Genomic DNA, 113933 nt, shown 5'->3' on the forward strand with positions numbered 1-113933 from the left:
GTACCTCCATCAAAGGTAGTTGCGGTTGCTTATGGGCAGATACCCTGGCTCGGCCTTATAAAGCTAAATATAATGCGTCTCTACGGCGAATGGCCGTACTACAATGAAGTGCCGAAAAATGCCTATACTTACCTGCTCTCTCTCATAGCTTCTATTATAATTATTCCCTATGCATCTATTAATATATATAAGAAAATTAAAAAAAAGGTGAAGGTTTAAACCTTCAGTGTTGGCTCTCCCTCGTGCCAGTTCACTGGGCATAGCCCTCCCGACTGCAGAGCTTCAAGAACCCTGAGGGTCTCGTCTGTGCTCCTGCCGACGTTGTCATCTGTTATCACAACGTATTTCACTATCCCGTCCGGGTTTATTATAAAGAGCCCTCTCTGGGCATTTCCAGTTTCTTCATTGTATACATCGTAGGCCCTTGCTATTATTCCTTTCCTGTCCTCTACCATCGGGTACTTTGCCTTAGCCACCCTCTCATCGTACTGTACCCATGCCTTGTGCACATATACGGTATCCTCACTAACTGATATCACTTCTGTGTTCTTCTTCTTGAATTTCTCGTAGTCTTCTGCGAATCCTTCAACCTCAGTCGGGCATACGAACGTAAAATCTGCCGGGTAGAAGAACAGAACTACCCATTTCCCTCTATAGCTGCTCAGCCTTATCTTCTTTACTTCTCCATTAACGAAGGCATTAGCTTCGAAATCTGGAGCCGCTTTGTTTACAAGAGACATAATGGTATATCATTAACTAGTTTATAATGATTATCATGAAATCTTTTTTAAAAATAATTCCTATAAATTAATATCACATAATAATATAGATACACCTAACATAACATACGCATAAATTATTATAATGGGTGGAGTATGCTTACCAAATTTAAGGTGCTTCGATGTCGATCATTGAGGACAATAAGATAAGCTTTGTAATACCAACCATAAACGAAGAAAAAACTATAGGTTCTGTAATAGACGGCATACATGAAAATTTTCCCAATGCCGAGATTATACTCGTAGATACAAACTCAACCGATAAGACGAAGGAGATAGCAAAGAGCAAGGGAGCCACGGTTATAGAGGAACCAAGGAAAGGCTATGGAAGGGCATATCAGACAGGCATACCAGCTGCAAAGGGCGACATAATAGTATGCATGGACGGTGACGGTACGTATCCAACCGATATAGTAAAGCCGCTGATCGAAATACTAATACTCGATAAAGTAGACTTCATCTCTTGCGACAGGATAACCTTTCGTACAAGCACAAACTATACTACATTACACTACGTTGGTAATATGGTGCTTAATCTTACCATACGCATTCTTTTCAAGGTTAGAATGGTTGATTCACAGAGCGGGATGTGGATATTCCGATCGGAACTTTACAAAAAGATGAAGAATCTAGGATACGGGATGTCTTTCTCCCAGAACATAAAAATCGAGGCTGTTCGGCATGGCGTATTCATTGAAATACCGATCAGGTACGGCGTCCGCATAACCAAGCCTAAATTAAAGACATGGCACGACGGCTTCCACAATTTATTCGCCTTATTTATAAAGCGTGTATCGGAATAAAATTTCATTTCGATACCTTAATAAAACCAAGTACGGATAGAGAGAAGACAGGCAATGAAAACATCAATAGGCCTATAGGGAACCCTAGGGACGAAAGAACAGCCAATACGGCAAAAGAGAATATCCTTCCGGAAACGAGATAATACTCCCTATTTATCCAGTAAACAGCTGTCCTCTGCACGCCATCGAGGAAACCCATAAAGTTACTCATTGCGGAGTTATTTAGTGGAACCATAAAATAGATTATCAAAGCGGAGGCTACGTACGCTGAAGCCACGTTATTCCAAACATGTATGAAGTAAAGCAGGGAAGAGAGCATAACTACAACGATAGATATCTGGCTTATGTTCGGTACGATCCTGCGCAGCGAGACCACAGTAGCGTTAGATATCAAATTAACAAGAGACAGGAATGTACCGAAAAAACCTATCAAAACGTAGCTTTTGGTGAGGGAGAAAATATAGAGGGGCACGATTGTAGATACGGTTATAGTTAGAATGTTTGATAGGAAAAAGTAAGTTTTAAACTTGGAGTATTTTTCGTCCCTCCCTATTATTGTATTCCTTGCCCTGTACTTCCATCTGCCTTCACCTTTCTCTCTAATGGCGATCGCAACTGTTCCAGCAATGATGAGCAGCAGGGCAGAAATTAGGAAATCCGTACTGTACCTTTCCAAGCCTCGGCCGTATGAAATTGAGATGATAAAGCCTGCAAGCAGAGGGGCAACAAGCCCTGCAGCGCCCGCTATCGTAGAATTTGTAGAAAGAAATCCGAATCTGTCCTTGCTCCTTGTTACTGCCTGGCTCAGTGTGTTATTTCCAGACCAAAATATACCGGAAGGGATGCCGTAGATAAGGCCGAAAATGATGGGGTTAAAGAGAGGGCCTTTGGCAAGTATCAGTGCAAATATTATCAATGAACGAGCATAGTTTCCAATGGAGTAAACGTACTTTGCATTGAGGATTCTGATCAGGTATCCGCTGAATACAAACATTAGAGTTTGCGTGCCCTGTATGGCGGCCTGGTATTCAACAACACTAATTAAGTTGAACTTCGAGAAAAAGAATATATTTATAAATGTCCCAAAAAGGCCGTTGGAAAATGCGAAGAGGTTATACGAAATATAATAAAGAGATAGATCCGAGAAATTCGAAAGTATACGCGGCTTTCTGTGTACTGTTGGATGAACTACTGGCAAAATTGATCAAAGTGCGGTTAGCCTATTGCTATATTTAAATGTTCATTTATTAAATATTGTCGAGTAAAGCGCATCACTGGAAGAGATTAAATATAGACATAAGATCAATAATCATGCTTTTCAAGAGAAAACAAGATCAGAAGAAGACTGATGCAAAGGTAAAGTACATCGATCTTGTTAGATTCCCGCCAGATGAGTCCTCAGAAGACCATAAAATAGTGAAGGTAGCAGAAGTATACAGTTACGAAGATCTTCTTGAGACGGTGAAATATCCATACTCCGGAAACATACTCATTGTGGACATATCTGGAGTTTCTGATGAGATGGCATCAAGGCGCATAATGGAAAAATGCGCTACTATTGGCAAGGAGATAAACGGAGATGTTGCAAGAGTATCAAAGAACATGATAATGATAACTCCTAACGGCATAAAAATAGATAGGGAGAAGTTCCGTGGATCAATGGGCCTTTAGCACTGTCCATATTTGTCTGGGCTTGCCTTAGAAAAAGAGAAGATCTTTTCTCCCCTGTATATTTTCATCATTATCACTAGCCCAGCCATTATTATTAATGCTGATGTTATGTAATCGATCGAATATCCGTATAGAGTTGTTATTATCCCGGATGTCAATCCGCCAAGGATTTGGCCTACACCGAGTAGAGAGTTGTATAGGCCGATGGCCTTTCCACGTGCCTTTTGGCCTGAATTCCTTGATATGTAGTTCGTCTGGCTAACGCTTATTATGCTCCAAATTCCACCAAGGACAGCGTAGACTGCAACTGCTGATACTAGTGCGTAGGTTCCGTATAGGAACATCGGTATGGCCGCAGCGGCAGAGAATATAATGACTCTTGAAAATACTGCAATGAATAGGGAAGTTTTTCCGCCAAGCCTCGTGACGATCCTTCCAGTGAACATGAAGGATATAGTTGATAATAGGGAGTTTAAAGCGTACATTACGAATATAAGGATATTGTTGCCCCCAAATTTTATTACCATAACAGGGTAAGGCACAAAGAAAAGCTGAAAACCAAACATTAGAAATGCAGTCATTGTTATGAACAGGAAAACGTTTTTGTCAAGGTTCTCTCCATTTTTTCCAGAACTAAGGCTTAGGAAGTGGATTACCGAAGTAGGGAAATACCTGGCCCTTTCTACAACTCTAAAAGTATGCAGGGGCACATCATTCCTTGTGATGTGCCTTCCTGGCTCACTTATAAGTTTTATCGCAGTTACTCCTGCGATCAAATAAATGATAGATGACAAAATGTAAACCAGCGGTAAAGCCGACGGGCTATACTCAAGTGTTATGAAAACCGTGCCTATGACTAGCCCAATGACAGAACCAACGCCGGATATCATGCTGAAGTTTGAAATGACCTGCGGCCACTGAGACCTGTCGTTCTGTTCTAATATCATTACAGTTGAAACTGGTACACTGGCCATAGCCAAGACTTGGAATAATATAAGAATGGCCATATATTCATATATATTTCGCACAAAGAATATCGGGAGGAATGAGGCAAAAGCTCCGAAGAAACCAATGAGTATGAAGACTTTTCTTCTGGACAAACTATCTGAAAGGTTTCCCCAAAATATTAGTGCCGGTACAGAGGCGGCTGAAGAAACAGCTGATGCAACACCGACAAAGAAAACGTTTGAATGCAAATAAACGACTACGAAGAGAGGGATCATAGGATTTGTCAAGCCTGAGGCCATGCTCGACATAAGATAGCTGATGAACCACTTATTGCTAGGCATGCATGATAAGTGAACGGGATTTTAGCTTCGTATTTAAGTCTTCCAGTAGTCAGGAAGGAAAGTTTCGCATTAGTATTTTTCCTATTGCCGAATTATTTTTTGTCACCGTATGACATCGACTATCGAACTGCCGTTACGCTTCTTTACTTCCAAGGCTAAGTCTGAAGCAGAAAGCAGCTCCCTGTGATGGGATATCATTATAACCTGTGGTATGCCGCTGGAATCTTTAAGCGAATACTCTATTATGTTAGCAAGATCGCTCCTCCTGTCTTCGTCTAAAAAGGCAGTAGGCTCATCCATAACCAGCAGGCTAACGTCTTTATTTAGGAACTGAGCAATTGCAACTCTCAGCGCAAATGCGACTGCCATACGTTCTCCGCCGCTTAGGGAATCTATGCCTTCTGCTATGCCACCACGGAAGACAGTTATGTTGAAGTCCTGATCTACGTCAACATCATCTATGTCAAGTTCGAACCTCTGAATGTACTGCCTAGTCTGGTTTGTAATGAACTCAGATGCGCTCTTCCTAATTATGGCTGGTACGCCGTCCTTGCTAAAGGCCTCTCTAACCCTCTTAAGATCGGCTATTGCCTTGATTATTGTTTCTTTCTTTTCTAGTCTTTTTCGGATATCTGCCACTGCGATGTTCAGTTTTTCATTATCCTGCAAAAGAACTTTATGTAAACTCTTCCATTCATATTGATCTACATTTATTTTATCAAGCCTACTGGACAATTGTTTTAGATCATCGTTAATCTGCAAAAGTTGTGCGTTTACCTCTGCCTGGCTATCTTCTATCCCTTTTTTCTTTGATATCTCTTCCTTAAAGTGTTCGATTGTCTTTTGAATCTCATCCATTGCTGCTTTCTTTGCATACAACTCGTTCTTTTTGTTGCGAAGAGAATTAAGCTCTTCGTCAATTCTTTTGAGAGAATTTTCGTTATAACTCTCAACATCCGGTATATTAACTTCGATTTCGTTCATTCTTTTAATGATGTCGTTTAACTGCTTGTTCTTTTCTTCAAATCTCGATCTTATGTTCTCTATGTCTATGCTTGAAATAACTGCATTTGCCTTGAGCCATTCTTCGTTTTTAGCCTCAAGATCACCTAGATCAATGCTGTTGTATTGGGATATTGCAGCTTCGGCTTTTAAGTGTGCTTCCTTTAACCTTGCTTCATCATCCATAAACTTTTTCAGCTCAGCCCTTTTGGACGATAGCAGATTATAAGATGCGATCAATCTTTCAACGTCCTTCCCATTTATTCTATCTAGCAATTTCTTCTGGTGTTTTCTCTCCTCATCCAATTTTTTTATCTCATTTTCCGTTTTATTGATGTCTTCTTCAAGCCTAGACGCCTCTTCACCATAATGCTTTACAAGGTCTTCTGATTTCTCTGTGCCTAGATGCGTCCCGCATACCGGGCAGACACCTCTTCCGCTTAACATTGCAGCATTTTCCTCTACCTCCATCTTATGCGATCTCATCGCATCTATAGAGGCATTCAATGAGGCTATTTTTCCCTCGATCTGCATAAGAGAAGAATTTATCTCGGCCCTCCTGCTGTTTATAATTTCAGGGGTAATTTCTTGAATTTTCAAGATTTCAGAAATGAATGCACTCATTCTTTCTATTTCTTTTTCCTCATTCTCTATCCATTTCTTTATATTTTCAATATTCCTTACAGCACTTTGGTAATTGTCTTCATCTTCTTTCAGGGAAGACCTCAACTTATCCAAATCCTCTTTCCTCTTCTTTTTTTCTAAAAATTCACTTCGGAAACTCTGCAGATCTTCTAATTTCCGATGAGCTTCATCATATTTACTCAAATCCGACTTTAATCCCTCTATGATTTCGCTGAGCGAACCGAGATCCTTTTTTAAGTTGATATATTCTATTATCTCGTTCCGCTTAACTACAGCTGCATTATTCTCTAACCTTTTTAGTTCCTCCTCTATGGATGGCAGTTTCACAACTTCCATCTCTATGCTTGCTTTCCTGCTTTGGCTCTCTGCAAGTTCCATTTCATATTTTTTTATCGTTTCAAGCTGCGCATTTAATCTGTGCAATTCCTCATTAAGATGATCCTTTTTGTTTTCCTTTATATTTATTTCCTCTTCTAGGGCCTTTATTTCAGGTTCGATTAACCTTAGCTTTGATTCAAGCTCTTCTATCTGCTTGTTGTTATTGTCGATCTCGTTTATTTTTGACTGAAGTTCGTTTTTAAGATAATCGTAATCAGAAACATTCGCGGTGAGATCATCTATCACTTCCTTTAGCAATAAATATCCGGCTTCGAGTCTATCTATATTTAGTATTTCATCTAATATTTTCTTCCGTTCGGCCGGGTCCTTAGATACTAAGGCATCCATCTCACCCTGCCTTACAAATATTGAGGTCAAGAAAACATCCTTATTAATATTTAGGACATTTTTTTCTACATAATTTGAAACATCGCTTGCTCCTCTCGTTATTATAGATCCATCTCTTTCTATTTCAGCATCAGTTGAAATGCTTTTACCTCTCCTTTCTATTGTCCTGCGTATTCTATATGAGTGGCCTTCGCTTCTAAAATAAAGTTCTACCTCCATATATCTTTCTCCTTTCTTAATCATGTCCTCGGTTCTTCTTGTTCTTTTGTCTGAAAAGAGGGCAAACCTGATGGCGTCCACGATACTAGATTTCCCTGCGCCGTTCTGCCCTATTATCATGTTAATTCCAGTATCGAAGTATATATCGGAATCACTGTGAGAAAGAAAATTTCTAAGGCGTATGCGCTCAATTATCAATGGCCTCACCTGCAGCTTCCCTTATTATGGCTTCTTTATCCCCATCTGCAGTGTGCTGGAATACCTTCATAGCCAGATCTGTAAGCTTTTGATCCTTAAGAAATGCTTGAAAGTACTCCCTTAGTTCTGACGAACCACTGGGGACATTAGGCATATCAACGATCTTTAATATCTGCGGCCTGTTGAAAATCGCCCCATTTATTTTTTTGAGATCTTCGTAAACCTCTTCCATAGATATTTGCCCATTGATGATCAAGTTAACGATTGGCTTCTTTTCTCCAATGGCATTCGCGTATTTATCCAGAATAGATTTTATTTCTTCTAAATAGTTCTCAGGATCGCTCTCAACCTTGAACTGATACCTTACCTTTTTCAGCTTCACTCGATGAAGGCTTGCTACTCCATTATCGAGATCGATTACGTTAATGCCCTTTCCCATCTTTAATAGGCCATTTATCTCCCTATCGCTCTTCAGTTCCGTCGATCCTGGATACGAGAGCAGAGGGCCTATCTCACGCTCAACGAAATCATGCAGGTGGCCCATGGCTATGTAGGAATAGTTCATTGGAAGGTCGTTGACCTTAGCTTCGCACTGCTCTGGTATGAATATTGGATCGAGAGCCTGGTGCGATATAAGTATGGAATTTTTATAGCCGGTGGATGCTGATTCAGCCTTCTTATACTCTTCCTTGAGCTGGTTCCTCAGGTATCCTTTCATATTTGATATGCCGCCTATGAATACCTTCATTCCGCTAAATTCCCTCTCGATACCTGCGAACTCATCTCTCCCCAGTATATGCAATCCGAGGAAGTCGAATATGCCAGCGGCGCTCTCTGAGTTTCTCCGCGGGCGATCATGATCTCCGAAAACGTAGAAAACAGGTATTTGCCTATCGTTAAGCTTCATCATCGCATCTCTGAAAACCTTCATAGAACGGTTGCCGGGTATCCAGGTATCGAAGAGGTCGCCGGAATGTATGATGAAATCAACCTTCTCATCAATTGCGATTTCTACAGCTTCTTGGAAAGTGTCGTAGTAATCCTGTTCCCTTTCCTCAATCGTAAGGGATTTAGCGCCTATATGTGTATCGGACATGTGCAGAAACCTTACCACAAAGATCACTCCATTAATTTTTTGACGTTTTCAACTATTGCACGCGGGTCATTCCTTTTCTCAGCTTCCATCCTTGCCTTTTGAAGCATTTCAACTATGTCAACGTCTAAACCGCCCTCTTCTGTTTCTCTCTGCCTTATCTTTGCTATAACGGGCATTTTTACAATTTCGCCTACAATTATGGCTTCTCCTACATCTAGAGATGGCAGATCCGACATCAACGATTCGCTTATATTTTCGCTGCTCTCAAGTATAGCCTTTTGATCTGAAGGATTTGTTATCCTAAGTATGATTTGTGAATTGCATTGGCTGAGCACATCTTGATCGATCTTTCCAGGCCTCTGCGTAATTATTACAAGGAAAATTCCAAACTTTCTTCCCTCCGCAGCAATCTTCTTTATGGTATCGTATAACATTTGCGAGACGCCCGATCCTTTTACCTTCATTGGCGGGGCAAAGTTATGCGCCTCTTCTATAAAAAGGAATACCGGATACTCGAAGGAACCGGTTACCTTTGCATCGTAGGCCTGGCTTATTACCTTATAAGCAAAGTAATTTGCAAGGCTCTGATCCAGTCCGGACAGGTCGATAACGCTCATTCTTGAAGGTGCAAGGTACTCCGATACATCCGTAGTTTTGTCTCCAAATATAGCTTTTATCTTCTTTAGGTACTTGATCCTCGCAGCTATCCTTTTCTCTGTATCTATTTGCTCGCTCTTCTGTATAAATTCGTCTACATCCTTCCTACCGGTGAGTTTTTCCATTACGTCCTTTACTATCTTTGATTGGTTGACAAAGTTTTCGTGTATGCCCATTATTTCGCGTACCTCTTCATCGTTAAGGTCCTGAAACTTGATGGTGAACTCGTCCACCTTGCCTAGCTTTGCGGTATAGCGGCCTGTACTCATTGGCGTCCTAAAGACTTTTATATTGTCGCGGTAGATGGCCTTGTCGCTGTTTTTCATTAACACGTAGTCAGCGTGCGGATCGAGAACTATGATAGAAGCACCCTTCTTTAGAAGCTCTTCCATCAGAACTCCAGCAGTGTGGCTCTTTCCAGCTCCAGTCTGGGCTATTATTGATAGATGCCTCCGCAAGCCGTTTATATTGGCAAATATTTTAACGTCTGGCTGGTCTGCTAAGTAACCTATCTCAAGTGATCGCTGGTCATCGAACTTAAATATTGATTCTAACATCTCTTTGGTAGCCCTGAAGACAGGTTGGCCTGGCCTAATGAGGTACCTCGATCTTGATATAATACCGTCTTTTACCGCGCCTATGATCTTAACCACGCAAATGTCAACGTTGTCTTTTATATTCGATGTAGTGTACTTCTTTACGCTTTCGTAATCCATCCTATCGTTCAGCAAATCGCTTTTTGATAGAAGATCCTCTATCCTGCCCAGCAGATTTGTTTCACCGGCCTTTATATAGACGTATTCCCACTTTCTAATTTGGCTTTCCGGTGAAATAACAAAAGTGAAAATATCCGACCTGTTATCCCCAACTGTAAGTCCTATCTCATATTCTTGTCCTTGCACGCCTTTCACCTCTTGTTTCATAAAATGGGAGACCTATCTCCTTTTCAAATTCCTTCAGGTAAACAGTCTCAACTTCCCTCTTCCTGAACTTGACTAGGTTATCAACCTCTGATAGCCATATGTTATAGACCTTATAGCCGCCGTAACTCCAAAACATAAGATCAACTAGGTCTTCGAAACGATCGCGGTTTCCGATCATCTCAACTCTTATGGGAAGATCTTCTGATCTAGGAAGTATATCTGTAACAAGAACGTGATCAGAGAAGTTTCCTATATTGATTGATGTTTCAAGAGGCTTCGTATACCCTGGCTTCTTAGCAAGTGACTTTACCAGGAAGTGATCGAAGTGGTTGCTATTCCTCTCCAAATTAGCTAGGGCTTTATCCTCTATTTGGTCGAGAATAGAATTCCTGATCAGTGTTGATCTTGAAGACTTTGATACGAATGCTATGGCAAAATTTGATTTCTTTCTCTGCTCAAGCAGCTCTCTTAACATTAAGCAGTAGTCATTTTCCCTGTCTAAGCTTGACTGGTATTTCTCACATCTCAAAATCCTTGAAAGTATGGAACCGTCTACGAGCATAAAATCAGGGTTTTCTTTCTTTAGGCACTCCAGCATAGAGAGGTGCTCAACGTTCTCCATCATAATCATGGTCTCCTTTTTGACATCCTCCGGACCTATTGAAAGAAAAGATACCTCCAGCTTATTGTAGATGGAATCTCCTAACCTTGTGTATCCACGTACCAGAATGAAGAAGTTGCCGCTGTAGAGCTCCCTTGAAAATTCACTGCTGTCTGTAGCAGATATTTTTAAATTTTCAGGGCGAGAACGCGATCCTGAATATTCAACGTAGAGATCTGAAAATGGCCTATCGTAAATCCTCCGTAGTGGAGAATTCTCATCCATTAAGAGGCTATCCCTTATCTTTTTCTTATTTGCATCAAGGTAGGACGAAAACACCTTAAAGTCTTCCTCGTAAAAATTCATCTTTCTTCTTATACGCAAATTGATATTTAAGATATCCGCCAGAGGTATGCAGGTATGGTAGGAAAGCCAACAGAGAAATAATTTGTATTTTCATCATTTTCAGATTCATATTTTCTAATCTTAGGCCATATACTAGGACAGTAAGTGAATGGATAGAAACCTGATAAATAAATAAAACGAAAGAATGATCAGGCATGGAAAAGAAGGTAGTACTTATAGGTCTTGGCATAATGGGATACAGAATTGCAGCCAATTTTAAGAAGGCCGGTATGCTCAACGGCGTATTTGACCGCAAGATAGAAAAAGCTGAGGCCTTTTCTAAGCAATTCGGTTCAGAATTTTACAAAGACATAGAATCAGCTGTAAAATCAAACGACGTAATAGTTACTATGTTGTATGACGATTCATCTGTGATAGATGTTTACAGCAAGGCCATGGATTATGCAGCCGGCAAAATCTTTGTGGATATGTCAACAATATCACCCGAAACATCTATAAGGGTCTCCAAGGACATCGAAAGTAAAGGGGGAGAGATGTACGATGCACCAGTGATTGGTACTTCCGTTGTAGTTGAAAAGAAAGGCCTTACAGTTTTAATAGGTGGGCCGAGAGACAACGTAGGATTAATCGAAGAGTTAATGGGAGCTACGGCAACAAGCGTGGTTTATGTTGGGCCAAATGGTAGCGGCCTATACGCTAAACTTGTCAACAACCTCTTTCTTGGATCATATATGGAGGCCCTTGCGGAGGCAGTTAGGTTCGGTAGATCTACAGGTCTAGATGATAATGTCATTTCAAGTGTACTTATCAAGTATTCAAGTGCAAGGTCGCCAACCTCAGAACTAAAAGTACCTAAGATGATGGCGGGCGATCACAGCACGCAGTTTTCAGTGAAGAATATGCTTAAGGATCTCGAGATAATAGAGGATACTGCAAGGCGCAAGAGCGTTCCTATACCTTCGGCCTCAATTGCCCTGCAGTTCTATAGGTATCTCGCCTCTTCAGGACACAGCGAAGAAGACATATCGTCTATATACAAAGTTTTGACTGGGAGCTGATAGAAGTGGTTAATCCTGGAGATAAAGGCAGAATAGGAAACGTGGAAATCAAAAATAGGATAGTAATGGCACCAATGATATCCAACATTGCAAATTCAGACGGGTCTCCTAGTGAGCCCTATATTTCGTATATGCGTGAACGCGCTAGGGGTGGTATTGGCCTAATTATCACAGAGTATACTTACGTAGATCCCGAATCTGGCAAGGGATCTAGAAATCAGCTTGGCATATACGACGATATATTTTTACCAAAATTTAGCAGATTGGCTGAAGCTGTTCACGATTATGGATCGAAGATATTCGTTCAGCTAGTTCATGCGGGGGCCAAGGCTCTGCCCTCATCAAGTTACAAGATCGCACCATCTAAGACAAGTTTCGATAAAAACGCAAGGGAGATGGATTCCTCAGACATAGAAAGAGTTATTAGAAATTATGAGAGAGCTGCTTCAATAGCTAGGAGGGCCGGATTCGATGGAATTGAGATACACGGTGCCCATGGCTACCTTGTTGATGAGTTTATTTCACCGTACTGGAACAGAAGAACAGACAAATACGGCGGTTCGTTGGAGGGAAGGATCAAATTCCCGCAAGAGGTAATAGATGCAGTGAAGTCTGAGGTCGATATTCCAGTTGGCATTAGGCTAAGCCTTTATGAAGATGAAGTTGGCGGCTACGGCCCAGATTATGGCATAAAGGTTGCCAAGTCCCTTGTTAATATCGATTATGTGCACTTTTCAGCTGGAAACAACGATCCGCCAGGTTCATCAGCACCATTTTATTCCAATCATACACATATACTTTCAAAATTCCCAGGCGGATCCAATAAGCCAACGATTCTCGTAGGCTCGGTTACGACTGCAGAGGACGTAAGAAACGTTCTCAAAGTAGCAGATTTTGTCGCTGTCGGAAGGGCTGTACTTGCAGATCCGTACTTTGCGAGGAAGGTGATAGATAACTACGGGCATATAAGGCCATGCATAAGGTGCAACCAAGCATGCAGAAACCTAGCCTATGGCGAAGTGAGATGCACAGTTAATCCTTACTTTGCGTTTCCAAGGCAGTTAAGGAAGCTTAGCGGCGATGTAGTCATCGTTGGTGGCGGTGTAAAGGGGCTTGAAGCTGCCAGATTTGCGGCTTTGAACGGCCTTAGCGTAACCTTGTATGAACAGGACGATAAAATAGGCGGCCAACTTAACACGATATATGATGAGGCAAAAAGGAAGGAGTTCAACAGGCTTATAGAATACTATAAGGAAGTGCTGGATCGACTTGGAGTAGAAATTATAACTTCAGAAAAGTACAAAGGAAAAGGAATTTACTGTCTTCCAGACAAAACTTATCCAGATCTGCAGGAAAAACCTGAAATATTCATAGACTCGAACGTATATATGTATCACGATATTGCCTTAAAGTACAGCTCAACCTCTAAGGTCTTCGTTACGTATAGGTCCCTATCCAGCCTAGATCGAGCAAGGAAGGCAGCTTTCTTGAAAATCGCGGAATCAAGAGGTATAAAGTTCATAGAGAAGGCCGATAACTACGATGTATCCATATACGAGGAAAAACAGTATGATATAGGCGAAGCAATGAAATCTGGAATAAATGAGGTAGAAAAATACATAGATGATAGGATCAACGAATTTCTATGAAAAAGTTCTCAATCAGACGTTGATTCCCGGTCATTGCAATTTGATCATCGGCGGGCAGCCTGGCGGCAGGATAACGATATTCAATCCTATACAAGTGTCTAGCTTTGCACTTGCTCAGGCAGGGTCTTTCAGCATTCAAACCGGAACCCATATTTCTTCTCCGTAAAACTATTTATTCAATTTGGATAAACCTGCTGAAATAATTGATGCCTTTACAACAAGCGGCGGTATTTATTGTTATTTGTTATACTGATCAAATGGTTAGGGCATATCTAGCGGTTGCTATAAAGCTTCTGCTGGCCTTGCATTTTTAAAGTTCGGGTCTGCCCGGATGCTTAGGTTTTTCCAGCTGGAAAATATACTTTGGCATTTAATGCGGGTATATTCTACATGAACCAGAAAATTGGGTTTTATTTATTTCTATGACTAATGGACTTAAACATAGCTAAATAATGCTTTATGATCTTTATATCATTAGGTCTTGGCAAGGGTTTGGAAGGTCGCATTCGCATTCTTGCCTACGGATATCTCACTTCGACTGATCATAACATATAAAAGTCTAAGAAGTGATTATCGGATCCTTAGGCAATATGATATAGATTTTCACTGTTTGTATAAAGTAATTATTTAGAAAGTTGAATGAAAATAAAGCTTCATTCCATCATTCAGACGATAATTGATGTTACAACTGCATGTTCGTGGATCATACTTGTATGTATCACTGGGAACAAGAATGCACCGAGTATTATATAAATCATTATAGCAATAAATATTGCGATAATAGTTAGTGCAAGTGAATCCACCCAGCCTATATTGTAAACTTTGCGGAATACCCATAGGGCGCCTATGAAGCCAAATATACCGCCTATGAATGGTGTAAATATCGAGAAGACGAATAGAAGTATAAAAAATATTATTAGTGAAAGAAGGGTAGCTGCGACAGCCTGGCCGAAAGTCGATCTCTTAGCAACTATCTTCGCGGCGACCCATACCGGTACCGAAGCTATTATAAGCGTGACTAAAACGGATATTACAAACGCTATTAAATCACCGATAATTATGAACATGTGTAAACGTCACCATTCAACAATAAGCATATAATAGAGTATGATATCTTTTTATCTCTAAGCAATAAACAAAGACATCTCGTAGTTTATTTTGCGGCTAATATAGCAAAAAAGCCTTGTTCTTCGAATAAAAAATAAATTGAGAATACTCGCCCATTGAATGCAGATATGTTTGCAAAGCCTCTCAAATGATGCAATTTCAACGTAGCGAAAAATATCGAAAAAATTCGCAACTGATCCTCGATAGCCATCATGATTAGAAACTATGGTAAAGAAATAGAAATTGAAAACATCTAAAGCTTCGGGGCAAAACTACGCAATAATTATTAGTTCGTAATTTCAGGAAAACTAATGAACGCGGATTCTTTTCAACAGAAGTGTAGGTAAGGTAAAGGTATAAGTAGATAATACTATATTTTATTAGAATTCATGATCAATAAACTATTTTCATTTTTAGTATTGTTGGCGCTCTCTACTTTTGCTACTTTCATATCTTTTTAAGAAAGACCTTACGACTGTTATGAAAATAGCAAGTATTATGACGTACGGTATCCACGTGATGAAGATCGCGAATGGATTACTTGATGTCTCTAGATATATTGTCCATGACTCAAATATGCCTGCAGTTAAAAGTTCTATTCCGACTAGGAGCCATACGATAACGGCTCTCTTTATCTCTACCCTGAACTGTTTTCTAAATATAGATGCTATTAAAAACCCCCCTTCCGTTGCCGCTATAGCGTAGGAAGGCAGTTCAAGCCACGAATACGGCAGGAGGAGAAGTGTAAAAAGAGCAATGGGACCAGGTACGCCCTGGCCTATTGCAAGCGCATCTAACACTATTGCTGTGCTATAAGTTGAAATAACGAAAAAAATCTGCCCTATAACAGGTACGATTTCTATGCTTGCTATCTCGTAGTTGTGGGAAAATATGGATACCGATCTTGATAGTATTGGAAGGCTTCTTACCGCTTGAAGGCTTGGTTCGGTCTGCCCAGCAATAGCTTTCGCTTGGCTAAAAGACATCGGAATAGCGGTAATAACGAACATTAAGGCAATTTCGAATATGAATACTAATACCATGGTAAGTATCCTTCTCCGTGCAAATATTGAAGCAAAGATGCCTCTCCAGCTATTATCAGTCGTTTTCTTCTTAAGCGTGTAGCCGCATATAGGGCAGACATCACTGCCAGCCGGTATGATTGTACCGCACTGTGGGCACTGTTCAACTTTCATATATAGGTAAACATTGAATCTTTAAATATTAATCTTTTTGATAACATTTTGGAAATAGAATTGATCTGGGTGGCTGAACTTAACTCAAGAATGTCAGCTTTCTAGCAAATTTTGTTTGGCATCCATGGATTTAATACGATGATTTACTCCAATCTCAACATTGTTTAAGGAAACGCCATTTTTTAAAATAATAGGATAAATATCATAAAAACACTATTTAAGGTCATCGAACATAGTTTTCTATGGCTTTACTTTTAAATATTTTTCATAAAAATAAATTATAAATTGTACTTAGAGAAGTCTCTGGGCTTCAAATACTTCATGCTTTGTAGGCGGGTTAACCTTCTCCAACAGTGCTTTAAAGTCGTCAAGGCTAGGTGCATCCCACTCGCATACGGCCATTCGCTCGCTTCCTATTACATTTACGGATTTCAGAGTGAAGCCCGCTGGAAGAGTACCGTTCTTCTGCATGTCTATTATACTGCCTACAACCTTAAAGGCAGCATCTTGGTTCTTTTCCTTCCATCTGTGTTCTACTACAATTGAAACCATTTTTTCACCTTAACATATGATAATAGGTAAAGATAAATAGGTATAGCCGTTATATACCGGCATGGATGAGATCGAAATGGATCTTGAGAATGATCTTCCCTTTTGCAAGTTAAGCAAGGATTTTCCACAGGTTAGCTTCTATAGGTGGTGCAATTCAGCTATAGACTATCTAGAGTTTTATGGGAACAAAGAAGATCTTGACAGTTTAGAAAAGTACGTACCGGAGATAGAGAAAAGCCTTAACACAAACTCACTGTATCGATCAAGGTCTGGGGGTAGGCTCTCAGTGATACTGTCATGCAGATGCAATGTGTCAAACTCAACTATAAGAAAAGCCGAACACCATAACCTTATGTGGAAAGCGCCAGTCTTTTATAATGGGGGCCACGAGAAGCTATCCGTAATATCACCCAGGAGCGAGGATTTCCTTGGTTTATTTAAAGACCTAGAGGATGTTGGGAAAGTTCGGATCACTAAAAAGATTGAAGTTGACCCGGATCTGGTACGTGATATTTACTCTATATCGCTCTCTGATCTTTTTTCTGATCTCACTGAAAAGCAGTTGAGATATCTTGTCTCAGCTTACCACAACGGCTATTTCGATGTGCCAAAGAGGACTAACATAGTGGAGTTGGCGAAGCAGTTTAACATATCCTATTCTACCCTTCAGGAACATCTTGAAAAAGCTGTAAATAAGATAATGAAAGGTATCGAACCATACCTTACAATTGCACTTCAAATGATGGGAGGAAAAGAATAGCTGCTATTCTCGAAAAGCCTTAAATAAAAATTTTGAAATCCCTAAGCTACGTGGAAATATATTATTGTTGGAATTTTGGTAATATCTCTGATTACCGTTACGCCGTTTCAAACACAGGATTCGCATGATTACCGCCATTCAGCTATGCCTGCATCGCCTAACATTGGATATGTTAATAGTACTATACGAACACCGGTGGAAACAAATTATAGCATACTGACTGCAAGCAAATCTATGCACTACTTTTACCCTCCAAACAGTGAGATCGGGAAAATGTACCATTACGATGGAATCATTACACCTACCAAGATTGCTTCACCTTCGCCAATGGGTCTATCAGATATCGGTTTATACAACAACTCTGGCCACTTGTCTGCATACAATGTTACCTCATCAAGCGTAATGGGAGAAATCACTCTGAACTCATCTAATGAGTACTACCTTGACGATGATATGCCGAATAGCTTTAGTATACAGCTTAACGCTGTCCTGAACAATGTAACACTTCATGGAACGCCGAAATACGTATTTTGGACACAGAACGTTGTGGTTTATTCTGTCAGGACGCATGAATTAACATTTATTGACAACGTTTGGAATTTTTCAAGCAGGAGCAGTTTTGCACTTCCATTAAGTACTTTAGAGGGGAAAGGAAAAATTGTGTCAAACAAATATTATTACTATGTTGGCCCAACTCTGAATATATCTTTTCCGTTTACCCTGAAACTATACCTTAACTATTCATTTGCAAACGGGAACGACTTAGTATATTTCAACTACTCTATCCTGAACCCTAGTTATTCGAAGTCAGGATCATATGATATGGTTACCTTCAATTCTAATTCTTCAGAGAGCGGGGCCTACTACTTTGTCAGCGGTTACGTAACTTCTCCATCAGGGCTCCTTAATGATGCAGAACTGGTCATTGGCGGCCCAGGAGGCGGAAGTAATGCAAACTTCTACTCAATCAATGGAACTATGTCCCTATACTTGTTCAATGAAACTGCTCATGCTTATGAACCTGTAAAATCTGCGTATGATTATGGTTTTGATACCGGGGAAACTTCCTATGGCGTAAATGTTGGCTGGTCAAATCATACTGCAAAGCTCACTGGTGGACCAAGCCTTCTATATGGCATGTGGAATGTCTCAGCTTCAGAGAGGATAATTAAAATAGAAGCGCCTTCAGGATCCTTCGTATTTATTTCTCCCGGATCTGAATTCAATAATACTTCGGCTGTATGGGCGCCTTTAAATGGAATTAACACAACGTTTTATGCAGCTTCAGGTTCATATTCCGCTGCTGTGTTGAAAAATTACTATAAGCAGACTTTCTATAATGATATTAATCCCTTAACCAATGCATCATTACTGCCGGACAAATATGCTGGAGTATATACGCCTATAATGATCTTTAACAACAGCCAAATAGCAGCATATGGTGCTTTTGGGCTTGGGACTGCAAGCTCTCCATACGCCATATACTTAAATGGAAGCGCTAGCATTAGCCCACTGTTTGGTGCATTAAACGATTATTTCTTTCCTGTCTTCGCAGGCGTATCTATCGTAAATGTTACAAAGCATCTCATCATTTATTATAATTCCCCGATGTCCATTAATTATACCGGACATCCAGAATATCAACTCAAAGCCGCTAACCTGCCTCTTAACAACTACCTCACCCTCCAGGTATACGGTTCTTCAAACATATCTATACTGAACGCTAGCCTAATATCAGGCTGGTTCCCATCTACTATGGCCGGTTTCATCGTAGGGGACCTTACAGTTTGGAATTCTACCAATGTTCTTGTAGCGTCAAATACGTTCGTTCCGTTTTCGTATTTCCCTGGTGAGCTGCAGTCTGCATATTTTTCTTCACTTCTTATTTATGGAGCTCCGGATACTCTAGAGAATGATACCATATGGGGAAACACATTCCCTGGCCCGATCATCGCTGGAGTAAACACGACAACTGGTCTCTTTATGGACGCCTCCGGAAACTTGGTCTACAACAACTTTTTCACCGAACAAGACATTGCGTATTCTCCCAACATAAACATATACACCGGCAAGAACGCCACCTATCATGATTATTGGAGCCTTTCGAACAAGGAACCCGTGAATTATACGATTTACGTTAATGGAATACCATTAATAGGCAGCATAATAGGAGGTGGATTCGAAGGTGGCAATTACTGGGGCAGCCCTTATATTACGGGCCCATGGAATGAACAAGGATACATTGAATCAGGATACGATTACTATCCGTTGAATTACTTCAGCTATATTCTTTTTCTGCACGCATCCGGATTGCCAAAAGGCCTAAGTTGGCAGGCATCAATCAACGGTGTTTATTATGTGTCGAACACGCCGTATATGAACGTATCTCTCTACAACGATGGCAATAGCTCATTCTCAGTTTATTTGCCGCCAGGATATATCTACAGCGGCGAAAACTATATTTATGCTTACAAAAATAATACATACTACAACTTTACAGTAAATACGGGCGTATTGTTCTCCGTTACGTTCAATGAAGAGGGTCTTCCAGGTAATTCAACTTGGGAAGTACAAGTCGCAGGAAACATATACGCATCCATTTCGAGATCAATTACAGTTCTGCTTCCAAATGGTACGTATACCTATGAAATATACGGTCCGTATGGGTATTCCCCACATAACAGCTATGGCTATCTTAATGTATCAGGTTCTTCGTCGATCATTTCTGTGAAATTTACAACTAGTATGTACATTTTAACAGTATCTGAACACGGGCTTCCAAAAGGTACAGATTGGTTCATAGTGGTGGATGGTAAAGTCTACTACGGAAATACCTCTACCATTAAAATTCTCCTGCCACCAGGCAGGTATTCGATCTACGCAGATACAATACCTGGTTATTCCAAAACTCTATCAACAAATACTATTATAATAAATGGAAAAAACTTGGATGTGTCGGTCACATATATCCAGAACAGGGACATCATTTTCTATTACTATATTATAGCATCAACAGCTGCAGGGCTCATTGCAGGAGCGGCCATCGGTTTTTATATTAGAAGAAAACATTGAAGATCTTCGTTCCTAGTTTTTTTAGAAAATCTTTATTCATTTATTAATACAGCTTGGGGAAAGATAGATTTTATGGCAACTTCGACAACTTCATCACCCGTTGAAGAAATGAAATAAAGAGAGTTTCGATTATGTTCTGGATCCATACTTTCAAGGAGTTCGGATAAAAAGACCGAGGTAAGTTCCTTGTCTTCGTACTCTAGGCTTGATATATGAAGATTTTCGTACCCCGTTATTATGATGTTCAGGTTGTTGATCTGCAATGCTTCCGAAAATATCTCAACGGCAAGTTGGTACCCAAGCGCTCTTGCTCTTTCTCTGGTATCGGCCAATGTGCTGGAATACCCTCCGAATTCGAACAAATCAGAATCTGGAAATTCAACTGCTATTCTATTTGCTATACTCCGGTTTCCATATGTATATATAACTATTTTTCTTCCTTTCGATCGCCATAATTGCTCTATAACAGTTCTTTTAAGAGATACTATGTTGTGGTTGACAATTACATAGACGTTTCTGTTATTAATCTTTCCAAATAACACAGTGTAAGAACGTATGTATGTATTAAGATTGATTTACGGTTCACACATCTTTCGCAGCGCAATAAATTGAAACATGATATGATAATATTTATTCAATTTTAAATACATATTTCACGTTTAGCGTATGCATAATACAACGATATATGTAGCGAACCTTAAAATAACGTGAAACGATATTAGAAATGTAGAGGTGTTTTTATGCCGGAAACAACTGAAGAAATTAGCAAGGGTTTGGAAGATGTCAACATTAAATGGACAAGGCTAACAACTATAGATGGAAATAAAGGTATCCTTAGATATGGGGGATACTCCGTAGAGGATATAATCAATAACGGCGCACAGGCAGAGGAGATTCAGTACCTTTTCTTATATGGAGAATTACCTAATGCACAGGAATTAAAGATCTTTAAAGAAAATGTGCAAAAAGGATATAACATTCCAGATTTCGTAATAAATTCAATTAGGCAGCTTCCAAGAGAATCAGATGCAGTTGCAATGCAGATGGCTGCAGTTGCGTCTATGGCAGCATCTGAAATAAAGTTCAAGTGGAATAAGGATACGGACAGGGATGTTGCTGCACAGATGATAGGCAGCATGTCCGCTATAACTGCAAATGTCTATAGGCATATCCTCGGTATGCCAGCTGAGAGGCCAAAACCGTCTGACAGCTATGCTGAAAGCTTCCTTAAAGCTGCCTTTGGCAGGAATGTTACAAAGGAGGAAGTAGATGCAATAAACACTGCGCTAATACTTTACACAGACCACGAGGTTCCTGCGTCAACAACTGCAGGACTTGTTGCTGTATCAACATTGAGTGATATTTACTCTGGCATAACTGCTGCTCTTGCTGCACTCAAGGGCCCGCTCCATGGTGGTGCTGCAGAAGCCGCAATAGCGCAGTTTGATGAAATAAAAGAGCCTTCAAACGTAGAGAAATGGTTCAATGACAACATAATAAACGGCAAGAAGAGGCTCATGGGATTCGGGCACAGAGTATATAAGACATATGATCCAAGGGCAAAGATATTCAAGGGAATAGCTGAGAATCTCTCCAAGAATAATGCAGAGGTAAAGAAAATATACGATATAGCCACAAAGTTGGAGGACCTCGGTGTTAAACAGTTTGGATCAAAAGGCATATACCCGAACACAGACTACTTCTCTGGCATAGTTTACATGTCCGTAGGTTTCCCCCTTAGGAACAACATATACACTGCTCTGTTTGCCCTATCAAGGGTTACTGGCTGGGAAGCACACTTCATAGAGTACGTAGAAGAACAGCAGAGATTAATAAGGCCAAGGGCTGTCTATGTTGGCCCTGCTGAGAGAAAATTTGTAAAACTACCTGACAGAAAATAAAATAATTTAATTTAAAGGACCAGGTACATATAACCTTCCTGTTTCCTTTTTATTATTTCTTTTAGGCTCGCTGGTACGTATACAACGCCAGGGGCAAGCTCATCCTTTTGTATGTTTCTAGCTTCCATTGAGGTGCCGCATGCCACTACCTGTACTTTCTTGTTCTTCAAAATCGGCCCGATCCTATTCTTTTCGGTAACTGCAGCTATCCCTCCGTTTAAATAAACAACTTCTACTAGTTCAGTTTCAGGCATCTCCGAAAGATGAGTAGCTGCCGTTATGGACATTGGTATTTTTTCCTCCGAATCAACGGACAGAATTATTTTCATAAGAAAATGAGCGTATATGCAGAATTAAGCTTTATACCGGCATCTAGATATATCACGAGTGTGATGATATTTTACACCTTGTTCGTATTTTCTGCTTTACAGAACGTTATGCTAGGTATATCGGCAATTTTATTTCGTTACGTTATGATCTATGTAAATTTTTTCATTTTCCTCTCATAGAAGTAGATATATTTTAACTTTTATCTATGTATTGGTTAGAAAATAATAATGGTCTTTAGAAATTTATTTAATGAATAAAAATTATTTATAAATTTGACTGGGGAATTAACTGTAGGCTCAAAGCGGGAGGTGCATACCCAGGGCGAATGTTGTAACAGCGGCAAAGAAAAGATACATTAGCCACGTTCCTGTTATTAGGTGGAAAGCCCCTTTAATTCTAGTCCAGGATGCGGAATGTAGAAGGCTCGCAGGAATATCTGATATATAGACGAGGGCAAGCAGCACGAAAAGTGTAGCGACTGGTACGTCACCGGCTTTGAAAAAGACAAACGCTCCTGTTATGCTTATCCATAGAAATGCGATGGCCATATAGCCGTCCACAGTTGTGTCTCCGCCTACGTATTTGTTTATTCCCAGAGCGAACCAGTGAACACCATAGGCAGTGAATGCAGTTGCGGCCATGTAGAGCACTGGGCTTGCCTGGAATGCATTGAATACAGTCAAACCGAGAAAGAGTTAAGTCCCAGTAACGAACTGCATGAAGCCGGGCATCCATATTCCCCATTGGCCAAGCACGTGGTTGACCTTGTCCGTATTCTCCTTAGGAATACGGAAAAATTCCCATCCGCCGTATATGAAGTATCCACTTCCTAGCCCAAAAAATCCTATTGCCAAAGGTGGTAGTGGGCCTGTCATTTTTTAGCACCACTACACAGTCTCATCTGTAATTTATTTAAATGTGGTGTAGTATCTTGTTATCAAATACAGGCATTTTTATAAATGTTTATAATATCATACTATTTAGTATAAGCCTTATTATAAAAATTTGTTCAAGATATTTGTTGTTATGAAAAATGATGTGAGTTTATAGTTCCTATAAATACATATTTTTACATTATGCTAATATTTTATTTTACTTATCTGTTTCCCATTAGCGATACAATAATTTAGAATATAATTATATTTATAAGTTAAGTCCTGCTTATTACTTGAAAATTCTTAAATATCGAAGGTCAATTTTTAAATGTAACTGAGGTGCAAACTAGGGTAAATGCACCTTGTTTTAAAATTAGGAGTTGATAGTTGTGGAAGTTGGTGAAGTTATAGAGTTTTATGCTGGCAGTAAGTCGCTCAAAGGAGAAAAAAATCAGACAATATTGCAAGCGCTTTTGCTAAATGGTATCGATATTCCACACATATGTTACCATCCAAGCCTTGGCCCTATAAACACTTGCGATACATGCCTTGTAGATATGAACGGAAAAATTGTACGTTCATGTTCCACTTATTTAGAGCAGGGAGCCAAGATAGATTACAATTCAAATAGGGTTCTAGAACTGCAAAGGGAAGCTGTTCAAAGAATGCTGCACAATCATGACTTGTACTGTACGGTCTGCGACAACAACAACGGAGATTGCCCTCTTCACAATGCTGTACATGACCTTGAAATAGATAACCAGAAGTATCCCTACGAACCAAAACCGTACCCTGTGGATGATTCTAATCCGTTCTACGTCTACGATCCGAATCAATGCATATTATGTGGCCGATGCGTTGAGGCATGCCAAGACGTACAGGTCAACGAAACCCTGAGTATAGACTGGAGCAGGGAAAGGCCAAGAGTTGTGTGGGACAACGACGTTCCCATAAATGAATCTTCGTGCGTATCGTGTGGCCATTGTGTTACTGTTTGCCCTGTTAATGCGTTAATGGAAAAGACAATGTTAGGCAAGGCCGGTTTCCTCACAGGTTTAGAAAAGAATACGAAGCAGAAGATGATAGACGTGGTAAAATCTATAGAGCCAGAAATAACAATGTCTCCAATAATGGCCATAAGCAACATCGAATCAAAGATGCGCTCCAGCAGGATAAAGAAGACAAAAACAGTCTGTACATACTGCGGAGTAGGCTGCTCCTTTGAGATGTGGACAATGGGAAGGGAAATTTTAAAGGTTCAGCCGCAGCCTGAATCACCAGCGAACGGGATATCTACATGCATAAAGGGAAAGTTTGGCTGGGACTTTGTTAACAGCAAAGAAAGGCTAACAAGCCCCCTAATAAGGGATGGCGAAAGGTTCAGGAGGGCTACATGGGAAGAGGCTTTGGATCTAGTGGCAAAAAAGCTAAGGGAGATAAAGGACAAGTATGGTGGGGATGCCATAGAGTTCATAGCGTCCTCGAAGGGCACTAACGAGGAAGCGTATCTAATGCAGAAACTGGCCCGCCAAGTATTTGGTACGAATAACGTCGACAACAGCTCTAGGTTCTGTCAGGCCCCAGCAACTACTGGCCTTTGGCGCACTGTAGGTTACGGGGGAGATTCCGGCTCTATACAGGACATATACATGGCGGATCTTGTAATAGCCATTGGTACAAATACAGCTGAATCCCATCCTGTACTTGCAACGAGGGTTAAGAGGGCACACAAGCTCAATGGGCAAAAACTGATCGTGTCCGATCTAAGGATGCATGAGATGGCACGGAGGGCAGACTTATTCCTGCATCCAAAGCCAGGGACGGATATCGTATGGCTTAGCGCTGTAACTAAATATATATTGGATAAAGGCTGGGAAGATAAGAGCTTCATCAGGGAAAGAGTAAGTGGCTTTGAAGATTATGTTAAGAGCCTAGAGCCTTTCACAATGGAATTTGCTGAGGAAGCGACTGGTATCAGCAAGGAGACGCTGATGAAGGTTGCTAACATGATACACGAAGCTAAGAACATGGTTATCCTCTGGGCCATGGGAGTTACTCAGCATCAGGCCGGTAGTGATACTTCTACCGCTATATCGAATCTGCTCCTAATAACTGGAAACTATGGGCGACACGGTACCGGTGCATATCCCCTAAGGGGACACAATAACGTGCAGGGGGCAAGCGACTTCGGTGCGATGAATGCTTACTTGCCAGGTTATCAGCCTGTCTCAGATCCAACTGTTAGGAAGAAATTTGAAGATGCGTGGCACTGCACTATACCTGAAAAGCCAGGGCTTGATAACAATACATGCCTGGAAGGGATAATGAATGGAAAAATAAGGGCAATGTATGTAGTAGGAGAAGAACTGGTAGAAACTGGATCGGATTCAAACTTCATCAGGGATCAACTTGAAAAACTTGATTTCCTAGTTGTAGAGGATCTATTCCTCTCTGAAACGGCAAAATATGCTGACGTAGTTCTTCCTGCTTCTGCAAGCCTTGAGAAGGAAGGCACCTTCGTAAACACAGAGAGGAGGATACAGAGAATATATGAGGTTATGGCTCCGCTGCCAGGTACTAGGCCAGATTGGCAGATAATACAGGATATTGCAAACAGGCTTGGGGCTAGATGGAATTATGGGCATCCATCTGAAATAATGGAAGAGGCGGCTTCTCTTTCGCCAATATTTGCAGGAGTTAGGTATGAACTCCTTGAAGGCTTCAAAAGTTTGCAGTGGCCAGTACGTAGCGACGGGAAGGATTCCCCACTGCTCTATGAAAAAGAATTTAACTTTCCAGACGGCAAAGCAAGGCTCTATCCGCTCAAGTACAACCCGCCGCTTTCATCGGGCTTGGAATTTGATCTGCACCTTAACAACGGAAGGCTGCTGGAACATTTCCATGAGGGAAATGAAACGTACAAATCGCCAGGGATAAGATCTAAAGTGCCAGGTACGTTTGTCGAAGTCTCTCCTGATCTAGCCAAAGAGCGTGGACTGGAAACAGGCGACTTGGTTAGGATAACCTCGGAGTATGGGAGTATAAAGGTAAGCGTCCTTGTATCGGACAGAGTTTCAGGGAAAGAGCTGTATATGCCCATGAACGCGTCTGGAGATTCTGCAGTAAACTTACTTACAGGACGCTTAATGGATCCGACTGCACACACACCCGCCTACAAGGAGGTGTCTGTGAGGCTCGAGAAGATAACGGGCAAGAGAGGTCCGCCTCCGCTGCCATCAACGAATCCGAGAAATGCCATACCGCACCCACAGATAGGCGTACAGGTTGAGAAAAAATGGGCCAGAAAGGATTACGTTAAGCTTACTACGGAGTGATGACATGGCAAAGATGATAGATAGCATTGAAGATTCAAGCATAAGCCAAGAAAGCGAAGGTTTCTATAATATAATAACGGAATACAGGAGTGAAATTGAAGCAATCCTTGAGCTGGTTGGAGTAGCAAAAAAAAAGCGGAGTATTAGATATGATCAAGGCCATTATGGAACATAAAGCAGACGTTGTAGGGGTTGCAACGGAAGAGATTTATAAGGAAAAAAACCAGAATTTTTTAAGAAATATACTCACAATTTACACACTTTTGAGCTCAATTGATTCTGAGAGGCTGAGAAAATTCATGGAAAATGCAGCTAAATCCATAGAAAGCGCGGATAAGCTGAAAGCGGAGGGATCATTGAGCCTATTGAAGATAGGATCACAGCTAAAAGATCCGGATGTAAGTGCAGGTGTAAGGGTCTTGCTCTCAGTTGCAAAAGGGTTTACAAAGGATGAAGAAAAGTGAAAGCTGCAACTCACTTGAATGGTTTAACGAGTCATCGTACATTGAAGCGCATAGATAGCTATGGTTGGCTAGAAGCCGAAGATCAAGTTGCACAGGAAGAACCGCTTGAGATCAAATTTAGAATAGGCAGCGACAAAGAGAAGAGTGCTGGTATTGTTATGAGAACGCCAGTACACGATGATTGGCTTGCAGTGGGATTCCTATACAGTGAAGGCATACTTCATGATAGGCGATGGATAAATGGCATAGAAGGTGTATCAATAGAGGGAAAAGCTCAAGATAATATAGTAACTGTAAACATAGATCCTAGAAACGGTTCTTTTGATCCTGATTACAGGGAGAGATTTGTAAATTCATCATGCGGCATATGTGGCAAGTCAACTATAAACGGCATCTTCCTCAGGATGGGAAAGATTAAAAGAGACAACATCAAAATCGATCCTGGCGTCATAGTTTCACTGCCTGTAATAATGAAGGGCATGCAGCAATTGTTTTCGAAGACAGGCGGCATACATGCTGCAGCACTTTTTTCAGCAGACGGGAAACCTATCGTAACTGCAGAAGACATTGGCAGGCATAATGCAGTGGATAAAGTCGTCGGTTTTTCATTGATCGAAGGGATCGACACATCTACCTTAATTCTACAGGTCAGCGGGCGTGCAGGTTTTGAGATAGTGGAAAAAGCAGCTATTGCAGGTATACCAGTTATATGCTCGGTTTCAGCTCCTTCGAGTCTCGCAATAGAAGTGTGTGAATCGCTTGGCCTTACCCTTATATGCTTTGTGAGGGGAAGTAGTTTCAATGTCTATACCCACGCTGAAAGGATAATGATTTGAAGCTAGGAATAAGAATGTTTGCTCTATGATAATATCATTAAGCACTAATTCCTCTGGGGAGTAGTTTTGGTAGAGAACATAACAAAATTTATCCTCCACAACGAAAGCAGGATGGGATATTCAATAGCCATTATCGTTTCGGCTAGTATTTTTCTAGATGTTTGGGATCTGGCATCCTTATCCTTTGTTATAACATTTTTTCGGTCTTATTTCTATCTCAGCGGATTAACTCTGAGCGTAGCCGTTAGCTCCGCAAATATAGGAGCGGTAATGGGTTCCATTTCTGGGGCATACCTTGTAGAGAGATTCGGAAGGAAAAGGATGCTGTTATCGAACATGCTTATATTCTTTGCATCTTCTATTGCGATAGTATTTTCTCCTTCTATTTATTTAGTTATCCCTTTCAGGATTTTGATGGGTTTTGGTATTGGGAGCGATGTAGTAACCGGATTTACGTACATTTATGAATACGCAAATGAAAGACAGAGGCAAACATTCTATCCGCTCTGGGGATATTCGTTTTCCGCCATAGCGATCCTTGCAATAGTTGTGGTCTTTGTTTCACACTTGTTCGTAACATGGGATCAGCTGTGGAAAATAGTCTTCATGATAGCGGCGATATTCTCGGTTTCAATGCTTTTTTTGAGGTACAGGCTTATGGAAACGCCGCTTTGGCTCTACCTTAACAGAAAGTATTCCGAACTGGAAAACGTTATGGAAAAGGCCTATGGGAAAACAATTCTTTCCTTAAGCGATCCCCCTTCGAGAGAACGGATATTCGGAGATTCTCTCAAATTTTTGCGCTCTAAACGAATGGCCTTTGTCTTATCATTGAATGGCATAGTTGGTTTCATCGGTTGGGGCTTCTCCTTCTACGTTACGTATATGCTTTCAGCGCTGCACCTCTACACATTCAATTCCATACTTGGAATAGATATGATAATCTATGGATCAGCTCTTATAGCGGCTTACATTTCTGGTTATATTAGTAAAAGGTTCGGCGTATACAAGTCTACAGTCGTTCCATCTGCATTGTCTGTAGCTTCTCTCTTGGCGCTTGTTATGGTCTTCCTTGGTTACCTCCCTCAATTGTTTGTTGTGCCACTTATCATAGCGGTCATATTCTTTGACTATTTGGGCCCAATGGCCTATAATGCAGTATTGAACATATACGTGAATCCGGAGACAAGAAGTGCTGCGAACGGCATGAACTATATGGTCAACAAAGTGATAGAATCGGCAAGCGGACTATCAGCAGGTATGATACTCATTGAATTCGGCCTAGGAATTAATACACTTATGCTTACCATTATAGCGGGTGTTCTATTTGTTTTCGCAGCTTATTTCGGGCGATCCCTGTAAAATTAATAGCTATAGGTTAAAAACACAATAAATTATTGCAGACGTTCGTTGGTCGGTGCTGCAGTTATTTAGCGATATGCTACAATACGTATCATTTTTCTTTTTACTGTTAAGCTACTTCTAGAACAGAACTTCCGTTGCTCAAATGCTGATATGTACAAAATAGCATTAACAGGGGATTAGATCATACGTCGAATTGCAAAGAAGTTTGAATGACCAAAAACATAGGCATGTGGCATTTTATATAATTCGCTGCGAGTGTGATGTACGGAAAAGAAATGCATTAAACTATACGCCGTTTATGGATTAAGTTTTCCGACAAACACTTTTGTTATGTACCTTATTCTGACTTTGCCGTCTACACTGAAGGCATTAAAGGCGGTTTCAAGGGCTTTCATAGCAGCCTGAAATTTTGGATATTCCTGTGTTATACTGTAAAAAGTGGATAGGTAACGACCTTTTAGCCCTTCAAGGTCGAGCTCTTGGTAGTTTTGATACTGATAATAGTCGTAAGCCCAGTTGAAAAATTGCGGTATAGTATCAGGTGGTAAACCGGTACTTCCAGTTCCTTGGTAGTTCTTGCCGTAGGCCGACACTATCTTTTCGTACTCCGCAGTAAAACCGTCATCTATGTCTCTATCATTCCAAATAAGCACTACCATGTACGGTGCTGTAAGTATCCTCCTAAACTCCACTTTTGCTTTATCGGTGTCAAACCAATGGAAAGATTGGCCAGCGCTTATAACATTTACACTGTGATCCTCTAGACCAGTATTTTCGGCACTTCCTCTCACAATAATGGCATTTCCAAATGAACTAAGCTCATCCTTGGCGAATTTAAGCATTTCTCCATTTGGATCTATGCAGTATACTTTGTTTCCATTTTCAAGGAACATTCTTGCTAGTATACCTGTACCACAACCAATGTCAGCAATCACCATTTCCTTTTTCAGTCCGTATTTATCAGTTAGCATCTTTACTATTCCTACTGGATAACTAGGTCTAAATTTGGAATAGTTTTCTGAACGTCCTGTAAAAAGCCGATCACTAGATTTCATCGATCTTAATTCTGTATGACTATTTAATTATATATGTATCAGAATTTTTCAATATTAACTTACATATTTGGCAAATATGCCGAATTGAAAATCCATGTGTGATCAATTTTCAACAATAAAATACTTTTTATTTTTCATTACCTCATGTTTTCATAGAAGTTGTGAACTGAGCGTATAAGCAAAGTATGAAAAAATTGTATGCCGATACACTTTGCTTACCATTAATGGAATGGGCCTGGCCGGATTCGAACCGGCGATCTTCTCCGTGTGAGGGAGACGTCGTAGCCACTGGACCACAAGCCCGCAACGCTATATACTTAGGTTGAATAAAATCTTTTCAATCTAGGGACATTTGCAAATTTTAGTTGATCTATTAATCCTTTGACCTGTAAGTAAATTTATGTATGATAGTGGTATATGTATTTGTGTACGCTTTCAAGGCCGTAAAACAGTATTTCTATCCTTCTGATAACCTGAAGGTGCTTATGCATAAGTTTACTGATATGGTCAATTTCACGATAAATATTATGATTGAGAAGAATCTTACATCAAGAAATTCTGTATCGAATGAAGTTTATCATAAACTTAAGGAATACGAGATACCTTCGTATTATTATATAGAAGCCATTAACAAGGCAGTTGCACTTGTGAAGACATACAGGAAGAGATTGAAGAAAAAGCAGAAGGCAACCGTGCCTCACGTCGAGAAACCAATGCTATCCACATATTATGGGTTTAAGATAGTTGGCGGAAACCTAATGATCCCAATAGCCAATAGGGAATACGAAAGCATACCACTGAATGCATATGTAAGAGATGCAACATCGATGGTGAAAGTGCATTCTTTTGCTTTGTCGGCGTACACACTCTCTCTCACCATAGGGAGGGATGTCGATGCTATTGAATGCACCACTACAGTCGGTGTTGATCGGAATTTAAGGAATGCAACAGTAGGGAATGAATTCCATCATGAAATATATGATCTCTCAAATGTCGTTGAGATCAAGCAACGCTACAGGAAGAAGGAATCCCATTTCCACAGGAATGACAGGAGGATTCGAGAGAAGATTTTATCAAAGTATGGAAAGAGGGAAAGAAACAGGGTAAAGCAGATCATGCATGAAACAAGCAAGGCAATTGTCGCTAACGCATCCACGAGAAAAGAGATGATTGTCCTTGAGAACATTAGGGGAATAAATAAGATTACAAAGAAGGGCGATGGAAAAGGGAAGGATTACAGATTCCTTCTTAAGAATGCATTTCCATATGGGATGCTTGCATCCCAGGTAATGTATAAGGCATCATGGGAAGGCCTTCCTGTCATAGAGCTGACAAGAAAGGAAACAAGGAACACCAGCAGGATGTGCTCGGTATGTGATACTCTGGCCAGAATAGAGCATGGCAGGATCCTGAAGTGTGATTCCTGCGGTCTTGAGATAGACCGTGATGTGAATGCATGCATAAACATTGCATTCAGGTATCGGACATGTCTGAAACGATCCCATAAAGGCCTGCCAGGTGAAGCTGTGAAGCAGTCAAAAGATGTGGAGCAGATGGCAGGAAGCCAAATATCAACGGATATTTGAAAAAGCCAATCTAGGAAAATAGCATAAATTTTCAGAGCATGGATAAAAAATATTAACGTATTAACGATATTTGTATGTGCCTGGGAAACAGCTGACGCTATTCGATGAAGAAAACGAAGTTGTAAAATGCAAGTTCTGCGATATCATCTCAGGAAAAATAGCGTCTAATGTAGTTTATTCTGACGAACATTTCATAGCTTTTCTTGATCACAAGCCGCTCTTCAAAGGCCATACTTTGCTTGTTCCAAGAAAGCACTTTGAAAATATATACGAAATGGATGAAGAAACATCATCAAAGTTGATGCACGAAGTTCAACTTATATCAAGGGCCGTTGAAATAGCTACCTCTTCTGATGGTACCTTCATAGCAATAAATAATAAGGTAAGCCAGAGCGTTCCGCACGTACACGTACATATTGTGCCTAGGAAGCAAAAAGACGGGCTTAAGGGGTTCTTCTGGCCAAGGCAAGAATATGGTGAAGGAGAAGATAGAGAATATGCCAACAAAATCAGAGAGCAGATAGAAAAAATTTCTTCTACAAGGTAGGATCAATTTTTTCATATATGAAATAATTCAGTAGTGTGAGGAAATTATTCCCGTTAATCATTGCTAGTTCTTCGTTCTTTCTCAGCTATTATGTTAGGCTCTCATGGTCAATTCTCTCAGTTTATATGCCTTTCCGGCCTACTATAGAAGAGGAAGGCCTTGCATTTTCCCTTTTCTTTGTTGGCTACGTTATAGTGCAGATTCCCTCTGGTTTCGTATCAGACAGGTTTTCCGGTGGCTGCGTCATTGGTATTGCACTTATAGGAGTAGCGATATCTGCTATACTTTCTTCTTTGTCCAAGAATATAACTGATGAATATCTGTCAAGCATTCTAATGGGCTTTACTGCTGGATGGGTGTATCCTGCGTCTATAAACGTAATGAACCACTATTATAAAGATAGAAGAAGCGTTTATATCGGATATTACAGCATAGCTTGGCCTTTGGCAATAGTTATTTCGGGCCTTGTACTGCCAACGATTGCTGTGAGAATAGGCTGGCAGTGGGGCTACTATACATCTGCCATGGCAGCAGTAGTGGTTGCAATCGCTGCGTTTAAACTCAGAACAGAGAAAGCAGGGTACAGCATAGATTTTTCGCTGATCAAGGACAGGAACGTTCTGCTTCTTTCTCTGGGTGGACTTTTATTCTTCCTCTCTTACTGGTCCCTGACCCTCTATGCTTACAAATACTTTGTTGGCATGGGGATAGATCCCCTAATATCGGGTTTCATATTTTCGGCCATGGCTATCTCCGGCCTTTTCTCTACACCGGTATCAGGATTTTTGATTTCAAGGTTAGGTCTTAAGCCTTCGGTAATAATATCTTTAATAATTTATGGATTGCCTATAATGAGTTTTGCAGAAGTTAGATCAGCCGCTGTGCTTATTTTGATATCCCTCCTTATGGGCTTCTTTAGATTCATAATAACACCAGGAAATTCCGACCTAGCCATAGAAATCGGCCGGGAACGTGCTGGAAGTGTCTCTGGAATAGCAAATATGTTCTGGCAGTCTAGTGGCATAATAGGTCCTCTCGTCTCTTCGCTGATTATAACTTCCGTGGGTTTTAATGTGCTTTGGATTATACTTGCGGCAATAGTGATTTCCTCTTCGGTTCTCTATTACATGATCGGATCTTCACTCCATGCAGCAGCTCATCATGGTGATATCTCTTGAAAATGATTGGGTTGCAAGTTTTAAGCCTTCATTTTCAGTTGGAAACACGTGAACGGTGTTTATCAGATCATCGGTCTTAAATCGTTTCGATAAGATGGCAGAAGCCTCGTTTATAAGTTCGGGTGCATTCTCAGCAACTATCTGTACGCCAACAATTTCCTTGGTATCTGCTTCCGCTACTATATTTATTATTCCCTCTCTATTAGCATGTATCCTCTCGCTTGCCACATCCTTAGTTGATATTCTCCTCGCTTCGGTCTTTATTCCAGCCTTAGTAGCCTCATCCTGAGTATAACCAACAGACGCATAACCAGGGCTGCAGAAAACAGCAAACGGCACATTGAATATATCGATTGTTCGCATCGCATGGTTGAACATGTTCTCGGCTGAGATGAAGCCTTCTCTTGCAGCCAAGGTTTCTAGCTTATACTTCTGATCAACAACATCGCCGGCAGCATATATCTTCCGATTCGACGTCCTCAGGTATTCATCTACTGCAATCCCTCTTTTGCTGTATTTTACACCTGTCTTTTCTAAGGCCAGATCTATGTTTGGCGCTCTACCGGTTGCTACGAGTATTTCTTCTACCTCTAACGTATCGTTTATATTTGTACCATTTAATTTTAGGTATTTTTTGCCCTCTCCTCCAGACACCTCATCCACTGAAGTGGATGTATTGATAACCATACCATCCTCTCTTAAGGACCTCTCAATGATGCTTGCCATATCAGCGGGTATTCCTGGCAAGATCTGATTAGAGACCTCAATTATATGTACTTCAGATCCAAGCCTAGACAGCGCTTGCCCGATCTCTACTCCAACCGCTCCGCCTCCTAGTATGGCTATGCTTGCCGGAACATGTTTCAGTTCCCAGACACTGTCGGTTGTTATGTAACTTGTTTCATTTAAGCCTTTAATTCCCGGGACATAAGGTCTAGAGCCTGTTGCAATGAGCACGTTGTAGCCAAACAATGAATGCGAAGAATCTACTAGTATTTCCTTTTCTCCTGTAAAAACTGCAGTTCCAGTGTAAAGATCAATGTTTTCATACGATTCTACCACATCTTCGTACTTCTTCTTCCTCTCGCCGTGAACTGATTCGCGTATGAAATCCATTATAACCTCGGTCTCGGGGGGCCTTTCAACTGATGGAAGTCCAGGGTACCTTGGTTTGAGAGAGTTCTGAAAGCTGTTGGAAATGGATATAAGCAATTTTGACGGGACGCAGCCTGTGTTAACACATGTCCCTCCTAATGGCCCATTTCCAACCATGGCTATTCTTGCCTGCCCAGAGGTTATCTCACTGGCCCTTATGGCAGCAGAGAATGCTGCGGCTCCACGTCCAACTATAACTAGATCGTATTTTTCACTCAACATCTCTCACCTCGCCTCTGTACCTGGTTTTTTTGAAGACCTCAGCATCTTCGAGCTTCTCTGGATCAACACTATCATCTACCTTTACTACAGCGCTGCCGTCTGGGAGACTCACACTAACCCATAGTACGCCGTCGACAGATTTCAGCCCTTTCTCTACAGTGGCAACACAATCATTGCAGGTCATTCCATATATCCTCATTTTTATGGTTTTCATAATAGTACATTTCTCTATTCTATTTATAAGGGAAAGTAAAAAAAAGTTTACTTGTATAACCGCATAACATGAATCGTTGGAAAAACATCTTATCTTTTCTTGCGATATTTGGAATTATAATTGTTTGGACTTATGTGTTTAGGTTAGCGTTATTGGCCCCGCCATTTGCTGTTTCAGCTTACCTAATATCTGTAGAGCACCGTGGCAGATTCTCTAAACCAGATTCCTTGATAGTATCGTATGTAGCGGTAATACTGAGTACAACATTATTACACATACTTCTAGGAACAGGCGTTATACAACTGTATCTCAACGTTGTAATAATTTCTATCTTGATAACATTTACAAGGTTTAAGCATCCACCTGCAATTGCACTGGCTGTTTTCTCATACATAGAACATAACGATGTAAAGTTTGTAGAATCAAGCATAATAATTTTAATAGTGTTGTGGTTAGCCGATCTCATACATCACCATTATGTATTTCTGGCTGATGAAAGTGAGGATAAAGAAGGCAAATAACTTAAGCGGGCTTTATAGGCACTATTGTAAACGTTAGTATGAACATAGCTAGTGAAACTATTCCTAAAACTATGTCAAGTTTTGATATTTTAGAAAAGTCATTGAGTGCAGGAGGATGTACAAGCCCTGTGAATACCACGAATATAGCTATTATCCACCATCCCGTATAGAAGAAGCCTATACCGAACAGAAAAGCTAAAAAGACGTAAGATAGCACGTTTGCCCTATTTCCAAGAACACCTCTGAGTATGTGGCTTCCGTCGAGCTGTCCTGCAGGTATTAAATTCATAGCCGTTGCAAACATGCCCACCCACACTGCAAAAACCATCGGGAAGATAGGGCCCGTAAAGTTGGTATGAAGCCCTAGCAATTGGTATATAAGAGGGAACGTAACCTTGAATGGGATGTAATAAGGGGGAATAGGCTTTATTACACCCTGAAAGTAATCGGCAACAAACAAGAGCGGAAGTGCAGTGAGAAAACCAGCAATAGGGCCAGCAGCCCCAATCTCTGTCATGGCTTTTCTATTAGGCAGAGGATCGCGGAGCGATATAAAAGCACCGAATGTGCCTATACCTACAGGAAAAGGAATAAAGAAAGGCAGCGACGCCTTCACGTGATGCCTTTTTGCAACCAGAAAATGCGCACTTTCGTGAATCCCGAGGATAAGTAAAAGCGGGGCCGAAAAGAACAAAAATCCATACGCCCAAAGCCTAAGTTCGTAGAAAGATCCTCTCGGAACAAAATTTATGGAATACTGGGAACCAACGTACATTGTTGAAAGTATTGTTGCAACAAGGAGTACTACGTTTACTATGTTACCAAAATAACGCTGCTTTGGCCTTCTGGTTACCTGTATAAAATTCTCTCCGTCTCTTGAGAGGAATGGGATAAAGCCCTTATCTACAAGCTCTCGCCTTATATAATCAAAACTGGCATCTATGCCTTCGTTATCGCTATCAAAAAAGTAGAATTTAACTGATACTGGATCAACGATTATATCATACACTTTTATTTTCGAAGTTACGACCTGAACGATATACCTTAGATCTTCACTCTGCACTTTTATGTTAGGTTCCATTTTTACCTTCCTTAAACGTTAAACATCTTCCCCGGAAGTAACGAGATGCATTCACGTTTCATGCACACTGACCCTCCGGGGACTTCTTTGCCTGCCTCTGATCGGATCATCATCGAATGCTACGCCACATATTCTCGGTTCGAGGCCCATGGCCAGGCAACCTTTTGTCTCACGTCGTCGTTACCAATCATAGTTCATGGAACTAGATGATGAGACATAGTCTATATTAAAAATTGATTTAATTACTTTTACCTTTTAATTAATATATCGGAGAATGTACGATCTTTGTATACCATGCTGGTAAAATAGCGTCTACTTACGTAATCTATTTTGATGCCACCCGCATGTTACATCACCATTTCAAAAAATCAGGAGGATAGCTATGGCATTCTTTAAGAGAAGGATATACATTTAAATTTCATAGACTACAATGTACTAACAAAAGAACCCTTACAGTATTAGAGTAAATAACTGCTGAAAGTGGATATTGGCTTTGAAAGCGTAAGTCTAAGATCGTTGGGAATGGAAGTATAACGCAGGTCATTCGTGATTTCTTAAACTCCTCTTATGGCCAAAGCTGTGCATGTGAGAACCTAAAGATATCCTTGAAAAAGCCAGTGCGAGTAATAAAGTCATTGATAGTAAAGTTAGGGATAGTGAGGAATATCTTGGATATCCTATTACATATACTAAAGTAGGTGTGATGAAACCATTGATAGCAGAAAAGTTAAGCGAAGGGCCTATCTTTTCTGGGTCTATATTGGATGACCTGAGGAAGCCAGGAATAATCGCATTAACAGTTAACCCCATAACAGTAAACACGACCGCTGCTTCAAGGCTGAGGAATATGAAAAAAAATATCGAAGATATTATTGTGACTACCGATGTGACATATATCATGTTTTTGAAACCGTATCTTTTGCCGAGTATCGGGAACACCATGTAAGCGGGAATAGCAACCAAGTATGCTATCAGGCTTTCCACAAAAGCGGTTGAACCTAAAAGCTTAGGTGCTATCTCAAGCACAAAGGCAGGCTCAAATGCAAGGAAATATATCAGAAAGCTGTAAGGGGAAAAATTAAATCCGGTTGAAATGACATGTCCAATTGGCACATTCCTTATAAGCAACCCTAGAAGTGATAAGGGAATTGAAATTCCTGACACTAAGAGTGCGTACTTGAAAGGCATGTACATCGATACAATGGCTGATAAGATCCAGCCAAGAGCCCATCCACCAGTAGTTAGGCCTATGACTATCTGGTTCCTCGTCCTCACAGCAACTTCTACTGCAAAGGATGTGACTATGCCAAACGATATGCCAATTAAGAACCTATCCATTGCCATCATAGTTACGCTTTTTTCAAAAGCCATTGCAATAGAAAGTATTCCTATTGCAAACATCGAATAGGAGAACGGAGTTCCAAGAAACCTGAATTTAGAATAGAGATATGCCCCAAGAAACCTACCTATGAATGGAGAACCAATTATAATGAATACAGTATAATATGGAATCTGAAATTCATTAGATATATATGAAGTATAAAATGCTGGCATTACAAGAATAAATGTTGGTATTGTATAGCCAATTATAGCCATAAGTTCTGATGTATAACCATATTTCCTTACAGTTGGATAATTATTTGCCATTTTTTGCGATATTTTGTACAGATATATAATTGTATCGTTCTAAAATTAATAAATATGTCAAGTTGATATTCAAGATAGTTATTTACCCTCTCATGGCGGTGTTATCTTCAAAGGACCTTATGTTCGAAAACAGGACGTTGTGGGGAGTAAGCACCGCCGCTGCTGTCAGGAGCATCGGGTATGGGGCAACATGGCCTTTTATGGCAGTTTACTTCAACGAATACCTTCACTTGAGCTTAATATTCGTTGGTTTTATATTTACCCTTAACGCTGCCCTATCTATAGTTTTTAGTCTATTTGCCGGCTATCTGTCCGATGTCATAGGGCGGAAATGGACACTCATCTCTGGAAGCGTTGCCGGCTTCATACTTTACGCATTGCTTGCACTCTTAGTCTACAGAGCTGTTTTGATAGCTTCGGCTCTCTTTGTGATGACAGCTTTTTCAGGTTCTCTTGTCTATCCGTCAGCAAATGCGATTGTATCCGACGTAACTACGGAAAAGAATAGGGAGATGGGGTATACTGTATACAGAATAATGGCCAATCTAGGATGGGCAGTAGGTCCACTTATAAGTTCGTTTATATTTAGGTACGGCTTCGAGTTTATATTCCTCTTTGTTGCCGTAGCAAACCTTCTCTCTACAATTGTATCGCTTTTGTATGTGAAAAGAAATGTAAGATACAGAGAAGCTAAAAGGAATTTCTTTGTGGTAGACTACAGGCTTTACCTCTTCAGTATACCTGTATTTCTTCTTATAATGGTCTCTTCTCAATTTTCTGTTACTCTTCCCATATTCGTTGTAGAGGACTTGCATATTGTGGTTTCTAACCTCGGCTATTTCTACGCAGTTAATGGTACAGTTGTTGTTATTGGGCAGTATCCAATATCAAAGTTAATGTCAAGATATCCTGACATCTATGCTCTTGTCTTTGGTGCGATATTTTATTCAATTGGATACCTTATGGTGTCATTTTCGAGGAACCTACCATCTCTAATCATTGACATGATAATAATAACAATAGGCGAAAACTTAACTTCTCCTAATATAAACACGGTTGTATCTAAGATAGCCCCGAAAGAAAGTGTCGGCCAATTCATGGGATTCATAGGTATGGTGAACCAGCTCGCTAGGGCCGCTGCCCCATCAGTTGGTACATTGATACTTTACTCACTGGGCCAACGGCCAGGACTTGTATGGCCAGTTATCGACATATTTGGGATATCAGCAGCAATCCTATTCTTTAGCTTCAGAGGGTTATTTGTTCCGCGCAAACGCATAAGAGGGGCGGCAATGCAAAACTAGCACCTAGTGTCTGCGCGAAACGTATTTTTTAATTTCATCTGATACTATAATTGATCCGATGCTAAGTATCCTTCCAATCTCCACATCTATAAAGGTCATTGAGGCGTTTTTAATTGAGATACCGTATGATTCAGGCTCTCCAAGTTCAAGAAAATACGATATGGCCGCCCTTATTGGGTCAGAATGTGTAGTGTATACATTTATTCCTTCTCTCGCTGCAAGTGCTTCAACAACACGGGTTTGGAGGCTGGTCCATTCTTCCATCTCAAGCTCCTTCCTTATAGAGCCACTTATGTGCCCTGTATATAGTTCATCCCTAAAGTCGCTGGCCCTTCTTCCGCTTGCCTTTCCAAGCCCTATTTCTCGCAGTCTATCGTCAATTACAACTTCCTTTCCAAAACTGCTTGCTATTATCTCTGCTGTTTCTCTGGCCCTGTTTATTGGGCTAGAGTACACATTTTTAATTTCCAGACCTGTAAGCTGATCCCTGGCATGCTCGGCCTGCCTTATTCCGCGCTCTGTTAGTGAATTGCCGTCTATACTGTCTGAGAGTATACCTTTAACGTTTATATCGCTCTCTCCATGCCTAATGAGTATTGCTATCTTCATAATCAGATATGCCCTCTGTTTATTCTTTTTTATCTTTAAAGTTTATCCTGAGGCTCTGATTAACCAGAACAGGCTCATCATTTAGATGGATAAAATAATATATCGTTTTTTGATAATCGTCCTGATACGCCACTGTAGCTCAGTTGGTAGAGCAGCTGACTTGTAATCAGCAGGTCGGGGGATCGATGCCCTCCAGTGGCTTTTTTTGATTGATATTTTTATATGTGGACTTCAGTCCTTGATTATCTGGGAAATTTCTCCGAATGCGATGGGTATCATCATTTCTCTCTCTGACAGGCCGCCATGCATGCCTTTCATTCTGGAATCCCTTAGCCCGGTCATCCTATACCAGATCAGATCATTTCCAGATGGCAAGATCAGCATGTTGCCCGCACGCCTATAAAAGCTATCTGGTACCGCACCTCCACCGAATAATCCGTAATCGAAAGACTCCTGTGTGCTCATAACAAGTGAACTAGCTAGCTTTCTTTTAGTATAATCGATAGTGCTTTCCAGAGCATCGTTTTTAACAAACAGAAACACGTCCCTTGGGCTTCCTACCGGCGGTATCTTGTATCGTCCATCGCTTTTCAAAGAATCGTATAGCTTCCTAAACGAATTTAGGTATATTGTTCTCAGTGGATCAACGTCAATGTGCCCATGATCAGAAGTTATTATTACCAGAGTTCTGCGCCGAACTTCCATTGGAAGTTGTTCAAAAGTTTCCTCTATCATTTTTGATGTAGTCTGCACTTCAAGAGCATACATTTCACTTGATGGGCCGTATACATGGCCAATATGGTCTATATTATCGAGGTAAAAATAGTAATAGTCGTATGCGCCATTGAGTAGATAATTTTTTAAAAGCAGGAGGCCATCCGTTGTGTACGAGTATCCGACCACATCGGATCCATCCTGAATTAGTTTGGTGTACTCTCCATTGACTATGTTTGCCTTTAGGAATGATACGCTTCTGACGCCGTCTTCCTTCATTTTTCTGAATATGGTCTTTCCCTTGAAAAGGTAGGACGGGTTCATGCTATTGAATCTCCTCCTGTATCTTTGCGTAATGGGCCTGTAAGGAAGCGTCAACGCTACAGTCCTAGCTTCATCAAAATAGAGGATCCATTCGAGCAAACCGTGTTCTAATGGAGCGAGTCCAGTATTTATCGTTGTGTTGGCGGCAGCTGTGGTTGAAGGAAATACTGTTGTTATAGCAGCGTAGTAGCCATTATTGATAATTTGCTTGAATATTCCGTTCTTGAATTTATCACTGGCGAAAGTGTCGTATCCAAGGCCGTCAAGATAGAAAAATACTATTTTGTCGTACGACCCTCTAATGTAAGTATATATGTCTTCAGAAAGCACTCTGTTGTTTTTTATACCAAACAAATCCAGGATAGAATTTGGTACGTTCACAAGATTATAACCCTTAAAATTTGGCTTTATCCTGTTTGAATCTATTCTTTCTTCTGATGCTTTGTCATATGTTTCTATGATCATCGTTTAAGGTATGCTGGTATGCTTTAAGTCCTTTAAGTTATTCGCATTTTAGAATTCCATAAATCTAAGGAAATTAATGTATATACATTTGAATAAAAGTCAATTTAGATATATGAAATACTGTATTGATTGATCATATCTTTCATTGCTGAAATTTATATATACGCAAGTAATTCTTAATTTTCCCATTCGGTGAAAACATGGTGAGAATAGTAATAGCTCTTGGTGGAAATGCCCTTTTGAGGAACGGTGAACCCAGAAATTATGAAGTGCAGTACTCACATGCCATTGAGACTTTCAAAATCATAAGAGATATAACCGAAAAAAATGAAACTGTAATAACTCATGGCAATGGACCACAGGTAGGCGATATACAGCAAAGTCATGAGATATCTGGAATAATGGCGAATCTCCATCAGAGCGTAGCTATGTCACAGGGATACATCGGAGAAATACTTGCTAACGCATACGACGAGGTAAGATCGAAATATTCCCTTTCCAAAAGTATATTCACAATAATAACTAGATCAGTCGTAAACCGTAATGATCCTGCCTTCGCCTCACCTGAGAAGCCAATTGGGAGGTATTATTCCGACCAGGAGGTGGATGAGGCAAAGAGGAACGGCTGGGTAATGAAGAAATTCAAGGATGGCTGGAGGCGTGTAGTTCCATCTCCAGAGCCAATTGAAATCCTTGAAGAAAAGGCCATAGAAGAGCTCGTTAGAGAAGGCCACATTCCACTGGCTGTTGGAGGCGGTGGAATACCTGTCGTCAAAGAAAACGGAAGGATCGTAGGAATAGATGCTGTTATCGATAAGGACATCGCATCATCCCTTCTCGCTGCTCAGCTTAAAGCAGATTATTTTATGATATTGACGGACGTAGAAAGTGTTTACGTTAACTTTGGAAAGCCTGATCAAAAGCCACTTGGTCGGATACACTTAAATGAAATAGAAAAATACTATGCTGAAGGGCAGTTTGCCGATGGAAGCATGAAACCAAAGGTAAGGGCGGCGATCAACTTCGTTAAAAATGGAGGAAAGGCTGCCTTCATCACGAATCTTGAAAACGGTAGTGCTGCTTTATCAGGAAAGGCTGGCACGGTTATTGTACCGTGACGTATCTATTATTTTGTCTCTTCATCTTTCCAAAGTGTACTAGATCTTCCAGTATTGTTTCAATATCGAGATTTGATGTGTCCAAATCATAGTCTTGTTTAAGGCTCTCCCTCACCTTATCTATGTCGGCATAGTCGCTTATAGACTTCCTAATCAAATTGTTAAGGTCTTCGTAAACATTCCATGGGAATATAAACCATGCCCAGTTTTTTTCTGTTATAAGTTCTGCGTAGTAGTCTGGAACATACTTAGATCTGTTTATATGTAGCATAGTTGCGCTCTTTAATTCGTCAGGATGCAGAGACTTAATGTAGTTGTAAGCAACGGACATGCTCTCCCCGGTATCGGTTATATCATCAACAACCAGTACTTTCCTACCCCGCAGATCCGTGTCTATCTTTGTCTTTAATACTGCTTCTCCATCTTTTGTGGCTGTGAGTCCCCAATGCTCAGTTTTGACGCTGAGCATATCCTTTACCCAAAGCCTGTCAGAAAGTATCCTTGCGGGAACTACACCCCCTCTTGCGATGCCTATTATCGTGTCAACTTTGAACGTGTCAGCCACATCTCTGCTTATCTTCCCGCACCACCTGTCTATGTCCTCCCAGGTGACCAAGGTTGCCTTGAATTTATTAGCCATATAATCGTAATCGGGTATCATTGTTTAATTTTTTCCCCTGAATCAAGCCTGCACAGGGAGTCTGCTAATTTTGCAGCTCTCCTAATAGCCTCAGCATTTGTATACCATTTAACTTTTTGAGCTGCAGATTCAAAATCCTCCCATTTAAATTCATCGTGTTCTTTAATCTACGTTCCTTGATATGTCTACATTGCAGTCTGGCCTAACCATAACAGCGAAGACCGTTTCGTGAAAGTCCATGTCATGTGCATGAAAGTCAAAGGAATATATGTCTGGATAAACATTAATTATGCATTCCTTGCCAAGCCCAGTTTCTTCTTTAACTTCTCTAATCAGGGAGTCTAAAAGATCTTCGTTCAGCTCTACATTGCCTGATACCGTCTGCCAGAAACTTCCATGCTCCGGCCTATAGTGGAGAATGAGAACTTCCGGTTTTTCTTTACACCTGAATATTACAGCCTGAATCTTCCCTCCAGTCCTAGTGCTAACCATTTTTCGATTATGGTCGCTAAATAGATAGCATTTTCCATGTGCAGCACTTGGTATTTTCGTCTAATGGTTGCTCGCAATTATCACAGGCTGGTATTAAAATAAGCAAATAATGGCCTCACCAAACATCAATGGATGTTTGGCTTCCTGCCATATTCTCCGTATATTTTGGCTGCCTCACTCTATAATACTTTAACGGCTCGTTTCGAACATGTACGAACACTTCTCGCTACATTCGTGTATGCATTAACATCTCTATCGATATTAAGACCATAGTATTCTTTCCTGTAGGCTTTAACGAGTGAGACTGCCATGTTACTTATCTTTGAATAATAATATGAAAGCATCTCGTATTCTTCAAGTTAATTATAAATTTACTTTGATAAAGAATATCTTGATATAATATTTTATCGACAATAATATTCAGCATGAAATTAACCATACCAGTAAATTCGTACATGATATCTTTCAATTTATCAGATAGTAAAAAATACTGCGTTACGGCTTTAGAGACATATATGGATATATACGTCGTTAATGAATCTAGCACAGTATTTTGCGATTTTTATTATTTCACGTAATGAAGGCATTTCATCAAAAAATCAAGAAAAAATTGACAACATCAAATAATGAAAAGTATTTTTAAGTATCAACGTTATACTTAGCTCAATGCAGATAGAATCTCAGAGCCCGACCGACGTCGTTGCTTCGTATAAGGCGAAGATTGATGAAAGCATAAGCCGTTTCTTTGACCGGAAGGAAGAAGAGACAAAGGATGTACTCTCCAAAAGAGTGATAAAAATAATAAGGGACTATACCGAAGGCGGTGGCAAGAGGTTAAGGCCGATTTTTATGATCCTTGGCTATAGGTTGTTTTCGCCTGAAGAAAAGGGAATATTCGATGCTTCAATATCAATAGAATTAGCGCAATCATACCTACTTATTCATGATGATGTTATAGACAAAAGCGATGTTCGTAGGGGAAAGCCAAGCATGCATATACGGCTTGAAGATGCATTTGTAGCGGGTTGTCCGCAAAGTAGATCAACAGCCGAAGGACTGGCAATTGTTGCTGGTGACCTAGCTGAATCTTATGCACATGAGGCTTTACTCAGATCCGGCTTCTACAGTGAAAACTTAGTAAAGGCCGATCTTGAGCTAAGCAAAACTATAGAGATGACTGGGTATGGCCAGTTCCTCGATATCCTCTCAACAACCATGGATGATTTTAATGAAGGCGATTTGATAAGATTGCACTTGTGGAAGACAGCAAAGTATACCTTGGAGGGCCCGCTTGCCATGGGAGCCATACTGAGTGGTACTGAATACGATATAACAGCTCTTCGGGAATACGGGCGAGTTCTTGGCATAGCTTTCCAGCTTAAAGATGATATTTTAGGGTTGTTTGGAGATGAAAAAACAATTGGCAAATCCGTTTACAGCGACGTCAATGAGGGAAAGAAGACCCTTTTGATGATAAAAGCGATGGAGTGGGGAGACAGAGACGACGCAAATTTCATAAGGAAGATGCTCAGAAAGGGAAATGTAACCAATGAGGAATTTGAAAGGATAAAAAAGTTGGTCATGGATACAGGTTCATACGACTATTCTATCAATCTTATGGGTAAGCTTGTGGATAAATCAAAGGAATATTTAGCCAAGGTCTCCGGAGACAACTATGTAAAGAAGATACTTGATTGGCTCTCCGATTATCTCATATCCAGAGATCACTAATACCTTGGCCTATGCTTGAAGTACATGTCCTTCAGTGCATTATCGTCCAAATGGGTATAGATCTGTGTTGTTGCGACGCTTGAGTGACCAAGGATCTGTTGTATAAACCTTATATCACCACCGTTTCTGAGCACCGAAGTGGCAAAGGTATGCCTGAGCACGTGCGGCGTCACTCTCTTATTTATGCCAGCTTCTTGGCTTAACCTTTTTACCATCCTCTCTACCGTCGAAGGGTCATACCTAGATTTCTTGTTGCTTATAAACAAGAAGTCATGCGGGGTTTCGACACTTATTCGCCAGTTAAGGTATTCTTTGAGGGCTGAAACGCATTCATTTGGCATCACAACTATCCGATCCTTGTCTCCTTTCCCAGATTTCACATAGATGATGCCTTCTTGCATGTCAACATCTCCTATTCTCAGGTTGCAGAGTTCCCCGACCCTAATTCCAGTGTATGCTAACACTGAGATTACTGCACTATACTTTACGCTTTTTTTAGAAGCACTCAGCAGCCTTGAAGCTTCTTCCTCGTTCAGATAAACGGGCATGTGCATTGATCTTCTCGGAGGGGTAAGATTAACAGGATACCTAAGGTCCAGTGACTTGTAGAAAAGCTTTATGGCCTTTATTGCAAGATACTGGCTCGCCTTAGAGTAATGTGCCTTTGAAGCGAGGAACGTCTTATACCTTTCGATATCCATGGGCGTAACTTCTGCCGGCGTCTTTCCAACGAAAGCAAGAAACTTTGATACAAGGAACTTATACTCCTTGATTGTGTACTTGCTCTTCCTTTCTCCTACCATATAGGAGACAAAGTTCTCTACGTAACTTTCAGATCCGGCAGGCATGCAGGTATTAAATATCTCAGTGGATAAATACTTTATAGTTGGTCTTCACGCACAGGCAAGTTTAAAATAATAACATAAAATCGCCATGCTATGCTTGTATCGCCATCCATAGTTGCCGCTTCCCTAACAAAATTCCAGGCCCAGGTAAAGGAATGCGAAGATGCCGGGGCTTACTCTTTTCATCTCGACGTTATGGACGGCAATTTCGTGCCAAACATAACTGTTGGTCCTGATTTCTACTTTGCTCTACGTTCGATATCAAAGATACCTATAGACACGCATTTAATGGTTGATAGGCCGGATTATTATTATGAAAAGTTCTTATCTCAGAATGATAGGGTGCTTATACACTATGAAAGCCCGATAAATATAAAAGGACTTATAAAGAAGATGGAGAATGAAGGCGTAAAATATGGCCTTGTTATTAATCCTAATACGCCATTTTCTAAGGTATCAGATCTTTTGGAGAGGGCCGAGATACTACTAATAATGTCTGTATATCCCGGATTTTCAGGCCAGAAGTTTATAGACGTCTCAGAAAAGATAAAGGAAGCCAGAAATTACATAAAGGAAATGGGCCTTCGCACTATGATAGAGGTGGATGGAGGAATAAACGAAAATACCGCAAAAATAGTAAAAAATGCAGGGGCAGATATTGTTGTATCAGCCTCCTATCTATTTTCTGGGGATATAACTGATAGGATCAAGACTCTCTCATCGATATGAGGATCCTGCCGTCGTGAGTTTCACTATAATACTTAAGTGCATCTTTTATCTCGTTTATTTTGAACTCTCTAGCTATTTTTACCCTTAGTTCGTGTGTCTTCATAAACTCTAGAAGGCCACGTAGATCCTCCCTTGTGCCGCCGGTCGATCCTAATATCTTCTTTTCGCCGGTGTACAGATCCGCTATGTCTATAGAACCTTCCCGACCAGTAAGTACGCCAAAAGAAACGAGAATCCCTCTAGTGCGGAGATGCTTAAGGGCATCCCCCCAGAATAAGCTTCCGAGAGGGTTAATGATTATATCGAACTTCATATCAGGTGGAATATTGTCAGGCCTGAAGACTTCGATGGCCCCAAACGATTCGATCCAATCTTTTCTAGAAACAGCGTACACATCACACCCCATCATGGAAGCTAACTGTACTGCAAACATCCCTGTATTTCCTGACGCCCCATAGATGAGTATTGATCTTCCTGGCGAACAGCCAGAGATCCTTATAGCCCTGAAAGAGGTAAGGGCTGCTACGCCTATACTGGCGGCCAGTTCATCACTCGCATCTTCTGGAACCCTAAACACGTTCTTCTCATCTATTTGTACGAGCTGTGAGTAGCCGCCATTTGAAACAACTCCCCATATCCCGCCATTTTCACATAGGTGCTCGTTTCCAGATATGCACTGCGAACATGTACCGTCAAAGATCCTATTGTAAACTATTACTCTTTCTCCCTTCTTAAATGAACCACTATCTTCCTTTACTATTCCGTATACTTCACTCCCTGGTATGTGCGGGAGCGGGTTGAGGCGGTATACTATCTTTCCATTTATTACATTGTAATCTATTGGATTAAGTCCAGCTTTTTTGACTTCTATGATAACCTTTCCCTGCTCTTTTTTTGGTTCGCTTACCTCTTCTACCTTCACGTTTTCGTTTCCTAGTGGTTCATAGACAAAGACAGCTTTCATATTATTAGCATGAACAAGGACATGATAATTTTTTCGGCAATCAATGAAAGAAGAAATATAACGTTATTGTCTTCAAAGTGAAGAGCTGTTCTGAGTGGTATCCCCGATTTTTTCATCAAATACGCGCTTTTGTTTTATTATGTTTACTGTTTCACCTATAAGCAAGCCGGTCGTAAACGAAAGGATAGAATCTACGCTCACTTCGGCCAAGGAATTTCCGGGCATCAAAAATTCAAGAATAACCCTTGAAAATAAAGAAACTGCCCATATTACATAAACTCCTGGAGACCTCCTATAATAAAGAACTGTTCCCCTGTAAAAGAATCTTACAGAAGTTCCAACTCGTACGCCAACTAAGTAGCCTGCTATTATTAGCAATAGTACAGAGTAATAATAGTACTGTGTGGAGAAATCCAACAATACTAGAATTACGGTTAGAAGAGCGTACACAGCTGGTATCCTGAATACTCTTGCTGGTCTATACCGGCGTCCTTTGAAGCTTCTATACGCGGACCGTAATAGTAGCAGCGCAAGTATACCAATAACTATGTATGCAGAGTAATATGGTTGCGCTGTCTCTACTAGCATAAAAAACATAACAGTGATCATTATTTTATTTTTATTATCATTTTCTACCTGATTTTATATAACTAAATATATTTCGCAGCATCTTAAACCGAACCAGCTCAGGTAGATATGGCAAACTGAAATATAGTAGATAGATATGTGTGTGATACGTAATTAATAGTTAACCAGGTGAAAAACAATGGCATTTCCAGAAGCTGTTGAGAGAAGGTTGAATAAAAAAATATGCATGCGGTGCTACGCAAGAAACTCAATAAGAGCTACGCGATGCCGTAAGTGTGGCTACACTGGGCTAAGGCTTAAGAAAAAGGAAAGGTCAGCCGGTAAATGATAGTATGAAGCAATCTCCAAAAATTGGCATCCTCCTTATGGAGGGAACCAACAACGAAACCGAAGTCTATTACTCTGTAAAAAGGAGCGGTGGATCTCCTGATTTTATCCATATAAATGATTTATCTGCAGGGAGAAAGCGTGTATCGGATTATGACGGTCTCATAATTCCTGGCGGATTTTCAGCCGGCGACTACATTAGGGCAGGCGTTATATTCGCCGCCCGCCTTGGTGCGGTTGCGGGCAAAGAGATAAGGGAATTCGTAGATGATGGAAAACCACTCATAGGCATATGCAACGGCTTCCAAGTCCTAATGGAGATGGGACTGATTTACGATCGCAGCAAGATCACTCTTACAAACAACGAATCTAATAGGTTTGAATGCAGATATACATATATGAAGATGACTTCAAGGAACAGGATATTTCAGAGTGGATTTTACGGTAAAGGGGTATTCCAGGTTCCAGTAGCTCATGCTGAAGGCAGGATCGCGGTAAGCGAAAGGAGTGTATTGAAGAAACTTTACGAGAATGACCAAGTCGTATTCAAATATTCCAATGAGAATGACGTTACTGATGAGTATCCTTGGAATCCAAATGGATCTATTGATTCTGTTGCCTCTCTATCAAACGAAGCAGGAAACGTAATAGGGTTAATGCCCCATCCGGAGAGAATATATTATAGATATCAGGCTATGTATCTTGAAACCGAGAAGGACGAAGTGGCAGGCAAAATCTTCTACGACAGCCTTGTGAACTACGCAAGGGATAGGAATGGATAGGGCATTCTGTGGAAACTTTTACTACAACGGCAAATTCGATTATCTTGAAGTTACCGTAAAAGATGGGGTAATAGAATCCATAAAAAAGGATGCTGGAAACATAGCTAGAAGTTACCTTCCAGGTGCTGTACTGCCAGCAGCAACTGATATACATGTACATTTCAGGACGCCTGGAGAGACAGATAAAGAGGATTTTTCCACGGGATCGCTCTCTGCCATATTTGGTGGAACTACTCTAGTTATGGATATGCCGAATAATATAATACCGATAAAGGACTATAATGCCTTCAGCGATAAACTTGGTGTTATAAACGGCACTTCGTATTCAGACTTTGCCCTCTACTCAATGGAGACTGGATCGAATTCACTCATTGTTGATTCGAGGAGCATAGGCCTTAAAGTATACTTGGGTGGATCTACAAATGCCGCAGGTACCATGGCGATACCCGATCAAGAGGCAGAAATGATCAACGAGAAAGGTTTCACAGTGATATTCCACGGCGAACTGGAAGAATGCCTTAGAAAGCATCAAAGCGAAACGAAGAACCTGAGGGAGCACAACCTTTCGCGCCCTATCGAGTGCGAACTTGCCGCAGCGGGTTACGTCGGCTCTCTAAATTTAAAAAGCAAGATAATGGCCCACGTATCGAGCCCAGAGGTTTCGGGGGATTTCCTTAGGGAAGTAACTCCTCACCACCTTCTTCTAAATGACGAAATGCCGCTAGGAAGTATAGGAAAAGTGAATCCTCCCCTAAGGGATCGGAATACTCAGGAAAGATTGCTATACGCATATATATCGGGGCAGTTCGACATACTTTCGTCAGACCACGCGCCTCATACGGAAAAGGATAAGGCAGAATTTGAATACGCAAAATCGGGAATAATAGGTGTAGAGACAAGGATACCGCTCATGCTGGCGCTCGTAAAGAAAAAGATACTATTTTTAGATGTGCTCTACAAAACGGGGATAGAGAGGCCCCCGTCCATTTTCGGCATTCGAAAGGGAAAGATCGAGGTAGGCTACGATGCCGATTTTATGTGCGTCGATTTTACAAACGAAAAGAAAGTCAACGAGGATCGGCTTCATTCAAAACTCCCAAGGAGCCCATTCAACGGCATGGACGCAATATTCCCTTCACATGTTGTTATGAGGGGAGAAGTCGTTATAGATAATTACGAGGAGATAAGCGATCCCTTGGGCAGGTTTGTGCCAAAGGGCTATTATGATCAGAAGCTGTAGTTTTTGACTCCGAAAATTACCGCTGGTATCCTGGTCCAGTCCTTCTTATGATGCTCGTAGATACGCGGTACGGAAAGATCTATGTGTTCCTCTCTAAAAATATCGCCTCTCGCAGAAAATTCCCTTGATAGAAAGCTTTCAGCCTTTGCATTGCCTATAGAATATATGAACTTTGATGTTTCAAAAGCTTTTTCTATGAACGGTCTGTCGGCATGCTTCATTACGGATCCGAATGGCGGATTCATTATCCACGTATCGAATTTTCCTGAAATGTCCTTTACGTTACGTACTTCAAATTTTACATTATTGCAGTTCTGCTTAGCAATTTCTACCATTGATACATCAATATCAAAACCTAAAACAGTAGCGGCACCAAGATAGTAAGCTCCGCAAGCAAGTATGCCGTTGCCAGTTCCAGCATCCACAACGGTCCTGCCCTTTATATTGCCGTCTTCTAATATCTCCACCAAAAAATAGGCAGCCGAAGAAGCATCCGTCATGTACTGCTCTAAATAATTGGCGTAGTGCTCAGGTTGCTTTAGCTTTTGAAGCTGAATTTCAAGAGCAGATTTTATGCCCATCAGTATTCTGCAGACCCTATAACGAGATCAATAATTTCCTTTGCTATTCTGGCAGAGTTTTCTTTAGATTCGCCGCGTTCTTGGAGCAGCTTTTCGATCTTCTTCATTGCCCTCTGCCTCTTCCATGTCCCATTCTCATGTGCAGCCAGAACTATGTATTTCGCTATTTCCCTGTCTACACTTATCCCGAATCTCTCCCTTATCTTTATCTGCCAAACTGGAACGAGCACTGTAGGGAGGTCCCTTAATTCTCGCCTCCTTTCGGCAACTATACTGTTTATATCCTTCTTTCGGGATAAGACCATAAGCAAACAATCTTACAATAGACTTAAAACTTTCCATCTATAGTCCCAATATTTACAATTATTGCCATATTTCCTCATTATGCAATATACGAACAAATCCAAGAATTTACAGAAAATAAAAATATAGTAATATTCTAATAAATTTAGTAGGAGAGTAGCTTGTAAAGTACTCCCTTCTCAGAGTGAAGCCTGTTCTCAGCTTCGTCGAATATAACGCTGTTTATGCTGTCAGCAACATCATCTGTTACTTCTAAGCCACGGTGGGCCGGCAAGCAATGCATAAATATGTAGTCTTTCTTGGCATTAGAGACTAAGTCAGAGTTTATCTGGTATTTCGTGAACGCCTTTTCTTTCTCTCCTCTCTTAGATTCTTCACCCATGGATATCCACACATCAGTGTATATGACATCGGCATCCTTTGCAGCTTCGATTGCATCGTTTGTAATTATCACTTTACTGCCTCTTTCTTTAGCAACCTGTTTTGCCTTATCAACAAACTCGCTTTTTGGCTCATACCCGTGGGGCGTTGCAACGTAAATGTCGACACCAAGAATGGCAGCTCCAAGCATAAGCGAATTGGCCATATTGTTCCCGTCCCCTATGTAAGAGAACTTTAAGCCGCTAAATTTACCCTTTTTTTCCTTTACCGTCATGAAATCGGCTACTATCTGCAGGGGGTGTTCAACATCGTCAAGGGCATTTATTACGGGTATGCTTGTGCTTCTGGCTAGTTCGACAACGTTTTTGTGATCGAAGGCCCTGTACGCTATAGCATCGAGAAACCTTGACAGTACGTGTCCTGTATCAGATATGGTTTCACCACGGCCTAGCTGCATCTCAGACGGATTCAAGTATACTGCATGGCCGCCCAACTGGTCTATTGCAACCTCCAATGAAGTTCTAGTTCGAGTACTGGGCTTTTCGAATATAAGACCTAGCATTTTGTTCCTTAGGCTTTCGTATGACCTGTACCGGTTCTTCTTAAGCTCTATGGAGAGATTGATTATTTCATCCAGGTCATTCTTCATATCGAGTACTGAAAGAATGTCCCTCTTTGCCATGATCATTCCTCCAGCAGTTTTGGAATGTCTTGCGGGTAATCAGCTACTTTGACGCCTGCTGAATTGAAGGCCTTGAGTTTTGATTCGGCAGTTCCAACTCCCCTCTCTATAATGGCACCAGCATGCCCCATCCTCTTCCCAGGTGGTGCACTGCGCCCCGCTATGTATGCTACAACCTTTTTCTTGACGTTTTTCTTTATGTACTCAGCTGCTAGCTCTTCATTGTTCCCGCCTATTTCTCCCACAAGCACTATTTTCTTTGTCTTTGGGTCGTTTTCAAACATCTTAAGCACGTCTATGAAGCTAAGCCCGACTACCCTGTCACCACCAAGTCCTATGACAGTGCTCTCTCCCATCCCTGCCTTTGTTATAGCGTATACTATTTCGTATGTTAACGTGCCGCTTCTTGAAGCAACTGCAACATCCCCTTCCTTGAATATGTGGTTAGGCATAATTCCGATCTTTGATTCAAAGGGTACAGTGATCCCAGGGCCATTCGGCCCAAGTACTGTAATATTTCGCAACTGGGCCTCCTTTACTATCTCCATAGTGTCTTGGTAAGGAACGTGTTCGGTAAGTATGTATACGATCTTGAGGCCATTGTCTATTGCCTCGTAGGCAGCGTCTTTAACGAACGGTGCTGGTACAGATATCATAGTTGCATCTGGTTCATACTGCATAGCCTCAGCAACTGAGTTTACAATTGGCACCTTATCTGCGAATTTTGTGCCACCCTTTCCAGGAGCTATGCCAGCTACTACGTTTGTGCCAAATTTCAACATCTCGCCTGTGTGGAAAGAACCCTGGTGTCCAGTTATTCCCTGGACTATTACCTTTGTATTTTTATCTATCAGAACCATTTAAAACACCTTCGTTACCCTCTCTATTGCGGGCATCATTTCCGAGAAGGCTTCGATTCCGTTATCCTGAAGAATCTTCCTTCCCTCTACTTCGTGAACTCCACTTAGCCTAACGACCACTGGTATTTTTATATCGAATTTCTTCTTGGCCTCTACTATACCCTGGGCTACAGTATCACACTTAGTTACACCGCCAAATATGTTTACCAGTATTGCCTTGGGCTTAGCCTCTAATACAAGATCAAAGGCATTTATCACAATGTCTACGTTATCTGTACCCCCAAGATCAAGGAAGTTCCTTGGTTTACCTTTATGAAGAAGAAGGGCGTCAAGCGTCGCCATTGTTAGGCCGGCACCGTTTGCAATGACCCCTATATCGCCGTCCAGTTCTACAAAGGCGTATCCTTTCCCCTCAGCTTTAAGCTCAAGGGGTGTTTTCTCCGGATCTTGTATACTGAACTCGCGATGCCGATATATAGCGTCTGAATCTATAACTACCTTGGCATCAGCTGCTATAAGCTTTCCGTCGCCTGTTTCGACTAGTGGATTTATTTCAACAAGCTCGCAGTCCTCCCCTCTATAGACGTTGTATAATTTCTTAAGTATATCTAGGAACTGCTTTGAGAGTTCTGGAGGAAGGCCCATAAACTGAGAGGCCTCCCTTCCTATAAAGTCGGAATATCCAAGGGATGGGTCTATGATCCTCTTGAATATCTTGTCATCGGGCACATTCTCGATCTCCATGCCACCCATGGCGCTTGCAATTAGCATAGGTGACTTTGCGGCCCTGTTTAAGGCTATACTGACATAGTATTCGTGCTTTATGTTTAGCATATCCTCTATGAGAACCTTAGTCACCGTCATGTTCCTCACTTTTGTTGAGAGCAGGGTGCTTACAGCGTTCTTTAGCTCTTCATCCGTCTTTGCAAATTTAATCCCTCCAGCCTTTCCTCTCCCGCCAAGAAGTATTTGAGACTTAACAGCAACAGGGTTTGTGAACTTCTTTACATCTTGTGGACTTGAGACGACGTACCCATTAGGTACGGGGATTCCGTATTCGCGGAATATATCTTTTCCCATGTACTCATAAAGATTCAATACACCACCAGACCAGTTATAGCATGAAGTAATAATAACGTTTTTCGCAACTCGCAAGTGACAGTTCTATACATGGTTCAATTAAACTCACTATACAAAATAAAAAACTTACAAGAGATTCAAACAAGGATACTCATATCTTTAGGAAGGATTTGAGTTGCAAAACGTTTATTTTCATGATGTATCCATACAATAATCGCAGGGCAAGCGGGATTTGAGGCCTGGCAAGTCCATAAAAAGGGAGTGGATGATTGCATAAGACATTCCTAACACATGAACGTGCAGCAAGGTAGAAATTCCTAGGAAATGGCAATGAAAGGCTGATCGAAGGGCACATTACCGCATATCTCCTGTAACTGAATCCTGATGAGTCTATGTGGATGGAAATTTGTTGAAATATATGTTGCCTCCGAATCTTTGCCACTGTGGTTCGGATGATCCAGAAAGCACCATTGCTAAGACCACGAGAAGACTAAATAATGATGGGCCAAGGTCTGAAATGTCGTTAGATATCTAAAACTTTTGATGCTGTATAATCACGAAAAACAAAAAATAATAAGTTTTCTTTGTGTGGCCGTATTATTTTATTCTGACATTCATGTCGGGAAATAGAGGATTTCCTGTGATAATGGTATTCATTATATCTATTAGATGTATTTGGCATTATAATGCATTTTTCTTGAAACAAGAATAGAAGATCTAGATCATCTTCATCAGGAGTACGAACGCAAGAAGAGTACCCTTATTTAAAGGCCCCATTGCCGGGCTTTCTTAGTCTTTCATCGTGTTTCTGAAGATTGGAAAGATAACGTACAGCATATTTCTAAGGCAAGTCTGTCGAAAAAGGGATCCTTAACCTTACGTACTTGGTTTCCGTCAGCGGAAGCCAGTCAGTTATACGAACATTTGACGTCTTCTGGAGAATCAGTGCTAAGTATTTCTCTTCCTTTAAGTTTTAAATACAGATCATCATCTTCTATTGAGAGTTTTATATTAAGCTTCTCTGCAGCTTCTTCAATTATCCTTGTGAAGACAGTATCGTCCAAATAACCATCCAAATTGAGATCTAAACTTGCACTCTTAGGCCTTTCATCTCCCAATATTAGAACTTTCTCCAAACTTCTAGGAACAAATGGGTAATCATACCTAATTCAAGATCCAAAGGAAAAAAGGTAGTTAACTAAAGGAAAACTTTGAGAATGAAGTAAGGTTAAATAAACTCGACTATGTCAGCCCCAGGAGTAGAAACCAGATAAGTTTTTTTGAAATCTTCAAAAGCTTCCAGCGTCAACTTCACGCATTTTACGTTTATTCCTTTACCTTTTAATTCATCCAAGATACCTTTCAATTTTTACAAGTTAACACTATTGAAATCTGCGTAAAGTATAAGAATTTTCTGGGTCTCAAAGAATTCATAAGTTCTAACAATTGACGAAAATGAACTTACTAAAGTAAAACTGACCTGTTTATGGGGATTACAGCACGTTTCATATGTTATTTTCACTATAAATATTCAAAAATAAAAATGGCAATCTCGTTCAATTCATCAAATTTAATTGCTATTCATTTCTAAAAAAAGTAAAAAATCTTAGCTAGAAGTACACTAGTATTTCTAGTAAGTTTTACATTACTTTCACGTATCGACAAGAAATATGAAGTTCAAAATCACGAACTTTAATAGATTTTCGCTATAAAGGATACCTCTTTCCGTCGAAAACACTTATATATAATATATGTAATGCAAAACGTAAAAACTACTAGTAAAAATCGTGCTTATAAACTTTATAACAAAGAACTATACCATATCCACACAAAATTTTGAAAAGTATTAGTGTGCTTCAAAAGTGCACCACATTTCAGAATACTTAGACTATCTATTGCATAAATTGAGGAAGGCGTTCAATGATTAACTATTTATTTTATATAAAATTTAAAATAAAAATATCTACTAGAATTAAAAATAAATTTAAAATTTAAGCTAACGCATCATTCAAATACCATCAAGCTATCATTTCCTTTTAGTTTTTCAAATAATTTTAATACGAAATATTAGATTAAACATTGCTCTAACAATTAAATGCTTATAAAATTGCCAGGAAAAATTATTATTTAAGATGATTCCTTACATTTTCTATGCAATCACAATAATTTACGCAAATTTCTCCATTCTCTCTCCATAAATACACAACGTTTTGTTCAAAACCTCCGTGAGCTAAGAGATTTCTTTTATCAGCTTGGCAAATAGATTTTGGAGAACTTTGAGAATGTTTAATGACTGCAAGAAGTTGAGGTTTATCACTAATATTTTGAAGTTTTTCTATACTATCAATTTCGCTCTCAACAAGCTTTGATATAGTTTCTGATGTAGAGAATCTTTTTGCTAGATCTTTGATATCGCTAATTTTAACACAAGAACTGTCTGGCATGTTACCAATTATTTTTTCTATGATATATAATAATGAATGTAAATAGCTTAATTCTATAGGCATTGTATCTTTATATACTGGTTTATGGCTAGTATTGAACTCAATTCCGAAATTATTATAATCCAAGATTTTTATCTTTCTTTCAACGCTCTTTATACATTGTTCGATTTCTCTTCTAGAAAGTAGTACAAATGGAAATATGCCAGAAAACAAGGCATTAGCATTAGAGTAAATTAAATCAGAGTTGCAGTTATTTATCCCCTTTAAAACTTTATTTGTGATATTATTCTTATTTTCATTAGATAGAAAGGGCATTAGAACTGAGAGTAAGGCTTGTCTAACGTACAGTCTCTCTGAATATACATTGGCAATGTTATATGGACCGGAATACCCTTTAATTACGGGTTCGGAGTTGAAAATTGCTAAGTCTATGGAATTCCTTCCTAGCAAGTAAGTATAAGTTGCTAATCTTATAGCATCTGTCGCAAGCAAAGGCATATAATTTATTCCATGAGTAATGTCAATATATATTTCATCTGGCTTCTCATTTTCAAGAATCTTAAGAGTATTATAATAGATAAAGTCAAAGTAAAGTGTATTTTTTCCATCAGGCTGAGTAAATTTATCTCCATAAATATTGGGGGCTACTATAACACTCTCATCATTTAATTGCAACTTATCTTTAACAAGGTTTGAAATATAATTTGAACAACTAACGTAGTCATTATAATTTGAGTTAGTGCATAAGCTAAGCCCAGCATATACTATTGTCTCATCCATATTAAGGGCTTCTTTAATTACCTTAAAACTAGCATTAGATGGGTAATCTTTTCCATCTATTCTATATTTTACTTCGTCATAGTTTTTAGGATCTCCTATTGGAGCAAAGAGTATCTTCATAAAAATCAAATACTGCAAACTCTATAAATATATTTGTATACTTTACGATAGACCCAAAATCTGTTACCAATGAGATAGGAGAAGACAGAGTAAAGTTGCATGATTATTTACTCAGTAATTTCTCACACAAAGTTATATTACCAAAGTTGGAAAAGTATATATATAGATAATTTCAATGAGCAATTTAACTACTCCTGGTGGAATATGTTCTCCAGGGTATATAAAAGTTGATTTTCCAGTGCCTCCATACTACATCTATGTTCCAACTACATCACCTACAGTTGCTAGATCACCAACTGCTGCTGTAACATCACCATTAACCGACAACTGTTACACTACATATGCACCTGTGCTGCCAGTTCACAATACTCAGATACCGGCAATATACCCGACATTGGCATTTACATTTGACATATACAAGACTCCCGTTTCAGTGCCAAAATTCGTGGTAAAACATAGAACTAGGAAAAAAGCGCCAGAACGGCTAGAGATACCATCATCAACTATTTTGACAGTTCTAGGAATATTCCATGTTGACACCGCCTAGGAAAGTTTTGGTAGAGTTCCTGTTGCAATAACATAGATTACCAAGGTGTTTTAATCAATTTGCTCAACAAGTTATACTCTTATCAAAATTGTGGGGGTACAAACGAAAAAAACGGTGATAAAGTCAATGGCAATAAGTGGCAGCGAATTCGCATTGCCAAAATATATATCTTCCGGTAAACTTGTTAATCTCCACAAACCTACAACTGCTACTTCTTCCCAGATATTGCAAGTGTCAGTGCAGTTCATTTTATCACCATAGTAACTGTTGGTGTTTCTCGATATACTGATAGAAAAGTTATGGCAATGGCACTATGCATTATCTATAATAATGTAAATTGCCGAGGGGATAGTTGTCAACAAACTTGACAATGCACGGTAGATCTAAAGTTACATCCATAAAAATAAATCTATAGCGTAAATAAGGGTTTCTACTAATTTAAATGAAAAATTATCTGTAGCAAACAAGTAAATTGGAAATAGAATAATTAATAATAGTCTAAGTTCTTTCCTCCGCCATCACTCCCTTGAATAAAGTATACAAGGAGTAGCCATTGTCAGCACGAATAACAACACGCAGAAAACGAACTTACTGCAACTAGTGAATGGAAAAAAGCCTTAATATTCCATATAAGAAAGATGGGTTCCCTTATTATACAACCTCAATACCTCCTTCTTAGATAGGCCTAGGTTAGCAGCCATAACGAAGCAAACATCCTCATCTCTTTCACCTGATCTTTCCTAATTGAACTCCTAATATAGTTATAAATTCTCTTACCTTATGTTAATTTTATATTATCCAATCAGAGTTATTTTTCGTAAAAAGATTTTTGATCTACTGTCTGAAGAGAAATTTGAAAGTAGTTTGATCAGTAAAATCAAGTTTATACATTATTGAAATTAAATAATGGATATTACTCTTTCTACCAGCAGATATTCATGTATCAGAGAACAATAGCTTAATAATCTTCGGTAAATACGGTTGCTTTATCATCGAAAAATAATAAGCATAGAACAAAGATATGAAAAATTTTAACATAAATCATTAAGAATATGACTTGATACTATTACTGTAGAGAGTCTTTCAGCCTTGTTAATTAGACTCTGCTAAGGTAATGGCTGAAGAGTCAACTAAAGGAAGAACTGATGTAAAACTTAAGAATAGAAAAATTATATCAAATACTAATTATATAAATAATAAAGTTAATATATATCTTTCGTAATGTTTTTGTCATTTCCATAACAACGCCTTTAGAAATTGGCATAATAATATCAAGGAAAATATTTGTATAGTATTTTGTTTGTTAATTAGTCATGCTCAAGAGTTATTTAATTTTGGCCTACGCCACAATGCCAGTTCACAGTGGAATGGGAAGAGCACCCACTAGCTATGAAGCGATTAGAATAAAGGTGGTAAACCGGAAACCAATGAACCACACTGAAGGAACCCTCGTACTCCATGGCGGAGAAGAGGTCAGATCCTATTGCAGTAATAGCTGAAGTCACTAGATATATACCAGATCTAAGTTCTAATTTCCTAATAAGACGCTAACATAATAATCGAGCTGTTTCATCTTCGCTAAAATTATTTGCAATCCACATTTATTTTTTGCTTATTAGATCGATATGTTTCTTTTTGAAAGCCTTGATAAAGGACTATATATGAACTATTCGAACATTGAACCATGTTTTAAGCACAAAATATAACGGGTCCGAGGGGATTTGGACCCCTGACCTATGGATTAAGAGTCCATCGCTCTACCTAGCTAAGCTACGGACCCACTGTGAAAGCGGGATTAATTAAACCGATAAAAACTTTCCCCTAGAGCTCCATCTATCTTTAAAGAAGTACTTAAACCTTTAAAATTTAGCACAATCTAAGCTCTGATTAGAAAATGATCGAATAGCAATTTCCTTGATCTTTCATAAAATATCTCCAGGGATTCGTCGTTAACAATCATATAGTCCGCCAATGCTATTACGTTCCCTATACCCCACGACAGCTCTCTGTTATCCCTCTCTATGAGGCCCTCCATCGACCTTATATCATCTGGCCTATCCCTCTTAAGTATGCGCTCCAGCCTAGTTTTTCTGTTTGCAAATATGGCAACCACATAGATCGATTTGGAAAATTTGGAAAAATAGTCCATTTCTTCTTTATTCCTTACGCCGTCTATCACTGTAAGTTCATCGCTCTCTATCTTCTCCGCAGTCCTCCTCGCCCATATGTCCATACCAAATTTTTTTCTTTCTGATGCGGCAAAATTCCCTATTTCTTTGTCATCATCCGGTATGCCGTTCCTACTGGCATACTCTCTAACCGTATTACCCATATGAAGATCCATAAACCCAAGTGAACGTGCAACCTTCACAAATTCATCCTTGCCTGCACCAGGCATGCCTGTAACTATTATCATTCCCGCAAGTATAGAGCCCTACCATATCAAACTTAGCATCAATATAGTCATTCCAAAAAATTATTTTTACAGCTTTTATTATAGAAAATCAAACGATCATAGATCTCCATACTTCATGTGGCGTTTTATTCTTGGATTTAAGGTATCTTGCCCAGAAGTTCTCGATAAAGGTAGTTGGAACCTCGATATCGACGTGCTTGTCTATCATACCTCTTTCATAACGGTATTCTAAGTCATGTAAAATTATGTCTATAACTGATTTTGTATTGAGCGGGTAAAGAGTGCCTTTCTCTGAGTCAAAAAGGACCCAGATCGCAGCCCTCCTCTTCATCTGGAAATTAACCATGTTTAGGATTTCGCCTCTTATTGATGAGTTGAATTTTTCACTTTCCATAATTATGTCAAACAGTGTCCTGTTCCCGACAATCCTATGGGCTATGTCGAAACTGGCAATCTTGAAGAAACCTTTGTTTGACCTAATGACCTTTATGTATCGGTATTCGTCCTTTACATTTTTTACCTTCAGGTCTATATCCTCTCCATCGTAAGATTTTATAAATACAACCTCTTGACCAAAGTCGCTCAATATCTTTGCTGCAACAGAAGCTTTTCCGTCCGCCTTGTTTTCAGTGCGGGTCTCCTTTAGAAGCTTTCTTATGTCTCCTTTTTTGATAATGGTAGCCTTCATGTATAACACTTTCTTCCTTTGTAGTGTCGCTTATAGATGGAATTTTGCCATAAATATTTTAAGGGGAACAGGGCATCAATATAAAAAAAGTGCGAAGAGAAATTGAAATAAACATCTGATGTCATGACAAATTATCGATCAAATTTGAAGAGAATTAAGCCATCCCCACAATATAAGGAAAGATATCCGAAAGAACGGGCATATTCATCGAACAATAAAATATCTTAACAAAATTCTAACAAGTACATGGCAATCATTGCCCGCCTGATGTATGGGTAGGTGCAAAATGCAGTTAATATAATAAAGTTGGAACGACATAAGCATTCAATAAATCCAATATCACCGATCCCTTAATGAAGATAAAATGTCAGGTCTTTAAATGTTTGACAAATTGGTATATATCTATCAGAAATTCGTACAATCTTATAAAATAGATCGGCATAATATGAACAAATCTTTTATAGATAATGCCAATAAACCATAGATACCATGAAAACTTACATAAAGGTCTCATTTTCCAGTGAAGGTGCGAGACCAAGCGAAGTCATCAACAGGTTAAGGTCTCTCGGTTTTAAACCCGTGATAGGTGAGCACGATATGGTATACGAATGGGGCAATGGTGCAACCCCAGATGACGCCATATGGTTCGCCGATAAGATTCACGCCACACTAGCTGGATATAACGTGAGATTCGAGATTGAGACCGTCAGCGATTAATTTGAAATCGTCTAATATCTCCGCATTCTAGGCAGGTAACTGTAATAACATTTTTCTTCAGTCTAACTCTTACATTTTTGTACGGCTTCTTGCATTTTTTACAGTACATCCTCTTGATATCCTGTGGCAAAGTTATATCCATTCTGCGGCCTATCCTCTCCATTAAATCTATGTACCTTTCGTCGCCAGTTTGAAAGGCCAAACTAAAGAGATAGTATAGCCTTTCGTTTGCAACCCTGTATACGTCCTTTTTAGTTATCAACCTCTCATAATTATTATTAGACACATAACTATTTCCTTGCGTGATAAAGTTAGTTGCTATTGATGTTGATGGCACTCTTACTGACAAGGATCGCTTGATATCCACAAGAGCAATAGAATTTATTAGGAAGGCAGAGAAAAAAGGCATCATAGTATCGCTGCTTAGCGGTAACGTTATTCCGGTTGTATACGCCCTTAAAGTTTTCATAGGGATAAACGGCCCTGTTTTCGGAGAGAATGGCGGTGTAATGTTCGATAATGATGGAAGCATAACAAAGTTCTTCAGTAATGAAAAGACAAATTCATTCTTAGATGAAATGTCAAAGAAAACATCGATGAGATCTATTTTTACTAATAAGTGGCGTGAGGCATCAACTGGCTTCGATATAGACGGCAAGGATGTGGATTACGTCAAAGCAGAGGCAGAGAAGAGAGGTTTAGTTGTATTTTACAGCGGCTATTCATGGCACCTAATGAATAAAGGAGAAGACAAAGGGTTTGCTGTAAAGATACTCAAGGAAAAGTATGGATTAAATTATGAAGAGATACTAGTGGTTGGAGATTCTAACAACGATATGCCCATGTTTGAACTTCCGGTTTTTAAGGCCTGCCCTGCAAACGCCACAGATAATGTGAAAAAAGCAAGCGACTTTGTATCTTCATATTCCTATGGCGAAGAAATAGGTGAAGTATTCTCACACTTCAACCTATTATGAGATAAAATTAGCCAATTCTAAACGATCTCTGGCTTGAAGGGAGGGATGAGCCCCTTTCCAGCAGCCCTATTATAGTAAAGTTCAAGGGCCTTCCTCCCCGTATCACCAAAGTCAATAGAAAGTTCGTTAACATACATCCTTACAAATCTCCTCTCGAGATCAAGATCAGTGTATCTTGCATACTTCATGGCGTATTTTACGGCTTCCTCCTCATGGGCCATTGCATAACGGATAGACCGTTCGAAGTCATATAGAAATTTATTTACAGTATCTTCATCAAGATCCTTCCTTATGGCATTAAACCCAAGGGGTATAGGAAGGTTACCCGCATACGATTTCCAAGCACTGTAAATGTCAAATACTTCTTTAAGGCCGCGCTTTTGGAAAGTGAGCTGCTCATCGTGTATCAGTATTCCGGCGTCTACCTTGCCAGTTAGTATGGCATCTGGTATTTCATCGAACTTTATTTCGACGTATTCTTTTGCCTCAGGGCCGAACATGCGGTAGAGAAGGTATGATGACGTCATAAATCCAGGCACGCCCATCCTTGATTTTGAAAGATCAATTTCATTCCTTGCAACAACAATGGGACCGTAACTTATACCAAAGCTTGCACCCGACCTGGTGAGCTTGTACAAATCGCGTACTTGTACGTAGCCGTTGGCTGAAATTGCAGTGACCTCATATTTGCCTTCTTTTGATTCCTTGTTGAGCGTCTCTATATCCTTTATCACTTGCTCGTACTGATTTGATGTCCTTATTTTGCCTTCAAACATTCCATAGAACATGAATGCATCGTCCGGATCAGGTGTATGTGCAACCATTATTCGCATATTTACGAATATGTTCACTGGATATTACACTTGTGATCAGCGCTATCATGATCGAACGCACAAATTCCTATATATTTACTCTACATAGCTGTATATGCAGATAGAGGTCTCGTTGCCCAAGGAACATGGCCTCATCGTAGTATGGTTCAATACTCTAATAATTTCTGTATTTGTAGAAAAATCATTCCCACTTTATGGAGCACTTACCCTTTTGATAATGGCAACTACCTTCTTCATATATGACCCAATATTGGTGGTTCTCCGGCTGTTCAAGGCCGGCAGGAATCCCTTGGGAACGTTGCTTCGGAAGTATCCATACGTTATTTTATTTTCTGGTATAATACTAATCTGGGTGCTGTATGGATATGCGAGGGGAATGCTGCCTGGCATTTCGGTTGCGGTATTCATATTCTCACTTCTTTTATTTTTGGGCTTTTTCTGGCTCGGTGAAAGAAAAATTTATACCAGAGCGATCTCTATATTAACGCTTACCTCTTTCTTTTTAATCATATCGGGTGCTTTTACCACAAGGCTAACCTTGAAAAGCATCGATATATTTGTCATTTTATCAGCAGTCGAAATATTTCTAGCTGCAATTCCAGTTGAGATAGTTAACAGCAGGATCCATAAATTTCGGTTCAATGCTCTTCTGTTCAGGTCTCTATTCCCTATCTATGTAATAGTTCTGCTTGCACTGTACATACTATTGATTAAAAATCTGACAGAATTTCTCTTCTTTTTTGCCATAACAACTGCTGCTTTTCTATCTGTTCCTATTTTAAGATCCATGACCTTAAAGCGAATCGGTTTAGTTGCTACATTATTTAACATAATCCTTTTGGCTTTTCTCTTACTATTCTACTTTAAATCGATATAAGACGTTAACACTTCCAGATGTATTCTTTCTTATTATTTAGCAGTTTGCTGAATCATAACAGAATAATTTTATATTTTTGTAAATATGTATTATTTTTATTATCTAATCAATAATTTGGCATTGAAAAATCGCCCACGTTAACGCTTAATAATTCGTAGAAGACGGTAGGTAGTGAAATTTTTGAAATAGGATCGAATCAATCAGGCTGATCACGTTGTTCCATTTTATGCATATGGAAGCACGGGGTCTGAAAATATAAATATCGTTTATCGGAATAACAATAGGTTCAAACTCAATTTATTTATAATTGTTTTTATATAACTGTATTTTAGAGTATTCGACATTATTACTGAATATAAGAACCCTTGGCCATTCTGCTAAGCAGGTAAATAAAGAAAGGAACTCCAATAATGCCAGTTATTATGCCTATTGGCACTACTTCGCCATGAACAACCACCTTTGTAAGGTCATTGGCCAATATAAGAAAAATAGCACCAAATAGGGCAGAAGACGGTATGACGTATTTGTTTGATCCTCCAAATATGATCCTGGAAATGTGCGGCATTATTAATCCGACAAATCCAATGAGGCCAGAGACCGAAACTACTGCTGACGTGCTTAGAGTCACAAGGGCTATCAACATAGCCTTAGATCTCTCTACATTCACGCCTATTGAATGTGCATGCTCGTCACCCATTTGAAGAGCATCAAGCTCATTTCTCATAAAAAAGATAGCTATAGACGTCAAGAGGGAGATCGGGATCAGCATTGAAATCTCCTGCCAGTTCAACGTTTGCAGAGAACCAAGGAGCCAGAAATACTCACTGCCAGCTAGGTTCACGTTAGTAAATATTAAGAACGAAACGATGGACGACGCGAAGAAAGACAGTGATATGCCTATTAATAACAAAAATGTTGGTGGGGCCCTTCCATGTCTAAATGACAAAAGGTAGACAATTACAACCGTAATTATGCTGAACACAAAGGCATTGGTCTCTAGAGTATAATAGCCAAGGAAGTTAAGCGAAAGTGCTATTGTCATTACCGCCCCAAGTGCGGCTCCACTCGATATTCCTATAATATACGGCTCTGTAATTGGATTCCTGAATATGCTTTGTACAACTGTCCCACCAACGGCTAGAGTGGATCCTACTATTATGCCACCAACTATCTGGGGCTCTCTTAACTGAGTTATTATTGCATACTGGGTATAAGGTACACTGAAATAGTGCAATGCATTTAAAAATGGAATTTGATCCCAAATTATTTCAGCAGTGTTCTTTAAGGGCACATTGACGCTTCCAATGCCAAGCGAAATGAGGGAAACGAAAGCAAGAAGTATAATTGACAGATAGCCTGTCAATGACTTGCCTATTCGTGAACCCATGACCCTGGCATCAGAAAAGACCACTTAACCCACCTTCACTACAAGTAAATTATTTTTATGCTTAATAAGGATCGCTATCTTAATATATTAAAGTTATTTTACCGAAACTGAAATTAACTTAGTGATAAATATGAAAGGTGCAACTAAAATCGCTGTGGCCGTAATAATTGTAATAGCAATTGTCGCTACGTCTGCATACTACTACGAACACGGTATTGGTAAAGGAAACCAGGCTGCTATTTATCTTCCAGGCCAAAAGCTGCCGTTTACGCATCCCTTGACGCGTATTGTTTCGCTTCTTCCAAGCATAACAACAAATCTTTATGCCCTTGGCGCCGAAAAAGACATAGTTGGGATAAGCACATACACTACGTATCCTAAAAACATAAGCCTTAAGATACCAATTGTTGGGCAGCTTGACAGTGTCAACTACGAGGAGTTGTTGAACGTTTCGCCTCAGGCGGTAATAACCATACCATCTTATTATCCACAAAATGTGATAAATAAGATCGTAGATATGGGCATACCTGTAATAGAAGTCGGTCAGAACAATTTCACTCAGATAGAACAGCAGATATTTGAACTAGGCAACATTACAGGAACTGAAGGTAATGCGTCTGCAATAGTAAACTGGATGGCAAACAGCCTGGCATATCTCCATACAGACGCCAACATGCTTTCGAACGGAACAGAAAAGACGGTGTTTTACCTTCTAAGTACCGAAGGTGGCTACTGGACTGCTGGAAACGAGACCTTTATAAATGACTTCTTCAGGATCGCAGATCTACGGAACATAGCGAATGAAACAGGATACTATACGATACCCTCATCATTAATAGTGAAAGAAGATCCGGAGGTAGTCATACTAGACCAGTACGTGAACGTTGACGTAATGAACTCTCCGCCGATGAACCAGGTAGCTGCGTATAAGGACATGGCATACTACACTATTTTCGACGATAACTATTTCAACCAGCCGGACTTCAGATCTGTTTACGCAGTACAATGGCTAATAGATGAGGTATATAATACTACGGTAAATATACCTGCATTTCCAATCCCGCTGTCAGATAATCCAGCTCCAAGCGCATTCTAATTGATAAATTTTCTAATATTTTTTGAAGTCAGTTATATTTATTTTTAATGGCATGTGCACGTTGTAGTATAAATTACACACATTCGTAAATTAATCATACGACAAGGTTTAACCTAGATACATCTTTAAGCTAATAATGCAACAACGATACAAATGTTGAATCACATCGATAATATATGTATGAGCAAGTAGTTTCGTTCAAAATTTAGAGATCTATAAATTTGATTTATTTTTCTGGCATGTTCTGCGGGTTAATAGATTAATGGCATTACGATAATTTTTGTTTATTAGGCAATTATCTAGGCATTAGATTAAGCATTAAGATTATAACCCAAAATAAATTGTAGCATAAAGTGACAGTAGGGTTAAGACGAGCACAGGAAATGCGATTATGAATCCTACCTTCATATAGTAAATTGGTGTAATTTGCACGCCATGTTTTCTTTGCAATGTATAAATCCAGAGCAGAGTGGCGAGAGAGCCGATCGGAGTAAATTTTGGGCCTATGTCATTGCCTATGACGTTGGCATAAATTAGGAAAGAATTTTGATTTAAGTGTGATATAGTGAGAGCCCCCATCATAACGGAAGGGAGGTTGTTCATGCTTCCTGCCATAGCGCCAAAGAGCAATCCCGCTAGTACGGTGGAAAGCGGATTTCCCAATAGGAGTATACTTTTTGTTACATGCACTAGTACTGATGTCAATCCATTGTCTCCGAAGCCGTACACTACTATGTACATACCGAGCGAAAATACTACTACCTGCCATGGGGCCTCAGCTATTATGGATCTTGTGTTTATGCGATGATTGTACCTTGCTACAACTATTAGAATTGTAGCTGCAGGCACAGCTACGAAGCTAACAGGTACCAGATCGAAGCTTGTCAAGAAGTAGGCAAGTACAACTATCGCCATGAATGGAAAGGCCAGTTTGAATATTAGAGGGTCTTTAATGACGTTTTTTGGATTAGGGAGTGATTCGACTTGGTATATTCTTGGGATATCCTTTCTGTAGTAAAGAAGGAGAAGCCCGAGGCTAGATACGACACTAATGATATCTGGTATGACCATAACTTTTGCATATGAGGCGAAGGATATGCCGAAGTAACCTGATCCTATTATATTGACAAGGTTGCTTATGACAAAGGGCAAGCTTGAAGAATCTGAGATAAAACCTATGGCCATTATATAGGCTACTGCGCCTTTCTTGCCAATGCCTGTCATATCCATAATCGATAATACTATTGGAGTAAGGACGAGTACCGCGCCATCGTTTGCAAAGAAAGCAGCGGTTAGCGATCCAAGTATTACGATAAATACAAAAAGCTTAATTCCGTTGCCTCCTGCAAATTTAGATATCCTTATGGCGTAGTATTCAAAGAAGCCGGCATAATCTAAAACTAAAGACATTGCTATTATCGCCACGAAAGTGAAAGTAGGGTTCCATATGATGTTCCATACTTTAATGACGTCTGCCGGAGTAGAAATCCCTAGGATTATCGATACGAAAGCACCTATTAAGGCCCCATACCCTATATCAATCTTCCAAGGCCTTACTGTTACTAGAATAAGCGTAAATATGAAAACAATGGCGGCAGCGACAAATCGAAAATCCTGCACGCCACCTAATGCTTTCTCTATTATTTAATTTCAGTTCATCTTTGAAAGGAATTCCTGGATGGCTTTATAGTCCGGTTCTTTCCCCGGGTCGTCACTGACCCACGCGTACCTTACTATTCCGTCACCGTCTATTATGAAGACGGATCTCTTTGAAGCTGTAAGGCCAGGCACGCCTGCGAAGTTCTGGTGCAGCACATCGTATTTCTTTGATATTTCCCTGTTTGAATCGCTCAACAGATCGAAGGTTAGATTGTTCTTCTTAGCAAATTCGGCTAGGGAAAAAGGCGAATCCACGCTTATACCGATAACCTTAGCCTTAAACTTATTAAAGTTAGCCATAGAATCCCTAAACGTACACATTTCCTTTGTACACACGCTCGTGAAGGCGCCTGGAAAGAAAGCAAGAACAACATTCTGACCACGGAATTCAGAGAGTTTCCTCATTTTTAGCGCAGTGTCCGGTGCTTCAAAATCTGGTGCTTTTTCATTTACTTTTGGAGACATTTTATCCCTCTGGCCAAACAGGCCAGTCTGATCATTATACCGGCAATAATAAAATTGTTGTATCTTTATGTTTATACTATTTCCTTAAATTTGACTTCATCAATTTCCCTATGTTCCTTGGTTTCTATCACCTGCTTCGCAGCGTACTTTTATAGTACCATGGTTTATCCATTTTATACAGCTTTAGCTTTGGATGATAAGGATGGATTGCATCAGGAAAACTGGAGATAATTGGATAATATTGTTGGAGGATAAGTAGTCAGGTTTTACCATCTTAAGAGCATGAGAAAACCACATAACTTATTGCATTCAAATTTAACCGCACGTCAAATAAATAGATCAGCGAAAAATTGGAAAGATATTAAATTTGGTAAACATATCATCTCTCTATCCTTACAGTTTTACTCCTGTCTTTTCCTGAAGATATTATTGTTACTGGCCTCCCAATCTGTTCTTCTATAAAATCTATGTATCTCCTTAGTTGCTGTGGTATCTCCCATTTTCTCATCTTAGGATGTAACAAGCTTGAAGATAGATCGCCCCACCCTTCAAATTCCTCATAAAGTGGTTTCACACGAGATACTTCTGATATATGTTTAGGGATATAGTCTATCTGCTTGCCATCAAGTTCATATGAGTAGCAAACCTTTATTGTGTGAAGGATACCAAGCGTGTCTACCTTGGTTAGAGCTATCTCATCAACGTCATCTATCTGCACAGCATATTTCAACAGGGGGACATCAAGCCATCCAACTCTCCTTGGCCTTCCTGTTGTTGTGCCGTATTCCCCTCCAGCATCCCTTATCTTTTTCGCCAAATCATCGTTTAATTCAGTGGGAAACGGACCTGCACCTACCTTTGAGACATAGGCTTTTGCTACACCTATTACTTTTTTTATCTTTCTCATAGAGAAACCAGTTCCAGTATAAGAGGATGCACTGATCGTGTTCGATGATGTAACGTAAGGATAGAAACCGAAATCTGGATCAAGTAATACTCCCTGCGCACCTTCAAATAGTATCGTTCTACCCTCGTTGTATAGCTTGTTTATCAGTATATCTGTGTAATACATGTATTTTTTTAACTCCTGGCCATAACTGTACAGTTCCTTTGCTAAGTTCTCTCTCACAGAGGGATCTGAAAATTCTGACCTTGAAAGTAAATTTTCATGCATTCTATAAATTATGTCTAATTTTTCGATTATCGTCTTGTAATCTAAAAGATCTATCATTCTAAGTCCGCTCCTTGCGTATTTATCTTCGTATGTTGGCCCTATCCCTTGTGCGGTAGTTCCAATCACCATGCTAGATCTAATTTTTTCTTCTTCTACATCGAGGTATTTGTGTATTTTTGTTACTACATGCGCGTTAGAGCTAACCACCACGGCAAGATTTGAATTATTCTTTTTAACTATCTCTATCTCTGAAATTAAGGACTGTGGATCGATCACCATTCCACTACCTAAAACGACAACTTTTGTTCTCAATGAACCCGATGGGAGGAGATGGAATTTGTAAGTTTCGTTACCAACAACGACTGTATGCCCCGCGTTAGTACCACCGTTAAACCTTACTACGACATCATATGATTCGCTGAGGAAATCCGTTATTTTTCCTTTACCTTCATCTCCGAACTGAAGCCCTACAACAACCGCAGTCCTATTGTTATCTTCCGAATAATTCACGGACATCTTTACCCTTGGATTATAAGCAAACCAAATAAAAGGTTTCTTACAATGGAATCTGCTACGTTGATTATAATGTTAAATGGAGTATGGCATTGCGTAACTAGCAAATATTAGTTTCAGGGGGATTAAAGAGCAGGATCGCAAATTTATATAGGCTTCCACGATTTACATTAATTATGACCAACGTTCCTGATGGTTTGAAATACACAAAGACGCACGAGTGGTACAAGGTTGATAACGGTATTGCGACTGTAGGAATAACAGATTATGCTCAGTCTCAGATGACTGATATAGTTTATGTCGATCTTCCTGAGGTGGGCGATAAGAAGAAGGTTGGTGATGTACTTCTTACAATAGAATCCGTAAAATCAGCAGAAGATGTTTACTCTCCCCTAACGGGGGAGATCACTGAGGTGAATCAGGAATTAACCAAGCATCCAGAAAATATAAACAAGGACCCCTATGGAAACTGGCTCGTTAAGATGAAAGTCGAGAAGGAGGGGGAATACCTAACTGCTGAACAGTACAGGAAATTGATTCAATGACCGGAGATAGAAGGGACGAATACTATTGGAAGGCTAAAAAAGAACAGCTTCGTAGCCGTGCTGCTTTTAAATTAGAGTTTCTTCTTGATAGATACCGAGTTGTTAGGAAAGGGGACGCAGTAATAGAAATAGGCTCGTCTCCAGGAGGATGGACACAGGTCCTAAACAGCTTGGCAAGAAAAATTATATCAATAGATTTGCAGGAAATGGAAGAGATTGCAGGTGTCCGCTTCATACGTTGCGATATATTCAAGGAAACCATATTCGATGATATTGATAGGGCATTGCGTGAAGAAGGCATAGAAAAGGTTGACGATGTTGTATCGGATGCTATGGCAAAAGTTAGCGGGATACCATCGAGAGATCATGCAGTTTCTTACCAAATAGGCCAGAGAGTGATGGAAATAGCTGTTAGATACCTAAGGAATGGTGGAAACGTTCTATTAAAGCAATTTCAAGGCGATATGACCAATGATTTTATAGCGATCTGGAGAAAAAACTTTTCATCGTACAAGATCAGTAAGCCACCAGCATCAAGGGGCTCATCAAGCGAAATATACATAATGTTTTTTGGCTTTAAAGCTCCTTAATGAAATTTTCAAGATTTTTGTAAAACTCATACTCGGTAATAACGAACACACTTTTTCCTTTGTCCTTTTCTAGATTCCTCTTGAGGTTATCCCTAACATAGTTAAATCTGAAAGTATCAACTCTTTCTATGCCTTTCACCTTATGCATTACTGCATCCCATTTTTCAACGAAGTCCTCGGGGGTCTTATCACCGAATTCCATTTTCATGATCCTTTTCTTCCTTAACGAATTTCTCAGCAAATCCAGAAAACCAACATTTTTAGAGTAATAATCTGAATATTCTTTTTCTGGCACATCCAATGGAACAAGCGTAGTACCAGTTTCGTTTGCATATTTAATTGCTTCGATATATATAGGCGGTGGTGTCATCACCTCTCCGTAAGCTGAAAGGTGGAGACCATATATGATCTCGTAATCTGACAAAGATAATTCAAATGGATCCTTTAGGAAGTTGTTTAGGCCATCTATCTGTTCCTGGGTTAGAACAATGTATATGATTTCAGGTCTAACCTCATAAAGGTCCCTCTTCAGTTCTTCTCCATCCCTTACAAGGCCCTTAATTCCTCCGAAAAGTGTGATCTTATACCCGTCCTCTCCAAAATCGTAAATCATTTTGCTCTCTTCTCTATTTTACCTATAAGCGCATCCTTGTCCTCAATTGATTCGAGGTCAGAAATAGTCAACACCGCACAGCCACCTATGCTCTCCCTATACGTATTGCTCTTGCTGACTAAGAAAGCATCGTCTTCGAAGACATCGCTTATTTTTTTTAGTATCCTCACCCTCTCAGGTTCTGGAGCATCACCTATTAACGCTGCAATAAGGGAAATCTCGTCAGAATCTTTGGCAACTATGTCAAATGGAACCTTGAATATGGGTCTTGTATCAAGGCCATACTTCTGAAGAAGCCATATTATCCTAGCTATATACTCATCTGAGATTTTTTCTTCAAAGTTTATCTCGGTTGAGTTTATTCTAAACAGATCAATGTGATCTACAATGTCGGCCTTTAAAATATTACGTAATCTTATGAATATGTCTATCGTGGCCGCAGAACCATTTTCATATAGCGAAACAGACCGTCTTGATACGCCCAAGTAGGATGATATGTTGCCTATAGAGAGGTTAAGTTCGTTTCTCCTCTCCCTAAGCAATTCTCCATTTATTCTCACATAGAATCCGCCAGGGCCTGAATATATGTACGGCCTTTCACCATTGAGGTAAGATTCGAATGTATTTACAGACGATATAGGAACTCCATGCCTATAGTAGACAACCCCATCTTCTAGTTGTCCATTTCCTGTTCTTTCACCAATTATTGCAGCTGTTGCACGCAGCAGTTTAGCAAGCTTAATGAGCTGATAGGCAGTTGACTGTTTAAGTGTATCTATATTATAAAGCACCTTGAGTATATACCTTTCAACGTCTCTTCTGGCAACTATATCGAAAGTTGCGACAGGCTGAAACCCTGTTCCTGAAACAGAGAACCCATTTTCCACCAGCATATTCATAAGTTTGGAAATGAGAGCCTCCCTTCGATCTTCCACAGTAACAATTATTAATACCTGTATATAAGTATTTTCATTCAACGATTATGATAACATCGAAATGCTATTAACCAACTTGGCTAAATAATTATGTGACTTAATTATAACTATTTTTATTTCCTAGTTATTATGTTTATATATTAATTAGTACAATTTAAATATGCATTTGCGATTTACTGTTTGATAAGTATGGCTAAAGATTACGTCTCCATGCTTAAAGATGCTGGATATAAGATAACACCACAGAGGCTTGCAGTAATAGAATACCTTAAAAAAGGGCCTGGGCACTTCACAGCAAACGATGTATATAAAGAGATAAGGAAAAGTATACCGACGATTACACTTGCAACAGTCTATAATATTCTGAAAGCTTTTGCAGATGTCAGATGCATAAATTCCTTCGATGTGGATGGAACAACATGGTTTGAAAATGAAGTTGAGCTACACGCAAACTTAATGTGCAAGGTTTGCGGTAATATTGTTGATATAAAGATCGACAAGGAAAAGCTAATAAAGTTGCTGGGAGAAAATGCAGACGCGGATTTCGAAAACATAACTCTTTTTGTAAGGGGGGTCTGTCCGTCCTGCAAAGCTAGGCAGGAAGAAGACATGAGGTCTCTTCAGGTTCATCAATAACCTCGTTTCCTTGATTAAGAAAGGTCGTTATTTAACTGTAATGCTCTATTAAAGTTCCGACTAACGGATGAGTATTTGGGAAGTACTTCCCACTATTTCTGTTAGTTTGATTATATAACGTTTATATTATTGTGTAATTTTTTATTCCCACTCGATGGTTGCCGGAGGTTTATTGGTTATATCATAAACTACTCGGTTTATCTCCGGGATTTCATCAGTTATAGTATTCGATATATCCTCAAGAAGATCCCACGACGGCTTGCTGAATGTACCAGTCATAGCGTCGGTAGTCTCTATCATCCTAATGCCTACTGTAAGTCCATAAGCTCTTCTGTCCCCATGAACGCCCGTGGTTCTTACTGGTAAAAGTACAGCAAAATACTGCCATGGTCTTGATTCAGATGGCATTGCCTCTGAAATTTTTCTTTCTACTATGTCAGTTACTGCCCTTAGCAGATCGAGTTTTTCTTTTGTTACTTCGCCTATTATCCTAACAGCCAATCCAGGCCCTGGGAAAGGCTGTATGTCGGTAGGTAGGCCAAGTTCCTTTGACATACCCCTGATCTCATCCTTATAGTAGTCCCTAAGTGGCTCGACTAGTTTCAGTTTCATATCCTTTGGAAGTCCGCCTACATTATGATGGCTCTTTATTGTATCCCTTTTCTGGCCTCCACTCTCGATCCAGTCTGGCGCTATTGTACCTTGAAGAAGGTATTCTGCGCCAAAATTCTGTGCCTGTTCGCTTAGTACATCTATAAAGGTTTTTCCTATAATCTTTCTTTTCTCTTCTGGATCCGTTACACCCTTTAGGTTATTTATGAAAGTATCTGCTGCATCAACTATTACATAATTCATTGAATGTTTTTCGAAGAAATCCTTTACTCTTCCAGTTTCGTTCTTCCTTAATAATCCGGTATCAATGAAGACACATAGAAGATTATTTCCCAATACTTCGCTTGCGAGAAGAGACAGAAGTGAACTATCCTGCCCGCCAGAAACCGCAATAATAGCTTTGCCTTTTATGCTATTCCTGATGTTATCCTTTATCCGTGAGATGTAATCGGAAAAACTCATTTTGAGCTATTAAAAAAATGGATAAATATTTTCTTATTAGTTTAGGTTAAGTCTTCATTATGAAGCCAAGGAACACGAGCAGGCCAATAACAACACCTATTACAGCCGCTACAACGTAGAATATTGTCCCAAGAGCCACATACGCGGCCCATTGTCCAATACCGAAGTGGAATAGGTACTTAGGGCCTATTATGTCAATTACTGCTACGACTAGACCAATCACTAGAATTGCTGCACCTGCAACCCGACTTTTACCGCTCCCAAAATACGCTGTCAGAATACCCAGTATTATAAGAGATAGGGCTAGCAGAGCAAGAATAACTAGAAGAAATACTTCCCAGTTCCATGGAGACCAAGGTATCAATCTTTCACCTCACAGCTTTATTCCCGTCAGTGTCTTAGTGTCAATAACCCCGTCTATAGTCCTTATCTTTTCTATTACGACTTCACCAATTTCGGTAAAGTCCTTCATATCCAGCTTAACTATTATATCATACTCACCAAACAACGGGTGAGCCTCCACCACTCCGTTTATCTTGAGCACTTTATTATAAACTTCGTGCTCTTTTCCCGGAACGGTACTTATTAAAACGAAGGCTATTGACAATTTACACCACTAAACTGTAATACTGTAAAATGTTAATAAATTTTGTGTTTTGGAACGACATCTGCATTCATACTCTGCTGAAAATTTTCTCATTGTTACATTAACTTTTTAACGGGGATAGGATAGACTTGTGTGCTAATAACTGAGATATTCCACAGTATACAAGGTGAAGGCACTCTAATCGGAATCCCAATGCTGTTTGTCAGGACAAATGTATGTAACATACGCTGCGAATGGTGTGATACAAAATACTCCTTTTATGGAGGTAGGGAAATTGCATTAAGCGATATCCTAAATATAGTGAAGGAAGCTAAGGAACAATGGGTCTGCTTCACAGGTGGCGAACCGCTCGTTCAACGTGACGCCCTTAGTTTTGTGGAAGGTTCTTTGAAACTAGGAAAAAAGATTCTTATAGAAACAAACGGAACCGTCCCTATAAGGAACTTCACCATCTCTGATAATATAGTACTTGACGTTGACGTAAAATCACCGTCAGCTAAGGTGAGAAAGCCATTTTTAGAGGAGAATTTGAAGTATATAAGGGATACAGATTACCTGAAAATTGTAATAAAGGATCGTGAAGACTTGGACTTCGCTATAAACTTTATAAGGGGCCATCGCAAAAATTTGAATTATGTTCTACAGCCTGCGTGGGGGTCCGATATCAGGATGATAGCTGATGCTATAGTAGAGACTGACCTGAACGTTAGGGTTTTGCCGCAGCTTCATAAGATCATGTATGGTGAAATGAGAGGTGTATGATATCACGTATCAAGGAGATCCAGAAATAAATAAATTCACTTAAACGCTTATTGTCTCATGGATGAAATTTCTTCCATGCTTGATTATTTGGGTATAAAGTCCACAGAAGAGCTCTTTTCGGATATACCTCTGTCTGTTAGGAAAAAGGAAATAGGCATCGGATCTCCGCTAGACGAACATTTGGTCCTAGAAAGGGCAAGGAAATATGCATCACTTAACTCTACTGAAATGCTGAACTTTTTGGGAAACGGAATATACGACCGAGTAATACCTGAGGCTGTTAACTATATTATTAGTAAAAGCGAATTTCTAGATTCATATACCCCATACCAGCCAGAAGTTTCGCAGGGCATGCTCCAGTCCATATTTGAGTACCAAAGCTTAATATCTGATCTGTTCAAAATGGATTTTACTAATGCCTCTATGTACGATGGCTATTCCGCACTGGGTGAGGCAGCCAGAATGGCATACAGAATAAACGGGAAAAATAAGATACTAATACCAGAGTCTACCTATGATTCGAAATTATCTGTTCTCAAGAACTATGTCTGGGGACTTAGCATGAAGATCGAAAAGTACAAGATGAATGAGGAAGGAAAAATAGATATTGATGATCTTCAGTCAAGAATAGATGGAGATACATCAGCAGTTGTTGTAGAAAACCCCAATGGTTATGGAGTTATTGATGAAAATGTTTTCCGGATCTCGGAAATTAAGAAGGAAAGCTTACTAATAAGTTACGTTGATCCAATATCTCTGGGCGTTCTTAAGCCTCCAGGTGAGTATGGTTCGGATATAGCAATAGCTGAAGGTCAGCAGCTTGGAATACCAATGAACTTTGGAGGCCCGTTGCTAGGAATAATGTCCTTTAAAGCTGATTATGTTCGGAAATCACCTGGGAGGCTCATTGGTGAGTCTGTTGATGCCGACGGAAAGAGGGCCTTTGTAATGACTCTGCAGACAAGGGAACAGCACATTAGGAGGGCAAAGGCGACGAGCAACATATGCTCTAACCAGGCTCTGCTTACTCTTGCTGCAGGCTCTTATCTATCTATACTCGGTTCATCAGGTTTAAAAAAGGTGGCCTTGTTAACAATTAAGCATTCTAAAAATCTAGCTGAGAGCTTAGGCAACATAGGAATAGAGAAGGTGTTTGATTCCATATCCTTTTCGGATACTCTCTTTCGTATCGATAAAAACGTTATGCTTGATTTGGCAAAAAAAGGCATTCTTGGCGGAATAAAGTTAACATCGCTAATAAAGGATTCTAAGTATAGCTCAGGTACGTTTTTCACAGCAACAGAGAAAACCGATAATGAAAAAATTAAGGCGCTCGTAAACGCATTGGAGGTGATAATGTGAATTTCAAGCAGGCTTATTATGAGGAACCGATTATAAAGGATATCAAGTCTTCGAATACCTTCAGCCTCTCTGAACAAGTTGATGAAAGCATACTGCCTGAGAACCTTAAAAGAAAGGATCTAGAACTTCCAGAGGTCTCGGAATATGATGTGGTGAGGCATTATACCAGGCTTTCGCAGATGAATTATACAGTTGATGTTGGTATATACCCGCTGGGCTCGTGCACGATGAAGTACAACCCAAAATTTGCTGACAGAGTATCGGCTATTGATGGATTCAGGAATATACACCCGTTCCAACCTGAGAATACAGTTCAAGGCGCTCTTCACGTGATGTACGACCTTCAGGAATACCTAAAAAAGATATCTGATATGGACGCCGTATCTTTGCAGCCAATGGCAGGTGCTGACGGTGAATTTACTGGCATATTGATAGTGAAAAAGTATTTTGAAGATAAAGGAGAAGATCGAACAGAGATAATAATACCAGATTCAGCGCATGGAACAAATCCAGCATCTGCAACAATGGGCGGGTTCGATGTCGTAGAGGTTCCATCCGATGACAAAGGAATGGTCGATCTCGAAGCCCTGAGGGCAGCTGTTTCTAAAAAGACTGCAGCATTTATGATAACGAACCCAAACACATTGGGCATATTCGAACAAAACATAGAAGAGATTGCAAAGATAATTCATAATGCTGGTGCGTTGCTATACTACGACGGGGCAAACTTAAATGCAATCTTTGGCATCACATCGCCAGGTCTCATGGGGTTTGACATAGTCCATTTCAACCTCCATAAAAGTTTTGCAACTCCACACGGAGGCGGAGGTCCAGGTGCCGGGCCTGTTGCTGTAAAATCATTCCTTAAAGATTTCCTTCCTGTGCCTATAGTCGATTTTGATGGAAATTCTTACAGGCTTAACTATGAACTTAAGAAAACGATTGGTAAGGTTTCGTCCTTCTACGGTTCTTTTTCGATTTTGTTAAGGGCCTGGTCGTACATAATCAGAAATGGAGATGACGGCCTCAAAAACGTAAGCGCAAGGGCAGTTTTAAATTCAAACTACCTCAAGAAGAAGCTTGAAAAATACTACGATATTCCATACTATCCACTTAAGAAACACGAATTCGTTCTTTCAACAGAGAATACAGGCAAAAGAGCACTCGACATAGGGAAGTACATACTAGACAATGGAATACATTCACCAACAGTCTATTTCCCCTTGATAGTGAAGGAGGCTATGATGATAGAGCCAACAGAAACTGTAAGTAAGGCCGATTTAGACAACTATGCTGATGTTCTTATTGAGGCACTTAAACTCAGTGACGAGGAACTAAAATCCAGGCCAAAAAATACGGCGGTACGTAGGATTGACGAAGTTAAAGCAGCAAGGGACCTTAAACTTAAATGGTAAATTAATTTTAATATATTTATCTTTTAATATTAATAATGCTTATATAGAGTATTAGATTGGTTTTACAATGGCTATAATAGAACCTATTATAGGTAGGTCTATAAAGAGAAAGATGGGTGGTATGCGTGGCAAAAAGATGCCCTTCATTGCCGGCCATAAGTTGCTTTACACATGCAACTTAAGGTGTGATATGTGCCCATTCTGGAGGAGGAAGGACGAAAGGCTTCTCAGTATAGATGAGGAGATAATGATGATGGATTCACTGGCATCTGCGGGCGTTTCATTTATGGGGTTTGAAGGCGGAGAACCTCTATTGAGAAACGATCTTGAGGACATACTCAGGGAATCGCATAGAAGGTTTCATACTTCTTTAGTTACTAACGGGTGGCTTCTTAAGAATAGGGCTTCATCTATAGCAAAGTATCTGGATTATCTTTTCGTTTCAATTGATGGATTAAAAGAAACACATGACAAGCAAAGGGGAGTACCAGGTTCCTTTGAACACGCCCTGGAAGGGATAGAAGAAGCTAAAAAGTACGTTCAGGTCGCTATAAGCACAACCATAACAACGTACAATATGAATGAGATAACAAAGGTCGTAGAATTAGCAAAAGATTTGGGAGTTGGAATAAATGTTCAGGTATCGTATGATTACAGTACGGCAAACAATCTTTCTCCAGAAAAGAAAGCGCTTTACGATGTGCTGCTGTCTTTGAAGAAGATGAAGGAAGATGGGTACCCTATAGTAAATTCAAAGGAATACTTTGACACGTTGATATCATCTTGGTACTATGGCATAAAATGGGCCTGCAAACCATGGTCCACTGTAAATATAGATCCGCAGGGGAGGATCGTTATGCCCTGCTACGTATTGAATGAGTATGCAGGGTCCAGCAAAGTTTGGGAAACGGACATAGTTAGGCTATGGAATACATACGATTGGTCCCAATACGAAAGTTGCAATAAATGCTCGCTATCGTGCTATCTTGAACCATCTATATTCTCTTGGAAAAAACTATCAATGGTTAACGAAAGGATAATAGGCAGCATTGCGAATTACATTTCGTCCATGCTATAATTTAACATATCTGCTATTTTTTTACAACTTCTTAAATATAAAGGCTCAAATGACCGTCTTATGTATTTGTATTGGCACGATAATAAAAATATTCGGTAACAGGTAACGGGCGCAAGGGGATTTGGACCCCTGATCTACAGCTTAGGAGGCTGTTGCCCTATCCAGGCTAGGCCATGCGCCCAATTATAAATTTTGGAGAAAACCGTAAGAGAGTCCTCCGGCATGGCTATCAAATGCGGATATATAGAATTAACTTTGATATTAGAAAGCTAAAATGGTTTTGGAGCTCCAGTTGGCAATTATCCGATTAACTAGATTGAGTATTTTATTTGCCCTTATACCTCTAATTATAATAGAATAGGAAAAATTTGAAATCTTCTTGCATATTATATGCTTATAATACAAAGATATATCAAGCATAAAGTTAGACTTATAGGTAAGTTTATTAATGACAATATCATGATATTAGCTATCATGACTCAGGAAAACAAAACTATATCAAAGAGGAGTGAAGACGAAGTTTTGGAGGGACTACTAAGAAGGATAGCCCAATTGAAGAGAAACCGAGAACTAAACTACCGTAAAATGGCAAATTCTAATGTGCCCGACAATGTGAGGAGTATGATGCTTAGAGTAGCTGATATGGAGGAGCAGACAAGAAGGCGCATAGAAGACGCAATTAGAAAGAAGGAATTTGATGTCTCTATAAACAACACAAATAGTTACGCCATGATAGAACACATTGTTAAAAATTCTGATGTATCGGACATATCTGACGTGAAAAGTGTTCTTCTGAAGTCCATGAAAGAGGAAGAAGAGCTTCATAGGATCCTAGAGGTTATGTCAAAGGAGTATAACGGCACTAATATTGAAAAAACCCTAAGGTCTATAATAGAGTGCGAAGAAAATAACAAAAATGCATTGGCAGATCTTTACGAAGACTACGTAAATGAGGGCTATTGGTAAAAATAGTTAAAAAGAGGTTTTCTTCAGTCTTCCGTAAATATGTGCGGGAAGCTCTTCAAATATAGAATACAGCAATTCGTCAGCATTCTCTATCTGCTGTTGTATCATTAATGCTCTTTTGGGAACAGAATCCGGCGGCAAATACTTGTTTCGGTATAGAGGATCGTCTATAAAATCAGTTTCTAGAAGAAACTTTTTTGACAGCGCCGTTGATTCAATTACATTTTTTCTGGATGCGCCAATTGAACGGAATATATGCGTATTACATTTCAGATCGTTTGGCCTTGCGTGGTGTTTGACTACCTTTACATTTTTGCCAAAGCTCGATGAAAGACTCTCCAAGCGCTCGTAATCTTTGCAATCCAGGTCATACGTATGTAATATGACTGGCGAATCTATATTTCCAGCTATTTCGAATGCTTCGGATAGCATTTCTGTATATACATCCATTAATTCTTTGTCAACTTGAATATGCGGATATCCAATCTCCCCAATGGCATCAGCTTTTTCCTCTGATACTAATTTTGCAGCTAGTTCTAAACCATGCCTCATTTCATTAATCGGATCCAAACCAGCATTTGAAAAAAATTGGTAGTCGAATGGATATGGCCCTATTGTTACAACGACTTCTATTCCAAACTCTGATCTTATCTTCTCTGACATCTTTATATTCCATTCATATAGATTTTCGTAATATCCTGACGTTCTGTCGTGTAGCGGAAGATTTGTGAGGTTTATCGATGTGCCACCCGCCTTAATAAATCTTCCAATAGCCTCTTTGTAGTTCCCGCCTGGATTAAGGTGAAAATGATTGTCAAATACTCTTCCTTTGTACATTCTTATCTCTCAATAGTTGTCTGTCAACGTTTTCTGAGTCATAAAACGTTTTATGACCGGTGAATATCTTTTCCATTCCGCTATTTCTAAACGGACTTTGAAAAGATCTTCAAGGCTTTCGAATATAGCTGGTTTGCCCTTAAGGGCATTTCTTACGCTTTCTCTGATCACCCAAACTCCAAGGGGAGCAAAGTAATCTGGAGAAATTCTCCTAAGTACGATAGCAGAGGCGCTCCTTCTTATCCTTGATAAATATTCGAAAACCGCAAGCCTTGCTGCATAATAAGCACCGGTTATTTCGCTTGCATATGAATTTCTCGGGCTTTCGAATTCAAAATCTATAGAGACTCTTCCATCACTACCCCAAAGCGATCCTATTTCCCAGTATTCCTGCATTTCAAACGCAGTTCCCCTTGGCAGGAGTATTATGTTGAAGTGATTTCCAAATCTGGAATATGAAAAAACCATAGGTTTGTCTATAGATTCGTAGTTTAATGCGTCGCTCTTAAGATATCTCGAAATAGTATCATCGACGGCAGTTATTGACCATCTAGTAGGTACTAGCTTCCTCTTCTTTTCGATACCTAAAAGACCTCCCGATAAGAGTCCGGTGATATAATTAATATCTATACTATTCATGTAAAGGATTTTAAGTGCCTCTGTTGAATTTAGATCAATATCGTATATAACATCCTGTGCTGCTCTGGGTGTTTTAGCGTTCCCGTAGACCTTAATGTTCTCAGATTTATACATAGGCCCTACTGGGCTATCAAAAAAATCGAAGTGCTTTTCTTTGCCAACTATCCTGCTTTCAACTCTAAGTTCATTCAATGCCATTGCAGCTTCTTGAATTTGTTCTACAGTTTTTTCGCTTAAATTATGTACCGATACCGTTTTTACATTTCTAAAAAGATTTGCGTTTCTTTCGATAATTTCTGGCATGCCAAGGTCAAACATATCCCGTCGGGCATACGGCCTTTCAGGATCAACGACAGACATGATCCCGCCATATACCGAAGGATAGTTATACTCACCTATGAATATGGAAGGTGGTGTGCTCGTACTTATGTCTCCGTGGAGATCTAATCGAGGGAATACCTCTTGAAATCTCTCTAGTATTGGGCAGACCCTAAGACCGCACATATGTTTATGCCCCTTGCATAACCTGCAGTAAGGATAAGGGGCAACGTTAAAGTTGTATCTCGGGTCACTGCCGTTAATCACACTATAACATTAATTACAATGATTTAATGTTTCTCAATGATCCTTCTAGAGTTGATTTATTTTCCAATTGAACCTCTTATACCTGTATCTGCTGTTTCCCCTGTTATTTCTTCTAGGCTTTTCCCTCTGGCTTCCGGTATGCCAACATTCATTATTATGATCGAGAGTATTGCAATAGCGGAAAATCCTAAGATGAGAAATGGCAATCCAAGTCTCGCAAGAAGAAGTGGGAAGGCAGTTAATCCAAGGGCATCTGCGGTCCTGTCAAGGCCAACAGTGATTGCTTGTGAAGTTCCCCTTGCCTTCGTAGGTGTTATTTCCGGAGTGACCATTGCACCACCGATTATTGAAGCTGGTCCCATCGCTGAAAACAAGTAATTCATAATGTAGAATGAAAAGCCAGCAAATGCTGCTTCACCAACAAGGCCGGTTGGTAGGATTCCAGAAAGTATCTTGGAACCGAATATCGGAGACTTCATCAGAAGCAGCCCATAAAGCAGAAGCCAGAAAAACACTCCAAGATATCCTATTGTTATAAGGCGCTTCCTTCCAATCTTATCAATCAACATAGCGGAAACAATGGCTCCAGGTATACCTGCAAAAATTTCTGCATAGTACGTAAATGAAATAGGAGTTAATCCGAGGTTTTTGGCAATCGTTATCGGTCCGTATATAGCAAATGTAGACGAATACATATCATAAAGTATCCATAACACTGAAGAAATTAAAACAAGAACTAATGAAGTCTTTAATCTATAAGAATAAGTCTTTGTATCTCTTGTTATCTCTATCTTCGTTCCAGTTTCTTTTTCTATGCTCATAATATCTACAGAAGAACCCTTAACAATAGCGGAGTACCTTGCAGTTTCTGTTATTTTCCTTCTGAAGTATATCACGAATAGAGCTGGGACTCCGCCAAATGCGAGAACTATTTTCCATACAAGAGACGATGGCAAAAGAATAGTTGAAACCTGATCTACGAACGCCGCTAGCATTGCACCAAAGGCGGCCATTATAGGAAACGTCATTATCATCAATTTCCCTCTGTCCCTTGAATTTGCATTCTCAGCAGTTATTATAGGTGAGAGGACATAATCCCCACCTATCCCGAGCCCAAGTATTATTCTGAATATAAGCAATAAAGTGAAATTAACTGCAAAAAACTGCAGGAAAGATCCAAGGGTGATCAATGCTAGATCCAGGCCATACACCGGCTTCCGACCTATCTTGTCGGCTATAAGGCCGAATAATATCGCGCCTATAGCCGCACCTATGAATGCCCCCGAAGTCATGAGTGCGCTTTCTGGTGGTGTTAGATTGAGGTAAAATGCTGCTATATAATAGACTAACGCGATAGCATACAAGTTATACGAATCTGAGAAGATGCCTATACCACTTACGATCACAGTTTTAATCTGGAACCTCGTGAGCTTGCTATCAAAGTCACTGAACATAATGAGGTATTTTATTAGGATATATAAAATTTGAGTAAATACTCATATATTAGTAATATATTTTAAATATCACTTTTCATAGATAAAAGAAATCTTTATTATTCGTTTGATTATAGCGACTGGAGGAGATAATATGCAACAGGGTCAGATGGCTTATGATAGAGCGATAACGGTATTCTCTCCCGACGGGAGATTATTTCAAGTTGAATATGCAAGAGAGGCTGTAAAAAAGGGATCGACTGCCCTTGGATTAAAATTTTCAAACGGCGTCCTTCTGATATCTGACAAAAAGATAAGGAGCAAACTAATAGAACAGAATTCCCTTGAAAAGATACAGCTTATTGATGATTATGTTGCCGCTGTGACTTCAGGTCTTGTTGCTGATGCAAGGGTTCTTATCGACTTCGCTAGGATCAGTGCACAGCAGGAAAAAGTTACATACGGTTCCCTTGTAAATATCGAGAATCTAGTAAAGAGAGTTGCCGATCAAATGCAACAATATACGCAATATGGTGGCGTAAGGCCTTACGGTGTATCCCTTATATTTGCAGGAATAGATCAGATTGGGCCGAGGTTGTTTGACTGTGATCCAGCAGGAACGATAAACGAGTATAAAGCGACAGCTATAGGATCAGGAAAGGACGCAGTGGTAAGCTTTCTAGAGAAGGAATACAAAGAAGGGCTTTCGGAAAAAGAGGCAGTAACACTCGGCATAAAGGCGCTTAAGGCCTCCTTAGAAGAAGGGGAAGAGCTAAAGGCCCCTGAAATAGCTTCCATTACAGTGGGATCTAAATACAGAATATATGGTGCAGAAGAAGTAAAAAAATTCCTGTAATGTGACATATTTTTATTTTTAATGGAATTCACTAGTTATGGTACGAGTAGAAGATGCCATTGTAGCTAGGCTTGAATCTCATGGCTACAAGTTTGAGATACTTGTCGATCCAGATGCAATAGAGAGGATAAGGAAGGGAAATATCGATATAGAAAACGATCTAGCTATGCCCGAAGTCTATAAAGATGCCAGAAAAGGCGAAAAGGCAAGCGAAGAATCATTGAAAGAGGCGTTTAAGACAACAGATATAGCACAGATAGTTGTTGATATAGTCAAAAAGGGCCAAATACAGTTGACGACAGAGCAGAGAAGGGAGATGTATGATGAAAGGAGGAAACAGATAGTAAATATCATTGCCAGAGAAGGAATAAACCCACAAACTAATACCCCTCACACACCATATAGAATATCCCAGGCTATGGAAGAGGCTAAGGTAAAGATCGATCCATTTAAAAGTGCTGAAGAGCAGGTTCAGGGCGTCCTTAAAGCCATCATGCCTATTATACCTATAAGATTTGAGAAAGCTAAGCTAGCTGTAAAACTTGTTGGCGATGCATATGGAAAACTCTATGGAGAACTGGCTAAGTCTGGATACATAACAAAAGAGGAGTGGGGCAAAGACGGTTCGTGGATGGGCATATTGGAAGTTCCAGCAGGAATCCAGGGGGATATAATCGAGAGCCTCTCAAGGCGTGGGGGAGATAAGGTACAGATAAGGGTTATAAAATAAACGAAAGTATATTATGAGAATAACAATAAAGTTGCAAAAAAGGACAGAAGGTGTATCAGTTGGGCGATGTTAAAAAAATAGTGTTGCCTGGAGACCCTGTGGAGGTTCAGGGCAAGATCAGGAATGGAATATATAGAGGCCCTGACAACAAGTATTATTCGGAATATTTCGGCACGCTTCAGGTTAGTGACCAGTACGTTGATGTTGTGCCCTTTTCAGGCCAGTATATACCAAGAAAGGGGGATAAGGTAATTGGGAAAATAATAGAGGTTGGGCCTTCTACTTGGACCGTGGATATCAATTCGCCTTATTTTGCTATGCTTCATATGAACGACACTCCATGGCGGATATCTTCTGGCGATCTGAAGAGATACCTAAACTCAGGCGATTACGTATACGCAAAGATCATGAGCGTAAACGAGATCAAAGAGAGCTGGTTGACCCTAAAGGAACCAGGCCTGAAAAAACTGGAAGGAGGCCATATGGTGCTTATCCATGCATCAAGAGTACCAAGGGTCATAGGGAAGGGCGGTGGCATGGTCAACATGGTCAAAGAGCTCACATCAACTCGTATCATAATCGGTCAGAACGGCCTTATATGGATCGACGGTCCAATTGAAGGTGTGACCATGGCCATAGCGGCTATTGAGATGATAGAACGTGAGGCCCATACTGAGGGCCTAACTGTACGTGTTGAGAGTTTTTTGAAAGAACTAAGGGGTGATAAAGACGGAAACCAGCAAGATAAAGCTAATCAATGAAGATAACCTAAGGCTCGATGGAAGATCATTCAATGAACTTAGGCCCATAAAGATCGAAGCAGGTGTATTAAACAGAGCTGATGGATCGGCATACATAGAATGGGGAGGCAATAAAATAATAGTAGGTGTGTATGGTCCAAAGGAAGCTTATCCGAAGCACTCGCAGGATATAGATCATGCGGTTGTTAAAGCCAGATACAACATGGCCGCATTTTCAGTTGATGAAAGAAAGCGGCCTGGCCCAGATAGGAGAACAATGGAAATATCAAAAGTCATTTCTGAAGCCTTAAGTTCGTCCATTATGATTGAACAATTCCCGAGGGCTGAAATAGATGTATATATTGAGGTATTGCAGGCTGACGCTGGCACTAGAATCGCTGGATTAACTGCAGCTACAGTTGCACTTGCAGACGCAGGCATTCCAATGAGGGATATGGTCGTCGGGTGCACAGCTGGAAAGGTGGATGGACACATCGTGCTTGATCTATCGAAGGAAGAAGATAACTTCGGTGAGGCAGACATACCTATGGCTATTATGCCTAAAACAGGTGAAATAGTACTTCTGCAAATGGATGGTGATGTGACGGAAGATGAATTCTATGAGGCAACATCAATGATCATAGAGGCTACTAAGAAGATATCTCAGATACAGAGAAACGCCCTTCTTAATAAGTATAAGATAGAGGGCATAGAAGGGGGTGAATAAGAATGGTTAAAGAGTCTGCTGAAATACTATCCGAGATCAGGAAGAACTATATACTTACCACAATGAAAGGTGGAAAGAGGATCGATGGCCGTCTACCCGATGAATTTAGAGAAATAACGATAATCGAAAACTACGTACCAAGGGCAAATGGATCAGCCTATGTTGCCCTCGGCAAGACGAGGGTTGTAGCGGGTGTTAAGATTGAGGCGGGGGAGCCATTCCCGGACACACCGGATCAAGGAGTACTCACGACTAACGTTGAGCTTCTCCCAATAGCATTTCCTAGCTTCGAGGCTGGCCCTCCAAATGATCTAGCAATAGAAGTTTCAAGGGTTGTCGATAGAGGTATAAGGGAGAGCAAGATGATAAGCCCTGACAAACTTGTTATCGAACAGGGCAAGAAGGTATGGATCGTCTTCCTCGACATAAACGTTCTTGACTATGATGGTAATCTTATTGATGCGTGTACTATCGCGGCTGTTTCTGCACTCAGGAATGCTATTGTCCCTGCATCTAGAGAAGGCGGTGAAGATTTCAAGTTGCCTGTCGTCAATACGCCTATATCTGTTACCATGGTAAAGATAGGTGATACCCTCGTTTGCGATCCTTCGCTGGAAGAAGATCAAATTTGCGGTGGTCGAATTACAGTTACTACAACTGAAGATGGACATATAAGGGCTATGCAAAAAGGTGAAATAGGAGTATTCACTCTCGATGACGTTAAGAAAGCAATAAAAATGTCCCTTAAAGTAGGCAAAAATATTAGGGAGAAGTATTTCAGGTGACATAAATGTCAAAGAGAACATTGAAGGTAGGGGCAGCGGGAAGGTTTGGTCCTAGGTATGGAGTAACTATTCGGAAGGAATGGAACGAAATTTACAAGCAGAAGATAGCACTGTATACATGCCCGTCCTGCAAGAAGAAGAGGGTAAAGAGACTAGCAGCCGGTATTTGGGTCTGCAGGCACTGCGGTTATAAATTTGCAGGCGGGGCATATAACCCTGCTTATGAGGTAAAAGTGGTAGAAGGATGACTGAATATAAATGTGTTAGGTGTGGCAGGCCTCTTGAAAAGACCATGGGAACCACAGAAATAGAATGTGAATGCGGTTCCAGGGTATTTGTAAAGGAGAGGCCTAGCATTGAAAAAACGATTAAAGCAAGATAAAAGATGGTAAGCCTTTCGGATCTTGCCTCCTATCCTATCTGCAGGAGATGCGCAGGCAGAATTTTCGCTATGGTTGGGACCGGGCTCACTAATTTGGAAAGGGGCTCGATGCTTGAATTTTCTATAAAATGTGAAAAGAACGATCCGGAATTCAATTTTGCCGATCCGCAGAACTGTGAGATTTGCCACGGTATATTTGATAAATTTTCCGTTTTTCTTTCACTTGTAGAGGATAAACTCAAAGAAATTGAATATTCCACTTTCGTAGTAGGTTCTGTATTTCCCAAAGAATGGATAGAACTTGAAAACAAGATCCAAGAGGCATTCGGTGCACATGGTGAATCAATAAAGAAGGAGTTTAATAGGGAATTCGGAAAATATATAACAGCTAAGACAGGGAAAGAGTATAGGAAAGAAGACCCTGATATTACTATTGCTGTTAATGTCGAATACGAGTTTGTAAATGTATCCATAAAAAGCCTTTTTATATACGGGAAATACAGAAAATATAGGAGGGATATGCCACAAACTAGGTGGATACACAAGAAGGATGGGGATTCTATTGAAAGCATTATAGGCGAAGCTGCATTGAGGATAGCAGGTGGCAAGAATTACTACTTGCATGGTTCAGGTAGAGAAGATGTGGATGTTAGGATGCTCGGGAATGGAAGGGAATTCGTCATTGAAGTAGAAGCGCCTATTATGAGAACCTTTGATCTCAGTATTCTATCGGAGACAGTTAACCGATCTATGAAGGGCGTCGAAATATTTGACCTAAGTTTCGTTGACCGCAAGACCGTAAAGGAGATAAAGGAGGAGAAACACTCCAAGGTATATGATTGCATAATCGAAGGAGATACAGATATAGATAAACTTAAGCTCGAGGAAGCCTGTACTGAAATGAACGGAAAAAATATTTATCAAAGAACACCATTAAGGGTTGCCCAGCGAAGATCAGACCTAATAAGGACAAGAAAAATTGAAAGGATGGAGCTAGTTGCTGTAGAAGGCAAGGAAGCTGAAATAGTAGTTCAGGCAGAGGCAGGAACATACATAAAGGAGTTGATCAGTGGAGACAGTGGGAGAACCAATCCATCACTCTCGTCAAAATACGGGTCTCAATTGAATGTTAAAGAACTGGATGTCATTAAAATATGCAGAGGTGAATAGTAATGGTTAAAATGTCGCACGGACCCAGATCAGGGTCAAGAAGGAAGCTTACTAAGAGCAAGGAAGAACGGAAGAAGTCAATAATAGGAAGGATGATGCAAGAGTTCTCGCCTGGAGATCGTGTTGCAATAGATATAGAGCCTTCAGTCCACAACGGCATGCCTTATCACAGGTTCCAAGGCTATACAGGTATTGTTGAAGGAGCTCAAGGAAATTGCTATAAGGTGGGTGTAAAAGTGGGGAGCCTTACAAAGTACGTGATAGCTTCTCCAGTGCACCTCAAAAGAATAAAAGGATGAAAAATGGAGAAAAAGTATATCAGCATACCCGAAGTTTACAATATACTGTCGAAAAAAGAACAGCTGACCGACATGGAAAAAGAAAACTTAGAGTATGCTGGCAAATTCTCAAGAGTAGATCCTTCTGTAATAGATAGGGTAAAGGGGGATATTTCTGGAATAGCTAAGCTGCCAGAAAAAGTTATTGTGAAAATTCTTGATCTTAAACCGGGGACCCCGGCAGATATAACATCTATACTTTCAACTTACAACGTTATGATTTCTGACGAAGATTTAAATGCTCTTGCCGACTATCTCAAAAAATTAAAATTCTAAGGGGAGTGATGGGTTGGAAGAGTATGCTTATGTTTTAGATTACTTGCCACAAGGAAGACCAGATGATAGATCCTATAGGATGAACCCTCTAGTGCTTGCTATAGGCGAGAGCGAATTCAAATTGCTCGAGCTCATACCGAAGCCAAACGAAATAATAACTGTCGGGGAAAAGGTGTATATAGGAAAAAACCCAGAGATGAGGAAGAAAATTCTCTCCGTAAGGCGCCGTATAACATACAAAGATCTTACTAACTCTGCCCAGAACGAACTCCCTTATGTGCTAGAGGATATAGTTAACAAACAACAGGAAAGGTTTATTAAGTTTTTTAACGAAGCTGAGCCAATAAACGCAAGACTGCACAGCCTTGAGCTTCTGCCAGGGCTTGGCAACAAGACCATGTGGGCTATTCTGGAAGAAAGAAAGAAGAAGCCGTTTGATTCATTCGAGGACCTTGTAAATAGGGTTAAGAGTATACATAACCCTCAAAAGATGATAGCCGGCCGTATAATTGAGGAATTGAAAGACCGCTACGAAAAGTACAAGCTATTCGTTTCAAAATGAGTTACAGCAAGCGATTGGGCCAAGTTTTCCTTAGGAGTAGAAGAATAGCAGAGTATGAAGTGGACCTCCTTAACGGTCATCCAGGGGATTCGGTACTGGAGATAGGGCCTGGCCACGGGATACTGACATCAATATTACTCGATAGAGGTTACTACGTAACAGCTGTTGAGAAGGACAGGTTTGTCTACAACGAACTGCTCTCTATAAAAAACAAAAATCTCAACCTTTTCAATATGGATTTTCTTGACATGCCGCCACAAAAGTATGATTTTATTATTGGTAATATACCATACTATATATCATCGGATGTAATATTCAAACTTTATGATTTTGAGTTCTCTGCTTCTGTAATAATGGTACAAAAAGAGTTCGCAGACAAATTAACAAATGTCAAAGATTCCTCCAGGCTTTATGTTAATGCTTACGTGAGGTACGAAATTGATCTGAAGCGATACGTTGGTAGGAAAAATTTCAACCCTCAGCCGAAGGTGGATTCAGCTATCCTGTTACTGAAGAAGAAAAAGATAAACCTAGACATACCCTTGGATTACCTTGATTCAAAATTGAAGGTTATGTTTTCAAAGAAAAGAAAAATGATATCAAACATATTCGAGATTTATCCAGAGAGCATGGGAAACAGAAGGCCATCCGACCTTACTGCTTCTGAGATCCTTGACCTTGTACGTCTTCTACATGCCCACGGGCTTTAAGTGCCTCATTCATTCCCATAACAGAAAAGGCAGAACCGGCCACTGGTACATCTGACGGCACCATTATCATTGAAGACTTGCCCTCCAGCCCTATCTCATATATTATCTGCATCCACCTAAGTTGGAGCCCAACTGGATTGTCTACATACTGCTTTGACGCTTCAACCATCTTCTGTGCCGCTTCCACCTCAGCCTGTGCAAGGGTGACTCTTGATCTCCTTTCCCTCTCTGCTGAGGCCTGCCTTGACATTGCCTCCTGTAACTGTGATGGAACTATTACATCTCTTATCTCAACTGAAGCGACCTTAACACCCCAAGCTTCAGTTTTCTGATCTATAATTTCCCTAGCAGTTTCGCCAACCTTTTCTCGTTCAGATAGAAGTTCGTCAAACATTGATTTTCCAATTACTTCCCTTAGAGTAGTTTGAGCTGCATAATTTGTACCAACAGAATAATTCTCAATATTCAAGACTGCCTTTTGAGGATCTATTACCTGGTAGTACATTATCGCATCAACGTTTACAGGGACGTTGTCCTTTGTGAATGTTGCCTCAGTTTTGAACTGCACTGGTTGTATTCTTGTCGAAACATATATGCCTCTACTTACGATTGGAGTAATGAATATTATCCCTGGGCCTCTAATCCCACCATACCTACCCAAAGTTAGTACGATGGCCCTTTCCCATTCCTTTAATACGTGTATACCAGAGAGTAGTATTATCAAAGCAATTATGATAATTATTATTAGCAGTATGTCCAAACCTGTCATATGTAAGTAAATCAAACATAATATATAGATTTATTGTAATATTTTTTCTCTTATGAATTTATTCCTTTCAATATTTAACAGCTTCTATTGTTCCATCGGGGAAAAATCTCCTAAATGCTGCTTCGTTTAACAGGCTCAAATTTATATTTGAAGTTTGCATTCCGAGTTTTAGGGGGCCGTGGGGTAGCTTGGTATCCTACGGGCTTTGGGAGCCTGAGACTCCGGTCCAAATCCGGACGGCCCCATCAGGTTTTAGTTTTAATGGATAATCTGAATATTCTACCGTCTTTTAAAATGCAGAGTCAAGATAGAGAAAAATGGATATTTATGAATTATCTTTTTTATAGACTTCTTTTTACGGTTTTCCAATTTGCACTTTTATGTTTGGTTCTTAATGTGATCTTGTTAAAAATATTAATAATCTTGAATAATGAATAAATGTAAATACTAAAATAAAAAATGAGAATGCATAGTGATCATTTCTTAAAAATTATCCTCAAACGATCAACCACAAATACACATGGCGATCTCATAATAATCTTGAATGCAAGCTTATTCCAAGATTTGGATTGCGATAAAGAGCTAAAAATTATCCTTAATTTTTTGACTAATAATTCAAAAAATATGCGATATAATGATTGCAGCTTTTTGTTATAATTAGTTCGTGTATACTAAAACCGAAGTTAGAAGGTATATTTGAAATTCATTATAAATATCTTATTACAATACAATGTAATTTCGTATCTTTAATTTCTTGCACAAATTTAATATATAAATTATTTTAATTATTTGTCATCTTCAATTGAAATTAGATGAGGCCGAAAGATATAAATACAAATTTTTTTTGAAAATGGCGCTAGTTAAAGACCAGTTATTTCAGATCGGAGCTTAATTTTGAATCAGAGATTTTGGGAACTTATTGCGGTCTATAATGATGGAATGCCAGCTAAAGAAAAGCCTCAGTATAGAATGAAATTCCAATCAAAAAACACTGAGAAACAATACTTGTGTTTATGTGTTCACCATTGGAAAATACGTTAAGGGAAATTGTAAATGCATCCGTTGTAAGTAATTATCCCCCATCAACCTGCGTTAGCGTGGTATGCTCACAAAATGGTGACAAAGAAAAAATGCTAGCAAAATCACTTTCTATATACTTTGTGTCTAAGATAATATACCATAAGCCCGATGGATCTTCTGAGGTAATAAAGAACGAAGAAGAGAATATTAATCTCAGGTTCTCTCAATCAGTTGTTACAGGGCGAAAGCAAAAGGCAAAAATTATATTCGACATATTAAGTTTTATAAAGACGCCTGAGTGCACTGGAATAAAGAGCATTATCTATAACTGCAATTTGAATTATAGAACTGCAATTAAGATACAGAGGGAGATGGAAAGTAGAGGGCCCAAAGAAAAGCAACAGGAAGGAAGGAATGGAAAATACATTTTGACGAGCAAGGGAACGGATTTTTTGGAGGCAATTCAATTTATTACATTATGAGTATTTTTATCCAATGAACTTAAGCTGTAGAGGGCATTTAATAATCCTTTTATATAAACAAAAAATACCTTAGTGAATGAAGAATTGGAGCGGGCATATATATTTTGATCCAAAGTTTGAATGGTCAAAGCTTGATAAGGCTTTTCAAGAGATATTCGAACATATTGTTGAGCAAAAGAAGAATCCAGAAGACCTGCAATTCGACCAGGTCATTTTGCAGCTCAACCTAGAAGAGATTAAGAAGAACAAAAAGCCCATAGGATATATAAAAGATGATGCCAGATATAAATTGGTCTTCCCTCTTGATCGCAAGGAGATGATTATTTATCGTGGTGTTGTGAGTGAAGACGTACACGAAAAAACCGAGGAAGTAGAGAAAATATTGAAGAATAAAAAGATAAAATATACTGTCGATTACGATAAAATGCTCCTCTACGAGATCAAAAGGTCTAAGAAATAATATACTGGCTAGTTTTAAAATACTAGATTGCAGTACACAATGGCAACGCATGGAGAAAGTTTAATAGAATTAATTATATTAACAGGATCGATGGCTTCAGACAAAAAGTCAGAAGGGTTCCAGTCTGGTGCTGGTTTAATAAGGTACTTCGAAGAAGAGGAAATAAAAGGACCAGCTCTTGATCCGAAACTTGTGGTTTATATAGGAATAGCTGTGGCCATTATGGTTGAGCTTGCAAAGATATTCTGGCCCCCATAAATATTCAATCACTTTCAACTTTCTTTATCCAGGCTGGTCCTGCTACATTAAGTATTTTTGGCTTTGATCCGAACGTATTTTTTATGTGAATTAAACGCTCTAAGTCATCCCTTCTCACTATGACATAAACATTGCTTCCGCCGGTAACTATATATGAGTTCCAGAACTCTTTTCTTAGTATTTTGATAAACTCTATTAATTTCTGCATATTTTCTCTGATTACTAAGACACCTACTTCTCTAAGTATGCTATGATATTCTTCCGTGTCTTCCTCAGCCTTTTCGAATATTCCCTCGATGTCGTCTGTCCTTGCCATCTCCTTGATCTCGTGTGCGTGTTCATCTGCATCTATTGTTCTTTGCTTGTACCTTTTACTCTTTATAATATTCTGGTGTATTGTGTCCGATGGATTTCGTGGATAATCAAAGGAAAAACCAACTATGGCGTAGTTGTTAAAATGTTCAGGCCCAAGTACTCTTTCCGTATAGGCGCTATAGCCATCGCTCCATGTAATTGTTAGGCCGCCATGTAGGCTTCTTCCAGCGCTTTCGGATATCATGCGTATATCGTTTTCAATATCGTGAATATCATTTTTCTTATCAATGAATGACAGGATTGCACCAATTGACGCAGCTCCGGCATCAGAGCTTCCGCTGAGTATTCCGTAGTTGAGGGATGAGTAGGATACATCTTTTTTGCCAAAGAAACTTTGGAGTTCGTTCCTGTAGCGTTCAAGCACTGATTTTACGGATCTATTTTCATCTTTACTTTCTGTTCCATTGAAATATATGTGCATTTCACTATCACCATATATGGTACTCTCTGTTCTTATTGAGCCGCAGGAATCAGTATAGGCTATACCCGCAGATGTATGGAGCGGCGTCCGTGTCTTTTCATTGGCAATTCCTCCAAGTAGTACTACACCGATAGTGGGATACGCAACTGACGTTATTGATGAGTTCGACATGTTATCTGCATGGTATGTTTATTCTATTTTTGAAGGTAACGAATTGACGGGTGAAAGCAAAGGCAGAACATACTCAAATTATAAATGCATAATATTTAAATCAGGAGTAGATGTAACATCACTATAAGAATTGCATTAAATGGATCAATTTGATCTTTGATGATTTATGATATTAATGAAAGTAAATACGAACTTTGAAGGGATATTCCAATGCCGCAGAAATTTGGAAAGAATGGATTCGTACAAGTTAGGGACAAGATGAGAATTAATTTTAGATCACTATTTTTAAAAGTTAATCCTGCTGGTTCAGCTTCAATGTCTAAGTATTATTATTATGCATTCATATTTTCTATACTCATATTGTTTGCGAGTGCCGTCAGTATTACAAATGGTTATTTCCATTATGTTAACGTTTACTCATACTATTCATATCAACATAAAATACTAGCACCGTTTTCTCTAACTGGATACGAAGGCATGTTTCTGGTCGTGGCTTTTGCCCCGCTTCCAGACTACCTCATTTTGCCATTTTACGGGTATCTTTCTTCAGTTGGTGAATTCAATATTTTTTTAACTTTTCTCGTCTCTGTTGCAGCAATGTTGTTCGAGATGGGTATAGAATACGCAGGAGGTAGACTGGCTGGTAGACCGCTCCTCCTTAAGGTATTGTCATACTTTAAAATCACTGAAAAAGATCTTGAAGTGGCAGATCATTGGATAAAAGATCATGGTAGTTTCTCCATATTCATAGCAACTTTTATTCCGTATTTTAAGAACGTAACTTCACTTGCCGCCGGCACTTTGAAAATGAATGCAGGACTTTTCTTTCTTTCAAACCTTGTAGGTTTTTCCATTAGGTTTGGTCTACTTTTGTACATAGGCTATACCGGTATATTCGTACTAACCCCATCCTGGGATTATTCGCACCGGCTGGCTACAGCTTTGGTTGGAGTTTTAGCGTTGATGTACATTATAGCCTACACTTGGCGTAAAATCTCGACTATTCTAGCATATCGAGTAAAAAAGTAGATAAGAAGTTCTAACTTTTAAATAAGTGTGTATTGTCAATTTTTGTTTATTTTTTAATTGCTCTAGCAACAAAAATATTAGGAATATTATATCAAGGAATTCTGTATCAAAGGAAGTTTACAATGATCTTAAAAAAATACGATACGCCTTCGTGTTATGTAGGGGCGATCAATAAAGCAGTCGCACTTGTTAAAGCCTACAGGAAAAAATGCAGTAGCCTTGAGATAGATCGTGATGTAAATGCATTTGCTAACATAAAAAAGTGTTCGTGCATGTTCCAAACGAGCTGTTGAAGTATTATAGAGTGAAGCAGCCAAAATATACAGAGAATATGGCAGGAAGTCAAACATACATTGATGTTTGGCAGAGCTAACAAACGTTATAACCTATGTTTCAATATCTAATGGGATGAATTACCTTTACCTGTTCGTGTTTCTTCTAATAGCGTGGATAATGGCCATTTATCTATTATCGCCATACATAAAAAAATCCGGGAATTTTTCGTTGTTTGGGCCTGCACTTATGCTTAAATTCACTAAGAATAGACATGTTATTGATGGGATAGCTAAAAGATTCCCGGCAATTAAATTTTCTAAGGTGTCAGTTGTAATTGTTTTTATCGCGGGCATAGTTTCATTGGTGATGTTATTTTATAGTGCTTACTTAGCATCTTTTATAAGGCCTAGCCAGGCTCCTCCTGTAACAGAGTTTCTTGGCATTCCGGGAATAAATCCGGCAATACCAGTCGGCTATGGACTTCTAGCCATAGTTATATCCGTCGTTATCCATGAAATGATGCACGGAATAACGGCTAGAAAACATGGCCTAAAGGTGGATTCAGTTGGTGCCCTCTTTTTCATAGTACCTGTTGGCGCATTTGTCGAACCAAATCAAGATGAAATGACAAAAGCTGATCCGGTGATTAGAAGAAGAATTTTTGCCGCTGGACCATCAATAAATATTATAATCGGTATTATATTTGCTGTAATCCTTTCTACCGCAATGTTTGCTGGCGCCCAACCAATACATCAAGGGCTTTATATAGAATCCTCGGACACAACGGTGAATCCTCACATCTTACCAGGTACTGAATTAATATCACTGGGTAATTACTCCGGAAGTGCTGTAATGCAGGCCCTTCAAAGCCCAACATTTCTTCCGGGCTCGAATGTAACGGTTGAAACGTTCGATGGTCATAGCGTTTCAAAAGGTGAAGCGGTAGCCGGGGTAATAATAGTATCAGTCATTTCCGGTTATCCAGCAGAAAAAGTGCCGGGAAACTCTGTTATACTCTCTATCGATAATAAAACAATATACAATCTTACAACTCTTGATGATGTACTCAATTCTATAAAACCTGGGACTCATATTTCTATGAAGATACTAGAGCTGCCATCATATAGCCTGCAATCCTATACTATGGTAACAGCATCTAAATATAGTTACTATCAGCAGTATGATCCATCAGCTAACAGTGTAATTTACAAAAATCAGAGCTTTATAGGTGTTTCGGTTTCATATATGGGAATAAGCGGTTATCCTTTAAACGAGCTCAGGAATATCATATTTTTAAAAGAAATTTATGCTAATCCAATTGACGGCTTTATCACATCTATAGGGTTACCATTTTACGGTCTCAACCCTGTTCCAGTTTCGCTGGCAAGCATGTTCTCTGTTCCTGTTAATCCAACGCTGTTTTGGGGTACTGTAAATATACTATTTTGGATGTTCTGGATAAATATTGTATTGGGGATAACTAACGCATTGCCGTTTGCGTTCTTCGATGGAGGTCAGTTCTTCAAGGATACCTTGACAATATGGGGCCGCCACATAAAATCTTTGAGAAGCGAAAAGACAGTGAATCAGGTAATGTACTTTCTTAGTTTTATTGTTTTCTTTCTAATACTGTGGGAAATAGTTATACCAAGAATAATTTGAAAACGAGAATAGCCCTGGGCAGATTCGAACTGCCGTCGATGGGTCCAGAGCCCATAATGCTTGGCCGCTACACCACAGGGCTTCTTTTGCTACATATCAAAATGGGATAATAATCTTTTCATAAATGGACATTTGCAAATCTTAGTTGATTTATTAATCATTTGACTTGTAAATTTATGTATGATAGTGGTATATGTATTTGTATAGGCTTTCAAGGCCGTAAAACAGTATTTCTATCCTTCTGGTAACCTGAAGGTGCTTATGCATAAGTTTACTGATATGGTCAATTTCACGATAAATATTATGATTGAGAATTGGGGGAATAAATAAGATTACAAAGAAGGGCGATGGAAAAGGGAATAATTACAGATTCATTCTTAAGAATGCGTTTCCATATGGGATGCTTGCATCCCAGGTAATGTATAAGGCATCATGGGAAGGCCTTCCTGCCATAGAGCTGACAAGAAAGGAAACAAGGAACACCAGCAGGATGTGCTCGGTATGTGATACTCTGGCCAGAATAGAGCATGGCAGGATCCTGAAGTGTGATTCCTGCGGTATTGAGATAGACCGTGATGTGAATGCATGCATAAACATTGCATTCAGGTATCGGACATGTCTGAAACGATCCCATAAAGGCCTGCCAGGTGAAGCTGTGAAGCAGTCAAAAGATGTGGAGCAGATGGCAGGAAGCCAAATATCAATGGATATTTGACAAAGCCCATAAACGCATGCTGCCATTTTTTGATGTCTCTTCTTGATTTGCAAATGGATTTAAATACTATAGAAATTCGTATATTGTGCGTGATCCAGAGAATACGATATAAAAACTTTATCCTGTATGATAGGGATTTATCTATATTCAAATAGCAGTGAAACTAAAATTATCAAAGAACACGGTGCAGATTTGTGCTTATTATTTCAAAAAGCACTAGACTAGAAAGATTAATAACTGTGATTGCATTCCGACATAAAGTGCTCAAAATGAGCTGTCTTTAGGGCCTCCGGATCTTAACAGGTTAAGGAGGCCGTAAAGCCATACACGCATTGGGCAACCATATGGTCCCATTGCTGCTGGTCTAATGATATTTTAGACCTAGCTGCAGCGTGTAACGGTATATGGTGGTGAAATTAGATGGCAACGCCTCATCATTCGAGAAGAGGATCAATGGCCTATTACCCTAGGGTAAGGGCAAAAAGTATAGAACCAAGGATAAGGAGCTGGCCCGAGATATCAGGACCTGTAAAGGTACAGGGATTCGCTGGGTTCAAGGTAGGAATGACGCACGTAGAAATGGTAGACTACAGAAAAACCAGTGTTACAGCAGGTCAACCTATATTTGTTCCTGTTACGGTAATCGAGGTTCCACCCCTAGACGTCATAGGGATAAGGCTATATGACGAGGATGAAGAAGGAAATATGGTTGTGGTATACGAAAAATGGACGCAAAACCTCGATAAGGAGCTGTTCAAAAAAATCACAACATTTAAGGAAGTAAAAGAGAAGCCTGTCCCTGAAACATATGCAGATGTAAGGTTAATAGTCGCTACAAGAAATAAGGATGTACCTGGGATCCCATCAAAGAAACCAGAGATATTTGAACTAAGGATAGGTGGAGGAAATTCTGTGAAGGAAAGATTTGAATACGCTACGGCACATCTCGGAAAAACAATAAGATTCGAAGACTTTTCTAAACCTGGAAAATTTGTAGACGTTTTGTCAGTTACTAAGGGTAAAGGATTCACGGGTCACGTTCAGAGATTTGGTGTAAAACTCCTCCCTCGCAAGAATAGGAAGCATAGGAGAATGATTGGTACGCTGGGCCCGTGGCATCCAGATTGGGTTAGGAATACTGTGCCTCAGGCAGGTCAGATGGGGTACCAGCAAAGAACAATAAGCAATGTTAGAGTTCTTAAATATTCGAAGGGGGAAGATGCGGATACAATAAATGTGAGAGGCGGTTTTCTCCACTATGGCCTCGTAAAAAATGACTATGTCCTATTGTTTGGATCTGTCCCTGGCCCTGCCAAGAGGCTTATAAAGATGAGAGATCCGGCTAGGCAGAAAGTACCGGATATAGATAATGTCAAGCTTGATTACATATCATTAGAATCTAAGCAAGGTGATTGAATACGAAGGTGCCTATATATTCAATAAATGGTGAAAAGAGAGGTGAGATAGACCTCCCTGAAATATTTAACTATAGTGTTAGAGAAGACTTAATTCGAAAGGCTTTCAGAGCTATATCACTTTCACTTCGTCAACCGTATGGTTCGTCTCCTCTTGCTGGATTGAGGAGGGTGGGTCATACAACCAAGCCAGGTCTTGGGATATCTAGAATGCCAAGGATTGCTGGTGGATCTAGGGTCGTAGGTATAGCTAGTGCAGTTGGCGGTAAAAGCGCTCATTCTCCGAGAAGCACAAAGAAACTCTATGTAGGGATAAATGAAAAGGAAAGAAAGATGGCAAAATTCAGCGCAATAGCTATGACCGCATCCGCTGATGCTGTAAGGAAGAGAGGTCATAGATTTAGTGAATCTTTGCCATTGCCTGTTGTAGTAGAAGATGCTGTTTCAGGAATTAAGAAAACGAAAGACGCGGTTAATTTACTTAAATCAATAGGACTGTATGAGGATATACTTAGATCAAAGGAAGGTAAACACATACGGGCTGGACGTGGTAAGATGAGAAATAGAAGGTACAAGGTCCCTAAAAGCCTGTTGATAGTTGGAACCGATTCGGTCTCGCTTAAGGTGTTTAAGTCTCTTCCGGGTGTAGACGTTGCGTCAATGGATTCGTTGAGTATAAGGAAGCTAGCGCCGGGAGGGGTTGGAGGTAGGCTTACCGTATATACTGAAAGTGCAATTGAGAAGCTAAGGGAGGCGAATGCGTAATGGGAGACGTTATATTATCACCGGTATCCACTGAGAAGACTGCATTGCTGGCAGAGAAGGAAAATAAACTAACCTTAATAGTCGATAGGAAGGCAACGAAGGAAGACATAAAAAGAGAAGTTGAGAGTAGGTTCTCTGTAAAAGTCGAAGGTATAAACATACTGATAACAAAAAAAGGGAAGAAGGCTATAGTTAAGCTAGCGAAGGAATATTCCGCTGAGGAGATAGCGGAGAGAATAGGTGTGTTTTGAGGTGAATTATGGGTAAACATATAATCCCACAAAGGAGAGGCCATGGAAGTCTCGTTTACAGAAGCCCTAGCCATAGGCATGTCGTAGATGTTAAGCACTTGAAACCAGGCGAATATGTAGTTAAAGACATTATCCACGCACCTGGCAGGAATTCACCACTTCTTGAACTCGTAGATTCAACTGGAAAGAAAGTGTATCAGATTGCTTTTACAGGTGCCTATGTTGGGCAGAAGATAGTTGCCGGGAATGTAGATACAATTAATCCGGGTACTACAACAGTTCTAGCCAATATACCTGATGGGAGTTACGTCTACAACATAGAGAGCAGTCCTGGAGATGGGGGTGAATTTTGCAGAAGCGCAGGTACTTTTGCACTTGTTGTCTCGCATGGAAGTAGAGTTACTTTGAAGTTGCCTTCTGGTTCTATGAGGGATTTCGATCCAAGATGCCGCGCTACTGTTGGAGTAGTAGCAGCTTCAGGAATTATAGATGCTCCAATACTGAAGGCAGGTACTCATGTTCATTATCTGAGGAGTAAGGCGAAGAGGCCGTACACGGTTAGAGGCGTGGCCATGAACGCTGTAAATCACCCGCATGGTGGTGGAAACCATCAACATGTAGGAAGGCCAAGCACTGTTGGTAGGAATGCCCCGCCAGGGAGAAAAGTGGGCAGGCTTTCACCTAAAAGGAGGAAGGTAAATGGTAGTAAATAAGCAAGGTTCGGTAAAGTCCATAAAGAGAAAGGCCAGAAAGTCAAGGAAAGTTACTACTGGCAGAGCTAAGGAGTTCAGTTACAAGGGTTACACACTAGAACAACTACAGGAAATGAGCTTAGAAGAACTTATAAAGATACTTCCTGCCAGAGCAAGAAGATCACTCTCTAGGGAAATGAACCACGACCAGAAGAAACTTGTAGAAAAACTTGAAGGGGATTATGACGACATAAAGACTCACGTAAGAGATGTTATAATATTACCAAGCTACGTAGGTAAAATAGTCGAAGTTTACAATGGCAACAGTTATTCCAAGTTCGAGATAAAGCCGGAAATGATTGGGCATTACCTCGGGGAATTTGTGATGACGAGAAAGGAAGTAAAGCACTCAGGACCGGGTGTTGGCGCAACCCGTTCATCTAAGTTCATGCCATTGAAGTGATTGCTATGAAGGGTTACTCGATGAGTGTGGATGAGAACAACGCAAGAGCTAGGATAGTAGAGGCTGATATATCACTGAAGGATGCTGTAAATATAGCGCATCACATAAGGGGAATGAAGCTTGACTACGCGAAGCAGATACTTGAAGATGTCGTCAGTAAAAAATATGCCATACCATACTTTAGATACCTAGATTCTGTATCACATAGGCCGGGCAAAGGGCCTGGAAGGTACCCAGTCAAGGCGGCTAAGGTCTTTATTGATTTGCTTTCTAATGTAGAAAACAATGCCGAATTTAAGGGAATGAATACAGATAGCCTCATAATTAAGCACGTCGCTGCCAATAAGGGAAGGATGATAAAAAAGTATACGCCAAAAGCCTATGGGAGGGCTGGCGCGAACTTCAAGGATCTAATAAACCTTGAGGTTATAGTTACGGAGGGAGATCAATGAAGGAGAGGAAATTCGTTAACGAGGCGGTAAAGAGGCTCCTTGTTTACGAGTATCTTGTGAAGGAAACTGAGAACGCTGGATTTGGAAAAATGAGCATGAAAAGGACCCCATTCGGTACTAACATAACTCTATATGTAAACAGGCCTGGCCTAGTAATTGGGAGAAGAGGCAGCAAAGTTCAGCAGATGACAGAAACCCTTGAAAAGAAATACGCAATAGAAACCCCGCAAATAGAAGTAAAAGATGTTAAAGATCCTGATCTTAACCCGTCAGTAATAGCAAAAAAGATAGCCCTGTCTCTTGAAAAGGGTTGGTCTTATAGGAAGGCTGGTAACACCTCACTTAAAAGGACAATAGATGCTGGAGCCAGGGGAGTCCTTATAAAGATATCAGGAAAGATATCGGGTGAAAGGGCCAGATATCAGAAGTTCATTTATGGCAACGTGAAATATTCCGGAGAACCAGGGAGCAAAGGTATGCTCGTAGGTTTTTCAACGGCAAAGTTGAAGGTTGGGATACTTGGAGTTACAGTTAAAATACTTAACCCGGAGTATAAGCTACCCGATGTATTTAGTATAAGCAATTTAGCAGGAGGTGAAAATGTTGGAACTGAGAGCGAAACAGATAAGGCAGATGAGCAAGGAAGAGAGGCAGCAAACACTGAAGAATCTTAAGGAAAGCCTGCTGCATGAGAGAGCATTAGTGTCTATGGGAGGTTCATCTCCCAGTCCTGGCAAGGTTAGGAGTATAAGGAGACAGATAGCCAGGTTACTAACAGTTGAGAGGGAGGAAAAAAAGTAAATGAAGGATAAGAACTTTACCGGAATGCCAAAGGAATTACAGCCTTGGGAAGGATTTGGAAGAGAGGCCCAGGCTGTGAAAATAGTCGTGGATAAGAGGAGATACGGCAAGTTTGTTACAATAATTGAGGGAATAGATCCGAAGATAGAGGACATCGAGAAAATCGCAAAAGAATTGAAGAAAAAAGTCGCTTCAGGCGGCACCGTGAAGGAAGGAAGAATAATAGAATTACAAGGAGACCACAGGCAAGAGGTAAAAAAGTTTCTTGAAGATATGGGATTTAAGGTGAGCGTGGAACAATGATATACATTAGTGAGTTCATTGGCCGGCACGTTGAAGTGATCCAAAGTTCAAACAGGTACGATGTCGGTATATCGGGTCAAGTTAGCTTTGAAACGAAAAACACATTTGAGATTACGAAAGGAACTGGAAAGGTTATAGTTCCTAAAGAGGGCCGTATATTCACGTTCGATGGCAAGTTCAAGGTTGATGGTTCACTAATAAACTATAGGCCTGAGGATAGGCTAAGGGAGTATAGGAAGATATTAAAAAAGTTAGGAGGTAATTGAGATGCAGGCAAGGAATATAGGTTTAGATGTATCCGTCCCAGAAAAGGAATGTACAGATCCACATTGCCCATTCCATGGCAATCTGCCCGTTAGGGGTCAGGTTCTGACTGGGAAAGTAATATCAACAGCTATGACCAGAAGTGTCGTGGTGGCAAGAGAATATCAACAGTACATTCCAAAATACGAGAGGAAGGCAACTAAGATCAAGAAGTATCACGTTCACGTGCCTGACTGCATTGAGCTTAGAGTAGGCGATACAGTCAGGTTTGCAGAGTGCAGAAAGCTTGCTAAGACCATATCATTCGTTGTTGTCGAAAAGGTGAAGCAATGAAGGGAATAGCTGGAAGGGAGATCAGAGGTCTACCTCTTGGAGCGAATATAGTTTGTGCAGATAACACTGGGGCAAGATCGATTAGCCTCATAGATGTAAAAGCATATCACGGAAAAGCTAGGAGAATACCTGCAGCTGGAGTTGGTGATATGTTTATAGCAAGCGTGAAGAAGGGAACTCCAGAGATGAGATCTAAGGTTGTGTACGCCGTGGTAATAAGGCAGAAAAGACCTTATAGAAGGCCTGATGGCACAATGGTGGAGTTCGAAGACAACGCTGCAGTGCTTGTCACTCCAGATGGAGAAGTACGCGGTTCTGAAATAAAAGGCCCCGTTGCAAGGGAAGCTGCTGAAAGGTGGCCTAGGATAGCCGCTATTGCATCCATAATAGTTTAGGTGATAATATGTATGATAAATTAAATGTAGCATTAAGCAAAGATCTGAGGAAAAAATACGGCATAAGGTCTTTCCCTATCGTAAAGGGTGATGTCGTAAAAGTTGTAAGTGGAGCTAGGAAAGGCGAAGGAGGAAAGGTTGCAGAAGTTGATCACCACTCAGGTCTAGTAATAGTTGAGGGCATAACGATAGCAAAGATAGATGGGAAACAGAAAGGCTTTGGCATAAGCCCAGAAAAACTCCAGATAACCCATCTTGACCTATCAAGATCTGAAAGATTCCAGAAAATAAAGGAACTAGCTAACATAAAGCACATAACGATACAAGAGGAACCGATTCAAGAAGAGCAACAAAAAACTGAAGAAACTAAGCAAGAAATTGCACCGGAAGAAGTTGAGGCAAAGGAAGCGCAAGATAAGCAGGAGGTGAAGGAAAATGATCAATAAAACGAAGAGATTGATGGTTCCACGCACTGTAAAGATACCGAGGAAAACTTACTTCTGGGGTCCAACGCCTCTTCCAGGTAGGCATAAGGCAGATCATTCGGTCACTCTCTTAACCATAATAAGGGATTACTTGAGATTATCGGATAAAGAGAGAGAGGCCACTAGAATACTCGCCAATGGTCTTGTAAAGGTGGACGGTAAAGTAGTGAAGGAACGTAAGTTTGGAGTAGGATTCATGGATGTTATAGAGATAAGCGGTGAATCATACCGTGTGGTTTATAACAACCAAGGCGCTCTTGTGCTGGTAAGCGAAAGCAAAGATCGCGCAAACATGAAACCGCTTCAGGTGAAGAATAAAGTAATAGCACCTGGAAACAAGATACAGCTGGGATTCCACGATGGACGTGTAATGGTAACGGAGGACAGATCAATTTCCGTTGGAGATGTCGTAATTGCATCCTTACCTGATATGAAGATAACCGAGATAATAAAGATGCAGCCAGGTAACAAGGCTTTCATAACGGGCGGTTCTCACGTTGGAGAAACTGGAACTATAAGCAAAATAGAAATAAAGGAATCGTCTTCCGCTAACTTAGTCCACTTTGATGAGGGCTTCACAACAGTAAAGGATCACGTTTTCGTGATAGGCAGTCCTAGGTTTACGTTTACAATGCCTTCAGGTGAGGTGTATCCATGAACCAGATGCAGGAAATTATCATAGACAAAGTTGTTGTCAATATAGGTGTCGGTCAGGCTGGTGACAGACTAACTAAGGCTGCCAAGGTACTAGAAATGTTAACAGGTCATAAGCCTACCCAAACACTAGCTAAGAAGAGCGTTAGAGACTTCAATATAAGAAAGAGGTTACCCATAGGAGTAAAAGTGACGCTCAGAAAGGATGACGCCGTGAACTTCCTCAATAAAGCCCTCTATGTTAAAGACTATAAAATACCTGATTATTCCTTCGATAAACACGGCAACGCGTACTTCGGTATCTCTGATTATACGGATTTCAAAGGAATGAAGTACGATCCAGACATTGGAATATTTGGTATGGACGTTGCCATAGTACTCAAAAGGCGTGGTGGATATAGGATAGAGAAGAGGAAAATCGGTAAGAAGACTATCCCATCATCCATAAGGATCAAGAAGGATGAAGCGGTAGAATTCCTAGAGAAGAATTTCAAGGTTAGTGTCGTGAGGTGAAATAATGTCTCAAGTTAAGTTACAGCCAAAAAAGAAGTATGGGCATATTGACGGTTGTGTCAGATGCGGCAGGAAGAGGGGAATAGTAAGAAAATACGGGCTTCACCTATGCAGGCAATGCTTTAGGGAAACTGCAAGGCAGCTAGGATTTGAGAAGTACAGCTGAGGTGTGTTGATGAGAAATGATACACTTAATGATGTTATAAATTCGATAAAGAATGCAAGCAGGTTAGGTAGAAGAGAAATAATAGCAGAACCAGCCGCGAAGCTAATTGGAAAAGTACTTAAGGTAATGCAAGACTACAACTATATAAAAAGCTTCGAAGTGATAGATGAGAGCAGGGGAGGAAAGTTCAAAATAGTGCTTAATACGACGATCAATAACTGCGGAGTTATAAAGCCAAGATTTCCTGTCAAGAATGAAAACCTTGAGAAATACGAATCAAGATATCTACCTGCTGAGGACTTTGGTATACTCATCCTCACTACAACAAAGGGCGTGATGAGTAACATAGAGGCAAGAAAACTAGGTATAGGCGGCAAGCTTCTAGCCTATGTATACTAAGAGGTGTAAATAAATGATAAAATGGGAAGAGGCATCTGTCATTGAAATCCCGAAAGACGTGAAGGTAGGGCTCTCTGGCACAATGCTTTCCATGACGTTCGGCAATAAAAAGTTAGAAAAGAAATTCGCCGACAACTATGTCAGGTTATTGGTAGAGGATAACAAAATCAAGATAGTTAAGAGCAAAAATAACTCAAGGGAGAGAGGCATAGTAGGCACATGGGCATCAGAGATCAGCAATATGGTAAAGGGCCTTAAAGAAGGTTTTCAGTATGAGATGAAAATCGACTATTCGCATTTTCCGATGAGAGTGTCTGTTAAAGGAAAGACTGTCGTTATAGAAAATTTCTTCGGGGAACGTTCGCCTAGGACTGCAGAGATAGTTGGCGAAACTCAAGTTTCAGTTAAAGGAGACAGATTATTCCTCAATGGTCCATCAAAAAAAGACGTCGGCGAAACAGCAGCAAACATAGAAAGAGCAACTATCATTAAAGGCTTCGATCCAAGGGTATTCCAGGATGGTATATATTTAATATCGAAGGGTGAGTAAAATGAACAGAGCGCTTGACGATGAAGTTAGAAGGTTACTAAAAATCAAAAATTATATGGCGAGGAAGCGTGTAGAATTTCACAGGCAAGAGTGGTTTAGGTACAAAAAATTAGGCGATGCCTGGAGAAAGCCAAGAGGCAAGCATTCAAAGCTTAGAGAACACCTAAGCAGGAGGCCCCCAATTGTGGATGCAGGGTTTAGATCACCTGCAAAGGTAAGAGGAATGCACCCTTCAGGTTATTACGAAGTACTTGTATATAACTTAAAGGATATCGAAAATATTGATCCAAAGATACAGGCCGCAAGGATAGCCTCTTCTGTTGGTTCGAGGAAGAGGGAAGAGATCGCCAAGAGATGCGCTGAGCTTAATATAAAGGTGTTAAATTAGGTGGTATAAATGAGAGCAGAGACTGTTAAAAGGATAGTATCCGACTTAAAGGGTGTCGGTACTTCAAGGGTTTATATTGATACGAATAAACTGGATAAGATAGATGAAGCAGCCACAAGATCCGATATTCTAGCGCTCATTGAACAGGATGTTGTCAAAATAAAGCAGAAAAAAGGCATCTCTAACGGTCGTTTGAAGAAAAGGATAAAGCAGCTTTCGAAGGATAGGAGACGCGGCCCTGGCTCTCTAAGAGGTACAAGGAACGCGCGATACAAGAGAAAGGAACGCTGGATCGATACTATAAGGGCATTGAGGGATGAACTAAGGAAGCTTAAAAAAGATGGGAAGATAGACCCTGCAGTATATAGGAAATATTATCGTATAATAAAGAGTGGAAGCATAAAGTCAAGGGCTCAACTCGTATCCCATATAAAGTCGGCTGGTTTGCTTAAAGAGTGATTGGCATGGCATTCAAAAGGAAGGTATTGGGTAAGACTGATTATGGTAGGAGGCTTAGACTCCTTAAATCAAAAGATAGGAGGTTCATAGTAAGGATCACCAACAAAGGCATCATAGCTCAGATAGCGGAGTACTCAGTAAATGGAGATCGAATATTAGCTACAATTACCGACAAGGCGCTATCTAAGTATGGTATAGAATTACGTGGAAACAATCTCCAGATCTGTTATCTTGTAGGTTATGCGGCTGGAGTCGAAGCTCAAAAAGCAGGTGTAGAGACAGCCGTATTAGACATAGGCCGCAAGAAATTTAGAAAGGGTGGCAGGATAGCTGCGTGCCTTAAAGGCATAACGGATTCTGGTGTAGATATCCCACACGGCGAAGACGTGTTTCCTGATAAGAAGAGGCTTAACGGTTCACATTTAAAGAATCCTGTTAAGTTAAATGAAGCTGTAAAGAACTTTAAGAAGCTGGAGGAGAAAGCATGAGTGATGAATGGACACCGAGAACTCAACTTGGTAAACTCGTTGCGTCTGGGCAGATAAAAACTATATCCGAAGCGCTTAAAACAAAACTTCCATTGAAGGAATATGAGATAGTAGATTATTTGCTGCCAAACATTAAGGACGAGGTTATAGATATAAAAAGAGCACAGAGGATGACAGACAGTGGTAGGAGAATGACCTATTCGATAACTGTAGTTGTGGGAAACGAAGACGGCTACATTGGGCTAGGCATAGGCAGATCAAAGGAGGCAGCACCTGCCATTAGAAAGGCACTGATAAACGCAAAGCTCAATATAATGGAAATAAGGAGAGGCTGTGGTTCCTGGGAATGTGGTTGTGGAAGAGCACACACCCTTCCATTTCTGGTTGAGGGAAAATCCGGATCCGTAAGGATCACTTTAAAGCCGGCGCCAAGAGGAGTTGGACTAGCAGTTGGAAACGTCGCAAAGATTATACTAAGGATGGCAGGAATTGAAGATGCGTGGGGATTCGCAGCAGGTCATACAAAGACCACAGTCAATTATGCTCTCGCTGTGTATAACGCGCTAAAGGAAACTGCAAAGGTAAGGATTAATCCTGGAATCGTACTCTCGACACCAATTTATTCGGGGAGTGTTATAAATGTTAGCGGTCATACGGATTAGGGGTAGAACAGGTATAAAGCAAGATATAGAGGATACTGCGCACCTCTTAAGACTGAACAGGATAAATCATCTAGTTCTTCTCCAGGAAGATGCAGTTACTAAAGGTATGCTTCAGAAGGTAAAAGATTACGTAACTTGGGGCGAGATAGACGTCGATACCCTGGAGGTCTTGCTCAAGAACAGGTGTTTGTTCAAAGGAAGAAGAAAGCTTACAGAAGAAGAGTTAAAAGATGTAACTGGTTTTGGATCTTACAGGGATCTCGCAAAGGCTTTGGTTGACGGAAAGATAAAGTTTAGTGAAATTAACGATGTAGTGCCGGTGATAAGGTTAAATCCTCCTTACAAAGGTTATGAAGCAATAAAGACTTCTTACCGCAATGGAGGCTCAGCCGGTTACAGAGGCAAAGACATAAACAACCTCATTAGAAGGATGATAATACCGGGGGTAGATCTTAATGGTCAGAGAGAGAACTAAGAAACTTAGGGGTGGCCATTATGGCCGAGGAATGAAAGCTGGAAGAGGCAAAGGAAAGAAAGGAGGAAGAGGAAATGCTGGCATGGGCAAGCATAAATGGATATGGATGGTAAAGTATGACCCGCTCCACTTTGGCGGCAAGGGATTTACAAGCCATCATCTCTCAACTCCTGATGTTCCTATAAACCTAGGTGAACTGGAAAATATATTCGAAAATTTAAAAGCAGATGGTTTCGTTAGGGAAGAAAACGGTGAAACAGTGGTAGACTTAAAAGCAGCTGGATATGACAAACTGCTAGGTTCCGGAAATTTCAGTGTTAAGTCGAGGATAATAATAGATAAGGCAACCGAAAAAGCAATAAGCAAGCTTTCAGCTATAGGCTCAAAGATCGAAAATGTCGGAAATACAGCGGAATAACTCGGTAGCGTTTCCTATATTCATATTTTACGTCATAATTGTGGTGGCGTTTTGGTACTTTGGCCATCTTGGTTATGTGAAGCTAGCGATAGCTTCGTTACTTGTTGCTCCACTTTTCTATATAACGTATCTAGTTGCTAGCTACGCAGGCCCAAAGAAAAGTAAACTTTATGGCCTTGAAAATCTAACTGCAAAACTGCCGGCTGTTAAGAAGGCTAAGGGTCACGTAGAATTCAAGTATAAGATGTTGTGGACTGCCGTCATAGTAATATTGTATTTTGCACTTAGCAATATATACATATATGGTCTTAACACTGCAAAAACCATAGATGTATTTGCATCCTTCAGGGAAATCTTTGCAGGTGCATCCGGGTCCTTAATGGATCTAGGTATAGGCCCAATTGTAACTGCAAGCATAGTTATGCAGCTCTTTGTTGGAGCTAAGATATTTAACCTTGATCTGCAAAACTCTGAGGACAAGGCTATATATCAGGGAGTACAGAAGTTATTAGTAATAATAATGATATTCGTTGAAGCTATCCCACAGGCGTTTGGATACCTTGTGCCAGATACTAAGTTCGTTAATTCAATAAATAGTGTTCTGCCAGGTTACGGTGAATTTCTCGCACAAACTACTATAATAATGCAGCTTTTCTTTGGTTCTTATCTTGTCTTTCTTATGGATGAAGTCGTATCAAAGTATGGCATTGGTTCTGGTATATCACTTTTCATAGCTGCAGATGTATCTGAGCAGTTGTTTATAGGTGCATTTAACTGGCAGGCCCTAAACAATGCTCTCACGTACTCGCTTAAGAATCCGCCTGCGGGTGCTTTCCCGAAGATGTTTTACATAATAATGCACTCATCGTCAGCTTATCTTCTTACGAATGGTGTTGTGCAGATACTGTTTGCACCGCCAAATCCAATGATAGCTGTATTAGGTACGTTGTTAATATTCTTCCTGGTAGCATACTTCCAGAGCAGCAAAATAGAACTTCCGATAGCTCATGAGAGGGTA

At 40.0% G+C, this 113933-nt stretch carries 132 protein-coding genes and 6 tRNA genes (2 of these 138 running past the window's edge); 83 read left to right on the forward strand and 55 right to left on the reverse strand.

Going from position 1 to position 113933, the window contains the following annotated elements; genetic code table 11:
* Positions 1–219 carry the end of a S24/S26 family peptidase gene (locus tag TVG_RS01155; RefSeq protein ID WP_010916477.1) on the forward strand. 585 nt of this gene lie to the left of the window's left edge, so the window shows 219 of its 804 coding nt (coding positions 586–804); its start codon lies beyond the left edge, outside the window; its stop codon occupies positions 217–219.
* Here the strand turns inward: TVG_RS01155 and TVG_RS01160 are convergent.
* On the reverse strand, positions 216–740 hold the full coding sequence (locus TVG_RS01160; protein WP_010916478.1) for a peroxiredoxin: 525 nt from the start codon (positions 738–740) through the stop codon (positions 216–218). The two genes, TVG_RS01155 and TVG_RS01160, sit on opposite strands and share 4 nt — an antisense overlap.
* 161 nt (positions 741–901) lie before the next feature.
* Between TVG_RS01160 and TVG_RS01165 the strand changes: the two genes are divergently transcribed.
* The gene (locus TVG_RS01165; protein WP_010916479.1) at positions 902–1582 is read left to right on the forward strand and encodes a glycosyltransferase family 2 protein; all 681 of its coding nucleotides are present in this window, start codon (positions 902–904) and stop codon (positions 1580–1582) included.
* A gap of 4 nt (positions 1583–1586) precedes the next feature.
* Here TVG_RS01165 and TVG_RS01170 read toward each other — a convergent pair whose 3' ends face one another.
* The gene (locus TVG_RS01170) at positions 1587–2780 is read right to left on the reverse strand and encodes an MFS transporter (protein ID WP_010916480.1); all 1194 of its coding nucleotides are present in this window, start codon (positions 2778–2780) and stop codon (positions 1587–1589) included.
* 113 nt (positions 2781–2893) lie between these two features.
* Between TVG_RS01170 and sepF the strand changes: the two genes are divergently transcribed.
* A complete protein-coding gene (sepF, locus tag TVG_RS01175; RefSeq protein WP_010916481.1) occupies positions 2894–3253 on the forward strand; it encodes a cell division protein SepF in 360 nt (119 codons plus the stop codon).
* Here sepF and TVG_RS01180 read toward each other — a convergent pair.
* The 5 genes from TVG_RS01180 to TVG_RS01200 all read right to left on the reverse strand — a co-directional run bounded on the left by TVG_RS01180 (position 3250) and on the right by TVG_RS01200 (position 10975).
* A complete protein-coding gene (locus tag TVG_RS01180) occupies positions 3250–4542 on the reverse strand; it encodes an MFS transporter (protein WP_010916482.1) in 1293 nt (430 codons plus the stop codon). The genes sepF and TVG_RS01180 overlap by 4 nt on opposite strands.
* Before the next feature lie 102 nt (positions 4543–4644).
* Complete coding sequence (locus tag TVG_RS01185) at positions 4645–7332, reverse strand: DNA double-strand break repair ATPase Rad50 (protein ID WP_010916483.1); 2688 nt, start codon at positions 7330–7332, stop codon at positions 4645–4647.
* A complete protein-coding gene (locus tag TVG_RS01190; protein ID WP_241760296.1) occupies positions 7322–8446 on the reverse strand; it encodes a metallophosphoesterase family protein in 1125 nt (374 codons plus the stop codon). The genes TVG_RS01185 and TVG_RS01190 overlap by 11 nt, the downstream gene beginning before the upstream one ends.
* A 5-nt stretch (positions 8447–8451) precedes the next feature.
* The gene (locus tag TVG_RS01195) at positions 8452–9987 is read right to left on the reverse strand and encodes a helicase HerA domain-containing protein (RefSeq protein ID WP_241760297.1); all 1536 of its coding nucleotides are present in this window, start codon (positions 9985–9987) and stop codon (positions 8452–8454) included.
* The gene (locus tag TVG_RS01200; protein WP_010916486.1) at positions 9968–10975 is read right to left on the reverse strand and encodes a DNA double-strand break repair nuclease NurA; all 1008 of its coding nucleotides are present in this window, start codon (positions 10973–10975) and stop codon (positions 9968–9970) included. Before TVG_RS01200 ends, TVG_RS01195 begins: the two co-directional genes overlap by 20 nt.
* 194 nt (positions 10976–11169) lie before the next feature.
* On the opposite strand from TVG_RS01200, the gene TVG_RS01210 reads away from it, so the two are divergent.
* On the forward strand, positions 11170–12033 hold the full coding sequence (locus TVG_RS01210; RefSeq protein ID WP_010916487.1) for an NAD(P)-dependent oxidoreductase: 864 nt from the start codon (positions 11170–11172) through the stop codon (positions 12031–12033).
* 5 nt (positions 12034–12038) lie between these two features.
* Entirely contained in the window at positions 12039–13682 is a 1644-nt protein-coding gene (locus TVG_RS01215; protein ID WP_010916488.1) for an FAD-dependent oxidoreductase, read from the forward strand.
* 665 nt (positions 13683–14347) lie between these two features.
* Here TVG_RS01215 and TVG_RS01220 read toward each other — a convergent pair.
* From TVG_RS01220 to TVG_RS01230, 3 genes are all read right to left on the reverse strand, one after another.
* On the reverse strand, positions 14348–14749 hold the full coding sequence (locus TVG_RS01220; RefSeq protein WP_010916489.1) for a hypothetical protein: 402 nt from the start codon (positions 14747–14749) through the stop codon (positions 14348–14350).
* A 453-nt stretch (positions 14750–15202) separates the two neighbouring features.
* Positions 15203–15985: a zinc ribbon domain-containing protein gene (locus TVG_RS01225; protein ID WP_010916490.1), complete on the reverse strand. Its 783-nt coding sequence runs from the start codon at positions 15983–15985 to the stop codon at positions 15203–15205.
* A 291-nt stretch (positions 15986–16276) separates the two neighbouring features.
* Positions 16277–16537, reverse strand: coding sequence for a hypothetical protein (locus tag TVG_RS01230; protein WP_010916491.1), 261 nt, complete (start codon positions 16535–16537; stop codon positions 16277–16279).
* A 61-nt stretch (positions 16538–16598) separates the two neighbouring features.
* Between TVG_RS01230 and TVG_RS01235 the strand changes: the two genes are divergently transcribed.
* Positions 16599–17297, forward strand: a complete 699-nt coding sequence (locus tag TVG_RS01235; RefSeq protein WP_010916492.1) for a helix-turn-helix domain-containing protein — start codon at positions 16599–16601, stop codon at positions 17295–17297.
* Positions 17298–17372: 75 nt separating this feature from the next.
* Entirely contained in the window at positions 17373–20369 is a 2997-nt protein-coding gene (locus tag TVG_RS01240; RefSeq protein WP_010916493.1) for a thermopsin, read from the forward strand.
* Positions 20370–20401: 32 nt separating this feature from the next.
* Here TVG_RS01240 and TVG_RS01245 read toward each other — a convergent pair whose 3' ends face one another.
* On the reverse strand, positions 20402–20911 hold the full coding sequence (locus tag TVG_RS01245; RefSeq protein WP_010916494.1) for a hypothetical protein: 510 nt from the start codon (positions 20909–20911) through the stop codon (positions 20402–20404).
* 198 nt (positions 20912–21109) lie between these two features.
* On the opposite strand from TVG_RS01245, the gene gltA reads away from it, so the two are divergent.
* Positions 21110–22270, forward strand: a complete 1161-nt coding sequence (gene gltA, locus TVG_RS01250; protein ID WP_010916495.1) for a citrate synthase — start codon at positions 21110–21112, stop codon at positions 22268–22270.
* 11 nt (positions 22271–22281) lie between these two features.
* Here the strand turns inward: gltA and TVG_RS01255 are convergent, their stop codons facing one another.
* The 3 genes from TVG_RS01255 to TVG_RS08745 all read right to left on the reverse strand — a co-directional run bounded on the left by TVG_RS01255 (position 22282) and on the right by TVG_RS08745 (position 23475).
* A complete protein-coding gene (locus TVG_RS01255; protein ID WP_010916496.1) occupies positions 22282–22599 on the reverse strand; it encodes a DsrE family protein in 318 nt (105 codons plus the stop codon).
* 297 nt (positions 22600–22896) lie between these two features.
* Entirely contained in the window at positions 22897–23283 is a 387-nt protein-coding gene (locus TVG_RS01260; protein ID WP_010916497.1) for a hypothetical protein, read from the reverse strand.
* A 12-nt stretch (positions 23284–23295) separates the two neighbouring features.
* Entirely contained in the window at positions 23296–23475 is a 180-nt protein-coding gene (locus TVG_RS08745) for a hypothetical protein (RefSeq protein ID WP_010916498.1), read from the reverse strand.
* A 380-nt stretch (positions 23476–23855) separates the two neighbouring features.
* On the opposite strand from TVG_RS08745, the gene fdhF reads away from it, so the two are divergent.
* The 5 genes from fdhF to TVG_RS01280 all read left to right on the forward strand — a co-directional run bounded on the left by fdhF (position 23856) and on the right by TVG_RS01280 (position 29472).
* Entirely contained in the window at positions 23856–26810 is a 2955-nt protein-coding gene (gene fdhF, locus TVG_RS01265; protein WP_010916499.1) for a formate dehydrogenase subunit alpha, read from the forward strand.
* 4 nt (positions 26811–26814) lie between these two features.
* Positions 26815–26985: a hypothetical protein gene (locus TVG_RS08425; RefSeq protein ID WP_156769040.1), complete on the forward strand. Its 171-nt coding sequence runs from the start codon at positions 26815–26817 to the stop codon at positions 26983–26985.
* Positions 26960–27274 (forward strand): DUF1641 domain-containing protein, encoded by a 315-nt coding sequence (locus TVG_RS01270; RefSeq protein ID WP_083755821.1) that lies wholly within the window; start codon positions 26960–26962, stop codon positions 27272–27274. The genes TVG_RS08425 and TVG_RS01270 overlap by 26 nt, the downstream gene beginning before the upstream one ends.
* Complete coding sequence (fdhD, locus tag TVG_RS01275; protein ID WP_010916501.1) at positions 27271–28110, forward strand: formate dehydrogenase accessory sulfurtransferase FdhD; 840 nt, start codon at positions 27271–27273, stop codon at positions 28108–28110. The genes TVG_RS01270 and fdhD overlap by 4 nt, the downstream gene beginning before the upstream one ends.
* A gap of 66 nt (positions 28111–28176) precedes the next feature.
* Positions 28177–29472: an MFS transporter gene (locus tag TVG_RS01280; RefSeq protein WP_010916504.1), complete on the forward strand. Its 1296-nt coding sequence runs from the start codon at positions 28177–28179 to the stop codon at positions 29470–29472.
* A 299-nt stretch (positions 29473–29771) separates the two neighbouring features.
* On the opposite strand, the gene TVG_RS01285 is transcribed toward TVG_RS01280, so the two are convergent.
* Together TVG_RS01285 and TVG_RS01290 are read right to left on the reverse strand one after the other, a co-directional pair.
* The gene (locus TVG_RS01285) at positions 29772–30530 is read right to left on the reverse strand and encodes a class I SAM-dependent methyltransferase (protein WP_010916505.1); all 759 of its coding nucleotides are present in this window, start codon (positions 30528–30530) and stop codon (positions 29772–29774) included.
* Between the two features lie 230 nt (positions 30531–30760).
* Positions 30761–30833 (reverse strand) — tRNA-Val (locus tag TVG_RS01290).
* Positions 30834–30955: 122 nt separating this feature from the next.
* Between TVG_RS01290 and TVG_RS01295 the strand changes: the two genes are divergently transcribed.
* From TVG_RS01295 to TVG_RS01305, 3 genes are all read left to right on the forward strand, one after another.
* Positions 30956–32116 carry an RNA-guided endonuclease InsQ/TnpB family protein gene (locus TVG_RS01295; protein WP_241760299.1) on the forward strand — a complete coding sequence of 387 codons (1161 nt, stop codon included), beginning with the start codon at positions 30956–30958 and terminating at the stop codon, positions 32114–32116.
* 76 nt (positions 32117–32192) lie between these two features.
* Positions 32193–32663, forward strand: a complete 471-nt coding sequence (locus TVG_RS01300; protein WP_241760300.1) for an HIT family protein — start codon at positions 32193–32195, stop codon at positions 32661–32663.
* Between the two features lie 35 nt (positions 32664–32698).
* Positions 32699–33841, forward strand: coding sequence for an MFS transporter (locus TVG_RS01305; protein ID WP_010916508.1), 1143 nt, complete (start codon positions 32699–32701; stop codon positions 33839–33841).
* Here the strand turns inward: TVG_RS01305 and merA are convergent.
* Positions 33803–35218 (reverse strand): mercury(II) reductase, encoded by a 1416-nt coding sequence (merA, locus tag TVG_RS01310; protein ID WP_010916509.1) that lies wholly within the window; start codon positions 35216–35218, stop codon positions 33803–33805. The genes TVG_RS01305 and merA overlap by 39 nt on opposite strands.
* A complete protein-coding gene (locus TVG_RS01315) occupies positions 35208–35432 on the reverse strand; it encodes a heavy-metal-associated domain-containing protein (RefSeq protein WP_010916510.1) in 225 nt (74 codons plus the stop codon). Before TVG_RS01315 ends, merA begins: the two co-directional genes overlap by 11 nt.
* A 68-nt stretch (positions 35433–35500) precedes the next feature.
* Here TVG_RS01315 and TVG_RS01320 point away from each other — a divergent pair, with 68 nt between their 5' ends.
* Positions 35501–35953, forward strand: coding sequence for an HPP family protein (locus tag TVG_RS01320; protein ID WP_048053918.1), 453 nt, complete (start codon positions 35501–35503; stop codon positions 35951–35953).
* Position 35954: 1 nt separating this feature from the next.
* On the opposite strand, the gene TVG_RS01325 is transcribed toward TVG_RS01320, so the two are convergent.
* Positions 35955–37034: a site-2 protease family protein gene (locus tag TVG_RS01325; RefSeq protein ID WP_010916512.1), complete on the reverse strand. Its 1080-nt coding sequence runs from the start codon at positions 37032–37034 to the stop codon at positions 35955–35957.
* A gap of 540 nt (positions 37035–37574) precedes the next feature.
* Positions 37575–38681, reverse strand: coding sequence for an MFS transporter permease (locus tag TVG_RS01330; RefSeq protein WP_010916513.1), 1107 nt, complete (start codon positions 38679–38681; stop codon positions 37575–37577).
* A gap of 92 nt (positions 38682–38773) precedes the next feature.
* On the opposite strand from TVG_RS01330, the gene TVG_RS01335 reads away from it, so the two are divergent.
* The gene (locus tag TVG_RS01335; RefSeq protein ID WP_010916514.1) at positions 38774–39985 is read left to right on the forward strand and encodes an MDR family MFS transporter; all 1212 of its coding nucleotides are present in this window, start codon (positions 38774–38776) and stop codon (positions 39983–39985) included.
* Between the two features lie 3 nt (positions 39986–39988).
* On the opposite strand, the gene TVG_RS01340 is transcribed toward TVG_RS01335, so the two are convergent.
* Entirely contained in the window at positions 39989–40594 is a 606-nt protein-coding gene (locus tag TVG_RS01340; protein WP_010916515.1) for a 2,3-diphosphoglycerate-dependent phosphoglycerate mutase, read from the reverse strand.
* Between the two features lie 128 nt (positions 40595–40722).
* Between TVG_RS01340 and TVG_RS01345 the strand changes: the two genes are divergently transcribed.
* Positions 40723–40795, forward strand: a tRNA-Thr gene (locus TVG_RS01345).
* Positions 40796–40825: 30 nt separating this feature from the next.
* Here TVG_RS01345 and TVG_RS01350 read toward each other — a convergent pair.
* Positions 40826–42097, reverse strand: coding sequence for an alkaline phosphatase family protein (locus tag TVG_RS01350; protein WP_010916516.1), 1272 nt, complete (start codon positions 42095–42097; stop codon positions 40826–40828).
* Positions 42098–42297: 200 nt separating this feature from the next.
* Between TVG_RS01350 and TVG_RS01355 the strand changes: the two genes are divergently transcribed.
* Positions 42298–43215, forward strand: a complete 918-nt coding sequence (locus tag TVG_RS01355) for a carbamate kinase (RefSeq protein WP_010916517.1) — start codon at positions 42298–42300, stop codon at positions 43213–43215.
* Here TVG_RS01355 and TVG_RS01360 read toward each other — a convergent pair.
* Together TVG_RS01360 and TVG_RS01365 are read right to left on the reverse strand one after the other, a co-directional pair.
* Complete coding sequence (locus TVG_RS01360) at positions 43202–43855, reverse strand: phosphoribosyltransferase (protein ID WP_010916518.1); 654 nt, start codon at positions 43853–43855, stop codon at positions 43202–43204. The genes TVG_RS01355 and TVG_RS01360 overlap by 14 nt on opposite strands.
* Positions 43856–44017: 162 nt before the next feature.
* Positions 44018–44347 (reverse strand): NUDIX domain-containing protein, encoded by a 330-nt coding sequence (locus TVG_RS01365; RefSeq protein WP_010916519.1) that lies wholly within the window; start codon positions 44345–44347, stop codon positions 44018–44020.
* 666 nt (positions 44348–45013) lie between these two features.
* On the opposite strand from TVG_RS01365, the gene TVG_RS01370 reads away from it, so the two are divergent.
* A complete protein-coding gene (locus tag TVG_RS01370) occupies positions 45014–46078 on the forward strand; it encodes a polyprenyl synthetase family protein (protein ID WP_010916520.1) in 1065 nt (354 codons plus the stop codon).
* Here the strand turns inward: TVG_RS01370 and xerA are convergent.
* Positions 46075–46926 (reverse strand): site-specific tyrosine recombinase/integron integrase, encoded by an 852-nt coding sequence (xerA, locus tag TVG_RS01375; RefSeq protein ID WP_010916521.1) that lies wholly within the window; start codon positions 46924–46926, stop codon positions 46075–46077. The genes TVG_RS01370 and xerA overlap by 4 nt on opposite strands.
* 90 nt (positions 46927–47016) lie before the next feature.
* On the opposite strand from xerA, the gene rpe reads away from it, so the two are divergent.
* On the forward strand, positions 47017–47652 hold the full coding sequence (rpe, locus tag TVG_RS01380) for a ribulose-phosphate 3-epimerase (protein WP_010916522.1): 636 nt from the start codon (positions 47017–47019) through the stop codon (positions 47650–47652).
* On the opposite strand, the gene TVG_RS01385 is transcribed toward rpe, so the two are convergent.
* Both TVG_RS01385 and TVG_RS01390 read right to left on the reverse strand, forming a co-directional pair.
* Positions 47630–48616, reverse strand: a complete 987-nt coding sequence (locus tag TVG_RS01385; protein WP_010916523.1) for an alcohol dehydrogenase catalytic domain-containing protein — start codon at positions 48614–48616, stop codon at positions 47630–47632. The genes rpe and TVG_RS01385 overlap by 23 nt on opposite strands.
* 72 nt (positions 48617–48688) lie before the next feature.
* Positions 48689–49204, reverse strand: a complete 516-nt coding sequence (locus TVG_RS01390; RefSeq protein ID WP_048053919.1) for a hypothetical protein — start codon at positions 49202–49204, stop codon at positions 48689–48691.
* A gap of 178 nt (positions 49205–49382) precedes the next feature.
* On the opposite strand from TVG_RS01390, the gene TVG_RS08250 reads away from it, so the two are divergent.
* The 3 genes from TVG_RS08250 to TVG_RS01400 are packed head-to-tail and all read left to right on the forward strand — an operon-like array spanning position 49383 to position 51553.
* Positions 49383–49532, forward strand: coding sequence for a 50S ribosomal protein L40e (locus TVG_RS08250; RefSeq protein ID WP_010916525.1), 150 nt, complete (start codon positions 49383–49385; stop codon positions 49530–49532).
* 4 nt (positions 49533–49536) lie between these two features.
* Entirely contained in the window at positions 49537–50313 is a 777-nt protein-coding gene (gene purQ / locus TVG_RS01395) for a phosphoribosylformylglycinamidine synthase subunit PurQ (RefSeq protein WP_010916526.1), read from the forward strand.
* Positions 50306–51553 carry a dihydroorotase gene (locus TVG_RS01400; protein WP_010916527.1) on the forward strand — a complete coding sequence of 416 codons (1248 nt, stop codon included), beginning with the start codon at positions 50306–50308 and terminating at the stop codon, positions 51551–51553. The genes purQ and TVG_RS01400 overlap by 8 nt, the downstream gene beginning before the upstream one ends.
* On the opposite strand, the gene TVG_RS01405 is transcribed toward TVG_RS01400, so the two are convergent.
* The 7 genes from TVG_RS01405 to csx1 all read right to left on the reverse strand — a co-directional run bounded on the left by TVG_RS01405 (position 51541) and on the right by csx1 (position 58784).
* Entirely contained in the window at positions 51541–52134 is a 594-nt protein-coding gene (locus tag TVG_RS01405) for an METTL5 family protein (protein ID WP_010916528.1), read from the reverse strand. The genes TVG_RS01400 and TVG_RS01405 overlap by 13 nt on opposite strands.
* A complete protein-coding gene (locus TVG_RS01410; RefSeq protein ID WP_010916529.1) occupies positions 52134–52439 on the reverse strand; it encodes a hypothetical protein in 306 nt (101 codons plus the stop codon). The genes TVG_RS01405 and TVG_RS01410 overlap by 1 nt, the downstream gene beginning before the upstream one ends.
* Before the next feature lie 143 nt (positions 52440–52582).
* The gene (argF, locus tag TVG_RS01415; protein WP_010916530.1) at positions 52583–53506 is read right to left on the reverse strand and encodes an ornithine carbamoyltransferase; all 924 of its coding nucleotides are present in this window, start codon (positions 53504–53506) and stop codon (positions 52583–52585) included.
* Complete coding sequence (gene sucD / locus TVG_RS01420; protein WP_010916531.1) at positions 53503–54360, reverse strand: succinate--CoA ligase subunit alpha; 858 nt, start codon at positions 54358–54360, stop codon at positions 53503–53505. Before sucD ends, argF begins: the two co-directional genes overlap by 4 nt.
* Entirely contained in the window at positions 54361–55458 is a 1098-nt protein-coding gene (gene sucC / locus TVG_RS01425) for an ADP-forming succinate--CoA ligase subunit beta (protein WP_010916532.1), read from the reverse strand.
* An 890-nt stretch (positions 55459–56348) separates the two neighbouring features.
* Positions 56349–56558 (reverse strand): hypothetical protein, encoded by a 210-nt coding sequence (locus TVG_RS01430; protein ID WP_156769041.1) that lies wholly within the window; start codon positions 56556–56558, stop codon positions 56349–56351.
* Between the two features lie 1005 nt (positions 56559–57563).
* Entirely contained in the window at positions 57564–58784 is a 1221-nt protein-coding gene (csx1, locus tag TVG_RS01435; protein WP_010916533.1) for a CRISPR-associated CARF protein Csx1, read from the reverse strand.
* A 175-nt stretch (positions 58785–58959) separates the two neighbouring features.
* Between csx1 and TVG_RS01440 the strand changes: the two genes are divergently transcribed.
* Both TVG_RS01440 and TVG_RS08430 read left to right on the forward strand, forming a co-directional pair.
* On the forward strand, positions 58960–59331 hold the full coding sequence (locus tag TVG_RS01440; protein WP_048053921.1) for a hypothetical protein: 372 nt from the start codon (positions 58960–58962) through the stop codon (positions 59329–59331).
* A 1313-nt stretch (positions 59332–60644) separates the two neighbouring features.
* Positions 60645–60830, forward strand: coding sequence for a hypothetical protein (locus TVG_RS08430; protein WP_156769042.1), 186 nt, complete (start codon positions 60645–60647; stop codon positions 60828–60830).
* A 207-nt stretch (positions 60831–61037) separates the two neighbouring features.
* Here the strand turns inward: TVG_RS08430 and TVG_RS01445 are convergent.
* The 3 genes from TVG_RS01445 to TVG_RS01455 form a co-directional block, all read right to left on the reverse strand.
* A tRNA-Lys gene (locus tag TVG_RS01445) sits at positions 61038–61111 on the reverse strand.
* A 96-nt stretch (positions 61112–61207) separates the two neighbouring features.
* Positions 61208–61747 (reverse strand): dephospho-CoA kinase, encoded by a 540-nt coding sequence (locus TVG_RS01450; RefSeq protein ID WP_010916534.1) that lies wholly within the window; start codon positions 61745–61747, stop codon positions 61208–61210.
* Positions 61748–61835: 88 nt separating this feature from the next.
* Complete coding sequence (locus TVG_RS01455) at positions 61836–62435, reverse strand: hypothetical protein (RefSeq protein WP_010916535.1); 600 nt, start codon at positions 62433–62435, stop codon at positions 61836–61838.
* A 489-nt stretch (positions 62436–62924) separates the two neighbouring features.
* On the opposite strand from TVG_RS01455, the gene TVG_RS01460 reads away from it, so the two are divergent.
* On the forward strand, positions 62925–63152 hold the full coding sequence (locus tag TVG_RS01460; RefSeq protein WP_010916536.1) for a hypothetical protein: 228 nt from the start codon (positions 62925–62927) through the stop codon (positions 63150–63152).
* On the opposite strand, the gene TVG_RS01465 is transcribed toward TVG_RS01460, so the two are convergent.
* Positions 63142–63414, reverse strand: coding sequence for a ribonuclease P protein component 4 (locus TVG_RS01465; protein WP_010916537.1), 273 nt, complete (start codon positions 63412–63414; stop codon positions 63142–63144). The two genes, TVG_RS01460 and TVG_RS01465, sit on opposite strands and share 11 nt — an antisense overlap.
* Positions 63415–63454: 40 nt before the next feature.
* On the opposite strand from TVG_RS01465, the gene TVG_RS01470 reads away from it, so the two are divergent.
* Positions 63455–64129 (forward strand): phosphoglycolate phosphatase, encoded by a 675-nt coding sequence (locus tag TVG_RS01470; protein WP_010916538.1) that lies wholly within the window; start codon positions 63455–63457, stop codon positions 64127–64129.
* A gap of 17 nt (positions 64130–64146) precedes the next feature.
* Here TVG_RS01470 and TVG_RS01475 read toward each other — a convergent pair whose 3' ends face one another.
* Positions 64147–64962, reverse strand: a complete 816-nt coding sequence (locus TVG_RS01475; RefSeq protein ID WP_010916539.1) for an MqnA/MqnD/SBP family protein — start codon at positions 64960–64962, stop codon at positions 64147–64149.
* A gap of 94 nt (positions 64963–65056) precedes the next feature.
* Here TVG_RS01475 and TVG_RS01480 point away from each other — a divergent pair, with 94 nt between their 5' ends.
* Positions 65057–65839 (forward strand): hypothetical protein, encoded by a 783-nt coding sequence (locus tag TVG_RS01480; protein ID WP_010916540.1) that lies wholly within the window; start codon positions 65057–65059, stop codon positions 65837–65839.
* Between the two features lie 346 nt (positions 65840–66185).
* Here TVG_RS01480 and TVG_RS01485 read toward each other — a convergent pair whose 3' ends face one another.
* Positions 66186–67250 (reverse strand): FecCD family ABC transporter permease, encoded by a 1065-nt coding sequence (locus TVG_RS01485; protein WP_010916541.1) that lies wholly within the window; start codon positions 67248–67250, stop codon positions 66186–66188.
* A 106-nt stretch (positions 67251–67356) separates the two neighbouring features.
* Between TVG_RS01485 and TVG_RS01490 the strand changes: the two genes are divergently transcribed.
* Positions 67357–68322, forward strand: coding sequence for an ABC transporter substrate-binding protein (locus TVG_RS01490; protein WP_010916542.1), 966 nt, complete (start codon positions 67357–67359; stop codon positions 68320–68322).
* A gap of 324 nt (positions 68323–68646) precedes the next feature.
* Here TVG_RS01490 and TVG_RS01495 read toward each other — a convergent pair whose 3' ends face one another.
* From TVG_RS01495 to TVG_RS01505, 3 genes are all read right to left on the reverse strand, one after another.
* A complete protein-coding gene (locus TVG_RS01495; RefSeq protein WP_010916543.1) occupies positions 68647–69942 on the reverse strand; it encodes an arsenic transporter in 1296 nt (431 codons plus the stop codon).
* Positions 69943–69972: 30 nt separating this feature from the next.
* Positions 69973–70446 (reverse strand): peroxiredoxin, encoded by a 474-nt coding sequence (locus tag TVG_RS01500; protein ID WP_010916544.1) that lies wholly within the window; start codon positions 70444–70446, stop codon positions 69973–69975.
* A 379-nt stretch (positions 70447–70825) separates the two neighbouring features.
* Positions 70826–72136, reverse strand: a complete 1311-nt coding sequence (locus tag TVG_RS01505; protein ID WP_010916545.1) for an adenylosuccinate synthase — start codon at positions 72134–72136, stop codon at positions 70826–70828.
* A 173-nt stretch (positions 72137–72309) separates the two neighbouring features.
* Here TVG_RS01505 and gcvH point away from each other — a divergent pair, with 173 nt between their 5' ends.
* Together gcvH and TVG_RS01515 are read left to right on the forward strand one after the other, a co-directional pair.
* Positions 72310–72678, forward strand: a complete 369-nt coding sequence (gcvH, locus tag TVG_RS01510) for a glycine cleavage system protein GcvH (protein WP_010916546.1) — start codon at positions 72310–72312, stop codon at positions 72676–72678.
* Complete coding sequence (locus TVG_RS01515; protein WP_010916547.1) at positions 72675–73268, forward strand: SAM-dependent methyltransferase; 594 nt, start codon at positions 72675–72677, stop codon at positions 73266–73268. The genes gcvH and TVG_RS01515 overlap by 4 nt, the downstream gene beginning before the upstream one ends.
* On the opposite strand, the gene TVG_RS01520 is transcribed toward TVG_RS01515, so the two are convergent.
* The gene (locus TVG_RS01520; RefSeq protein WP_010916548.1) at positions 73255–73881 is read right to left on the reverse strand and encodes a hypothetical protein; all 627 of its coding nucleotides are present in this window, start codon (positions 73879–73881) and stop codon (positions 73255–73257) included. The genes TVG_RS01515 and TVG_RS01520 overlap by 14 nt on opposite strands.
* Positions 73878–74816, reverse strand: coding sequence for a transcriptional regulator (locus TVG_RS01525; RefSeq protein WP_010916549.1), 939 nt, complete (start codon positions 74814–74816; stop codon positions 73878–73880). Before TVG_RS01525 ends, TVG_RS01520 begins: the two co-directional genes overlap by 4 nt.
* Before the next feature lie 189 nt (positions 74817–75005).
* Between TVG_RS01525 and TVG_RS01530 the strand changes: the two genes are divergently transcribed.
* Complete coding sequence (locus TVG_RS01530; RefSeq protein WP_010916550.1) at positions 75006–75452, forward strand: Fur family transcriptional regulator; 447 nt, start codon at positions 75006–75008, stop codon at positions 75450–75452.
* 141 nt (positions 75453–75593) lie between these two features.
* On the opposite strand, the gene guaA is transcribed toward TVG_RS01530, so the two are convergent.
* Genes guaA through TVG_RS01545 form a run of 3 tightly spaced genes read right to left on the reverse strand, consistent with a single transcriptional unit; the run spans position 75594 to position 77133 of the window.
* The gene (guaA, locus tag TVG_RS01535) at positions 75594–76526 is read right to left on the reverse strand and encodes a glutamine-hydrolyzing GMP synthase (RefSeq protein ID WP_010916551.1); all 933 of its coding nucleotides are present in this window, start codon (positions 76524–76526) and stop codon (positions 75594–75596) included.
* Positions 76527–76572: 46 nt separating this feature from the next.
* Positions 76573–76890, reverse strand: coding sequence for a hypothetical protein (locus TVG_RS01540; protein WP_010916552.1), 318 nt, complete (start codon positions 76888–76890; stop codon positions 76573–76575).
* Positions 76891–76899: 9 nt separating this feature from the next.
* The gene (locus TVG_RS01545; protein WP_010916553.1) at positions 76900–77133 is read right to left on the reverse strand and encodes an Lrp/AsnC ligand binding domain-containing protein; all 234 of its coding nucleotides are present in this window, start codon (positions 77131–77133) and stop codon (positions 76900–76902) included.
* Positions 77134–77265: 132 nt separating this feature from the next.
* On the opposite strand from TVG_RS01545, the gene TVG_RS01550 reads away from it, so the two are divergent.
* From TVG_RS01550 to TVG_RS01565, 4 genes are all read left to right on the forward strand, one after another.
* Positions 77266–77895 (forward strand): 7-carboxy-7-deazaguanine synthase QueE, encoded by a 630-nt coding sequence (locus TVG_RS01550; RefSeq protein ID WP_010916554.1) that lies wholly within the window; start codon positions 77266–77268, stop codon positions 77893–77895.
* A 57-nt stretch (positions 77896–77952) separates the two neighbouring features.
* Positions 77953–79257, forward strand: a complete 1305-nt coding sequence (gene gcvPA / locus TVG_RS01555; RefSeq protein ID WP_010916555.1) for an aminomethyl-transferring glycine dehydrogenase subunit GcvPA — start codon at positions 77953–77955, stop codon at positions 79255–79257.
* Positions 79254–80672: an aminomethyl-transferring glycine dehydrogenase subunit GcvPB gene (gcvPB, locus tag TVG_RS01560; RefSeq protein ID WP_010916556.1), complete on the forward strand. Its 1419-nt coding sequence runs from the start codon at positions 79254–79256 to the stop codon at positions 80670–80672. Before gcvPA ends, gcvPB begins: the two co-directional genes overlap by 4 nt.
* A 67-nt stretch (positions 80673–80739) precedes the next feature.
* The gene (locus TVG_RS01565) at positions 80740–81750 is read left to right on the forward strand and encodes a PTO1314 family radical SAM protein (protein ID WP_010916557.1); all 1011 of its coding nucleotides are present in this window, start codon (positions 80740–80742) and stop codon (positions 81748–81750) included.
* A gap of 106 nt (positions 81751–81856) precedes the next feature.
* On the opposite strand, the gene TVG_RS01570 is transcribed toward TVG_RS01565, so the two are convergent.
* Positions 81857–81931, reverse strand: a tRNA-Arg gene (locus TVG_RS01570).
* A 293-nt stretch (positions 81932–82224) separates the two neighbouring features.
* Between TVG_RS01570 and TVG_RS01575 the strand changes: the two genes are divergently transcribed.
* Positions 82225–82716: a hypothetical protein gene (locus TVG_RS01575; RefSeq protein ID WP_156769043.1), complete on the forward strand. Its 492-nt coding sequence runs from the start codon at positions 82225–82227 to the stop codon at positions 82714–82716.
* Between the two features lie 6 nt (positions 82717–82722).
* Here TVG_RS01575 and TVG_RS01580 read toward each other — a convergent pair whose 3' ends face one another.
* The 3 genes from TVG_RS01580 to TVG_RS01590 are packed head-to-tail and all read right to left on the reverse strand — an operon-like array spanning position 82723 to position 86231.
* Positions 82723–83553: a TatD family hydrolase gene (locus TVG_RS01580; RefSeq protein WP_010916559.1), complete on the reverse strand. Its 831-nt coding sequence runs from the start codon at positions 83551–83553 to the stop codon at positions 82723–82725.
* 9 nt (positions 83554–83562) lie between these two features.
* Positions 83563–84777, reverse strand: a complete 1215-nt coding sequence (locus tag TVG_RS01585) for an Nre family DNA repair protein (RefSeq protein ID WP_010916560.1) — start codon at positions 84775–84777, stop codon at positions 83563–83565.
* 56 nt (positions 84778–84833) lie between these two features.
* Entirely contained in the window at positions 84834–86231 is a 1398-nt protein-coding gene (locus TVG_RS01590) for an MFS transporter (RefSeq protein ID WP_010916561.1), read from the reverse strand.
* 133 nt (positions 86232–86364) lie between these two features.
* Here TVG_RS01590 and psmA point away from each other — a divergent pair, with 133 nt between their 5' ends.
* The 12 genes from psmA to TVG_RS01650 are packed head-to-tail and all read left to right on the forward strand — an operon-like array spanning position 86365 to position 93486.
* The gene (psmA, locus tag TVG_RS01595) at positions 86365–87066 is read left to right on the forward strand and encodes an archaeal proteasome endopeptidase complex subunit alpha (protein ID WP_010916562.1); all 702 of its coding nucleotides are present in this window, start codon (positions 86365–86367) and stop codon (positions 87064–87066) included.
* Positions 87067–87103: 37 nt separating this feature from the next.
* Entirely contained in the window at positions 87104–87796 is a 693-nt protein-coding gene (locus tag TVG_RS01600; protein ID WP_010916563.1) for a ribosome assembly factor SBDS, read from the forward strand.
* Positions 87797–87846: 50 nt separating this feature from the next.
* Positions 87847–88557 (forward strand): exosome complex RNA-binding protein Rrp4, encoded by a 711-nt coding sequence (gene rrp4 / locus TVG_RS01605; RefSeq protein WP_010916564.1) that lies wholly within the window; start codon positions 87847–87849, stop codon positions 88555–88557.
* Complete coding sequence (rrp41, locus tag TVG_RS01610) at positions 88520–89263, forward strand: exosome complex exonuclease Rrp41 (RefSeq protein WP_394295254.1); 744 nt, start codon at positions 88520–88522, stop codon at positions 89261–89263. Before rrp4 ends, rrp41 begins: the two co-directional genes overlap by 38 nt.
* A 2-nt stretch (positions 89264–89265) precedes the next feature.
* Positions 89266–90048: an exosome complex protein Rrp42 gene (rrp42, locus tag TVG_RS01615; RefSeq protein WP_010916566.1), complete on the forward strand. Its 783-nt coding sequence runs from the start codon at positions 89266–89268 to the stop codon at positions 90046–90048.
* 5 nt (positions 90049–90053) lie between these two features.
* A complete protein-coding gene (locus tag TVG_RS01620) occupies positions 90054–90296 on the forward strand; it encodes a 50S ribosomal protein L37ae (protein ID WP_010916567.1) in 243 nt (80 codons plus the stop codon).
* Entirely contained in the window at positions 90293–90430 is a 138-nt protein-coding gene (locus tag TVG_RS01625; RefSeq protein ID WP_010916568.1) for a DNA-directed RNA polymerase subunit P, read from the forward strand. Before TVG_RS01620 ends, TVG_RS01625 begins: the two co-directional genes overlap by 4 nt.
* A gap of 3 nt (positions 90431–90433) precedes the next feature.
* Positions 90434–91600: a tRNA pseudouridine(54/55) synthase Pus10 gene (locus TVG_RS01630; RefSeq protein ID WP_010916569.1), complete on the forward strand. Its 1167-nt coding sequence runs from the start codon at positions 90434–90436 to the stop codon at positions 91598–91600.
* A gap of 2 nt (positions 91601–91602) precedes the next feature.
* Positions 91603–91899 (forward strand): 50S ribosomal protein L21e, encoded by a 297-nt coding sequence (locus tag TVG_RS01635; RefSeq protein ID WP_010916570.1) that lies wholly within the window; start codon positions 91603–91605, stop codon positions 91897–91899.
* A gap of 3 nt (positions 91900–91902) precedes the next feature.
* On the forward strand, positions 91903–92214 hold the full coding sequence (locus TVG_RS01640) for an RNA polymerase Rpb4 family protein (protein WP_010916571.1): 312 nt from the start codon (positions 91903–91905) through the stop codon (positions 92212–92214).
* A gap of 13 nt (positions 92215–92227) precedes the next feature.
* On the forward strand, positions 92228–92776 hold the full coding sequence (locus TVG_RS01645) for a DUF655 domain-containing protein (RefSeq protein WP_010916572.1): 549 nt from the start codon (positions 92228–92230) through the stop codon (positions 92774–92776).
* Positions 92773–93486, forward strand: coding sequence for a ribosomal RNA small subunit methyltransferase A (locus TVG_RS01650; RefSeq protein WP_010916573.1), 714 nt, complete (start codon positions 92773–92775; stop codon positions 93484–93486). The genes TVG_RS01645 and TVG_RS01650 overlap by 4 nt, the downstream gene beginning before the upstream one ends.
* Here TVG_RS01650 and TVG_RS01655 read toward each other — a convergent pair.
* Positions 93431–94255: an SPFH domain-containing protein gene (locus TVG_RS01655; protein ID WP_010916574.1), complete on the reverse strand. Its 825-nt coding sequence runs from the start codon at positions 94253–94255 to the stop codon at positions 93431–93433. The genes TVG_RS01650 and TVG_RS01655 overlap by 56 nt on opposite strands.
* Positions 94256–94427: 172 nt before the next feature.
* On the opposite strand from TVG_RS01655, the gene TVG_RS01660 reads away from it, so the two are divergent.
* The 4 genes from TVG_RS01660 (at position 94428) to TVG_RS01675 (ending at position 96475) form a co-directional block, all read left to right on the forward strand.
* Positions 94428–94500 (forward strand) — tRNA-Pro (locus TVG_RS01660).
* Positions 94501–95268: 768 nt separating this feature from the next.
* Positions 95269–95757 (forward strand): winged helix-turn-helix domain-containing protein, encoded by a 489-nt coding sequence (locus TVG_RS01665; protein ID WP_083755822.1) that lies wholly within the window; start codon positions 95269–95271, stop codon positions 95755–95757.
* A gap of 76 nt (positions 95758–95833) precedes the next feature.
* A complete protein-coding gene (locus TVG_RS01670) occupies positions 95834–96217 on the forward strand; it encodes a hypothetical protein (RefSeq protein WP_010916576.1) in 384 nt (127 codons plus the stop codon).
* Positions 96218–96307: 90 nt separating this feature from the next.
* Entirely contained in the window at positions 96308–96475 is a 168-nt protein-coding gene (locus tag TVG_RS01675; RefSeq protein WP_010916577.1) for a preprotein translocase subunit Sec61beta, read from the forward strand.
* Positions 96476–96479: 4 nt separating this feature from the next.
* On the opposite strand, the gene TVG_RS01680 is transcribed toward TVG_RS01675, so the two are convergent.
* Positions 96480–97442, reverse strand: a complete 963-nt coding sequence (locus TVG_RS01680; protein ID WP_010916578.1) for a mevalonate-3-kinase — start codon at positions 97440–97442, stop codon at positions 96480–96482.
* 210 nt (positions 97443–97652) lie between these two features.
* Here TVG_RS01680 and TVG_RS01685 point away from each other — a divergent pair, with 210 nt between their 5' ends.
* Positions 97653–98471: a DedA family protein gene (locus tag TVG_RS01685; protein ID WP_010916579.1), complete on the forward strand. Its 819-nt coding sequence runs from the start codon at positions 97653–97655 to the stop codon at positions 98469–98471.
* A gap of 408 nt (positions 98472–98879) precedes the next feature.
* A complete protein-coding gene (locus TVG_RS01690) occupies positions 98880–100409 on the forward strand; it encodes a site-2 protease family protein (RefSeq protein WP_010916580.1) in 1530 nt (509 codons plus the stop codon).
* A gap of 9 nt (positions 100410–100418) precedes the next feature.
* Here the strand turns inward: TVG_RS01690 and TVG_RS01695 are convergent.
* Positions 100419–100491 (reverse strand) — tRNA-Gln (locus TVG_RS01695).
* A gap of 225 nt (positions 100492–100716) precedes the next feature.
* Between TVG_RS01695 and TVG_RS01700 the strand changes: the two genes are divergently transcribed.
* The 26 genes from TVG_RS01700 to secY form a co-directional block, all read left to right on the forward strand.
* Positions 100717–101124: a zinc ribbon domain-containing protein gene (locus tag TVG_RS01700; protein ID WP_010916581.1), complete on the forward strand. Its 408-nt coding sequence runs from the start codon at positions 100717–100719 to the stop codon at positions 101122–101124.
* 420 nt (positions 101125–101544) lie between these two features.
* Positions 101545–102540 carry a 50S ribosomal protein L3 gene (rpl3p, locus tag TVG_RS01705; protein WP_010916582.1) on the forward strand — a complete coding sequence of 332 codons (996 nt, stop codon included), beginning with the start codon at positions 101545–101547 and terminating at the stop codon, positions 102538–102540.
* An 8-nt stretch (positions 102541–102548) separates the two neighbouring features.
* A complete protein-coding gene (gene rpl4p / locus TVG_RS01710; RefSeq protein WP_241760301.1) occupies positions 102549–103304 on the forward strand; it encodes a 50S ribosomal protein L4 in 756 nt (251 codons plus the stop codon).
* Positions 103304–103555, forward strand: a complete 252-nt coding sequence (locus TVG_RS01715; protein ID WP_010916584.1) for a 50S ribosomal protein L23 — start codon at positions 103304–103306, stop codon at positions 103553–103555. The genes rpl4p and TVG_RS01715 overlap by 1 nt, the downstream gene beginning before the upstream one ends.
* Before the next feature lie 8 nt (positions 103556–103563).
* The gene (locus TVG_RS01720; RefSeq protein WP_010916585.1) at positions 103564–104268 is read left to right on the forward strand and encodes a 50S ribosomal protein L2; all 705 of its coding nucleotides are present in this window, start codon (positions 103564–103566) and stop codon (positions 104266–104268) included.
* Entirely contained in the window at positions 104255–104710 is a 456-nt protein-coding gene (locus TVG_RS01725) for a 30S ribosomal protein S19 (protein ID WP_010916586.1), read from the forward strand. The genes TVG_RS01720 and TVG_RS01725 overlap by 14 nt, the downstream gene beginning before the upstream one ends.
* A 5-nt stretch (positions 104711–104715) precedes the next feature.
* Positions 104716–105162, forward strand: coding sequence for a 50S ribosomal protein L22 (locus TVG_RS01730; RefSeq protein ID WP_048054074.1), 447 nt, complete (start codon positions 104716–104718; stop codon positions 105160–105162).
* Positions 105159–105836, forward strand: coding sequence for a 30S ribosomal protein S3 (locus TVG_RS01735; protein WP_010916588.1), 678 nt, complete (start codon positions 105159–105161; stop codon positions 105834–105836). Before TVG_RS01730 ends, TVG_RS01735 begins: the two co-directional genes overlap by 4 nt.
* Positions 105796–105963 carry a 50S ribosomal protein L29 gene (gene rpmC, locus TVG_RS01740; RefSeq protein ID WP_241760325.1) on the forward strand — a complete coding sequence of 56 codons (168 nt, stop codon included), beginning with the start codon at positions 105796–105798 and terminating at the stop codon, positions 105961–105963. Before TVG_RS01735 ends, rpmC begins: the two co-directional genes overlap by 41 nt.
* Positions 105964–106266, forward strand: coding sequence for a translation initiation factor (locus TVG_RS01745; RefSeq protein WP_010916590.1), 303 nt, complete (start codon positions 105964–105966; stop codon positions 106264–106266).
* Positions 106263–106532: a ribonuclease P protein component 1 gene (gene rnp1, locus TVG_RS01750; protein WP_010916591.1), complete on the forward strand. Its 270-nt coding sequence runs from the start codon at positions 106263–106265 to the stop codon at positions 106530–106532. The genes TVG_RS01745 and rnp1 overlap by 4 nt, the downstream gene beginning before the upstream one ends.
* A gap of 1 nt (position 106533) precedes the next feature.
* Positions 106534–106863, forward strand: a complete 330-nt coding sequence (locus TVG_RS01755) for a 30S ribosomal protein S17 (protein WP_010916592.1) — start codon at positions 106534–106536, stop codon at positions 106861–106863.
* Positions 106860–107258 carry a 50S ribosomal protein L14 gene (locus tag TVG_RS01760; protein ID WP_010916593.1) on the forward strand — a complete coding sequence of 133 codons (399 nt, stop codon included), beginning with the start codon at positions 106860–106862 and terminating at the stop codon, positions 107256–107258. Before TVG_RS01755 ends, TVG_RS01760 begins: the two co-directional genes overlap by 4 nt.
* 8 nt (positions 107259–107266) lie before the next feature.
* Complete coding sequence (gene rplX / locus TVG_RS01765) at positions 107267–107704, forward strand: 50S ribosomal protein L24 (RefSeq protein ID WP_010916594.1); 438 nt, start codon at positions 107267–107269, stop codon at positions 107702–107704.
* Positions 107694–108401: a 30S ribosomal protein S4e gene (locus tag TVG_RS01770; protein WP_010916595.1), complete on the forward strand. Its 708-nt coding sequence runs from the start codon at positions 107694–107696 to the stop codon at positions 108399–108401. Before rplX ends, TVG_RS01770 begins: the two co-directional genes overlap by 11 nt.
* Entirely contained in the window at positions 108398–108910 is a 513-nt protein-coding gene (locus TVG_RS01775) for a 50S ribosomal protein L5 (protein ID WP_010916596.1), read from the forward strand. The genes TVG_RS01770 and TVG_RS01775 overlap by 4 nt, the downstream gene beginning before the upstream one ends.
* Positions 108911–108914: 4 nt before the next feature.
* Complete coding sequence (locus TVG_RS08255) at positions 108915–109076, forward strand: 30S ribosomal protein S14 (RefSeq protein ID WP_010916597.1); 162 nt, start codon at positions 108915–108917, stop codon at positions 109074–109076.
* A 9-nt stretch (positions 109077–109085) separates the two neighbouring features.
* On the forward strand, positions 109086–109475 hold the full coding sequence (locus tag TVG_RS01780; RefSeq protein WP_010916598.1) for a 30S ribosomal protein S8: 390 nt from the start codon (positions 109086–109088) through the stop codon (positions 109473–109475).
* A 13-nt stretch (positions 109476–109488) separates the two neighbouring features.
* A complete protein-coding gene (locus TVG_RS01785) occupies positions 109489–110025 on the forward strand; it encodes a 50S ribosomal protein L6 (RefSeq protein ID WP_010916599.1) in 537 nt (178 codons plus the stop codon).
* Position 110026: 1 nt separating this feature from the next.
* Positions 110027–110413 (forward strand): 50S ribosomal protein L32e, encoded by a 387-nt coding sequence (locus TVG_RS01790; RefSeq protein ID WP_010916600.1) that lies wholly within the window; start codon positions 110027–110029, stop codon positions 110411–110413.
* Between the two features lie 9 nt (positions 110414–110422).
* Positions 110423–110872 carry a 50S ribosomal protein L19e gene (locus TVG_RS01795; protein WP_010916601.1) on the forward strand — a complete coding sequence of 150 codons (450 nt, stop codon included), beginning with the start codon at positions 110423–110425 and terminating at the stop codon, positions 110870–110872.
* A 5-nt stretch (positions 110873–110877) separates the two neighbouring features.
* Entirely contained in the window at positions 110878–111360 is a 483-nt protein-coding gene (locus TVG_RS01800; protein WP_010916602.1) for a 50S ribosomal protein L18, read from the forward strand.
* Positions 111357–112022, forward strand: a complete 666-nt coding sequence (locus TVG_RS01805; protein WP_010916603.1) for a 30S ribosomal protein S5 — start codon at positions 111357–111359, stop codon at positions 112020–112022. The genes TVG_RS01800 and TVG_RS01805 overlap by 4 nt, the downstream gene beginning before the upstream one ends.
* Entirely contained in the window at positions 112000–112497 is a 498-nt protein-coding gene (gene rpmD, locus TVG_RS01810) for a 50S ribosomal protein L30 (protein ID WP_010916604.1), read from the forward strand. Before TVG_RS01805 ends, rpmD begins: the two co-directional genes overlap by 23 nt.
* Positions 112478–112915 carry an uL15m family ribosomal protein gene (locus tag TVG_RS01815; protein ID WP_010916605.1) on the forward strand — a complete coding sequence of 146 codons (438 nt, stop codon included), beginning with the start codon at positions 112478–112480 and terminating at the stop codon, positions 112913–112915. Before rpmD ends, TVG_RS01815 begins: the two co-directional genes overlap by 20 nt.
* On the forward strand, positions 112893–113933 hold the 5' portion of the coding sequence (gene secY, locus TVG_RS01820; RefSeq protein ID WP_010916606.1) for a preprotein translocase subunit SecY. The gene runs 720 nt beyond the window's last position; the window shows 1041 of its 1761 coding nt (coding positions 1–1041); the start codon lies at positions 112893–112895; its stop codon lies beyond the right edge, outside the window. The genes TVG_RS01815 and secY overlap by 23 nt, the downstream gene beginning before the upstream one ends.

It is taken from the genome of Thermoplasma volcanium GSS1 (genome assembly GCF_000011185.1).
Lineage (GTDB): Archaea > Thermoplasmatota > Thermoplasmata > Thermoplasmatales > Thermoplasmataceae > Thermoplasma > Thermoplasma volcanium.

Bases quoted from the DNA above. Each gene is read 5' to 3' on its own strand.
- TVG_RS01405 (WP_010916528.1), bottom strand. From the start codon at position 52,134: ATGGGCATAAAATCTGCTCTTGAAATTCAGCTTCAAAAGCTAAAGCAA.
- rplX (WP_010916594.1), top strand. From the start codon at position 107,267: ATGTATGATAAATTAAATGTAGCATTAAGCAAAGATCTGAGGAAAAAA.
- TVG_RS01350 (WP_010916516.1), bottom strand. From the start codon at position 42,097: ATGATCATAGAAACATATGACAAAGCATCAGAAGAAAGAATAGATTCA.
- TVG_RS01620 (WP_010916567.1), top strand. From the start codon at position 90,054: ATGTCAAAGAGAACATTGAAGGTAGGGGCAGCGGGAAGGTTTGGTCCT.
- TVG_RS01685 (WP_010916579.1), top strand. From the start codon at position 97,653: ATGCCGCAGAAATTTGGAAAGAATGGATTCGTACAAGTTAGGGACAAG.
- TVG_RS08425 (WP_156769040.1), top strand. From the start codon at position 26,815: ATGGCAAAGATGATAGATAGCATTGAAGATTCAAGCATAAGCCAAGAA.
- TVG_RS01400 (WP_010916527.1), top strand. From the start codon at position 50,306: ATGGATAGGGCATTCTGTGGAAACTTTTACTACAACGGCAAATTCGAT.
- TVG_RS01530 (WP_010916550.1), top strand. From the start codon at position 75,006: ATGGCTAAAGATTACGTCTCCATGCTTAAAGATGCTGGATATAAGATA.
- rpe (WP_010916522.1), top strand. From the start codon at position 47,017: ATGCTTGTATCGCCATCCATAGTTGCCGCTTCCCTAACAAAATTCCAG.
- TVG_RS01580 (WP_010916559.1), bottom strand. From the start codon at position 83,553: ATGTACAAAGGAAGAGTATTTGACAATCATTTTCACCTTAATCCAGGC.
- TVG_RS01325 (WP_010916512.1), bottom strand. From the start codon at position 37,034: ATGGAACCTAACATAAAAGTGCAGAGTGAAGATCTAAGGTATATCGTT.
- rpl3p (WP_010916582.1), top strand. From the start codon at position 101,545: ATGGCAACGCCTCATCATTCGAGAAGAGGATCAATGGCCTATTACCCT.
- TVG_RS08250 (WP_010916525.1), top strand. From the start codon at position 49,383: ATGGCATTTCCAGAAGCTGTTGAGAGAAGGTTGAATAAAAAAATATGC.
- TVG_RS08255 (WP_010916597.1), top strand. From the start codon at position 108,915: ATGTCTCAAGTTAAGTTACAGCCAAAAAAGAAGTATGGGCATATTGAC.
- TVG_RS01515 (WP_010916547.1), top strand. From the start codon at position 72,675: ATGACCGGAGATAGAAGGGACGAATACTATTGGAAGGCTAAAAAAGAA.
- TVG_RS01650 (WP_010916573.1), top strand. From the start codon at position 92,773: ATGAGTTACAGCAAGCGATTGGGCCAAGTTTTCCTTAGGAGTAGAAGA.
- rpmD (WP_010916604.1), top strand. From the start codon at position 112,000: ATGTTAGCGGTCATACGGATTAGGGGTAGAACAGGTATAAAGCAAGAT.
- TVG_RS01255 (WP_010916496.1), bottom strand. From the start codon at position 22,599: ATGAAAATAATTCTGTCCGTTGATTCGGAGGAAAAAATACCAATGTCC.
- TVG_RS01180 (WP_010916482.1), bottom strand. From the start codon at position 4,542: ATGCCTAGCAATAAGTGGTTCATCAGCTATCTTATGTCGAGCATGGCC.
- TVG_RS01755 (WP_010916592.1), top strand. From the start codon at position 106,534: ATGCAGGCAAGGAATATAGGTTTAGATGTATCCGTCCCAGAAAAGGAA.
- TVG_RS01165 (WP_010916479.1), top strand. From the start codon at position 902: ATGTCGATCATTGAGGACAATAAGATAAGCTTTGTAATACCAACCATA.
- TVG_RS01315 (WP_010916510.1), bottom strand. From the start codon at position 35,432: ATGAAAACCATAAAAATGAGGATATATGGAATGACCTGCAATGATTGT.
- TVG_RS01285 (WP_010916505.1), bottom strand. From the start codon at position 30,530: ATGAAATCTAGTGATCGGCTTTTTACAGGACGTTCAGAAAACTATTCC.
- gltA (WP_010916495.1), top strand. From the start codon at position 21,110: ATGCCGGAAACAACTGAAGAAATTAGCAAGGGTTTGGAAGATGTCAAC.
- TVG_RS01500 (WP_010916544.1), bottom strand. From the start codon at position 70,446: ATGTCTCCAAAAGTAAATGAAAAAGCACCAGATTTTGAAGCACCGGAC.
- TVG_RS01365 (WP_010916519.1), bottom strand. From the start codon at position 44,347: ATGGTTAGCACTAGGACTGGAGGGAAGATTCAGGCTGTAATATTCAGG.
- TVG_RS01790 (WP_010916600.1), top strand. From the start codon at position 110,027: ATGAACAGAGCGCTTGACGATGAAGTTAGAAGGTTACTAAAAATCAAA.
- TVG_RS01665 (WP_083755822.1), top strand. From the start codon at position 95,269: ATGTGTTCACCATTGGAAAATACGTTAAGGGAAATTGTAAATGCATCC.
- psmA (WP_010916562.1), top strand. From the start codon at position 86,365: ATGCAACAGGGTCAGATGGCTTATGATAGAGCGATAACGGTATTCTCT.
- TVG_RS01785 (WP_010916599.1), top strand. From the start codon at position 109,489: ATGATAAAATGGGAAGAGGCATCTGTCATTGAAATCCCGAAAGACGTG.
- argF (WP_010916530.1), bottom strand. From the start codon at position 53,506: ATGATCATGGCAAAGAGGGACATTCTTTCAGTACTCGATATGAAGAAT.
- TVG_RS01680 (WP_010916578.1), bottom strand. From the start codon at position 97,442: ATGTCGAACTCATCAATAACGTCAGTTGCGTATCCCACTATCGGTGTA.
- TVG_RS01720 (WP_010916585.1), top strand. From the start codon at position 103,564: ATGGGTAAACATATAATCCCACAAAGGAGAGGCCATGGAAGTCTCGTT.
- sucD (WP_010916531.1), bottom strand. From the start codon at position 54,360: ATGGTTCTGATAGATAAAAATACAAAGGTAATAGTCCAGGGAATAACT.
- TVG_RS01230 (WP_010916491.1), bottom strand. From the start codon at position 16,537: ATGGTTTCAATTGTAGTAGAACACAGATGGAAGGAAAAGAACCAAGAT.
- rnp1 (WP_010916591.1), top strand. From the start codon at position 106,263: ATGATATACATTAGTGAGTTCATTGGCCGGCACGTTGAAGTGATCCAA.
- TVG_RS01340 (WP_010916515.1), bottom strand. From the start codon at position 40,594: ATGAAGATAGCAATACTCATTAGGCATGGAGAGAGCGATATAAACGTT.
- TVG_RS01335 (WP_010916514.1), top strand. From the start codon at position 38,774: ATGGCGGTGTTATCTTCAAAGGACCTTATGTTCGAAAACAGGACGTTG.
- TVG_RS01815 (WP_010916605.1), top strand. From the start codon at position 112,478: ATGGTCAGAGAGAGAACTAAGAAACTTAGGGGTGGCCATTATGGCCGA.
- TVG_RS01805 (WP_010916603.1), top strand. From the start codon at position 111,357: ATGAGTGATGAATGGACACCGAGAACTCAACTTGGTAAACTCGTTGCG.
- rpmC (WP_241760325.1), top strand. From the start codon at position 105,796: ATGAGCAAGGAAGAGAGGCAGCAAACACTGAAGAATCTTAAGGAAAGC.
- TVG_RS01410 (WP_010916529.1), bottom strand. From the start codon at position 52,439: ATGGTCTTATCCCGAAAGAAGGATATAAACAGTATAGTTGCCGAAAGG.
- TVG_RS01390 (WP_048053919.1), bottom strand. From the start codon at position 49,204: ATGCTAGTAGAGACAGCGCAACCATATTACTCTGCATACATAGTTATT.
- TVG_RS01590 (WP_010916561.1), bottom strand. From the start codon at position 86,231: ATGTTCAGTGACTTTGATAGCAAGCTCACGAGGTTCCAGATTAAAACT.
- TVG_RS01200 (WP_010916486.1), bottom strand. From the start codon at position 10,975: ATGAATTTTTACGAGGAAGACTTTAAGGTGTTTTCGTCCTACCTTGAT.
- TVG_RS01480 (WP_010916540.1), top strand. From the start codon at position 65,057: ATGCAGATAGAGGTCTCGTTGCCCAAGGAACATGGCCTCATCGTAGTA.
- TVG_RS01355 (WP_010916517.1), top strand. From the start codon at position 42,298: ATGGTGAGAATAGTAATAGCTCTTGGTGGAAATGCCCTTTTGAGGAAC.
- TVG_RS01385 (WP_010916523.1), bottom strand. From the start codon at position 48,616: ATGAAAGCTGTCTTTGTCTATGAACCACTAGGAAACGAAAACGTGAAG.
- TVG_RS01440 (WP_048053921.1), top strand. From the start codon at position 58,960: ATGAGCAATTTAACTACTCCTGGTGGAATATGTTCTCCAGGGTATATA.
- merA (WP_010916509.1), bottom strand. From the start codon at position 35,218: ATGTTGAGTGAAAAATACGATCTAGTTATAGTTGGACGTGGAGCCGCA.
- TVG_RS01575 (WP_156769043.1), top strand. From the start codon at position 82,225: ATGACTCAGGAAAACAAAACTATATCAAAGAGGAGTGAAGACGAAGTT.
- TVG_RS01760 (WP_010916593.1), top strand. From the start codon at position 106,860: ATGAAGGGAATAGCTGGAAGGGAGATCAGAGGTCTACCTCTTGGAGCG.
- TVG_RS01625 (WP_010916568.1), top strand. From the start codon at position 90,293: ATGACTGAATATAAATGTGTTAGGTGTGGCAGGCCTCTTGAAAAGACC.
- TVG_RS01210 (WP_010916487.1), top strand. From the start codon at position 11,170: ATGGAAAAGAAGGTAGTACTTATAGGTCTTGGCATAATGGGATACAGA.
- TVG_RS01160 (WP_010916478.1), bottom strand. From the start codon at position 740: ATGTCTCTTGTAAACAAAGCGGCTCCAGATTTCGAAGCTAATGCCTTC.
- csx1 (WP_010916533.1), bottom strand. From the start codon at position 58,784: ATGAAGATACTCTTTGCTCCAATAGGAGATCCTAAAAACTATGACGAA.
- TVG_RS01565 (WP_010916557.1), top strand. From the start codon at position 80,740: ATGGCTATAATAGAACCTATTATAGGTAGGTCTATAAAGAGAAAGATG.
- TVG_RS08745 (WP_010916498.1), bottom strand. From the start codon at position 23,475: ATGACAGGCCCACTACCACCTTTGGCAATAGGATTTTTTGGGCTAGGA.
- xerA (WP_010916521.1), bottom strand. From the start codon at position 46,926: ATGCCTGCCGGATCTGAAAGTTACGTAGAGAACTTTGTCTCCTATATG.
- TVG_RS01730 (WP_048054074.1), top strand. From the start codon at position 104,716: ATGAAGGGTTACTCGATGAGTGTGGATGAGAACAACGCAAGAGCTAGG.
- TVG_RS01475 (WP_010916539.1), bottom strand. From the start codon at position 64,962: ATGCGAATAATGGTTGCACATACACCTGATCCGGACGATGCATTCATG.
- TVG_RS01330 (WP_010916513.1), bottom strand. From the start codon at position 38,681: ATGGCAAATAATTATCCAACTGTAAGGAAATATGGTTATACATCAGAA.
- TVG_RS01225 (WP_010916490.1), bottom strand. From the start codon at position 15,985: ATGAAAGTTGAACAGTGCCCACAGTGCGGTACAATCATACCGGCTGGC.
- purQ (WP_010916526.1), top strand. From the start codon at position 49,537: ATGAAGCAATCTCCAAAAATTGGCATCCTCCTTATGGAGGGAACCAAC.
- TVG_RS01370 (WP_010916520.1), top strand. From the start codon at position 45,014: ATGCAGATAGAATCTCAGAGCCCGACCGACGTCGTTGCTTCGTATAAG.
- TVG_RS01725 (WP_010916586.1), top strand. From the start codon at position 104,255: ATGGTAGTAAATAAGCAAGGTTCGGTAAAGTCCATAAAGAGAAAGGCC.
- TVG_RS01270 (WP_083755821.1), top strand. From the start codon at position 26,960: ATGATCAAGGCCATTATGGAACATAAAGCAGACGTTGTAGGGGTTGCA.
- TVG_RS01800 (WP_010916602.1), top strand. From the start codon at position 110,878: ATGGCATTCAAAAGGAAGGTATTGGGTAAGACTGATTATGGTAGGAGG.
- TVG_RS01675 (WP_010916577.1), top strand. From the start codon at position 96,308: ATGGCTTCAGACAAAAAGTCAGAAGGGTTCCAGTCTGGTGCTGGTTTA.
- TVG_RS01360 (WP_010916518.1), bottom strand. From the start codon at position 43,855: ATGGCTAATAAATTCAAGGCAACCTTGGTCACCTGGGAGGACATAGAC.
- TVG_RS01505 (WP_010916545.1), bottom strand. From the start codon at position 72,136: ATGTCCGTGAATTATTCGGAAGATAACAATAGGACTGCGGTTGTTGTA.
- TVG_RS01235 (WP_010916492.1), top strand. From the start codon at position 16,599: ATGGATGAGATCGAAATGGATCTTGAGAATGATCTTCCCTTTTGCAAG.
- TVG_RS01715 (WP_010916584.1), top strand. From the start codon at position 103,304: ATGGGAGACGTTATATTATCACCGGTATCCACTGAGAAGACTGCATTG.
- TVG_RS01490 (WP_010916542.1), top strand. From the start codon at position 67,357: ATGAAAGGTGCAACTAAAATCGCTGTGGCCGTAATAATTGTAATAGCA.
- TVG_RS01450 (WP_010916534.1), bottom strand. From the start codon at position 61,747: ATGATAATAGTTACAGGCATGCCTGGTGCAGGCAAGGATGAATTTGTG.
- gcvH (WP_010916546.1), top strand. From the start codon at position 72,310: ATGACCAACGTTCCTGATGGTTTGAAATACACAAAGACGCACGAGTGG.
- TVG_RS01780 (WP_010916598.1), top strand. From the start codon at position 109,086: ATGAGAAATGATACACTTAATGATGTTATAAATTCGATAAAGAATGCA.
- TVG_RS01630 (WP_010916569.1), top strand. From the start codon at position 90,434: ATGGTAAGCCTTTCGGATCTTGCCTCCTATCCTATCTGCAGGAGATGC.
- TVG_RS01655 (WP_010916574.1), bottom strand. From the start codon at position 94,255: ATGACAGGTTTGGACATACTGCTAATAATAATTATCATAATTGCTTTG.
- sepF (WP_010916481.1), top strand. From the start codon at position 2,894: ATGCTTTTCAAGAGAAAACAAGATCAGAAGAAGACTGATGCAAAGGTA.
- TVG_RS01690 (WP_010916580.1), top strand. From the start codon at position 98,880: ATGAATTACCTTTACCTGTTCGTGTTTCTTCTAATAGCGTGGATAATG.
- rrp42 (WP_010916566.1), top strand. From the start codon at position 89,266: ATGGTTAAAGAGTCTGCTGAAATACTATCCGAGATCAGGAAGAACTAT.
- TVG_RS01455 (WP_010916535.1), bottom strand. From the start codon at position 62,435: ATGAAGGCTACCATTATCAAAAAAGGAGACATAAGAAAGCTTCTAAAG.
- TVG_RS01460 (WP_010916536.1), top strand. From the start codon at position 62,925: ATGAAAACTTACATAAAGGTCTCATTTTCCAGTGAAGGTGCGAGACCA.
- guaA (WP_010916551.1), bottom strand. From the start codon at position 76,526: ATGAGTTTTTCCGATTACATCTCACGGATAAAGGATAACATCAGGAAT.
- TVG_RS01795 (WP_010916601.1), top strand. From the start codon at position 110,423: ATGAGAGCAGAGACTGTTAAAAGGATAGTATCCGACTTAAAGGGTGTC.
- TVG_RS01635 (WP_010916570.1), top strand. From the start codon at position 91,603: ATGGTTAAAATGTCGCACGGACCCAGATCAGGGTCAAGAAGGAAGCTT.
- TVG_RS01670 (WP_010916576.1), top strand. From the start codon at position 95,834: ATGAAGAATTGGAGCGGGCATATATATTTTGATCCAAAGTTTGAATGG.
- TVG_RS01775 (WP_010916596.1), top strand. From the start codon at position 108,398: ATGAACCAGATGCAGGAAATTATCATAGACAAAGTTGTTGTCAATATA.
- TVG_RS08430 (WP_156769042.1), top strand. From the start codon at position 60,645: ATGCTCAAGAGTTATTTAATTTTGGCCTACGCCACAATGCCAGTTCAC.
- TVG_RS01600 (WP_010916563.1), top strand. From the start codon at position 87,104: ATGGTACGAGTAGAAGATGCCATTGTAGCTAGGCTTGAATCTCATGGC.
- TVG_RS01220 (WP_010916489.1), bottom strand. From the start codon at position 14,749: ATGTTCATAATTATCGGTGATTTAATAGCGTTTGTAATATCCGTTTTA.
- TVG_RS01640 (WP_010916571.1), top strand. From the start codon at position 91,903: ATGGAGAAAAAGTATATCAGCATACCCGAAGTTTACAATATACTGTCG.
- TVG_RS01320 (WP_048053918.1), top strand. From the start codon at position 35,501: ATGAATCGTTGGAAAAACATCTTATCTTTTCTTGCGATATTTGGAATT.
- TVG_RS01770 (WP_010916595.1), top strand. From the start codon at position 107,694: ATGATCAATAAAACGAAGAGATTGATGGTTCCACGCACTGTAAAGATA.
- TVG_RS01745 (WP_010916590.1), top strand. From the start codon at position 105,964: ATGAAGGATAAGAACTTTACCGGAATGCCAAAGGAATTACAGCCTTGG.
- TVG_RS01735 (WP_010916588.1), top strand. From the start codon at position 105,159: ATGAAGGAGAGGAAATTCGTTAACGAGGCGGTAAAGAGGCTCCTTGTT.
- gcvPA (WP_010916555.1), top strand. From the start codon at position 77,953: ATGGATGAAATTTCTTCCATGCTTGATTATTTGGGTATAAAGTCCACA.
- TVG_RS01520 (WP_010916548.1), bottom strand. From the start codon at position 73,881: ATGATTTACGATTTTGGAGAGGACGGGTATAAGATCACACTTTTCGGA.